Origin of the sequence: Bartonella numerosa (assembly GCF_037070845.1) — a bacterium.
Lineage (GTDB): Bacteria > Pseudomonadota > Alphaproteobacteria > Rhizobiales > Rhizobiaceae > Bartonella.
Window position 1 is genome coordinate 1 of the sequence record NZ_JAYMZI010000002.1, and the last position, 115,343, is coordinate 115,343.

Here is a 115,343-nt window from a genome sequence, read left to right on the forward strand (position 1 = left end):
ATGTATCTATTTGCTGCTCAAGGGTGTTGATTGCTCGTTCGGTTTTTGCTTTGGCAGCTTGATAAAGGTCAATCGCTTCATCAGTTGTATTCTCTGCTGCAGCGCGCGTCATACCATTGTTTATAAGAAGGGAAGATTTGTTTCGTGCCACTATAAATTCGCATTTTGCTGTACTAAATCGGCTCCCCGGCTCTATACGTTAGCATTAGTGCTATAAGAGTGGGCCAGAAAGATGCAAATTATTTATTCTGTAGAACAACAAGAATGATTAATCATAGAGTCTACATTTTCTTCCTGAGAATTTTAATGGAAGACTCTTTCTGCATGTCGTAGTGCGATTTATTTGAAAAATAAATGAGGCATTATTTATAAAATTTATGAAGAAGGTAAATACTATTTTTCGATTTTATTCAAGAAGAGTATTCCTTTGCGGGGAAAACGCACTCAAGGGAGAGGGTATGAGATGAGTGTTCACATTGGTAAATAAGAAGGATCCTTGATGTTTTCATTCTATATGAGGAAATCTTCTGCTTTTTGCCGTATAATGTAGTGATAAAGAATCGATCGTAGATATAAGTCCAAAATTAGTTGTCAATAAATTGCCGTAAAGTTTTCATAGATTTGTCCCCAACGGTTTACGCGGTCGAGTGATGGACGGGCATTTTTGCTTTTTGCGTAACGGCATTCTGCTTGGAACCCGAGACTGTTTTCTGTTTGAGATATAGGAAGCATGCGGTTGGCGCTTGCTTTTTGCAGGTGGGTTTCGTGTTTTTTTATTCAGATTTTTATCACAAAACTGCGTTCTTTGCTTTTGGGTGGAGGGGGGTGCTGCGCGTATTTCAGAAATGAAATTAATTGTGTGTGTGTCGGTCTGTTTTGATGTTCTGTGGTACTAGTCGATTAGATAAAAAGGAAGTATTTTATGTATAGGATTGATTATAACAATTATCGTTCTATCAAGAGTTTTAACCGTCGTGTTCGTTTTCTTGTTATGCATTATACTGCAACCGATTTTAAAGGATCGATCGCAGCACTTACGGGGGAGAGGGTGAGTTCTCATTACCTTGTTCCTGATCCTACAGAGCAAACATACATTGACGCTGGGTTCAAGGATATGCGCATATTTAATCTCGTTGATGAGAATGAGCGTGCTTGGCATGCTGGTGTTAGTGCGTGGGCTGGGCGAAGCAATTTGAATGATTCGTCTATCGGGATTGAGATAGTCAACTTGGCTTCTGGCCACTCTGATTCTGTGGGGACGGCGTGTTTTGAAGCTCCCTCGAAGGATGTGCACGCTTTAAATCCGACTAGTCCTACTCCACAGGCTGGCGCTGTTTCATCGGCTGAGAGCGGTAGTGCAAGTGGTACAGCTTTTCAGCATGAGACTGTTAATATGGTGGTTTACAATAATGAGGGGTTTGTCTTCCCTCCTTATAATCCGGTGCAAATTGATGCAGTTAAGGAGCTGGCATTGAATATTCTTCAACGGTATCCAGACATTGTTCCAACCAATGTTGTTGGCCACAGTGATATTGCTATTGGGAGAAAGAGTGATCCAGGTGCGGCTTTTCCGTGGAAGGATCTTTATGCAGCTGGCATAGGAGCTTGGTACGATGATGAACTAAAGAGTCATTATATGGAGCAGTTTTCCAAAAATTTGCCAGCTAAGGAAGAGGTTTTGGACAAATTTATGCGCTATGGGTATGATGTCTCGATTGCATGCACCGAAACTGGTTACAAGGATTTGATACGGGCATTTCAACTTCATTTTCGTCAGGAGAATTATGACGGAATCCTGGATACCGAGACAGCGGCAATTATTTATGCACTCGTGGATAAATATTTTCCTTCGGATTAGTTTTGCTCACCTCAGTCTTGTGCAGCTGGTGTGGCGAGTCTTCCCAATCAGATGGGTGCGTGACGTGTTTTTTTGGCAGCTTGTGTGAGGTTGAATTGTTTTGAGATGAGGAAGATTGTGTCTGTGAGGAGTTCATGAGAAAAGGGGCGTAGTGCTTGTTTACCAGAGTACTTTTCTCTTTTCTCCGTGTGTGGTTGTACATTTAAAAGGCGGAGAGTCGGGGTGTGGTGTCAATAGTGTGAGGGTGCATCCATAAAAAAGAGATATGCAATGGTGATTCTCGTTCAGGGTGCTAGATGCAAAGAAAGCTAGCTCTTAGGTCTTCGTCTCTGGAGTGTGCTTGAAAAGTCGAATAGAGCAGCAATCGGAATATGGGGCGTATTCGCCACAAAAAATAAATGCAGTATTTCTGAAATTTTTAAATTAAATATATCTATCCCTTCTGGAGTAGTACTCTTAACGTGCCAAAGAGACTGGTAGGTCTTCGGGGGTCGTCGTTCCTCGCGAGAGTTGGATGCCGCCGATGTATGCCTTCTTATCACAGAAGCGGCCTGGATACGTTCTCTAATTGCTTTCGAAAATGAAGATACTGATACAGTTCTAATACAAAAATCAGAGTTCGCAGCATTTAAGCTCTTGGATAAAAGTTACGGGAACAAAGTACGTCTATAGCCCATTCATTCATTCTTTTGTGATAACTCTTAAAAATAAGCCGCTAGAACTGCTCAAAAAAACATAAGCTGGCAACATAAAAATTGCCAGCTTTTAAAGGATGTAGCTTAAAGATATTAGAACGAACGCTGAATACGGATCATACCTTGCAGTGCGCTCCTTCCGTTGAGAGCGTGTTTAGCTGTACTGCCATCACTGCCATCAAAAGTACGATTATCGTTCCAAGAAACATAGGTCAATTCAGGAGTAATCTTGAGTCCCGGAGTCAGTGTATATGAAATATTGAGGGAAGTTGCAAAAGTCTTTACCGCGCTATAGGAAACTTGGGCATTAAAATCTGCTTGCGGGGCGATTTTGTAAGTTGCACCGGCCCATGTCGCCCATTTTCCTCCCCAATTCGCGTAGATTGCGGTACTTTGCCGCGAGAGCGTATCATTTTCTTTTTTATAATAATCAATGTTATTCTTGTATCCACCCATTACCCACAGATTTAACTTATCATTGACGTTGAAATCTACACGCAGCTTACCTCCCCATTTTTTGTAATGGTAATCGTAAGCAGCGATTGTTGAAAATCCGCCCCATTTTTGCATAAATTTTGCACCAATAAGCAAATTAGGAATATAATTTTTCACTTGCTTACTGGGAGGAACGAGGTCACCGTCAGAAATATCGGCTAATTGGCCGTTTTTATTGATGTAATAGTAAAGCCCTTTTGGGTCGGGGCCGGAGGCGTTACCCAACTCGGCTCCTATGATTGCAGAGAACCCACCCTCACCACTAAAAGTGTAAGAAATAAAGTTGGTACGTGTAACACCTGCTGGTGCTATATTGTCATCATTTATGACGTTACCGTAGCCACCAGTCCAGCTATCAAAAATTGTTTCATCAAGACCTACGCGAAATCCCCCGAGTTCGATATACGCGGCCGAGAGTTTTGCTCCAGCTTTGTCCTTGCCATTACTCCACTGGGAGTAAAATCTCGCATATGAACGAAGTGTTCCTAATTCTGTTTCGGAAGCGGTTTGCAAAACGAGAGTCAATCGTGATGCTGCTGCGTAGGTTCTGTCGATTCCGTCTAAGTCGGCACTGGTTTTCGCATCGACATCATCACCGGCTGTGAGATCAGAACGGACATTTCCTGATAAACGTATGCAAGTCTCGGTTCCAGGGATATAAAAGTACCCCTTGCCATACGCATCGCACGCGCGCATATATTTCACAGGCTCTACTTCAGAAGGAACTGTTGGCGCTGCCTGCGCTCCAGAAATTCCTAAAAAAGCCGCTGCAGAGCTTAAAGATATGGATTTAATGTTTATCATAGTGAGTCTCCAGTAGAAGGGAATCTAATCTCGTTAAAAATACCATTTGCTTAATCCATTAAGAACAGAATGAAGTCCGTCAAGCCTATGATTCTGGCTATACTAATTTTTTCAAAGTATACAACCATGAAATTGTTTTTTTGAAGGATATTCGCGTATTATTCAATCTAGTATTGTAAAAAACACACTTTTTTATTTACCAAACGTTAATCTTATCAGGTCAGTGGAAAGAAGAGCATCAGATATAAAAAAAAAACGAAAATATCTTGAACTTTCTTCTGATACCGTTTATTCACCAGTCTTGGAGAGGTGGCCGAGTGGTCGAAGGCGCTCCCCTGCTAAGGGAGTAGGGCTCAAAAAGCTCTCGAGAGTTCGAATCTCTTCCTCTCCGCCATGATGGTCATGTTGAAATTCGGAGCTCGAATCTTCGTTACGCTGCCCGTTCGTATAAAGGGGCGATTTTCAGGTAATAATCAAAATAACAAAATGGTGTCGCTCACTGGCAGATGGCGGACTAGGGGGGGGTGTAATTTGTCTTCGTCTCGCAGGTTTTATTTTTTAAGAATCCCTTCTCCTGTTTGAAGCGGAAAAAAGCTGAAGATCAAAAATAATAATAGAATCTATGTAATCTTTTGAGTTGATAAGAGATCTTTTTGGAGGTTTATGCCGTTTAGCGAAGCTTTACGAAAACTCTGTATCGATTGTGCAGGGACCTCGTCGGTGTGGTTAAAAGGTGGGTGCGTCGTTGGCATCTCTATCCCTTGTGAAAAAGAGTTTGCACCAATTTTGAAGAACAAAAAAATCATTAAGCTTTATGTGTGTTAGATTGAGAGATAGGAGTATCGTTGGAAAAAGAAGCCGATTCTCATAGGAAGTTTTTTTCAATAAAGCTTCTAAGTTTATTAAGTCGTGAAACTTTTAGTTATTATCAAAAATCTTAAGGTGCTTCACAACACGATCAGAAAAAAGCCGGGATATTAATACAAAAATCAATAAAAGAGGGTAGCTTTACAGAAATAAGCTCAAAAATCCCACCGCGCTCCCTCACTTTCATTTACGCCTTCTGTACATCGAGAAAAGTAGAGATAAAGCCAATGAGCTATATGTGATCAAGGAAGATGTGGTGCCCAAAAGAGGACTCGAACCTCCACGCCTTTCGGCACAGGTACCTGAAACCTGCGCGTCTACCAATTCCGCCATCTGGGCTACGAAGTCTCATCTAAGCTCAGGAAACAGCCATGTCAACACAATTGTGAATCCACTGATCATGTAAAAATCTTAATCGGGTTGTCTACGTTTGTTATGATTTTAAAAATTCAAGGTGATAAGATCGTTTTTGATAAAATCGTCAAGTCAGCGTTAAATGTATAAACAATTGGGACGCCAGTCGCCAGCTCTTGAGATACAATTTCTTCACCGCTTAAACCCTCAAGTGCCATAATAAGAGCACGAAGAGAATTGCCGTGCGCTGCAATTAAAACGGTCTGAGAGCGCAAGATATGGGGTTGTATGTGGTGAAGATAATAAGGCCAAACACGTGCACCAGTGTCACGCAAACTTTCTCCGTTGGGGGGTGCAATGGTGTAGGAGCGGCGCCACATTTGCACTTGTTCTTGCCCCCATTGCTGACGCACTTCATCTTTATTTCTGCCGGATAAGTCGCCGTAATCACGCTCATTCAGTGCTTGGGTTTTTATCAATTTCAGATCTGTCTGCCCCATTTGTTCTAGAATGCACACGGCCGTTTTTTGTGCACGTTGCAGGGCTGATGTATAAGCAATATCAAATTTTAGACCGGCTGTTTTAAGACTTTCCCCTGCCGTCATCGCTTCTATCCGGCCCTCTTTTGTTAAATCTGGGTCTCTCCAGCCAGTGAAAAGATTTTTGACATTCCATTCGCTTTGTCCATGGCGGACCAACACAAGAGTATATTCCATTACGAGTTTCCTGCGTTAGCTATTAAATGTTTGCGATTCATCACTCAATCCTAAGACGTCTAACATAGAATAAAGTCCATTTTTATGATTTTTTGCCCATAATGCCGCTTTTAGTGCACCATCAGCAAAAATAGAGCGTCCCTGCGCTAAATGCGAAAAGACAATGCGCTCGTTTGATCCAGCAAAAGTGACACTATGATCCCCAATAACCGTCCCTCCGCGAGAACAAACAAAGCCAATAGTTCCTTTCTCACGTTTTCCCGTATAGCCGTTGCGCTCATTAACACTCACATCTTTAAGCTTAACATTACGACCTTCAGCTGCCGCGTTTCCGAGGAGGAGAGCTGTTCCAGAAGGTGCATCAACTTTGCTAGAGTGGTGCATCTCATAAATTTCAACATCAAAATTATCAGGCTCTAATGTTTTTGCTGCTTTTTTTACCAAGCTGGCTAAAAGATTAACTCCTGGGCTCATATTTCCGGATTTGACAATAGTTGTATACTTAGCAAAATTTTCAATTTGGGCTTGTTCCTCTTCGCTAAATCCTGTTGTTCCGATGACATGAACCAGACCTTTTTGAGCGGCATAGTTAGCGTAAAAGATACTTGCTTGTGGCCGAGAAAAATCCAATATACCCTCTGCTTCCAAAAAAGCGCTCTCAGGATCATCAGTGATGTGAACGCCAAGGAGGTCAGAGCTGATTAACATACTGGCATCCTTTCCAACCAATGGCGATCCCTCGCGCACGAGCACAGAACAGAGTTCTATATCCTGCCTACGTTGGATAGCTGCAATCAACTCACGCCCCATCCTTCCGTTACCACCAACGACCGTAAGACGCATATTGACCTCCTTATAATATCCACTCTGCTTCGTAGTATAAGAAAATTTTCTTTTTCTTTTCAATTATTCTTTCTCTATATAGGGGAAAAAGTTTCGTTTTCGTGATCCTTTGAGTTAACAGCCTGTTGATTTACTTTAAATGAGCCATTGGTGGGAATATATACGTTGTTACACAAAAAGGTAATGTAGTCTCAATGCATCGATTCAAAACTGCGCACGATGATGCGCAAGCGATTCATCAGATTTTTTTACAGCGACATATCTAAGGATTCGTTGTAAATAAATCGGGCGCTAATTTCACTTTTGTCAGAAAAAGGCGCTTAAAAATCAAGATCGGCATAATGAGGACTTGCTGCAATCCCTCGTACACGATCTGCTAAAAGAGGGCGAAAGGAGGGCCGCGATTTGATACGCATATACCAATCTTTTGCTGCAGGGGATTGCTCCCAGCTAATTTCTCCTAGAAAATCGAGTACAGAAACAGTGGCTGCTGCCGCCAAATCCGCATAGGACAAACTAGAGCCAACTAGCCAATCACGGGACGCACAAAGCCAGTTAAGATAACTCATATGAGGTGGAATATTAGCGCGCGCATTGCGCAAAATTTGTGAATTTGGTGCCCCCCCACCAATAGCTGTTGGCATTTCACGCTTGTAGATTCGCTCTCTTACAATGTGACGCGTAGCCTCATTTTCAAATTTACTTAAAAACCAATCGTTGAGGCGGCGGACTTCCGCGCGGTTTAAAGGATTTTCTGGAAAAAGTTTATTTTCTTGTCGTAAGCTCCCATATATCTCATCCAAATATTCGGAAATAGCGGTGGCTCCCGATAATGGAACTTCGCGTTCAGCAAGAAGAACAGGGACATGCCCAGCGGGATTAAGTGCGAGAAATTCGTGTCTTCTCGCCCATTCATGTTCTTCGATCAGCTGTGTGCTTACAGCATACTCTCCGAGGATAAGGCGTATGAAACGGGAAGGGGAAGAGAGAGGGGAGTGAAAAAGTGTTAGCATAGTTTGCACTATAAAGTAGAGTTGATGAATCCTGTAAGTAGTAACAAAGCTTTTTATAAAGATGCTTTACTTAAAGTACAAGATCATTAACAGCTGCCGAAAAATTATATTTTATGACGAATAACGAGGATGTATTTTGTTACATAACCGACTGCAAGATAGCAACACGCAATTCATTCAAGCCCAGTGCTTTTTCTGAAGATGTTACTAGGAGCTCAGGATAAGCTGCCGGGCGCTTAAGGAGCTTTGCCTTCGTAGCCATTATCAAATTTTCAAGCTCATTTGATTTGATTTTGTCAATTTTTGTAAAAACAACTTGGTAGGAGACAGCGGCTTTATCAAGGAGATCCAGAACATCTGCGTCATTTTTTTTAATTCCATGGCGTGCATCAATCAATACGTAAACACGCTTCAACGTTGTACGCCCCCGTAAATAACTGAAAACCAGCTGCGTCCATGTAGAAACTACATTTTTAGGTGCTTCAGCAAAACCATAACCGGGCATATCTACGAGTGCCATGGGGGGAATATCTCCCGGTTGTTCACTAAAGCCGTCGGGTATAAAATAATTAAGCTCTTGGGTACGTCCTGGTGTATTTGAAGTGCGCGCTAAGTTCTTTTGCTGGACAAGCGCATTTATCAAGGATGACTTTCCAACATTAGAACGTCCTGCAAACGCGATTTCTGGTGGTCCCTCAGGCGGAAGAAAACGTATCGAGGGCACACCGCGAATGAAAATCCAATTACGAAAGAAAATCCTAGAAAGAGGGGAACACTCTGTCATTCATGCACTTCTTTTTTCGGTGATTTCTCCCACATAGATTTCAGGTTATTGAAAAGCTCGATTCTAACGCCCTGACGTTTCATCATAATACCCTGCTGGATCATCGATAATACATTGTTCCATGCCCAGTAAATGACAAGACCGACGGGGAAGGAAGCTAGCATAAAGGTAAAAATAACCGGCATCCATGTGAAAATCATGGCCTGAGTTTGGTCTTGAGGAGCTGGGTTCATACGCATTTGCAGAAACATCGTTATCCCCATGATAAAAGGCCAAGCGCCAAGGGTAAGAAACGCGGGAACCGCGTAAGGCAAGAGACCAAATAAATTAAACAAAGACGTAGGATCTGGCGCTGCTAAATCCTGAATCCAGCCAAAGAAAGGCGCATGTCGCATTTCTATAGTGATATACAGAACTTTGTAAAGAGCAAAAAATATAGGAAACTGAATCAACATAGGCCAGCAACCTGCAAGGGGGTTGATATTTTGGGATTTATACAATTCGATAATCGCCTGTTGCTGTTTTGTTTTATCATCTGAATATTTCTCTTTTATCTCTTGTAGCATTGGCTGCAAGAGCTTCATATGTGCCACGGACTTGTAAGATTTGTTGGCAAGTGGAAAGAGAAGTATTTTAAGAAGCACCGTAACAAGAAGGATGGCAACACCAAAATTGCCCGTTTCTTTATACAGAACGTCAATGATGGAAAACATCGGCTTTGTGATGAAATCAAACCAACCCCAGTCAATCAAAAGAGCAAACTTTTTAATATTCAGCTCATTTTGGTAGCGATTAATAATCTCAACCTGTTTTGCACCAGCAAAGAAATGATTTGTAATGGTTTTTGTTTCATTAGGGGCGATGGTTAAAGGTGAACTGAGCAAATCAGATTGATAATGAGTATTTAAACGATCAAAATAAACAAAGCGGCTGGTATACTCTCTATTTTGCGGGGGGATAACTGCTGTGGCCCAATATTTATCTGTAATACCGATCCAACCTCCTGTAACTTTAGGAAAAGCCATACTTTTTTGGCCATTCTCAGGGTTTGGACTAAGCTCGGCTAGGTTTTTGTACTTTTCAGTTTTGAGTGAATCGCCCGCTATAGCTATCATTCCTTCATGGAGCAAATAGGTTGCATTCGTATCTTCCGGCGGTGCTGCCCGTGCAACCCGAGCGTAAGAAGAAAGATATATAGGCTCGCTACTCTCATTGCTGATGGAATCCTCAATGGTAAACATGTAGTGGTTATCAACAGAAAGGGTGCGATGGAATATTTGCCCTTGTCCGTTATTGTAAACTAGGGTGACGGGTGTTGAGGGCGTCAGTGTTGTGTTTTGCCCCTCTATCTTCCATTTAGTATCAGACTGGGGCAATGCTTTTGCCGAAACAGATGGGCTTGTAAAACCAAATTCAGCAAAATAAGTTGCTGTAAATCCCTTTGGATTTAGCAAAGCGATTTCTGGTGATTTCTTGTCTACCGTCAGGCGATACTTCTTGAGAAGAAGGTCGTCAAATTGCGCACCAACGAGATTAATGGAGCCCTCAAGTTCATCCGTTTCTATGAGGACACGGTTTGTCTTAGCCAATTCAATTTCTCTACTTTCAGGGGTCATAGAAGAACTAGTCACAGGCACTGATCCGTGTATCGACGCAAAGTCAGAAGAGTTCGCTTCAGTAGAAGAAGGTGCGGATTGCAGCCGCGACGATTCCTGCGCAACTAACTGCCTTTGTTGCAACTCAGTCTGTTTGGGGGCAACATAAAAGAAGTGCCATGCGATGAGCACTACAAAAGACAATCCAATGGCGATAAAAAAATTGCGGTTATATTCCATTCGTACTATCCCTGTTGCCGTTTCCGGTATTTTGCCTTCGGCTTTACCTGTATTCGTCGATTCAATTCATCAATCAAAGATTCAAACGGAGCATGTAACGCATCTCGATGCGCTACAATGACGTAATCTGTCCCTGCCTCCATGTTGTCTGCTAAACCAATTCTGACTGCTTCACGCAGACGTCTTTTTATACGATTGCGTTTGACAGCATTACCATTTTTACGTGTAACAGTAAAACCCACACGCGCAACAAGAGGATGCTTCATTTTTGCTGTTTGTCCACGAGGTTTGACTTCGAGCAAAAACAGAGGACCACGTCGCTTTTCCCCTGTGCGTACAGCCAAAAAGTCCGCCCTCTTGCGAATGCGGCAGGGATGTTTTCTCTTCATAAAAAGCGTTTTACAACTTCAATTAAATGCCCGCAGAGCAGACACCGTAGGTTCATAAAGAAAATTCCACAACAAAGAAACAGAAATATCTAATCTCTTGTGAAAACCAAGTAGTTAAGCAGACAACCGCTTACGCCCACGGTTACGCCGAGCAGCAATAATTTTACGCCCACTGGCCGTTGCCATACGAGCACGAAACCCATGGCGGCGTTTGCGAACAAGTCTAGAGGGATTGTAAGTACGTTTCATTTATCTCGACACCGCGATACACGGCCCTTCTTAATCCTATACACGCTATATAAACAATCTTACTTCTGTAAAATAGTTGCTAACCCATAAGGAAAAACGTAAAAAAAGTCAATCTTAGATTATTTTTCTATCTCCTAAAAAAATACAAAAAAAGCCCATAATAAACACCTGCTTTATAAGTGGTATTATCAATTTTAGGAAAACCTCCATCGCTCAAAAGGCTAATACTTCTTTCATTTCATAGACAAACAACAAAAAAGGAGAGCACCGTGGCCAATTATTGTACAGCTGTTGTATTGGTTGTGTAGCGCACTGTTTTGGATGCACACGGCATTGTTTTCAAAGAAAAAAGTTCGCTGACCTTCTATAAAATGCTCATAGGGTACTTGTAAAGTGATTGTAAGAAAAATATGTCGGATGGGGCTTTTTGACAAAATTTATGGTCAAAGCTTTGTATTCTAGGTTGGTTTAATATGTTGAAGGAGATAGAGTGTAAAATATTTCCTCGTTATTCTTTAAAGCGTGGAATTTTTAGGTAATTGGTTTTAGATGTTTTTGTCATTATTGCTATGTTTCTCTGGTTTATTTCTATTCAATAGAGAGGAAAGAGCGTGGATCCTATAACAAGCGATGCTATTCGCAAAGAGTTGAGGAAAGTCAAAGCGTTGAATCTCGAAAGCGATATTGTATCGCTGGGATTTCTTTCAGAAATACTAATTGCTAACGGGAAAGTTTTCTTTTCCATTACCGTTCCGGATGGGCGTTTACAGGAGTTTGAGTCATTGCGCCGTGCTGCTGAAAAAGCGGTAAGTGCTATGGGTGGAGTTGAATCCGTTATTGTTACACTTACGGCGGAAAAAAAATCGAATGTATCGCCGCAATCGCATAAAAATACAATTTCTCCTGCCCAAAAACGTAAAGCAAATGCATTGCCTGTAAAAACGCCGATAAAAGGCGTGCGGCACGTGATTGCTATTGCTTCCGGGAAGGGGGGAGTTGGTAAGTCTACCATGGCGATAAATATCGCTTTGGCTTTGCAAAGTTATGGTTTCAAAACTGGGCTGATGGATGCGGATATTTACGGCCCATCTTTACCACGTTTAACAGGACTTGTTGGTCAGAGACCGCGACTGGTTGGTGAGAAAAAAATTCAACCTCTCGAAAAATTTGATCTTAAATTGATGTCGATGGGATTTTTGGTTGATGAAGAAAAGCCCGTAGTTTGGCGTGGTCCCATGGTTATGGCGGCCGTTACGCAATTGCTCAGAGACGTGCTATGGGAGCCTCTTGATGTTTTGGTGGTTGATATGCCGCCAGGGACTGGAGATGCACAATTAACGCTCGCTCAACAGGTACAGTTGACGGGTGCGTTGATCGTTTCTACCCCGCAAGATCTTGCCTTGGTTGATGCCCGTAAAGCGATAGAAATGTTTATGAAGGTCAACGTTCCTATTTTAGGTCTTATAGAAAATATGAGTTATTTTATTGCTCCTGATACACAAAAACGATACGATATTTTTGGCCACGGTGGCGCTCGTGCAGAAGCCGAACGCCGAGGTGTGCCATTTTTAGCGGAAGTGCCGCTTGATGCTTCGTTGCGCTCTTCTTCGGATGATGGTGCGCCAATCTTCGTTGTAAAACCTGATGGGGGACACGCTGAGCTTTATCGTACGATCATCGATCAAGTGAAGCACAAGCTTTTCTGAATTCGCGTATTTTTTCGGACCTTCAGATGGCTGTTAGGATTTTAACTAAACCACTCTCATTGTCTGAACTTCCTTCAAAAAAAAGAGAGTTTTTCCTTTAGATCGAGAAAACCCAATTCTTCAATAGTTCTCTGAGTGTGCAATTGAACACTACCTTTGCAGGTAATTCACAATTAAAAATTCTCAATGATTGTTCAGACGAGTTAAGTTCAACACTTATGGCAGACCATATAAACCGAAAAACTTTGAAAATATATTGAGTAAAATACCTTATGACATAGTGAAATCGTGTAATAATGAAAGAATATTTTAAAAATCTGAAGCTGATTGAAAACCTAAATCATCAAAATCAAAATAGATACTTCCTCTAAAATTATTATCTTCAAAAATTCCAAAAAACTAAGAATAGACAAAACTCCAACGTCAAACACAAAACCACTCTTTAGCGACATCTATCTAGATTATTTCATCAATTTTGTTGACGCTGATAAAGCTATCAGTTTTCCTACGCTAGGAAATGGATGGGAACAACAGTTAAAGAAACGGCACGCTACCTCTTCTTAAAAGGTTTTCAAATGACAGATTTCTATTTAAATTACCAAGAAGGTCTAGAAAATCTAGAACAAATGCACTAGCCAAAACAAAATTTAAATTCGGATTAGAGATAATCAAATATCTTCCCCTGAATTAGGCGCAGAAATAAAAAAGTTGTTGGATGTAATAACCAAACACCGTCAAAATGAAATTATCAAAGAGCATAAAGGATTTTTTTATGGGAACTGCACTAAATGAGCGTCTTATTGTCGGCTTAGATGTTCCAGACGTTAAACAAGCTGAAAAGTTGATCATACAATTGGGCGATAATGTTTGTTTTTATAAAATAGGCTATCAATTGGCTTTTTCTGGAGGAATGGAATTGACCAAAGATCTCATTCAAGAGCGGAAAAAAGTTTTTTTTGATATGAAGTTGCTTGATATTGACCATACGATTGCAAAAGCTGTGGAAAATATCGCGAAATTGGGTGTTTCAATGCTGACGGTTCATGCTTATCCAAAAACGATGCGGGCAGCCGTGTCTGCTGCTCAAGGGAGTGGTTTGTGTCTACTTGGAGTGACGGTTTTAACGTCGATGGACGAAGCCGATTTAAAAAATGCTGGTTACAACGATAATGCGGAGAATTTGGTTTTGAAAAGGGCAGAGCAAGCTCGAATTATTGGAATGGGTGGAATTGTCGCTTCGGCTCTTGAAGCAGAAGCTTTGCGGACAGTGATCGGCTCTGATATGGCGCTGGTCACACCGGGAATCCGCATTGCTGGAAGTGATAATGATGATCAAAAACGGGTTATGACACCTAAAAAAGCGTTAGCTGCGGGAGCAAGCCATCTTGTCGTGGCAAGACCAATTGTTCAAGCAGCTGATCCCCTATCGGCAGCAAAAAAGATTTTAGCCGAAATGGCTGATGATCGTGAATAAACACATTGGCAAGTTTTTATGGCGGGAGGTTATTGTAATTTATGAAAGAAGAATATGAGTGAAAAAGCGTATTTTATAGGCGGCCATACTTATTCTGCACCCGTCATAGAATCAGGGCTTTATTTGGTGGCAACGCCTATCGGGAACCTTGCAGATATAACGATTCGTGCTTTGCAAGTACTGTCAGCGGTTGATATCATAGCATGTGAGGATACGCGGGTAACACGTATTTTATTGGCACATTATGGTATCCAGAAAAAAACTTTTCTTTATCATGAGCATAATGCGCGAAAAGCTAGACCAAAGTTATTAGCAGCTTTGGCAGAAAATAAATCCATTGCACTTGTTTCAGATGCTGGAACACCGCTCATTTCTGACCCTGGTTTTAGATTAGTAGAGCAGGCGCGCGGAGCGGGTTACAGAATTGTTCCAATTCCTGGTGCATCGGCTCTTTTAACAGCTTTGGTGACAGCGGGGCTGCCCACTGATAGTTTTTTCTTCGCGGGTTTTTTGAGTACAAGCAGGGCACAGCGTCAAAAACGGTTAATGGGATTAAAAGATGTTACTGCAACTTTGGTTTTTTATGAATCGCCCCATCGTCTTGTTGAAACTTTGCAAGACATGATTTCTATTCTTTCAGCAGATCGTCCTGCAGCGATATGTCGCGAATTAACAAAAAAATTTGAGACGGTAGATATTTCCAATTTAGGAAATTTATTTGAAAATTACAAAAAGCAGCCACGAATCCGCGGGGAAATTGTTGTGCTTGTTGGGGCGGCACATTCCCCTTTGGAAGTATTGAGCGATCAAGAAGTGGATGAAATGTTATTAGAATTAGCAAGATCACACTCTGCAGCTAAGGCAGCAGCGATGGTTGCAAAAAAAACTGGCTTCAGGAAACAAAAGCTTTTTCAGAGGTTGATTTTTTTAAAAGGTGCATAAGATGAGATGACACAAGAGGAGCTCAGACGTATACAAAAAAAACGTAGGCGAAGATTTTTTTATCGAGGTGTTCGTGCAGAAAAGTGGGCAGCTTGGTGGTTACGCCTCAAGGGATTTCGCATTGCTGAAGCCCGCTTTAAGACGAAATGTGGTGAAATTGATTTAATTGCACGGCGCGGAAATCTCGTTTTGATCGTTGAAGTAAAGACTCGACCAACGTTGGTTGAGGCAATGATGGCAGTGTCACGAGCGAGCGAAAAACGCATCGAGGCGGCGGCCGATGTTTGGTTAGCACGGCAAAAAGACCGTTCTCTTTTATCTGTGCGCTTTGATTTAATCGCAATCGTACCGTGGTGCTTTCCGCGCCACATTTCAGCGTTTTTTACGTCCGACAAATAAGGGCTCTTATGATTTCTGCGTAGTACATAAAAAGTTCGTTTTTATGTACATGTGGACCAAAAAGTAAACAACAGCTTAAGTATTATGAGGAGCAAAATATGGATGATTATGAAAAATTCGCGACCAATCTATTGATCGCCTTTGGAGCGTTGATCATCAGCAGCCTACTGGTGGTTCACATCGTACTCATGAATAAACCAGGCTTTTTATTTGCATTAGCGGCGGCCGTCGTTGGTTGGTTTTCTGCTTTTGCAATTCTTTTTGACAAGCCTAAAGTTTATTTGGGACTGATTATTGTTGCCATATTGTGTGTCTCATCCTCTATTGGTATCTATGTCAGCTAGAACAGGTAAGGAATCAATTATACCGTACTGGTAATTATGAAGGCAAAAAATAGAAATGAAAATTGGTTTTTTGGGAACAGGTACAATTAGCGCTTCAATGGTGGACGGTTTAATGAAGAGTGCTTTTAACGTCTCTTCCATCGTTGTTTCACCACGTAATGAACAAATGGCAAAGCGCCTTTCATGCAAGTATGATAAAGTCAAAATTGCTGAAAATAACCAAGAATTACTGAATTCTAGCGACTGCGTTTTTTTGTGTCTCCCCAACCAAATCGCTGAAGAGGCTCTACGTTCTCTTCGATTTCGTCAAGAACAACTTGTTGTTTCTGTTCTTGCTATGGCAAAAGTTGAGGAGGTTGAAGAGTGGATCAACCATGAGGTCTACCGTGCTGTTCCGCTTCCTTTTGTCGCGGAATGCAAAAATTTAACGCCAATTTATCCTAATCACCCATTTTTGCGCTCTATGTTTGATGCTTTGGGTGGTACAGTAGTGCTAGATGCAGAAGATCAGTTTAATCTTTTCATGACGGCTGGTTCATTAATGGGAGTTTATTTTAATTTTATAGGAACAGCGCATCAGTGGTTTATCGAAAAAGGGTTGCAAAAACAACAGTCAGCAGATTTCCTTGCTATGATGTTTGGTAATCTCACCGATGAGATACGCAAAATTATAGCAACTGGTTGTTCTGCATCCCTTGATTTTTCGTCTCTTGAGAAAGAGTTTTCCACGAAAGGGGGAACAAATGAGCTCCTTTCGAATTGTTTTTTTCATCAAGGAGGAAACGCTGCTTTGATAACAGCTCTCGAAACCGCTTTGCAAAAAATAAGTGCTCCGCGTGAAAGTTAAGACTGTCTGATTGATATTTTTTGGCTTCAGTGCATCGTTATTGTGTTAATATTAGGAAGAGACAATCGATTTTTTTGCTGAATACGCTCAAGGACTTTAAGGTTGGACGCTTATTTTGAGCGCGCCAAAACACCTCCTTCCGTCGTGCATGGGTGGAACGTGGGGTGATTTTTTATAAAGAAGATCAATGTGGTGTTTCAATCACTTCTCTTGTGAAAAAATTGTGCGCACCGACAGTTAGGAAAAAAACTGACCAGAAAAAAGGCAGAAGTCGGCGCGATCAAGTCTTTGTGAGCTAAAGCTCTAGAAGAATTAAACGACCGCTACATATTCGGGTAAATAGGGCCTTCGTTGCCTTGCGGGCAGGTCCAGTTAATATTTTGATTAGGATCCTTGATATCGCACGTTTTACAATGTACGCAGTTTGAAGCATTTATAACATAGGTTTCGTGATCATCGCGTTTGAGCCATTCGTAAACAGCTGCAGGGCAGTAACGTGCAGAAGGTCCTCCGTAGATAGCATATTCGGAGTTTTTTTGTTTTTCTAGTGAGGCTATTTTTAAATGGCAAGGTTGGTTTTCCTCATGGTGCGTGTTTGAAAGAGCGACACTAGAAAGGCGGTCAAAGGTTACGACACCATCGGGTTTTGGGTAAGCAATGGGCTGGAAATTTTTTGCTGGTTCAAGACATGCGTGGTCCGCTTTTCCGTGGGGTAGTGTTTTAAATAAGGAAAATCCGAACAATTGTTGCCACCATATATCAAAACCAGCAAGTTTGATTCCGTACTTAGTGCCGTATTTTGCCCAGAGTGGTTTTGCGTTTCGCGCTTTATAAAGATCTTTTCCTATAGGGCCTTTTCGCCAATGTGTTTCGATTTCTTCTACTTCGTCGTGGGCGCGATTTTGAGCCAAGGCTGAAGCAATTTTGTCTGCGGCTAATATGCCAGACAAGATTGCGTTATGTGATCCCTTAATACGAGGGACATTGACAAACCCAGCGGCACAACCAATGAGTGCACCTCCAGGAAATGTGAGTTTTGGTACGGATTGCCAGCCACCTTCATTGATGACACGCGCGCCATAAGAGAGGCGTTTTGCGCCCTTGAAGATTTCATACAGCTTAGAATGTGTTTTAAAACGTTGAAACTCCTCAAAGGGAGATAGGTAAGGGTTTTGATAATCTAAGTGCACGATAAATCCGACAGAAATTAAATTGTTTTCTTGATGGTAAAGAAAACCTCCGCCGCCTGTATCGTCCTCTAATGGCCAACCAGCAAAATGTTGAACCAAACCAAGCTTATGCTTTGCGGGATCAATTTCCCAAAGCTCCTTGATACCAAGACCAAATTTCTGTGGTTCACGGCCTTTGCTGAGATCAAACTTTTGGATCAATTGCTTCGTGATTGAGCCACGTGCTCCCTCAGCGATCAAGGTATATTTAGCGAACAAAGCTATTCCCGGCACGTAATTTTTTCCAGGAGTTCCGTCTTTACTAAGACCCATATCGCCCGTGAGAACACCAATGACAGCTCCGTCATCATTTTGGATAGTGTGCGATGCGGAAAAACCAGGATAAATATCAATGCCAAGAGCTTCGGCTTTTTTGCTTAACCATCGGCACACATCACCGAGTGAAACGACGTAGCAACCATCATTTGACAAAATTTTTGGACGGAAAATATTAGGAACTATAGTTGCGCGTCTTCGTTCTAGAAAAAAAAACTGGTCGCTTGTAACAGGTGTTTTAAAAGGGTGGTCGTGTTCATTTCTCCACCCTGGTAAAAGAGTATCAACACCAATAGGATCAACGACCGCTCCGGATAGAATGTGGGCACCGACCTCCGTACCTTTTTCAATTATTGTGACAGAAAGTTTAGGGTTAATCTGTTTTAAGCGGATTGCTGCGGAAAGCCCTGCAGGTCCAGCCCCTACAATAACGACATCAAATTCCATACTCTCACGTTCAGGGGACAGAGGCGTATTCATAGCTTATAAGGCTTCCTCCAATTCGGGAATGATTTTGTGAAGATCGCCTACGAGGGCGTAGTCAGCAACTTGCATAATGGGAGCCTCTTCATCTTGGTTGATGGCAACGATAATTTGTGCGCTCATGATCCCGGCTAAATGTTGGATCGCGCCAGAAATACCAACGGCGATATAGAGTTCAGGAGAAACGATTTTTCCTGTTTGCCCAATTTGCCAGTCATTGGGGGCATAGCCTGCATCAACTGCTGCTCGGCTAGCGCCTAAAGCAGCATCCAGCTTATTTGCAAGGGGTGAAAGAAGAGCCATAAATCGTTCCTGTGAACCAAGACCGCGTCCACCTGATACAATAACGCGCGCCGAGGTGACATCAGGACGATCGCTTTTTCCAGTGTTTGCCTGAATAAAAGAAGACAAATTTGGATCAGGAGCTGGCATTATAGTCTTAATGACGGCAACATTGTCTTGGGATGGTGTGGAACTAAAACTGGCCGTACGAACTGTTATAACTTTTTTAGAATCATTAGTACGCACCGTTTCAATGGCGCTCCCTGCATAAATTGGTCTTTTGAAAGTATCAGATGAAACGACGGCAATAATGTCTGAAATTTGCATAACGTCGAGAAGAGCGGCTACACGAGGCATTACACTTTTACCAGTGCTGGTAGAGGCTGCTATGATAACGTCGTAATCATCGGCGAGCTTTACAACTGTGTCTGCAATGGGTTCCGCTGGGTGATGCGCTAAATAATCAGCTTCAGCGACGAGAACTTGCCGTACACCAGTAAGGTGGGCGATTTTTTGAGAAAGTTTTTGCGTATCTTTTCCGCAGACCAGGATGTCGATAATATCATCCATCGAGCGAGCGGCGGTGAGTGCCTTTTTGGTCTCCTCCATATTTTGCTCGGCTAATAAAAGAATTGTCATAAACGAGTACCCTTTTATGCATTGTTGAATTTAATCTATACTACACCACGTTTTAAATGCGATTTGTTTTCTTTAGCACGCTAACAAGTTCCGCTACATTTGCTACCTTGATACCAGGTTGACGAGGTTGTGGCTCTTCGACGTTGAGAACTGTTAAGCGCGCTCGTGTGTCCACGTAGAGGTCAGCGAGTGCTTTCTTTTCTATGGGCTTCTTTTTTGCTTTCATGATGTTGGGCAAAGAAGTATAACGCGGCTCGTTTAACCGCAGATCCGCCGTTATAACTGCGGGAAGAGGGAGGCAAATGGTCTGCGTACCGTCATCCACTTCGCGGACGACTGTTGCGTATCCGTTTTTTATGTCAAGATGCGAGGCAAAAGTCGCCTGTCCCCAACCGAGGAGGGCGGCTAACATTTGCCCCGTTTGATTACTGTCGTCATCGATAGCTTGCTTTCCTAAGAAAATCATACACGGTTTTTCTTCGCAGGCAATAACTTTGAGGATTTTCGCGATCGCTAAGGGCTCGAGTACTTCTTCAGTCACCACAAGAATAGCACGATCAGCGCCCATCGCAAGCCCTGTTCGTAAGGTTTCTTGCGCTGCTTCCGGTCCGATTGAAACAAGAACGATCTCCGAAATTTTTCCATCCTCTTTTTTGCGGACCGCTTCTTCCACCGCAATTTCATCGAAAGGGTTCATAGACATTTTTACATGGGACAGATCGACGCCTGTGTTATCAGGTCTGACGCGTACTTTGATATTATGGTCAACAACACGTTTAACAGCGACAATTACCTTCATGATGATCCTCTTTACTTACACGGTCAGGAGTTTATAACAAGCCTTGAAAGAAACCAAATCGTTTGGAATTGAATTTCTGCTTTATAGTTATTTTTTTGTTATATAAGCTTTCTTACCTTTGTGTGCGCTTTTTTGTTATTACTGTCGTTTTCAACTTACATTTTTGCTCTTTGTTTATTTCTTAACAATTTCTTCTCTTGTTTGAACAATAAGTGAAAGAATCAGCGATTACGCTTATTTTAGGGACAGAGTGTGTTCATTACAGTTCAGAAAAAAGAGCTCGAAGCAAGAGGGCAGTGAGATCGCGAATAAAATTAAAGATAACTTTGTTTAATTTTAGTATAGCATTTATAGTAAATAGGTACTTCGTACGCTTAATATATCAACGGTGAAGCCAAAACAGAAGAAAATTTAACATCTTTTATAATCTTTAAAATTATATTCACCAAAACAGGGCATGCTTCCCGCTTGTTTGCGTTATTTGTGCGATTTTCTTTAAAGATGTAAATGAGGGGTGATATCTGTGAATGTAAATAATCATACTGTAAATCGGACTGTGCACGATGAATCTTCTTCTTTCGCTGTCAAAAAAAAGGGAGACGTTAACGAGCTTGTCGAAATGAGAATGTCGGATATTGCCAGAAAACTACACCATGTCTCTACACAAATGCAAATAAAGCATTCACCGCGCCATTCGGCGCTGCAGCGCCCAGAAAAAGATAATTTTAAGTCTTATTTAGATGATATCAGTCGAGCGATCTTGGCTGAATATCATGTGCGTCGTCAGAAAGAAAAGATGCTTTTTGAGCATTTAGAGCAGATTAAAACACTTGTTCAAACTTTGTACAATGAAAAGACTAGTCCGCAAAGAACTTCGGTGGGTTCCGTTTCTCGCTCTAGGTTTCCTAATTCTGTTGTGCATCATCTGGCCCGTATGGCAGAAGGGCAAAGAGGTTCTTCGGTGCAAGAGAGTTCGGACATTTCTGGGGCAAGTTGTATAGCGTCGACCCGAGTAGGCGCTCTAGGTACTCCGCAGAAAGGTAAAAAAAAGACCGCCAACAGTGGCAATGCGGTCCTGCCATAAAAAAGACTAGGGATGTTGCAGCGCATTCTGCAATGAGAGGAGGGTATTCTGATGTTTGGGCATCTGTTGGATGCATTGAGAATGATCAGCGAACCTTCTCTTTAGGGGCTGAATCGTTGAAAATACTATCTTTTTTGCACTATTTTGTTAAAAAATCGCTTGCTTGCTTTTTAATTATTGCATTTATGGCGGCTATAACGTTATGTTTCTATGGTTTTTTAAGGGAAGCTCGTTTTTTTTAATTTTATGATACTGTGTCAGGTTGATGGTGCGCGCGGTCTTGCGTGGCATTCTGGGCTGTTTTTGAGGGCGTTAGAAATATTATTAAAAAAGAGAGCTAAATTTATTGCCCGAAGCAAACTTCAAATTGTGTTGAAGGTTCCATAATAGTGAGTATCTATTTGCCAATTGCTGAAATGTCGCTCAACATACTAGTTTTGATTGGTATGGGGGTGGTTGCCGGTTTTTTTTCGGGTCTTTTTGGAATTGGTGGCGGCTTTTTAATTACGCCTCTCTTGATCTTCTACAATATCCCTCCTGCTATTGCCGTTGGAACAGGAACTAATCAGATGATTGCATCGTCTGTAACAGGGGCGATGGCACATTTCAGGAGACGCACTCTTGATATTAAACTCGGTATTCTTTTGACGATTGGAGGCGGGGTCGGTTCTTTCATTGGAATTCAGATATTTTCTCTTTTAAAAGATCGTGGTCAGTTAGATTTAATTGTTTCCCTCCTTTATGTGATTCTCCTTGGGAGCGTTGGGAGTTTGATGATTGTTGAAAGTTGGCGCGATATGGTGCGGCGTCGCAAAACGAAAAAAGTCAATATTCGTCTTGCTGGTAGGCATAGTTGGATACATAGGTTGCCGCTAAAAATGCGTTTTCGGGCATCGATGATATATGTAAGCATTATTCCAGTTTTAGGGATTGGTTTAATTGTTGGATTATTGTCTTCCATCATGGGAATCGGTGGAGGATTTTTTACGGTTCCAGCTTTAGTTTATCTTTTGCGCGTTCCAACCAAAGTGGTGATTGGAACCTCGCTTTTTCAGATTACATTTGTGTCCTCTTTTACCACGGTTTTGCAAAGCGTAAGCAATCAATCAGTTGATATTGTTTTGGCTTTCTTGTTGATGCTGGGAGGAAGTATTGGTGTACAATATGGAGTACGAGCTGGGCGAAAATTAAAAGCTGAACAGCTGCGCATGGCACTCGCATTTTTAGTGTTAGTTGTGTGCATGCATCTTGCTTTCCAATTATTTATACGCCCTGACGATCTTTTTTCTCTTTCCATTCTTACGGGATGAAAATGGGTAAATTATTTCCTTTATGCGTAATTTTTAACTTGTTTTTAGCCTTTCCTTTTTCTACGTGGGCATATGTTAGCAAGGAGGATGTATCTGTTGATTACGAAACTCTCCAAATTATCCTGACAACGAACAAAATTGCGGTTGATGCACGTTTTGATGGACGCGATCTTTATATTGCGGGTGTTTTAGAAAATGTTAACCCACTGTACTCTCGACAAAAACGCTACGATGTTGTCGTTAGCTTGGAAGGGCAAGCTCGATCGATGATTGTACGAGAAAAAAAGCGTAACGCTGGAGTTTGGGTTAATGCAGATTCCCTTATTTTTGAGAATGTTCCCCTCTTTTATTCAATGGTAACAACACGCAATGTTGATGATATTACCAGTGCTGAAAATTATAGACGCTTAAGGTTAGGGTTGCCTTATTTTCCGTTGCAAACAGATGAGCAAAATCAACGAAAAATACAAACTTTTCGTGATGAATTAATAAAATTACAAAAAGCCAAAAAACTTTATAGCGAAGAGGTTGGGGGGGTTCGTTTCGGTTCTGGCTCGCTCTTTACGGCGCATTTTCGGCTACCGGCCAACATTCCCGTTGGTCATTACCAAGTTCGCGCGTACCTTTTTCGTGATGGGCAATTCATCGATAGTGCGACAACGACCCTTGAAATAGTTAAGGCGCATATTGCTTATACGATTTTTTATGGAGCCAGCCGATACAGTTTTTTATATGGTATCATCGCAGTGCTTGTGGCTATAATCACGGGTTTTTCATGTCGTTTCATTTTTCGAAAAGACTAGCAGCAGCAAAAATTTATGGACACTTACTTTTTCATTTTTTGCGGAAGATAAAGGAAGTGAGAAAAATTCGTAAGATGCAAAAAAGAAAAAAACAGGCACAACAACAATGCGAAGCAGGCTTTCACATGCCACAAATCCCTTATCCTATATGAGTTTCAAAAAGACTTCCCCCATTTGCCTAGGCCTATGAAATGTCAACTCAAAGGTATCTAAAGTGAAACTGCTGAGGAGCGAAGGGAAAAGCAATTTGATAGCAATGTTCTTAAATGTATCTGGAAATATTTTCTTTTTTTCCATTTTTAAATATACTTTACTTTCACGCGGTAATTACGCTGCTAAAAAGTTGGTTTTTCAGCTTTTTTTGGGCTTGCTCTACCTGTCATATCGGTTTGGCGTTTTCGTAGAATTTTTTTCATTAATTTTGAAGGTATTGTTAGAAACTAGGAGAGAAATAGGCATCTGTGATATTTTGTGTAGGAAATAATAACTTTGAAGGCACGGGTGTTTTTTTATAGAAGGCCGTTATGTTGCGTGCGGGACGTAGTCTTAAAATACCCTGTTTGTGAAGATAGCGTTCATTTTTGTGGGGGCGTGTATTGGTGTTATGATCGTACATTTAGTACCTTGAGAGTTTTAAAAAATGACAAATTTTTTTGTTGAAAAATCAGCGGCCACGAATGTCGCGGAATTTAGCGTCTCTGAGATAGCGGGGGCTTTAAAGCGTGTCGTTGAAGAAAAGTTTGGTTATGTGCGTGTACGTGGAGAAATATCAGGTTATCGTGGTGCTCACGCTTCAGGTCATGCGTATTTTGCTCTGAAAGACGATAAAGCTAGATTAGAGGCCGTTGTTTGGCGCGGTGTGATGGGAAAGCTCAGGTTCCCTCCTGAGGAAGGAGTGGAGGTGATCGCTGTCGGAAAACTCACAACTTTTCCAGGGTCGTCGAAATATCAAATCGTCATAGAATCCCTTGAACCGACGGGAATTGGCGCCCTCATGACTCTTTTAGAGAATTGCAAAAAGCGGTTTGCGGATGAAGGTTTATTTGATGCAGAAAAGAAGAAACCCTTGCCTTACATGCCTCGAATTATAGGCGTTGTAACATCGCCAACAGGTGCTGTCATCCGCGACATTATTCATCGCATATCGGATCGTTTTCCTCTACATATCTTGGTTTGGCCCGTGCGTGTTCAAGGTGAGACGAGCGGTAAGGAAGTGGCTGCGGCTGTTGGAGGTTTCAATGCATTGCCCTCAGGAGGTAGTATTCCAAAACCTGATCTTATTATTGTTGCACGTGGGGGAGGAAGTTTAGAAGATTTATGGGGGTTTAATGATGAAGCCGTTGTTCGTGCTGTGTATGCATCTTCTCTTCCAGTTATTTCTGCCGTTGGGCATGAGACGGATTGGACTTTGATTGATTATGTTGCAGATTGGCGCGCTCCAACCCCTACGGGTGCGGCCGAGCGAGCTGTTCCCGTTAAGCTTGACCTTGAGGTGCAAGTGGCATCGCTTGGGGCACGTTTGCGTATGGGATTGGCGCGTTATTTCGATTTTCATTGGCAAAAATTGCGTGCAATTACGCGAGGTCTCCCAACAGCAGATCAACTTTTTGCTTTTCCTCGGCGTCGCTTTGATGAAGCCTCTAGTCGATTACAACGTGCTCTTTGCGCGAGTTATGACAAAAAATATTTTTATTTTCATGCACTTGGTATACGTCTTTCGCCACGTTTGTTGAGCATTGAAAGAGCAGGGCACGATACGAAGGAGTATAATGCGCGCCTTCATCGTGCTTTTTTCCGCAATGTTGAAAAGCAGCGCGCGCAGTTGGAGGTAGCGTTTAGGCTCTTAAGGAGCACATCATATCAGAGTGTTTTAGAGCGCGGCTTTGTTTTGGCTGTAGAACAAGATAATCATCCCGTCAAACGGTTAGAGCAGTTCCCTGAGAGTGGATTAATAAAATTACGCTTTTTTGATGGTGAAGTGAGCGTTTCAAAGCGTGACCGTACTCTCAATCAATCTTCAAAATCTAAGCGAATAAAATCGGAGCAAGATGATCAAGGAACTCTCTTTTAACAGAGTCAATTTAATGCTTGATGAAGGACTTCTTATAGGAAATGACGGAAAAGTCCGTTGTTCGTGGGCAGGAACCGATCCTCTGTATTGCGCTTATCACGATAATGAGTGGGGGAAGCCCGTTTTTGATGATCATCGTTTATTTGAGCAGATATGCCTTGAAGGTTTTCAAGCAGGGCTCTCTTGGTTGACGATTTTAAAAAAAATTTCTCATTTTCGCCAAGCTTTCGATATTTTTGATTTTGAAAAGATCGCTGATTATAATGAAGAGAAGATCAAAATATTAATGCTTAATGAAGGCATAGTTCGCCATGAAAGAAAAATTCGGTCGGTTGTTAACAATGCCCGTAGGGCGCGGGATGTTGTTGCAGAGTGGGGAGGGTTAGCTGATTATTTTTGGTCGTTCCGCCCACCACAATCCGAACGTTATAAAAAGATAAGCTTCCAAATATTACAGGACAATCCTACTACTCCGGCTTCCGTTCGTCTTGCAGAAGATCTAAAGAGGCGTGGTTGGACATTCGTTGGTCCTATGACATGTTATGCATTTATGCAGGCAGTGGGGATTGTCAATGATCATCTTGAGGGGTGTTTTTGTCGCTGAATTGGTAAAATTCTGTTCCATAATATCGTATGGTTGGGTGGGATGATAAAAAGATGTGAGACGGTTCCTTGGAAATTTAATCCTTCCACTTCATTTGATAATTGTTGGATGTGGCGCACAACTGGCTCTGAGACTTTAACATATTATGTTGCAATGTGACTTTAGAAAAGGTACAGAATTGGTTTATGATTTGGCAGAAATGTCATTTGGGGCTTTTTTGTATTTGAAGTTAGCAGGGGGTGTATTTTGTTTTTTTCTAGATATTCGATGAGTTCTTTTTGTCAAATTTGAGTTTACGTTGTTGGTTATTCCAAAAGTACAAGAATTTAAATGAGATGTATCTTGAAAACGTTTTCCATGAAGATGAATAGCGTGCTGAGTGGGGTTTTTCTGTTGAAAAGCAGTGGTTGAGTGTCTGAATTATTGGGGCGGCGTGTGTATCGGTTGTAGTTTTTATAGGGTATTGGTGTGATTAATCTTGTTGTGCTGATTAAGAGAGAAGTATTTTCTCATTGGTTGTGGCGTTCTCGGAAAATGGGGCTCAGGGGCGTTGATGTCTGAACGGGGGTATTTTTTTGTGATTGATGAGTTGCTCAATTCGGTCATGATGATGTGGTAGAGGTGGATGTACCCCTCAGGATCGTGAATCTGGGGGGTGCAGTTGTCTCGGGTGTAAAGAACTGAGGCGGCGCTTTATGGGATCTCTTTTGAGGGGTTCGCTCGTAGCTTGGCGGTTACAATAACCGGTTTAGGGGTGGAGCGGCTTAATGCAGTGGACGGACAGGTTTTCTTGCACAAACTCAGAATGGTCGGTGGGGTGCGGGTTTTTACGATTTGGTTAAGCTGAAAGATAAATAAAGGGGCGCTTGTGTAGGTATGAGATTGTGTATCCGGTCTTCGTTTCAAAAATAATGGCTAGTATAACGACATTTAAAGGAAAAATGTTCAAAGGAAGAGTTTATGAACTTGAAAAAGAAAGTATTGAAAAGTAGTAGTTTTTTTGTTTCTGCGCTCGTTGCTACGGGTGTTTTTTTTCAACAGGCATCGGCAAAAACACCCGCCGACACACTTGTGATGGCCTGGAATATTGATGCGATCACTACGTTTGATCCCGCGCAGCTGAATGATGTTTACGGTGATGAAATTTTGTCCAACATGTGTGATAATTTGGTTAGTTCTGCTCAGGATGATGCAGCAAAGATGGTTCCGTCTTTGGCCAAAAGCTGGGAGATTTCCGGCGATGATAATAGTACAGCGATTACCTTTCATTTGCGTGATGACTTAAAGTTTAGTGACGGTCGTTCTGCTAGTGCCCAAGATCTTGTTTGGAGCATGAAACGGATCATTAAATTGAATATGGCTAATGCGGCAACGTTCAATGAATACGGTATCACGGCCCAAACGGCTGATTCCGCCCTTCAGGCTCCAGATGAGAAGACTGTGGTGATGAAATTCGACAAACCTTACCCAGCAGAGCTCATTCTCAATAATATTGCTTCTGGCCGTGCTACTGCTTTGCTTGATCGTGAGACTATTATGAAACACGAAAAAGATGGTGATATGGGAAATAGATACCTGGCCAGTCACGCTGCTTGCGTTTGTCCTTATGAGTTGGTTAGTTGGCGCTCTGGGGAAGCTGTCTTTTTGCGCGCGAGTTCCAATTATTGGGGAAAAGAGCCTAAGATAAAAAAGATTTTAATTCGCCATATTTCTGAACCAGGGACGCAACGCTTATTATTACAAAAACATGATATTGATGTTGCACGTGATTTGACTCCTGACACTCTAGAAGACCTCACGAAGACAACGGACATTAGGATCGAAAAAGTTTTGGAGCCGTCCATGATGTATTGGGGGCTTAATATGACGAATCCTATTCTTGCGAACGAAAAAGTACGTTTGGCGATGCGTTATCTCATCGATTATGAAGGTATTTCTAAAACTATTCTCAAAGGTATTGCCATTCCACGCGCGAGCTTTATTCCTGTTGGTAATTTAGGTGCTCTGGATGAAAAAGAAGGGCAGCCCTTTAGAGTTGATCTGCAAAAAGCTAAGCAGCTTTTAACAGAGGCAGGTTACCCAGAAGGATTCGAAATGAACGTGATAGTGGGAACGTCCTTTTTTGCATTGCCGATTATGCAGTCTATCCAAGACAACGCGGCGAAGGTAGGTGTTCGCTTGAAAATTGAGCGTTTAGGAGGGGCGCAATTGTTCTCAAAAGTTTACGCGCGCGCCTTTGATACTGCTTTTCTCGGGTGGAATAATGATTCTGCGGATCCTCATACAATAGCTTTACGTCTTGTTTATAACCCTGATAATCGGTTTGATGCTAGAAATACAGCCTACCCTAGTTGGAATCTCGGGTATTTTGATGCTGATATGAACCAGAAAGTCGAGGACGCGTTATTTGCAAGAGATCCAAAGAAGAGAGTGCAGATATATTCTGATTTGCAGCGTGAACTCATGCAAAAGGGCCCTTATGCTTTTATTTTTCAGAGATATAACGCTGTGGCTGTATCGCCTGTCGTAAAAAAATGGGTTTGGAATAGCGCGCCGCGTGTTTTTTATAGTGCAATTGAGAAATAAATGCATATCATCCGTTTTGAACGTAACGAGAGTATGATTTTGGTGTAAGCGGTAGCGATGTCTTTTTCTTCGAAAACAGTTTTTGAGATATTAGGCTGTGGGCGCTCGATGTTGGGGGAGCGTATTGGGAATCTGTCGTGCTCGATGTTAATGAGTGCAAAAAGTAATATTTTCTGTGGTATTTGTTTTCTATGATAGGGGTGTTATACGTTTTAATTATATGCTAGTTTTTTTGAGCACATTGGGGGGGCTTTTGTCGTTCTTTTAAAGGTTGAAGTGGAAAAATGGAGAGTATTTTACGTACAAAAGGCAAGATAAAATGCAAAACAAAGAGGTAAAATGAGAGAATGCTGAAGAGATTTTGTATTTTATTGGGGGTGATTGGTTCTCTGGGTGGTGCTATACCAGCGTTAGGTGCGTCATCGAAAGATGCATTGGTGATGGCGTGGAATATCGATTCAATAAGCAGTTTTGATCCAGCGCAATCGCTTGAAGTTGTAACGAGCGAATTACTACTTAATATGTGCAGTGCGTTGGTAGAGTATGATAGATCTGACGCCACAAAAGTTCGTCCTGCTATGGCTCGGTCTTGGGATGTTCTGGATGGTGGAAAGAGGATCGTTTTTCATCTCCGCGATGATTTAGAATTTAATGACGGAAGAGTAGCTACAGCACAAGATCTTGCGTGGTCGATGCGTCGTATTGTCAAGTTAGGGCTTGTTTACGCCCAGTCTTTGATGGATTATGGATTCACAAAAGATAACGTAGAGACAAATATTCAAGCTCTAGATGAAAAGACTCTGCAGCTGAAATTGGATAAGCCCTATCCTCTCCAACTCATATTAACTGTAATCGGACAATCTTACGCCTCCGCCTTGCTTGATCGAGAAACGATTGAAGCGAATAGCGTCGATGGTGACATGGGTAACAAATATTTGGCTACTCATTCTGCTTGTGTTGGCCCCTATAAATTGGTGCGTTGGACACCAGGGGAGAGAGTTGTACTGCAGGCGACCCAACACTATTGGGGCGAATCGCCTAAGACACGGCAAATCGTTATACAACATGTTGCTGAATCCGCGAGCCAGAGGTTGCTTTTGGAAAAGGGAGACGTAGATATAGCGCGTGATCTTTCCTCCGAAGATGCTATGGGTATTGAAAAACAAGGTGGTTCTGTCAGAATTAGCCGTGTTTTGCGTCCACAATCTGTATATTTATCGCTGAATAATAAGAAGGCAGTTTTTGCTGATGAAAAAGTGAGGTTGGCACTTCGTTATTTGGTTGATTATGAAAGTCTTGGAAAAACTGTTTTAAAGGGCATTGCAATCCCGCGTGCAAGTTATATGCCATTGGGCATTCCAGGTGCTTTAAATAAAGAAGAGGGCTTGCCATTCAAGCTGGACTTAGAAAAAGCAAAGCAATTAATGAGTGAGGCCGGATATCCTAATGGTTTTAAAGCGAACCTTTTGGTGAGTAATCTTCCTTATGCGGCTCCTGTTGCACAATCTATACAAGAAAGTGCGCGTAAAATTGGTATTGAGTTTACAATTGAAAAAATGGCGCATACTCAGTTGTTGAGTCGTGTTCGTGGTGGAAATTATGACACTGCTATCATGGGATGGGGGAGTGCTGATCCTGATGGTCATCCCGCCTCATTGAATCATGTTTTTAATCCTGATCCAACGTTCACAAAAAAGTACAATATGTATTTGGCTTGGCGCGCCGGTTATTATGACGAAAACGTCAATAAGATGGTAATGGATGCCTTGTTCGAGCAAGATCAGGGGAAACGCATCGAGCAGTATCGTACCTTACAGCGTTATGTAATTGAGCATGGCCCTATGGTTTATTTGTTTCAGACATATTATACCGTTGGTATTGCACCTACAGTGAAAAATTGGGTTTGGAATAGTTTTAGGCTCTACTACAGTGACGCAGAAAAGTATGTACAGTTGCCATGAATAAAAATTCTATTTAGTGCTCATGTTATAGTTTGTTTAACCGTACGGCGAGGGGAGCGTCGCGTTCATTTTCGTAGGTGTGAGGGAGCTTATTAAGATGACTTTATCATTTCCAGGAGCTGATGTAACAGCATCACCAAAGCAGGGAAATTTGCATTTTTTGGCCTTTTCTTTAAGGGCACTTAAATTATTGATTTCGGTATTTTTTACGTTGCTTGGCTTGGTGACTGTCACTTTTTTTATCGGTCATCTTCTTCCTTTGGATCCCGTTCTTGCTATTCTCGGCGATAATATCAGTCAGGAAGCTTATGACACAATGTTTTATAAGTTGGGTCTTGATAAGCCATTGATTGTTCAATATTGGAACTATATCCGTGATGTCTTTTTGTTCGATTTTGGGGATTCTTTAACTTCAGGACGCCCTGTCTTAACCGATATTACACGCGTATTTCCTGCAACGTTAGAGCTTGCAACGGTCTCTATCGTTGTTGGCACGAGTTTTGGCATCCCACTCGGTGTTTTTGCGGCGATGTTTCGCGGTTCGATTCTTGATTATTTTGTTCGTATTTTTTCTCTATTGTGTTACTCAACACCTGCTTTTTGGATCGGGTTAATGGCGCTATTGGTCTTTTATGCTAAACTTGGCTGGATTAGCGGTCCGGGGCGTATTGATTTTATTTACGAATATTCTTTTGAACCCAAAACAGGATTTTTACTTTTAGATACTGCTTTGCAGCGGCAGTGGGAGGCTTTCGGTAACGTTGTAAGCCATATTATTATGCCAGCATTAATCTTGGCTTTTAGCGCTATGGCTTATATCAGTCGTATGACTCGTGGGTTTATGATTGAGCAACTTAACCAAGAGTACATTATTACTGCACGCGTTAAGGGGTTGTCCTGGATGCGAACAGTTTGGGGGCATGCATTTCGCAACGCTGCTGTCCAGATTATCACTGTCGTCGCACTTTCTTATGCTTTTTTATTGGAAGGTGCCGTTTTAACGGAGACGGTGTTCGCTTGGCCCGGTTTTGGGCGTTATTTAACGAATTCTCTTTTAGCAGGAGATATGAATGCTGTTGTGGGGTGCACTTTGCTTATAGGATTTTTCTTCGTTGTTATTAACTTATTTTCTGATTTGCTCTATCGCATTTTTGATCCGAGGACACGCTAAATATGACAACAATTAATCACCATAAATCGCAACCACCGTTTTCTTTAAGGCACTGGCTAAACGAAGCTGTTCCGCGATCAATACTTCAAGCAAATCTGCAAAGAATTTATCATTCAATCATTAAATTTTTGCATAATTTTTCAGCTGTTCTTGGTTTAATTATTATCCTAATTATTGTTTTGTGTGCGATTTTTGCTCCTTGGATTGCTACCCATGATTTTATCAGTAACGATCTTGCGCACCGATTGCAGCCGCCGTCTTCAGCGCATTATTTTGGAACAGATGAGTTGGGGCGTGATATTTTTAGTCGGATAGTTTTTGGTTCGCGTATTACTCTTTATATCGTTTTCCTCACCACAATTATTGTAGGACCCATAGGGTTAATTGTTGGAATTGTGTCTGGTTACATAGGAGGATGGGTTGATACCGTTCTGATGCGTATTGTTGACATTTTTCTCGCGTTTCCAGGTCTGATTTTAGCGCTCGCTTTTTCGGCAGTTTTAGGGCCGGGTATTGAAAATGCCTCTATTGCAATTTCAATTGCATCGTGGCCACCAATAGCGCGTTTGGCACGTGCTGAGGCTTTGACCATACGATCGTCTGATTATGTATCCGCAGTTCGCTTGCAAGGAGCGTCGGCCTGGAGAATTATTTTGTTTCATGTTGCGTTAATGTGTATTCCTTCGGTAATCGTACGGTTAACACTAAATATGTCCGGAATTATTTTAACCGCTGCTGGTCTCGGTTTTTTAGGGTTGGGCGCCCAACTTCCAAGCCCCGAATGGGGAGCTATGCTTTCTGTAGGGCGTGAATTTATGATGACAAGCTGGTGGCTAGCAGCGATTCCGGGTTGTGCAATATTATTTACAAGCCTTGCTTTTAATTTGTTAGGTGATGGGCTTCGTGATGTATTGGATCCTCGCAATGGATAAAAAGTTATTAGAGATAGAAAATTTGCGTATTTCTTTTCCCACGACGCGCGGTGTTTTGGAAGTTGTACGTGGTGTTAGTTTTTCTGTAGGAAGAGAAAAAATCGGAATCGTAGGCGAATCCGGATCTGGAAAGTCAATGACTGGACGTGCCATACTAAAGCTAAATCCAAGATTGGCGATGGTAAAAGCTGAGAAGATGTTCTTTGATGATATTGATTTGTTAACAGCAAGTGAATCAAAGATGCGGGCTGTTCGCGGGAAGCGTATTTCGATGATTCTACAGGACCCAAAGTATTCGCTTAATCCATTAGTGCGAATTGGGGATCAGATCATGGAGGCTTACCGTATTCATTATCGTGTTTCAAAAAAAGATGCGCGGGACAGGACAATTTCTATGTTGGAGTCTGTTCATATTCGAAATCCCGAACATGTTATGCGGTTATTTCCCCATGAAATATCAGGCGGGATGGGGCAACGGGTTATGATTGCCATGATGCTTATTCCTAAACCCGATTTGGTCATTGCGGATGAGCCAACTTCTGCACTTGATGTCACGGTAAGGTCTCAGGTTTTGTCAGTATTGGATGAGCTCGTTACAAAATCTGGTACAGGGCTTATTTTTATCAGTCATGATTTGAATATGATCGCTGATTTTTGCGATCGTGTTTTGGTGATGTATGCTGGCCGTGTGCTAGAAGAATTGCCTGCGTGTGATTTATCGCGTGCACGTCATCCCTATACTAAGGCTTTATTAGATAGTTTGCCACGGCTTGATAAACCAGTTGACGCTTTGGCTGTTCCTGAGAGAGACCCTGATTGGCTATATGGTCCAACAATTGTTAATGGTGTTGAGGGAGTCTCTCATGACAATTTGTGAAAATATCATCGATGTTTCCAATTTATCGGTAACTTTCGGACGTGGAAACAAAGCAATAACAGTCGTTAAAAACGTTAATTTCCACATTAAGTGTGGCGAAGCTTATGGTTTGATTGGTGAATCAGGATGTGGAAAGTCAACGATTCTAAATACATTAGTGGGGCTCATATCGCATCATAGTGGAAATTTCATTTTTGATGGAAAAAAAGTATTGCGGAAAAGAAGCAAAGCTTTTTTGCGTCGTATTCAAATTGTCTTTCAAGATCCCTACGCCTCACTTCATCCAAGAAAGATGGTGCACAGTGTTCTTTCGGAATCGCTCACAATTCACGGAATGGATAATCAAAGGGAGCGGGTACGCGATGTCTTAGATTCTGTTGGTTTAGATTCTTCATTTCTTTATCGTTATCCGCATGAATTGTCTGGAGGGCAGCGTCAGCGTGTTGCTTTGGCACGGGCTTTGATTATTGAACCGGAGGTTTTGTTGCTTGATGAACCAACATCTGCGTTGGATGTATCAGTGCAGGCTGAAATTTTGAATTTATTAAATTCACTAAGAGAAAAACGGAAATTAACTTATTTAATGGTATCCCATGATCTTCCCGTCGTTGCTCACATATGTGAGCGTGTTGGCATTATGCATCAAGGGATTATTCTTGAAGAGCTCAGCAATGATGATTTACGCCATTTGCGTGCAAAAAATGATTACACAAAGATGTTTTTTAAAGCCAGCGCCGATCCTATCTCCCGTAGAGAAAAGAAGGTATAATGAATTTTTAGAAATTTAATTGATTGAAAAAGCTTCGCGTATAATAAGGAACTTGAAGGAAATTTATTTCGTGTAGTTTTTTTCGCGGGATATTCCTTCCCTTTTGAAAAAGGTTTTTTTGTAAAAGTCCATCAAAAGGGTTAGGCGTGGGTTGTCGTATGAATTTTCAGATTATCTAGAAATTTTTTGGCCATATGAGTTGTCAACCGAATGAAAACTAGAACAGTCAGGTAGTATATTATCTTTATTAAAAAATTGGCCCTTGTTTAAGTAGGTCATGAGGAGTGTTCAGAAGCGGCTTTTATGGTTGCTTAAGAATCACTATCTTCTACCAGTTTTCTCTCGCTTTTTGCGCTTTTTCTACCTTTTTACTTACATACACACAGACGCTACAATGTAATTGGGACGGAAGATAAAAAGAACCACGCCTCCATCTACGCACGAAAAAACAACCCACACGACACCGCTTCAAAATCAGAAAAGAGGCAACTTTTTAAAAATTGTGAAGAGGACATTATAGGACCTAAAGAAATGATTAAAACTCCCCAGGATACCCAAAAAAACTAACCTACACAAAGTCCAGGATCGCACAAAGTTCCCAGCGTGCGGGTGAGCACAAAAAATCTTGAAAAATACCACAAAACAAGAAGCGGTAGCGGAGGAGGGATTTGAACCCCCGACACAAGGATTATGATTCCTCTGCTCTAACCTACTGAGCTACTCCGCCACAAAAAAACAAAAACTCCCCAACTTGCTTTATCCTTTGCGGATATAAGCGGGTATAAGAGGTAGGACAGCGGTATGTCAAGCATCGTTTTTAAGCTTTTCTCTTGTCATTCCATTTTATCCCCGATATGGAGTATACGAAAGTATGTTTTTTGTATGACTAAGTAAGGTAAGGCATAAAAATGTTGCCACGTATAGCGGTCTTAGGATGTGGGGCTTGGGGTGAAAATCATGTGCGAACGCTTCGGAGTCTTGGGGCTTTGGCAGCGGTTTCCGATGCTGATTTTAATCGCGCTGAAAATTTTGCTAGCACGTACGGCGTTGAAGCTATTAGACCCGATGATCTCTTCGTTAATAAAAATATTGATGCTCTGATTTTGGCGCTACCTCCGCAGTTTCACACAGAAAATGCACTACGCGCCGTTGAAAATGGCAAGGATATTTTGGTTGAAAAGCCAATTGCTTTGAATGTCGCGGACGCTGAACGACAAATCCGCGCCGCCAATCGATATGGGCGGATTTTTATGGTAGGCCACGTTTTGCGTTTTCATCCTGCTTTTGAAAAAATGTGTGAATTAGTTACAGAGGGAAAAATTGGTGATGTACGCTATATTTATTCTCACCGACTAGGATTTGGAAAATTTCATACAAAAAGCGATGCTTTGTGGGATCTTGCTCCCCATGATCTCTCGATGATTTTGGCCTTGGCGGGGTGTGAGCCATCCGAAATTCGAGGAGAGGGGGCCGCTGTGGTCAATCAGCTTTCCGATTTTTCTCACGTCCATATGGCTTTTCCAAATGGTGTATGCAGTCACCTCTTTTCTTCGCGTCTCAGCCCTTATCGTGAAAGACGTTTGGTGGTTGTTGGTACGAAGGCTACACTCGTTTTTAATGATGTGGAGCCGTGGAGCCGTAAATTGGCACTTCATCGTTTTTCTGTTTGGAAAGAGGATAAAAGGTGGGCTTTTGATGCCGATGAGCCGAATTATATTGACATTCGCGAAGATTTGCCGCTTACCTGCGAACTGCGGCACTTTCTTCATTGTATTAAAACGCGTCAACTGCCTCGCACAAATGGCGGTGAGGCTGTCGCTATTTTGCGGATTTTGGCTGCTGCTGGTATCAATTATCGTTAGATAAAAGGGGTAATAGTGCTTTTGCATTATTGTGGTGATCAAGGGAGTTAGTATGCAGTTCATAGACCTTGGGGTGCAACGTGCGCGCATCGAAGACAAAATTAACGATGCAATTGCACATGTAGTGGCTAGCGGGAAGTATATTTTGGGGCCAAAAGTAACAGAATTTGAAGAAAATTTGGCAAATTATCTTGGCGTCAAGCATGTGGTGGCATGTGCCAATGGGACCGACGCTTTGAAGATGCCGCTTATGGCTAAAAATATTGGTTCAGGTGATGCCGTTTTTTGTCCTAGCTTTACGTTTTCCGCAACTGCTGAAGTTGTCGCTTTAGTCGGGGCGGAGCCTGTTTTTATCGATGTGATGCCTGATACCTTTAATATTGATGTTGAAAAGCTTCGTGAAGCGATTGAAATGATTAAAAAAGAGGGACGCCTCAAACCAAAGGCGATCATTGCTGTTGATTTATTTGGGCTACCCGCAAATTACGCCAAAATCGCTGCAGTAGCCGCGGGAGAGAATCTTCTCGTGATCGAAGACAGCGCCCAATCAATCGGCGGCAGGAGAGGAGACGTTATGTGCGGTGCCTTTGGTGATGTAGCCGCGACAAGCTTTTATCCCGCTAAACCATTGGGCTGCTATGGCGATGGGGGCGCTATGATGACCAACGATGACGACTTGGCAGAGCTCCTACGTTCTATTTTGTTCCATGGAAAAGGCAAAACGCAGTATGACAACGTGCGCATCGGTCTGAATTCGCGCTTAGATACAATCCAAGCCGCGATTTTGTTGGAAAAACTTGTCATTTTTGAGGATGAAATGGAAAAACGTATGACAATCGCTCAATATTATTCCGATGGCCTGAGAGATATCGTCAAGGTTCCAGAAGTGGAGGAGGGAGAGCGTTGTGCCTACGCGCAATATACTATTAAGGCGGAAAACCGCGATAAATTGAAAGACTATCTGCAAGAAGTCTCTATTCCTACAATGATTTATTACAAGACTCCGCTGCATCAGCAGCCAGCTTATAGGCACTTCCCTTATGTAAAGGGATCTCTTTCTGTTTCTGAAGCTTTGGGTGATTGTGTTTTAAGTTTACCCATGCATCCCTATTTAAAGAAAAGCGAGCAAGACATGATTATCCAGCGAATAAGGGACTTCTATCACGCTTAAAGAGCGTCTTTATCTTAAAAACTTTATCTCTTCCATATGTTTAGGTTCTTTTCAAGCTAGAGCAAAAATTACGAAAAAATAAAAAATGCTCTGTTAATGAGAAGAACCTTCGTTATTGGAAGAGATGATGGTTAATTCATTAAAAGACCCCGATCGAGTTGTTCTAAGCGGAAAATTTACGTAATAGCCTTTTTAGAGGTGCGAGCTATTTTTCGACGAACACGTGATGCTAAATCATTTTTTCTTTTTGTGCTTTGTATTAAAGTGTTGATGGGTGATGATGCACCTTCTTGCAGAGCAACTTGGGCTGCTAGTGTTGCGGCCAATTCTTTTGTTTCTTCACGCAGTTCATCCATGGTTTTTTGGTCAATAGTAGCACCAGATTCATTCGTTTGAATCTTTTCTAAACGTTGTAGATAGTGAGCAATTTTTTCGCGCATAATTCTTACCTCCGTTATAAAATTATGTGTTGCGAGGGCATCCTGTTCGTTCTTTTCCGTACCAGGCTCTTTTCTACGACGGGAACGAGAAGCGAGTCGCGTAGATAGACATAATTTATAAAGTTGCTCTGTCGTTTGGCTAAGTTGTATTTTTTGTTGGGAGTATTTTTTCTGCAAAGAGCTATATTTTTGTTCGTTTTGCACCAATTCCACAGCATGTTTAGCTCGGAGAAAATCATAGCTTGCTTGCATTTCGGCAGCTGATAATGGAATTTGTGCAGAAACAAATTTGTGTGCAAAGTAAGTGGCTCTGCGCCAAATAAGAGGGGCGAAAAGCACCAACAACCAACAAACGGAAGAAACTCCGAGAATAAAAAAAAGAAATGATTGAATAAACATAAATTCCCTTTTTAATGAATATCCATTTAAAATGGATTCCATGTTGGTGTAGGCGTCAATTTTAGGTATCCTACATTAACACCGAGGCGCGCACCAATTCCTGTACGGATTGGTATCAGTAAGGCATTGTTCCGCTTAAGGACGTGGAAACCAACGCCTGCAATTAAGTAGGCTGAGCCTGAAATACCGCCATAGCGTCCCCATAAATTATTTATATTATTAAGATCATAAACTAAGATCATTAAACGGGAGCCTTGGCCACCAAAATCCCACCCAACAGAGGGACCTTGCCAAAAAACTTTATGCTGACCATTGAGTTTTGTAAAAATCTGTCCTTCTCCGTAGGTTAATCCGGCGAAAAAAGCACCGGAGGCTTCTTCACCTAAAATATAGGCGGTGGGATGACCGTATTTCGAAAAGATATTTTCGATTGCAACCGCTATACCACCTGCAGTTTTTCCAAAAAAAATGTGACCAGAATCGATAATCTCTTGCAGAGAATAGTGTGGCCCACCTCGCTCTACTGGGCGGGGTTGAGGTTGCGCAGAATTTACAGTTACAAGTAAAAGGAAAGTTAAAAATATGATTCTTTTACGCCAGCATAACAGGAGATAGGAGACCATGACATTTTTTCCTTTTATTGGTTATAAACAAAGAATATTAGCATTTTTATTTGACGAAAATAAAAAAAATAGGTGTAGAATTATTTAACTTACTGAAATCATTCTTAAAAAAAACTTACCACGATCGTTAAAGTTCCATATATTTTATGCATTAAATGTTAAGAGTTTCATTGCAAGACAGTCTTTGTTTTTAATTTAGGAGTCAACAATAACTATGATGTTAACCAGTTCTTTGAAATCTATCGATCTTGCTGCTTTGCTTTGTAGCCGTATCTGCCATGATTTGATTTCACCCATTGGAGCAATTCAAAATGCGATGGAACTCTACGATGAAGGAGGAGCTGATGAAGATGCCTTGCAATTGGTGCGTTGGTCTGCTGCAAATGCTTCTGTGCGCTTAAAGTTTGCACGATTGGCTTTTGGTTTTTCGGGGGCAGTGGGGCATCAGATAGACACAAGCTCTGCTGAGCAGATCGCTCAACAGTACATGAAGGAAGAGAAAGCAAGCCTAAAATGGCAAGCTCCTACGCTATGTTTGCCAAAAGATGAAGTTAAATTTTTGCTTAATCTATTGTTGGTTGCGAATGCAACAGTTTCGCGTGGAGGCGAGATAGTTGTTACAATTGTACAAAACAAAAATGAGCGCGTCTTTAGATTGGAGATTCGTGGCGATAGATTACGGGTTCCTTCTAAATTCACCGAATTATGCAATGGAAAAATTCAAGAAGAGTTTATCGATGCTAGTGTAGTTCAGTTTTATTATACGCTGTTACTTGCAGAGATAACGGGTATAGCAATAAATGTGCATGAGAGCGACGGCCAAGTTGTTTTAGAAGGTGAGAAGAAACTCTAAAAAGCGGCAACCCGGATTATCTATATGGGGCAGTCTATGCTTTTGGGGGCCACTTGCGTTTTCTGCGAAACGGTTTTTCGTAGAGTTCTTTTAAGCAAAAGAACTGAACAGAAACAAAAAAATCCCGGCCTCTACCCCGAGATTTTACAGTATGTATATTCTATAATACACTGATTGCCACTCTAGGCAGTTTTGCGCGCATTCCCCTCAACCGGATCACGTAGCACGTAGCCGCGTCCCCAGACTGTATCAATGTAGTTGATTCCAGAAGATGCGGCTTCCAGTTTTTTTCGTAGCTTACAGATGAAGACATCGATAATTTTAAGCTCCGGTTCATCCATTCCACCGTAAAGGTGATTTAGGAACATTTCCTTGGTTAGCGTAGTACCCTTGCGCAGAGACAAAAGCTCTAACATTTGATACTCTTTACCAGTCAAATGGACAGGGCGTCCTGCGACCTCGACTGTCTTTGCATCAAGATTAACGTTGAGGTCACCAGTAACAATAACCGACTGTGCGTGACCTTTAGAGCGACGCACGACAGCATGAATACGCGCAACAAGCTCATCTTTGTGAAATGGCTTAGTCATGTAATCATCAGCTCCAAAGCCAAAACCCCGCACCTTGTCTTCAATAGCTCCCATACCAGAAAGAATGAGAACGGGGGTTTTTATTTTCGCCAACCTCAATGTCTTCAAAACATCGTACCCCGACATGTCGGGCAAATTCAAGTCAAGCAAAATTATATCGTAATCGTAGAGCTTACCTAAATCAACACCCTCCTCACCTAGGTCTGTGATATAAACATTAAAATTCTCTGACTTCAGCATTAACTCAATGCTTTGAGTCATTGCCCTGTCATCTTCAATTAACAACACGCGCATCTTAGATCCCTCACTTCGCTCCTCTGGAATCAAGCGGAGCTGCTTCGTTCTACAACAGCCGGTAGAATCACTGTTCACAAAAATTATTCACAAAAGTAAACGCCTACCTACCACAAAGCGCCCACAAACATTTCAGCAGCATAGCAAAACCCACTGCTCAATTCCCCAGTCTACGACAGTCTTTCACTATGTATGATAGTGGTTAACAAAACCTTTTTATTTTTAAAAGAGGCTAACAAAATTATTTTTGGTAAAGTGCATATTTTCCATTAAAAAATGGTCCCCTCATAAACGATGTTCTTTTATACAGCGTTCAGTGACCCCTTCCTTTTTTAAATTATGATAGCTTTGCCAAAATTCTTTTTTATAATTATGGCATTTATTTACCGAGCTTTAAATCTCTCTATTTTATGATGGGGGTGAGATCTTGTAGTGGGGATAAAGGGTAAAAGCGTAGTTATTGCTCCTTAGGGTAGTTTGTATGTTTGCAAACGCTTTAAGAAGAGTCAAAAAAACTATAATTTCATTTTTTCTTCAAGATGCAATGAATGTGCATAACAGCGTGAGTGCGGATGTGGGGCCGGCGCAATCAGGGAGTAGTGGGTATGAAGTCACGAGAAAGTATGACGCGATTAAAGTTGTTTCAGGTACGTGGGAAGCGTCGCGAAATTGCACAACTTGGAATGATGATCACAGAATTTGAGCGAATGGTGTCGGAGCTAAACGAGCAGATTGCGAGTGAAGAACATAAGTCTGGAAATAGTGATGTTCATCATTTTGCTTATCCGGCTTTCGCGCGCGCAGCGCGACAAAGACGCGATAATCTTGTGAATTCGATCCGTGATTTGCAGCTCCAGAAAATAAACGCTGAAATTGCCCTCGACGAAGTTGATACAGAGTTGCGACGTGCGCAACTTTTTGAAGTTAGGGAGAGTACTGAAGTAGCGGATGATGATAGTACTTTTAGGCAGCCGAATTCCATGACCGGATAATGAAGGCAGTCGTTTGGGGATAAAGCCTCGAGGCTTTTGTGTGGGGAACAAAAACAGCCAAACTCTGGAGGAGCTCGGCTGTTTTATACAGCATCCTAGAACTGCCGTTTATTATCGTCGACTGGCAGTTAGTGCCTATAATCTTGGATTTTAGTTGTCCTCAACCCAGCCAAGCCGTGCTCATCAATTAAACTCTGCCATGAAAGAAATTCTTCTACAGTCAGGCTGTAGCGCTGACACGCCTCATCAAGACTTAACAATCCACCTCTGATGGCTGCAACAACTTCGGCTTTGCGTCGAATCACCCAGCGCCTCGTTGTTCTCGGAGGCAGGTCGGCGATCGTGAGTGGGCTTCCATCTGGCCCAATAACGTATCTTGTTTGTGTCTTTGTTAAATCAGTCATTGTATCCTTCCACCTTTTTAAGGAGCTGACACACTGATAAAACAGGAACTTTTAAAAAAAGCTAAACGCATCATACTTTAAAAGGAAAAAACGCGCAAACCAGCCCTTTCATTCAAAAAGCGCGATGCAAAGCAAAAAAGGTAACCCATTATAATTATTGATCGGATTTTTTATAAAGGGAAAAAAACATTTTATTTTGTGTTTTAATTTACGTCAATTTTTTTGGTTTTTAGTTGTTTTTTTTAGTAAGACTATTGATTGTAGAAAGGATAAAAAAATAATATAAAATGATGAGTAGTGGGCATAAAATGCCGGCCGGTGGTGTGCATTGAGTAGAGAATGGATATATGTCTTTAAATAGTCTTGATTTGCTGGGACATCCTGGGGATTCCCGTGTTGTTGTCGCGATGTCCGGAGGTGTTGATTCGTCGGTTGTTGCGGGGATCCTGAAAAAAGAAGGCTACGATGTGGTCGGAATTACGTTGCAGCTTTACGATCATGGAGCTGCGACGCATCGTGTGGGAGCGTGTTGTGCTGGTCAAGACATTGAAGATGCACGTCGTGTGGCTGAGATGCTAGAAATTCCTCATTACGTTCTTGATTATGAAAAACGATTTCGCGAAGCTGTAATTGATCCTTTTGCAGAAAGTTATGCACACGGGGAGACTCCTATTCCGTGCGTGGCGTGTAATCAGACCGTAAAATTTGCAGATTTGTTGGCAACTGCGCGTGAGTTGGGTGCGGACGCTTTAGCAACGGGCCATTATATTCGCAGTCGTCCTCACGGCGTCCACCGAGCACTTTTTCGTCCTCTTGATTCTCAACGTGATCAGAGTTACTTCCTTTTCGCTACAACACAGGAACAAATTGATTACTTGCGTTTCCCGCTTGGCGATCTTCCAAAGGCAGGTGTTCGAGAAATAGCTGCAGAAATGGGGCTTGTCGTTGCCAATAAGCATGACAGCCAGGATATTTGTTTTGTTCCACAGGGAAAATATTCTGATGTTATCACAAAGTTGCGTCCAGAAGCTGCAAATCCTGGGGTCATTGTGCACATTGATGGAAAAATTTTGGGAGAACACTCGGGAATTGTTAATTATACTGTTGGCCAACGTCGTGGTATCGGTGTTGCGACCGGTGAGGCGCTTTACGTGGTATATCTAGACGTGGAGAACGCGCGTGTTATTGTCGGTCCGCGCGAGATGCTGGAAACGCATAAGCTGTTTTTGCGTGACGTAAACTGGCTTGGTGACGAGAAGTTGGATGATTTTCCTGCTGATGGTGTTGAAGTGGCCGTAAAAGTTCGTTCGACACGCCCTCCGCGTCTGGCTCGCCTACATTATAAAGGGGGGGGGTTTTCTGTCGATTTATTGGAATGTGAAAGTGGTGTTGCTCCAGGGCAGGCTTGCGTTTTTTACGATGAAAACAGTAATGATGCGCGCGTTCTTGGAGGCGGCTTTGTTGCGCATTCAAAACGTGCAGCCAGTGCTGAGATGATGTTGCAGCGTGTTTTGTGCGATCTTGAGACAAAAACGGTATCTTCCTCTGAACTTAAAACAGATGCTTCTTGTAAATGAAGCCTACGCGCTTGTTAAAAATTTTATAATGTTGCTGATCTCAGCGCTTCGCGCATTGAACGTTCTGATGGTTGTACCAGCAGGGTTTCGGTCAATTTTCTGCGAAGCGGGTTGTGTCTAACATTTCTGGTGATAATGCTGTGATGATTAGCGAATGCGCAACACAAGAATTATAATGTTGTCCGGGAAATCTTCTAACAACAGCAGCACTCCGCATCCATTGATATCTGATACCGCAATGAATGTAGAAACTTTCAGCGTTATTCATGATGCGTTTTGGAGTACAACAACTGAGGATATTAGCTGTATTCCCCCTTTTTAGGATTGATATGAACCTGTCACTATGGTTGCCGGCAGAGAAAGAGATTCTTCCGAACTTGAAAATATAAGGATAGCACTTTTTTCAGCAACAAATTGGTGTTCTTTTACAAGAATATCCTTTAATCGATGTGACAATTCTCGGATGTTGGTATCAGCTTTGCAGATTATTGTGGCCCCCGAACCCACAGAGAGATTCTGATATTAGTTTTCTAATTATCAGATCTAGGCTGTTTTCTTTGCTTCTAAACGAGAAAAAATTACTATTTTTTAACTTATAGTAGAATTTTTATTGACATTCCACAACCTTAGGTATAGTGTGCCGGGCAATAGGTGCGGTGCGATACGTTTTGGTTGCACTCGTATCAGGCACGGGGTCTTAGGTCCCCGCTATTTCCTGAGTCCCGTGCGCCTTTACTTGCTAAGGGAGAAGAATCTGGGTCCCCCAATGCCCAGATTCTTTTTTTCCGGCTAATTTTTTTGACCACGACGAACAGTTTCGGTTTTTTTCAGTCGTAATAGTGTTTTTGGGTAAGGAAGTCAGATTGCGGTGGGACGCGAGGGGCATTCTCGTATTTCGGAAAAACATGCCGGTCAGCATAGTCATCACATGAAGGTCGGTAGATTCGTCAGTACAACGCATTTTCGTAAAAAGACGAGAAAATGGTAAATGACGCCTTTGGGGTGCTGTTTGTTTTTTCGAAGTGGTGTCTCCATATTATAATCGTTGCGTTGTAGTAGAGCCCGGAAAAAGGGCATTTTTTCGCGTGATAACAGCGAGACGGGGGTGCTTTACTGTATTTCAGAATTTTTACGACGGGAAGTATCGGTGGCACTTCAAGTATATCGTAGGTCATATGATTGAAAACATCGTTATTTATTCATTCAAAAGTGGTGCACGGTTATGGGTGTCAAAATCAATGTACAGGATCTTCCCTTATATTCTATTTTCATCGCTTGTATTGTTTTTGCATTGAAGTATCTTGCGTACCATATTACCGGCTCGGTTGCTCTATATTCTGATGCGTTGGAGTCGGTTGTAAATATACTTTCGGCGTTCGCAATGTGGTTAGCTATCAAAGTCAGTTTGAAGCCGGCGGACCAAAATCATCCCTATGGACACCATAAAGCTGAATATTTTTCTGCTATCCTTGAGGGCACACTGATCATCGTCGCGGCAGTAATGATTTTAAGAGAGGCGTGGATGGCCCTCTCAGCCGTTGAATTATCATTACAGGAACCCGGAATATGGCTCGTTATTCATTTTGTAGCGAGCATCATAAATTGTGTGTGGGGTTGGGTTCTGATTCGGCAGGGAAAAATTCAACGTTCACCAGCTCTTAAAGCGGATGGGACGCACTTCATAGCAGATTTTTTTACTTCGCTTGGCATTTTAATTGGTTTGATTACAGCGTTTTTTGGTAAATTAGCTATTCTGGATCCGATTTTGGCAATAATCGTTGCCATTAATATTTTTTTTCAGGGAGGTAAGGTAATTCATGACGCTATTCAAGGATTAATGGATGTCGGAGTTGAATTAAGTGAAACTATACGGATTCGTAATCTCATTTCTGCAAATGCAAACGGGGCACTCGAAGTACACGATTTGCGCACACGTGTTGCTGGTAGAGTCATTTTTATAGAATTTCACTTGGTTGTTCCAGCTACGATGCAAGTAGGAGAGGCACACCAGATCTGTGACAAGATCGAAAGCGCTCTGGAAGAAGAGTTCGATAACGTACGCACTTCCATCCACGTAGAACCCGAAAACGAAATTAAATCGCCTCCTCGTACAACGGTTACCCCCTCTACGTAACATGGGACCTTTCGTTAGTTAAGCTACTGTTCAAAGGGAACAGACAAAGAAGTCTCCCGACTCCCTTTCTGAACGCTAAAGGTCTATTTTCTCAGTGCACGCTATCTTGTTTTGTTTGTTGACAATACCGTAACGTTGCAGCTGACAATACCACCGATCATGAGATCGCTCAATAGAAAATAAGTTGAAGCCAGCTGGTGATCTCTTATCACCAAAGGCCTGCGATGCAGAAGCAACTCCGACTACAGGAATTTTTTTGGTTTTTCCTTCTATGGTATTTAACGTGGGTATATGGGTATGTCCGTGAAGAATAAGTTCGCAGCCGTGTCTTTTTATGAGCTCTAGGAAACGCCCTATGCCCCATAATCTTTTGTGCCAGTAAGTTGCGCGGTGAAAGGGAGGATGATGTATCATTACGATACGAAAGAGTTCACGTTTTTCAGCTTCGTTTAAAAGGTTTGATAAAATTTTTGCTTGTGCTTTTCCGAAATACCCAGATGCTTGAAAGGGCGGTGTAGCAATGGCTGAAGAAGCACTTATGATGGCGATATTATCGCGGATGCGCATATAAGGGAAGGGAGAAGTGCTTTTTTGAGGAAGATCACCTTTGATCCAAGGTTGGAAAATCGTGCATGCTTTTCGGAAGGCACCGCAAACATAGGCATCGTGATTCCCAAAGGTCAAGGAAATGTTTTGAGGGCTACCTTGGTTGAGCAGCCAATCATACGCCTGTTCAAATTCCTTATCTAAAGCAAGATTGACAAGATCACCAGAAATCACGATATGGTCAGGCTTTTTCTCGTTTAAGGTGCTTACTAAGGCTTCCAAGACATTTGTTTCCATTTGTCTCTTACGCTTTTTTTGCCAATTAAGGTAGCCAGTAAATCGTTTCCCAAAAAGCTCAGATAAGGAGGGTTGTGGCAGAGGTGAAAGGTGTAGATCTGATATATGGGCAAGGTGAAACATGAACAACAGCATAGCGCCGAAAACAATTTAAGCAATGAAATAATATAAAAAAAATTTGTGTATTAAGGGGATAAGAGAGAACTATTTAGCGAGAAAGGTTCTTTGAAAATATTCGAAAAACCCTTGTAAAATTCATATTTTTTCTCTTTTAGTGACAAAACAATGAGGAACACAGTGGGTCATAACTTTTATCCCGAGAGCGGATTTTACGCGGATCGCATTTCTTCAATGTAGCTTTTCTTCTCAGGATTTTAACGGCTTTCACGGTGCCACATACTGCTAAACAGTAAAAAACAAATAAGCAATGCAAAAAAACCGGAAAATACGGAAAAATATGATACACCAATTAAACGGGTTTCTGTCGCTGCTCTCAAAACGATAGAGTGGTTAAAGGGAGGAGCTTTTTCTGCCGGTGATCGGAGTAACTTGATAGGAGGAAGGTTGATACCTTTTTTCTCTTTGCGATGTAAACGCACGACATGTCCACCGGTATGTTCACTGATGGGAGTCAATTTTTCTTCCGTTGAGATTAAGTCAAACGATTCAGGATTGTCTAACGCTCCCACAGAAGAAAGCACCGTTAAGTTGCCGCTCTTTATGGTAAAAATCCCTGTTTCACCTGTATCAACTGTTGCCATAAATACACCTTCTTTTTCCTTGCTAAGGATCAAAGTTTCTTTTTTCCCAGAGGGGGAGGTAACTTCTACTGATTCAGGAAGATCTCTGAGTGTTTGACGGCGAACGATTAAATGATTTTTGTCGCTTGTGGCAGTTAATTTTTCTTCTTCAAGTCCCGGCTCTTTCATGAGCCAGTGAAAGATTCTGCGGTAAAGAGCTGCATAAGGGCCTCCGCCTTCAAAGCCTCGAGCCCAAAGCCAGCTCTCATCAGAAAGCAACATCCCCACACGTCCTTTTCCAACATGAGAGAGAATTAAAAGCGGTTGCTTATCGGCTCCCTCCATAAGAGAAGTTATATTGTTTGCATTCTGAATCGCAATTTGCCGTAACCATCGTCCCCACTGAGAAGCTGGATGAGAAGGTGTTGCGATATCTCGCGTAACAGGGTGTCGTTCACCTTCTTTTGTTATTGTAGGACGAAAAGGTTTTTGAATAATAACACCATTTGGTAACGCTGGTAGGATGCTTATTAGAGGGGTTTTAGCAAGAGAGTACTCTTGGGTAAATTCAGGTCCTGTTACCATGAGCAATGCACCACCATTTTGTACATATTGAGCGATGTAATCGTAGTAGATTAGCGGGAAAACAGTGGAATGTTGGTAACCATCGAGGATAATGAGATCAAAATTATCAATATCTTCGACGAATAATTTTGTTGTGGGAAATACCACGAGTGACAACTGATCCAGAGGCGTGTTATCGGCTTTTCCAGGGGGACGAAGAACGGTGAAGTGAACGAGATCGATGTTCGAATCACCTTTCAGAAGGTCACGCCATGTGCGTTCACCATTGTGGGGCGCACCTGAGATGAGAAGAACGCGCAGATTTTCTCTGATACCCTCAATTATCGTTATGGCACGGTTATTTTCAAAACTTAATTCACCTTTATGCGTATCAGTCTCTACTTGAATGATATTTTTTTCTGTGTGGGGAAGGATAATTTCAGTTTGAAAGATAACACCAGTAGTCACAGAATAATGGCCAATTTCTTCGCCGTTAACGCTTATGGTAATGTTTGCCTGCGTTGGCTGCAGTTTTGGGGATTGGCCTTTATCTTCTACCAAAATAGAAATGGGCTGTGGCTTATTAACAATGGCGAAGCGGGGAGGAGAAACAAATTTGATTTGACGATCAAACTCGTCTGATCTTCCCGTTATGAGAGCGTTGATAGGAGCTTTATGATAGAGGTCTGATAAGGATGGTATGTCGTGCACTTGGCCATCAGTGATCAAAATTGTCCCTGCGTAACGAGATGGTGCTACATCAGATGTAGCTTGTGCTAAGGCGTGAAACAAGTTTGTTGTAGGCGCATATTGATTATTTCCAAGTTTTCCGGCGTAAATAAAGCGTGGCTCAAATTGCGGATAGCGAATTAGTGCATTGATTAATTGTATGCGCGCTTCTTCGCTATCATTTGTACGCGTGTCAAACGTTTGGCTCTGACTGTGATCTATCACAATACCTACAGTGCTTTTGAGTGGTTCGCGTTGCTCTTTTACGATTATTGGGTTAAGTAAGGCAATAGTGAGTGAGGCCAACGCCATGAGGCGAAACAGGGATCCTTTACGCTGAAAAATAAGACCAATAATTACAAAAACAGCAGAGATTCCTCCCAATAAAATGACCAAAGAAACAGGTAAAAAAGGCTGAAAAGTTAAGAATGATGTCATTGCCTTCCCTCTCTGTTAAAGCGTTCCAATAGCGCGGGCACATAAACTTGATCTGCCTTATAATTTCCTGTGAGCACATACATAACAATATTCAATCCTGCACGAAATGCCCACAAACGTTGCATAGGGTCGTTGGAAATAAGTGGATATTTCCACATTCCTCTTTCGTCTAATGCCCAAGCACCAGCAAAATTATTAGCAGTAATAAAGAGAGAACTTACATTATCGCCGGCAGGGGCGTTTGCACCGTTTTTACCCACTGACGACGATATAACCCACAAAGGAGAATCATGGTAGAGACCAGGGAAGTTTGGCATGATATAAAAGGAGCGCGAAACAACGTGCTCGGACGACGCCGGCTCAATATTCGGAACATCAAATCCCTTTAATATCGTCCGTAATCTTTGTGTTGCTGGAGTAGTATTTTCCTCAAGACTGAGGCTGGAACTTATTTGATCGCGTGTATCAAACAACACAGCTCCACCATGATTCATGAAATTATTTATTTTTTCAAGGCTTTTTTGTGTTGGAAAAGGAGCATTCGGGTCAATTGGCCAATAAATAAGAGGATAAAAAGCAAGTTCATCTTTATCGAGATCAAGCGCTACTACGGGGCCTGGGGATAGCATTGTACGCTCCGCAATAAATTTGCTGAGTGCTTCCAGTCCACTTTTACTTGTTGCATCGATTTCACGATTATTAGTTACGACGTAAGCAAGGTGAGTGGCTCCAGCCGCTTGTACTATGGCAGCTTCATCACGGTTCACCGCATTTTTTGCATGAATGATTGGTGCAAATAAAAGTAAGGCGGTAAAACTTATTATGAGGGATAAAAGAAAGAATATATTGCGTCGCCGGCTGAGAAAAAAAACTCCTCCCATCCGCAAAACTAAAAAATTGTCAAGGGCAAATAATAACACGGCTAACCCTAAAAGCGGACCAGTAAAGTGTTTTTCTTTTGCGTCATAAGATAATGGTTTTTGGCTCAAGAAGAAAGGCGGTTGGGCTTGCTTAATTAAGCGCGATGAATGGTCAAACAGATTGAGCGCGTAAAGATTGTTTTTAGAGCCGTAAAATCCAGGTGGGGTATAATAAGAGGGAAGAGAAGGGTTTTGTGCATCAATGATGAGTGGAACAACATGAGAAGGGGGTATTTGTAATTGACCATTAGCATCCAATGTTTTCCAAGGGTGCTGTATCACTTTTGTTGTTATCTGTGTTGGGTTTTTGTTTTCATAGGAGCTAAGTGTAATTAGTTTCCGCAACATTTGCGCAAAAAAACCAGAAAGAGGGAGATTTGACCATGTAGGGTCAGGTGCTACGTGGACGAGAACGATCATGCCCTTTCCGCGATGAGCTGCTGTAACAAGAGGAGTCCCATCAGAAAGGCTAAGCCATGTTTTTTCAAAAATATCTGGGCTTGGTTCTGCCAGGATTTGACGTGAAACAGTAACATCTTCTGGGAAAGGGAGATCAAAGAAGAAGCTATTTTGCGCAAAAGGTGCAAGTTTTTGCGGTTTAGCCCAGGACATAACGCTTCCAAGAAGGCGTTTTCCAGGACGCAGTGGCACTGGAAGTAGAGTATCATGGCGTTCGGCGGTACTTAATTTTTCCCCTGCAAAGCGGATAAGTGTTCCTCCTTTATTTACAAAATCAGACAGTTTATCTTCCGCTTCTTTCGACATATTGATAACGTCGCCCATAATGAAAACAGAGGGGCTTTGTTTAAGCAAGTGATCAATATCAACTGAAAGCTCTCTTCCTCCTGCTGTTATGAGCTGTGTGTGGCCTTGTAAGGCTTTAGTAATGTAATAAAATGGAGAAAGCAAAGGTTGTGCCATTTCATTTATGCTTGGAGACAAAAGTGCTACACGGTTTATTCGATTGTGGCTGCTGACTAAAAAGGTCGCGGAGACATAAGCGTGGTCCTCAATTTTAGCCAACGCGATGTCATTACGTAGTTCAAGCGGCAGGTCAAAAGAAACGACAGTTGCCGCTTCTCCTTCACGAAAATTTTTCGTAAAACGGCCAAGGAATTGATTGTTCAGGTCGTAGAGATTTAGGTTGATTGCAGTTTCGCCACGCGTGGTTGCACGAATAATGTGTGCTTTGATGTTTCCATTGTCATTGTCTATGGCTGTTATGCCGACTAAATTGGAAATATCGGCTGAGTACCATAAGAAGGTCTTTGGCTTCAGTTGTTCCATAAGGGCAAAAGCCTGATCATCTTCGTTTGCGTGTAATCCATTACTTAAATAAGCAATATCAAAGGATTGCCCTTTATTCTTCTCAACAAATTTTCTTAATGTTTGCACACGGTTAACAGGCCAAGGTTTAGGCTTCAAATGTATCAAATATTGTCTAACAGCTTCTGCAGATAGCGGACCAATATTCGAAGCACCATTTTCGGCTGTTGCGAGAAAATAAACGTTTTTTTTGTGTTTTGCTGCTTGAGTTAGGATGGCTTCAGCAACAGAAACACGCTTTTTCCACTCTTTTGCGGATGCCCACCCGTTATCGATGATGAGTGCGAGGGGTTGAGGGCCAGAAAGTGTGATAGGCTCTTGATTCCAAACAGGTTGCGCTAAAGCGATAATAACCAGCGTTGCTATGGCTAGCCGTAGCAACAATAACCACCAAGGTGCGCGGCTTGCAGTTTCTCCTTGATTTGTGAATTTGGGCAAAAAACGAAAAGGAGGAAAAAGCTCCTTACGCGGGGCTGGGGGCATGATTTTCAATAGCCACCAAATCATTGGTAGGGACAATAGCCCCAATAAAAGCAGGGGAATACCAAAGCTCAAAGTGGCCTCCTCGTGGAAGATGAAGAGCTGTTCATTTTGTTCGCAAGCTGCAGAATAATTTCTGTTAAAGGTTGATCAGTTGTGCTTACCTGGTAAGTCCACCCTTGGTGTGAACAAAAATTTTCTAGTTTTTGTCGTCTTTCTTGATACAGTTTGCAATAGCGCTCACGTAGATTTTCCGCTTTTTTAAAAGTGTGCTTTTCTTTCGTTTCAGGATCAAAAAATTCCGTATGTCCTGTGTACGGAAAGCTTTCTTCTGCTGGATCAGCAACTTCAATTAAGTGCGCAGTGATTTGTTTAGTAGATAAAGTTTTTAAATCTTGGATAATCTGTTCAGGTGAATCCAGGAAGTCACTTATTATGATGAGCTGCGAAAAACACGTAATGACCGAAAAATCTGGAAATGGTTTTTCTGTCTGATGGTTTGTTAAAGCGAGTGCCATGCGTTCCATCACGTTAGACGCTATCGTGGGTGGCATTAAACCGGGGACTGCAATTCGTTCGCCACTTCGCGAAAGAAGCGTCGCCAATGCGAGAGCAAGGATGACGGCGTGGTCGTTTTTAGAATTTTTAGAAAAACGCGAACAATAGTGCATAGATGCACTCTGATCCGGCCATATCCAAACTGTCTGTATCGCTTCCCATTCATGTTCACGTAGATAAGTATGTTCATCACGTGCTGAACGGCGCCAATCAATGCGCGTAACGGGCTCTCCCTCAATGTAGGGGCGAAACTGCCAAAACTTTTCTCCACTTCCGCGTTTCCGCCGGCCATGCCATCCTTTTACGAGCGTATCTGCGATGAGGCGCGCTTGCAAAAAAAAACGCGGCATTTTCGCAACATCTTTATGCAGCCTGGAAGCAAGTGACAACGGAGGTTTTTTTGGGGTTTCTTTTCCAATAGCCATTAGAGAGTATCTTTCACAAGATTTTCTATGATATCCTTTACTGTTATATCTTTTGCACGGGCAGAAAAATTAAGTGCCATACGATGCTGTAATACTGGTTGTGCCAACTCTTTAATATCATCGAGTGAAGGTGCCAAACGTCCATGATAAAGAGCACGGGCACGGGCACAAAGAGAAAGCGCCTGCGACGCTCGAGGACCAGGTCCCCAAGCGATGTAAGCGTTTGCAAAGGCATTATCTTTATGAGGACGGGCCGAACGAACTAGTTTCAAAATAGCATCGACGATATTTTCGGAGATCGGCATTTTGCGGACAATTTTTTGAATTTTTTCCAGATTTTTTGCCGATAAAATCGGCTTTGCTTTTTGACTTACTTCCGCTGTTGTTTCTAGAATGATACGCCGTTCTGTCGTCAAGTCAGGATAATCTATGTCAATTTGCATTAAAAAACGATCCAGTTGTGCTTCAGGAAGCGGATAAGTGCCTTCTTGTTCGAGAGGATTTTGGGTTGCAAGTACATGAAAAGGCCTGGGTAATTCATAACGCGCACCTGCGACGGTTACGTGATATTCTTGCATAGCTTGCAAAAGAGCCGATTGGGTGCGTGGAGAAGCGCGATTAATTTCATCAGCCATTAGGAGTTGGGTGAAAACGGGTCCCCGAACGTAGCGGAAAGAGCGTTTACCATTTTTATCGGAATCCATAATTTCAGAACCGGTGATATCCGATGGCATCAAGTCGGGCGTAAATTGGATGCGCGTCTCTTCAATTCCTAGTACCGTTCCCAATGTTTCAACGAGACGCGTCTTGGCAAGCCCTGGAACACCGACGAGAAGGGCATGGCCACCGGCAAAAATAGCTGTCAAAGCGTACTCGATCACACAATTTTGGCCAAAAATAATTTTGTCAATTTCTCGTTGTAGAACATCCAATTGGTTGTGCGCTGTATCAATATCACCAACGGTCATTCGGTCTTCGTTGTCGCTATTGCCCTTCTGAATAGAATTGGATAATTTTTCATTCTGACTCATATTTTTTCCTTAGAGCGTTCATCGCAAAATTAGTAGCTTTTCGCACGATATTGAATATTTTATAATTTGTAGCAGAAAATGAGAAGAAAAGAAGTACAATACACTTATTTTTGTGTTCGTGTGTATGGATAACTCGCTTTTGGCGTGTTCTGCGTGTTGTAGTAAGAAATGTAATGAGAGTTTATCTTATTAAGATATCAGTCTGATTAAGGATATCGGTCCGAAAGAAAGGGCGGCCGCATTTTGTTTAAAGGGGTAAATGGTGAGCGTAGTGCAAAATTTCAGACATGCCGGTTGGTTGCAAGATCAGTGCATCCAAGCGCTTCTTCGCGTTTTGTCTTTAGATGGTGAAGAGGCGCGTGTCGTGGGTGGGGCGGTGCGCAATCAACTGTTAGGACAGCCAATTAGTGATATTGATATTGCTACAACTTGCTTGCCTCAGCAGGTGATGGCACGTGCAGAAGAAGCTGGGTTTAAAGCTATTCCCACAGGCATTGCATTTGGTACCGTGACGGTTGTTGCTGAGTCATGTTCTTATGAAGTTACAACGCTTCGCTCTGATATTGAAACAGATGGCCGCTATGCAAAAGTTGCGTTCGGCCGTGATTGGAAAAAAGATGCTGAACGGCGCGATTTTACGATCAATGCGCTTTATTGTGATGCTTCTGGACGGCTCTATGATACTGTGGGGGGCTTAAACGATATTCTAAGTCGAACGGTTCGGTTTATCGGTGTTGCAGAGAAACGAATCAGTGAAGATTACCTACGTATTTTACGATTTTTTCGCTTTTTTGCTTGGTATGGAGCAGGGCGGCCTGATGTACAAGGGTTGAAAGCGTGTGTTCGCTTGAAACATGGTCTACAAAAGCTTTCATCTGAGCGTGTTTGGGGAGAAGTGAAAAAACTCCTTTCTGCTTCAGATCCTATTCGCGCTCTTTTATGGATGCGCCAAAGCGGGGTTTTGAACTTTATTTTTCCGGAAACAGAAAAGTGGGGTATCGATGGGATCCACTCACTTGTAAAAGTTGAGCGAGACCTTGGTTGGAAAGTAGATCCGTTGTTGCGGTTAGAGAGTCTTCTCCCTCCAGACCCTCTACGTCTTCACGAAATGGCGAATCGCCTGCGTTTATCTAATAAAGAAAAAACACGATTGAGAGAATGGGCTGAGTTGAAATTAATTAGCCAAAATTGTTCGGATGATTTTGTACAAAAAGCGATTTATTTTCATGGTCGACAGCCGGTTTTAGATCAATTGTCCTTATCCATAGCTGCAGCGTATACGGATGTTCCGGAAGAAAGCGAGGTTTCACGAAAGGCAGGGAATTATATCAGGCTTTATCAGCTTGCTCAAAAATGGCAGATTCCAACTTTTCCTGTTAGCGGCGAGGATTTGATAAAAAAGGGCCTAGAGAAAGGCGCCCTTTTAGGGGAAAAACTCAAAGAATTAGAGAATATATGGGTTGAAAGCGGTTTTTTAATAAATCACGGCGAATTGTTAAAAAAAATTAAGTTATAACTCCATTTTTTATTTATTGTACGCTGGCTGTTGTTTAGTTTTTTATAGCGTGTCGAGGTCGTTCGATGGCGAGAATAAAACAGGGCTCTTGGTGGTGTTTTGGAGGAAGAGTAGTGCGTTCAGGTTTCATTCTCTTAAAGAGTGGTCCATCGTTCGCGACCGGGTTGCATTTTTTTCAGGAGAGGGACGGAGGGGTTCTATGTTTTTTGGTTGTAACCAATCTGGCGGAGTGCCTCCCCTGTTGTTATAGCAACACTCACCGCAAGATTTAGGGAGCGTGCACCCGTTTGCATGGGGATTTTTAATGCGTGGTCGGCAGCTTCATGGACGTAACTCGGGACTCCTGCCGTTTCGCGACCAAAAAGCAAGACGTCGTTTTTCTGGTAGCGCATCTCTGTATAACAAGTTTCAGCCTTTGTGCTCAAAAGAAGGAGGCGATGGTTGAAGTGTTTCATGGTACTTAAAAAACGCTGCCAATCAACGTGTCGCTTTAATGAAGCATACTCGAGATAGTCCATACCTGCCCGCTTAAGATTTCGATCCGAGATATCGAAGCCCGCGGGCTCAATAATGTGCACATGCAAACCAAAACAGGCACTTAGACGCAAAATCGTTCCCGTGTTACCGGCAATATCAGGCTGAAAAAGAGCTATGTGGAGCGTCATGTACGTACATTATGGTTTTAGTTTGCCACTTGTAAAGAGGGCTGTGCAGTTTATCTCGAGAATGTAACCCAAAAGCATACGGTTTTTTGCTTGGGTATTGCCTTTTTTGAGTTTCAGAAAAGGTTTTTTCGCATCAAATATTGAGAAATTAGGTAATTAATTAGGGTTGTAAAACCTCCTGAACACTTGAGAGTAAAACCGCATTAAGTGCAAAGGCAATTGAGAGACATTTACTTATAAAAGGCACGGGGAACGATTTTGATCGCAGTGCATTGAAGTTTCATAAAGTAAAAATGGAGATATCAAAAAATGAAAAAAATTGCATTTGCTACTACGCTTATTATGGCAGCTTCTAGCGTTTATATCCAGCCTTTAAACGCTTCTTCCAAGCCTGAGGCTGTTTCTTCAACAGGCATTGTACGGGTCAATTCAAATATGTCTGTACGTTATGTCGCGCCTCTAGCAACTGATTTTGTTGCTTCAAGTCTCATCGGTGCAGATGTATACAATATGGAAAACGAAGAGATCGGTGAAGTAAAGGATATTATTTTACGTGAAAATAGTATTATGGGGATCGTTATTGCTGTTGGTGGTTTTCTTGGTATAGGGGAACATTACGTCGTTGTTTCTCCGGAAACGGTCCAAATGACAAATGAGTATGGCACGTGGAAGATCATTGCTAATGCGACGAAAGATTCTTTAAAGAATGCCCCAGCATTCAAATATAAGGGGCATTGGAAAGACTGATATCGTTTCTTACCTTATCACAGCCACCATCATAGCGCATGGTGGCATTGTTTTTGCTTTTTAAGATATTTAAAGTGCTTAATAGAGTGCTTTAAGTATTGTGCTTAAACAGCATAATATCACCATCTTGCACGATATACTCTTTTCCTTCATCGCGAGCTTTTCCCGCTTCTTTTGCCCCGTTTTCTCCGCCCAACGCTATATAATCCTCATAGCTAATGGTTTGAGCGCGGATAAAGCCGCGTTCAAAATCTGAGTGTATAACTCCTGCTGCTTGGGGTGCTTTGGTTCCGCGCACGATTGTCCACGCTCGTGTTTCCTTAGGTCCACAAGTGAAGTAGGTAATCAAATCCAACAAACGGTACCCCGCGCGAATAAGTCGATTCAAACTTGGTTCGAAAAGTTCCAGAGCACTGAGATATTCCTTGGCTTCTTCGTTACTAAGTTGGGTGATTTCAGCTTCAATAGCGGCAGAAATAACAATACTTTTAGCATTTTTTTCTTTTGCCATTTCTTCAATTGTTTGGGTAAATTTATTGCCGTGAGCGGCATCACTTTCACTTACATTACAAACATAAAGTACGGGTTTGGAGGTCAAAAGATTCAAACTATCAAGGATGCAATGCTCTTCAGGTGAGATATCACTGAGCAATAACCGAACAGGGTTTCCTTTTTGCAGCAAATTTAATGCTGATTCCATTATGGGGAGAATTGCTAGAGCTTCTTTATCTTTCACAGTCGCGCGCTTACGCACTTGTATGATTCTTCGCTCAAGACTTTCTAGATCTGCGAGCATGAGTTCTGTTTCAACAGTTGTGGCATCAGAAACTGGATCAATTCGTTCTTCTACGTGAGTGATATCCTCATCTTCAAAACAGCGTAAAACATGAATAATAGCGTCAACTTCGCGGATATTAGCTAAAAATTTATTACCCAGACCTTCACCTTTTGAAGCACCGCGTACAAGTCCCGCAATATCGACGAAATTAATGCGTGTGGGGATAATTTCTTTTGAACCGGCAACTAACGCAATTTTTTCCATACGAATATCTGGGACAGCAACTTCACCAGTATTTGGCTCAATTGTGCAAAAAGGATAATTAGCGGCTTGCGCTATGGATGTTTTTGTTAATGCGTTGAAAAGGGTTGATTTACCGACATTTGGTAATCCGACGATGCCACATTTAAAACCCATCTTCTGCCTTCTTTTCTGTTTGGTTTTGATTTAGATAACACTTCTCAGCATTTTTTATAACACATTAAAAAAAGAGTTATAGTGCCTGGTTACTATGAAGACACAAAAAAATCTTTGCTAAGCAATAGTTAACTATTTATCCTCATATTCCGAATAGTTTTTACATTAATCATAATAAAATTTAACTTTAGTTGCTGATGGTGTATGAAGTTTTCCTTAATGTGTAAGTTGTAATGATGAATTAATCGGAGAAAATATGAAGATATTGTTTCGCCATATCTTTTTAATAGCGACACAGTTGGTTTTGGCTGCATGTGCCACGCCTCGCCCAGATTCTTCTCGACCGGTTTGGTACGTTCCAGAAGAGGTTCAAGCTTTGTACGGGCCTGTAACAAATGAGCCTTACTTTTTGCCTGCCGTTGATCTTTCGGTGATTGATCCAAAATTTTGGCGCCAGGAAGTAATCTATTATACATCGTATTCTCCTGGTACATTGGTCATAGATACCAGGGAACGTTTCCTCTACCTGATCGGTGAAAATGGGAAAGCTATGCGTTACGGTATTGGTGTTGGTAAGGAAGGGTTAGAGTTTGAGGGTGAGGGCATCGTACAGCGCAAGCGCCAGTGGCCAAGTTGGGTTCCGACCAAAGCAATGATGGATAGAGAACCAGAACGTTATGGACATCTGGGAAAGGGGATGCCGCCAGGTTTTGATAATCCACTGGGTGCGCGGGCACTTTATCTTTACAAAGATGGGAAGGACACACTGTTCCGTATCCACGGTTCAAACGAGGCATGGTCAATTGGTCAGGCTATCTCAAGTGGATGTATTCGTTTGCTTAACCAAGATATAATTGATCTTTATGATCGTGTACCTACCGGTGCTCGTGTGGTCGTATTACAGAATGACGAGAATGCTTTCGGTATTTCAAATCAGCAATTTGATTTTCATGCCCCACTATCACCGAATATAAATTCAGATGGACCTTTTGGTTACGGCAACTACTAGTACAATGTTCGGTTAGATGTATTCCATTTATTATTTAGCAATTTTTTTAAGAAGGAATATTCATAAAAATCGAATCAAAAAACATCAATTTGACACATAAAATAGAAAAATTACTTTCCAGCGGGTTGTTTGCTGTTCATTTCTTGCGAGACATTACTTGCAAAAAGACTGCCGTTTCCATCTATTAAGAAGGTGATATTTTTTGCAATCACATCTAATAAAGGGAGCAACCATTCGCGGTCGGACTTTGTAAAATCTCCCATAACATGCTGATGGACAAGCTCTCTAGAACCAGGATGCCCGATCCCCAGTCGTACACGACAATAGTCGGTGCCGCAGTGAGAATCGATCGACTTTATACCATTATGTCCGTTACTTCCTCCACCGATTTTTACGCGCACCCTTCCTGGTTGTAAACCGAGCTCATCGTGGATGACAATTAATTTTTTAGACACTAATTTATGAAACCGCAAAACCTCTCCGATAGCCTGACCGGATGAATTCATGAAAGTCTGAGGCTTTATAAGAAGAATCTTTTCACTATTTACGCAACCACTAGAGACTTCGGATTGAAATTTTTTCGACCATGGAGAGAAAGAAAAAAACTGGCAAACAGCATCGACCGCCATGAAACCAATATTATGACGATTATCCTGGTAATGCGGACCAGGATTACCAAGACCAGCAACAAGCCACATACGCCCTTTCACCACACATTACGGGTCAGACTAACACCAAACAAGGATGCAAACTTCCCTCCAACGTTTAAAGTCCATCAAGCTTTTTCGCTACTCTCGCCGTTTTCCTGCTCTAAACTATCATCGCTGATCTCTGTATCAGCGGGAGCTGCTATGGTTGCAATGGTGAAATCTCTATCTTGAATCACTGGTGAAACACCTTCTGGCAATTGCACCGCTGAAATATGAATAGAATCACCAATGGAGTAGCCAGAAAGGTCAACTTCAATCATCTGAGGGATAGCATTCGCGGGGGCCATGCACTCGATTTCGTGGCGAACAATATTCAAAATGCCCCCACGCTTAATGCCAGGCGCAGCATCCTCATTGAGGAAACGCACGGGAATGCTCACTTCCACAACGGATTTCGCCGAAATCCGTAAAAAATCTACGTGCACGGGAAAGTCACGAACTGGATCAAGTTGGTAGTCTTTTGCTAAAACCTGGATTCTTTTTTGACCAACGACAACCGTAGCAGTAGTCGTACGAAAACCACCAGCATGAATCTTATAAAAAACTTCTTTATAGGGGACTGCTATTGCTAAAGGAGGCTGTTTGTCACCGTAGATGACTGCTGGAATGAATCCGTTGCGGCGTAGTTCACGGGAGGACCCCTTACCAACTCGCTCGCGCATCTCGGCCTTAAGAGTGTAGCTTTTACTCATAATTCAAGTCCTCTTACATGATAAGATATTCACCAAAAACCGACAAGGGCCTTTGCACGAATACAAAGATATACGCCGTACTAAGTAGCGACCGCTCCATTCCACGTTGCCTCCAAAGGTGTCCACGCGGAAGCCCACTCTATAGTTCAAATCTTTTAAAGATTCAAGAGTTGTGAAAAAAATTCACGATCTCCATCCTTAAAGGAGGAGGAATGTTGCAAATATTGTGCAAATTAGAAAATCAAATAAGTGCTACCCCGTATATTTATAACCAGGTAGCGGAAGCTGTTATAAAGATTGGGATCAGTTTTTAGGAAAGGCATCGGAATCTAGAGCCCTACACAAAATTATTATTAGCACTCGTTTATCGCGAAAAATTACCGGCGATGTAGATTCTGGTGTAGGGCGGTTTGGGCTTAGGAAAATGATGTTTTCTCGCGCCTATTCTCGAATAAAGTGCTTAACGGGATGCAGGTGCATTGTGGCTTGATGACTCAGACAGAAGATGATTTTGCAATTTTATTAGATGAATTTTGCTGTATCATTTTTGTGAAAGAGTGTAGCAGATGATAACTAGCAGTGCCATTTATTAAGCTTTCTGGCATTGAGGTTCATGCGATGATTTAATCTCAAAGGTTTGATAATGAATAATAGACGTACGCTACTGGTGCTTTTTTGCTATATCATTTTGTACGGAATACGATTATTGCTAGTTCATTCCTGTTATGGCTTATGGTGTGGAAATTATTAAGAACTCGGTTGCAGTGGGAAGAGTTTCGGATGAAGTATACAAATTATGCTCAATGTAGGAAATGATCATGCGTAATAGAGATGCAAGAACGATTTTACCGGTGTCGCCATTGCATAGCATTTGGTTAAGTTTGCAACGAATATTTTGTTTATTCCTTAATTTTTTGGTAAAATAACTTCTTTGGGGTGTTTATATGATTGACACGTGCCGAAGATATCCAAGAAACAGAGAGCTAACAAGGAAAGTTTTTAAAGTATCTTACGTGGCCGTTTCACGGCTTTACAACCTGCTTTGCTGAAGTCTTCATTGCTCGTAGTTGCTGGACTTTTTGAGGTGTTACCGCTGTTTTGCTGCTAAATTAATGCCCTTTATTGCGGAAAAAGATAATCTGGGATAGTAGGCCTTCATGGCTTTATAAGGAAAACATGTTAATTCTACTTAAACATTCATGTAAGTAAAAAGAAATGATCCGTAAGATGTGAGAGAAGCCACATATAAAACAAGACTTCTTGTAGGGAAGATCGGACTGAATTTCCGGTTTTTTTTGTGTGTTGTCCGTGACGCTCAGATAGAGTTGCGTTATTCGTGTATTTATGGACGCCCCGAAACAGCCTATCCATTCAATGGCGGTATTTACCAGAGTCTTGATTTATTATCGTTGCCGTATTTGCAGTATTTTTTTTAAGAGTGACTACCAATTTTTTTCAATTTCGATGCAAACTGATTATCGCTCTGACTATTTTTTATGAAGGAATCTCTAGGAAAAAAAACACTAGAATCCCATTTTTTATACCGAAAAGCTTAGAAGATACACTCCAAGGCGCCCTTCGGAAGACAAGGAGACTACATTGATTAGAAAATCACATTTGCCACGCGGTTGCTAGCTAACACGTCTTCATGGAAAACGTCTCTGGAGCCGTATTCGCTGATTTTTAGTTTACTTCGAACAGCTCAAATTCACTTGTATCCGTACGTCGTCTAATGTCGAGATTTCTTCTGACAAACGTCAACAAACAGCCTCAGGACACCCAAAAGCTCTCATTTAATTAAATAAACTTGAGACAGATCGCTCTGACGCTGTTCTTGCAATTGCTTCTCCAATCAAGTCGGCAATCGGCAAAACACGAATATTTTGTGCATCCTCAATCGCTGCAGTAGGCATGATCGAATCAGTAATGACCAACTCTTTCAATTCTGAACACCTAATACGTTCGATAGCATCTCCAGAAAGAACACCGTGTGTGGTATAAGCTGTAACGCTATTTGCACCATGTTTAAGCAGAGCGCTGGCCGCGTTGCACAAGGTTCCACCTGAATCAACAATATCATCGAGCAAAAGACAGTTTTTTTCAGATACATCTCCAATGATATTCATAACTTCTGACTCCCCCGGACGTTCACGACGCTTATCAACAATGGCCAACAAACTGTCCAAGCGTTTCGCCAGAGCACGTGCACGCACCACACCACCTACATCAGGTGAAACAACGATAACATTTTCAAGGGAGTAATGTGCTTTGACATCACGAGAAATACTCGGGATAGCATAAAGGTTATCTGTTGGAATATCGAAAAAACCTTGAATTTGTCCTGCATGAAGATCCAATGTTAAAACGCGATTAGCTCCCGCTTTGGTAATCAAATTAGCAACAAGCTTGGCGGAAATTGGAGTGCGTGGTCCGGGCTTTCGATCTTGGCGAGCGTAACCAAAATAAGGAATAACAGCTGTGATACGGCGCGCCGAGGAACGGTGGAGAGCATCAATCATGATAAGCAACTCCATCAAATGGTCATTTGCAGGGTAAGATGAAGATTGTAAAACAAACACATCCTGTCCCCGAACATTCTCATGTAATTCTACGAAAATCTCCTGATCTGCAAACCGTTTCACAGTTGCCTTGCCCAAGGGAATACTTAAATACTTTGCAACATCTTCGGCGAGGCGTGGATTGGAATTTCCGCAAAAAAGTTTCATGATAGAACCTCTGAAGAATCTCGAAAAATCTTTAAGTACGACACAAAAATACAACACAGCTTTTAACTTTTTATTATGAAATTGCAAGAAGACAATCACAAGAAAGTTATAATTTTATTCACTTGTCGTTAAAGAGGGACACGTAACCTCACCTATTATCCTTAGAAAAGTTTTTTCTGGTGGAAGTACATATTGATTAAAAGTTTTTGCAATTATTTTATGAGGGAGGTTTTAACATTAATGGCATTTACGTTTAGAAAAATGATAGAAAGTACCTGATCACGAACCATTATGACTAAATATCAAGAATGATAACAAACAAAACACCCCCCCACAGTCACATAAACGACAAATGGTTTTATAAAGAACAATAATTAGACTTATTCTTTCAACATGATAGCGGATATCTGCCGCCCGTAATCAGGTTCTTTACGGTGTAATGCACGGCGATAAGAGAAAAACTGCTGTTCGTCTTTGTAAGTACAAAGCTCCAGGCAAGACGCTTTGACTTGTTCTTCTGTTAATTTGTCAGTAATAAATGCCCATAGATTAAAGTTAAAACAATTTGTTTTATTTGTTTTTAAAAAATATTTTTCAAATCTATCATTTAAATCAATAAATCGATCATAAAATTCACTTGTTACTTCATAGTGGCAAGGTCCAATGCAAGGCCCAAGAATTGCTGTTATGGATTGTCGCTTGGCACCTTGTTGCTCCATAACAGAAATCGTTTTCTCTAAAATTCCATTCAGGCTTCCCCGCCAGCCAGCGTGCGCAACAGCAACGACAGCGGCTTGCGGATCAAAAAAGAGAACCGGTCCGCAATCAGCTGTAAGAACGCCAATAGCCAAATTTTTTTTTGTTGTAACGATAGCATCAGCTTTCAGAGGGGCGCCGATAAAAGCTTGATCGACAACAACGACTTCACAGGAGTGTGTTTGGTCTACGGTGACCAAATTTTGCACTTCAATACCAAAGTAACGGGCGATTAAAGTACGATTTTTGGCAACACGTTTGGAGTAATCATCCGAGACTTTTTCCGCATCAATGTTATCATAAATGCTTTTTGAAACACCACTTTGACGTGTAAAAAAACCATATTTTATACCGTCCGTGTATAAACCGGACGAGTCTTTTGCAAGGATAACGGGGATAGGATTCATAACAAACCGCTCACGATCGTAGACAAATGTCAATAATTCAAGTGTATGCCATCGTTTTTAATCGAAATTGGGAGGCAATGGTATATTTTTATCGCTCATATGCAAAACTTTGAACAGTTTTCCCATTTGGTCTGGGCCAGCTAATCGTTCAATATCTTGGCATATTTTGCTTTGCAATATAGCGTCTTTTTTTGTTCCAAGCTGTTTGGCACGTTCTAGAAGACCCATCTTAAAGAGAAAATCTCCTTGTTCAAAGATTTCAGCAAAACAGCCTTCCTCGAGGGCTATCATCTTTAGAAAGGAAAAATCAACATGTGATGTTAAATCATGTTCGCCGGGGGCGTCGAAAATATCGCGAAATTTATGCTTTGAGATAGCTTGAAGTGTATTACCAAACGCAAGATGAGAAGCACCATAATCGATGAGCAAAGCGGAACCTTTTGTTTGCATTAAGCGGTTACTGATTTTTTGTATCAATTGGTAACGTAAGGGGGCGTGTTCAAAGATCGTTCCGTTAGGTATTTGAGAATCGTGAGGCTGTATACACGGAGAAGGATATTTACGTTGTCCAGAAATAAAAATGAAATTTCCATCTTCGTTAATCGCGATACGGCGTTCTCTCCACTCTCCATTAAGTTTAACATACTGATTGATGGGAAGTGTATCGAGGAATTCATTAGCAACTAAAAAAAGGTGCCCTGGGGGAATTTGATCAAAACTCTCCACGCTATGGATTTGCTTTTGGTAAAATGAGAGGCGCTTTTTTTGTTCCTTTTTGAGACGTTCATTTATCTCAATGAGAAAAACTTCCATAGTATCGAATGCCGTGCTACACAATTTTTTAACGGTGCGTAAAATATCATCCATGAGAGTTCCGCGTCCAGGACCCAATTCGGCTAGAATGAAGGGGCGAGGGCAATTATGAGCTTTCCAGCTTGCAAGAACCCAAATACCGATCATCTCCCCGAACAATTGGCTTATTTCAGGGGCTGTAATAAAATCACCAGAACGCCCGAAGGGGGCTCGTGTTTGTTGATAATAACCAAATTGAGGATCGGTAAGTGCTAACGCCATATACTGGCCGACAGTGATTGGTCCATTTAGGGTAATAATCTTCTTAATTTTTTCTTTGAGGGTGTTCATTATTTTAGAGATTGCTGTCTAAAGGCTTTAAAAATCAGATAAATACCCAAAAAGAACATAGGCAAAGATAAAGCCATACCATAAGTAAACCCAGTAGAATGAAAAAGGGAAGAAAACCATTTTGGGTCCTCTTGAGGGGCGCGGAAAAGTTCTGAAACGCTACGTGCTATTGCATAGCTTATGGTAAATATTCCCGCTACGGCCCCAGGGCGTTTTAGCGCTTTAAAGGTAAAAATAAGGAGGAACAAGATGACAAAAAGGAGAAAACCTTCCGTAAACGCTTCATACAGCTGACTTGGATGGCGTGGCAGATATTGGGGATCTTGAGAAAAACAAACAGCCCAAGGTACACCGGCGACATTGCCCCATAATTCCTGATTAATAAAATTGCATATTCGCACGATGCCGATACCAATAGGCGCACCCGCGGCAATTATATCAAACATTGCTAGCATTTTGATATTATTTTTACGAGAAAATACAATCATTGCAACGATGATACCAGCAAGCCCGCCGTGAAAAGACATCCCCCCATTCCATACGGCGATGATGGAACTTGGATGACTGAAGTAGTAAGCCGGATTCCATACGAGAACTTGCCCGAGGCGACCGCCGACGACGATACTAATGACAGACCAGATAACAAAATCTTCTATCTTTTCCTTCTTCATCGGTGGATGGCCAGCGTACCAAAGGGACGGCCTTTTTAGCAATTTTTGCGCATACCACCAAGAAAAAAGGATGCCGACTACGTAACCAAGTCCGTACCAATGAAGAGATACAGGACCCAAATGGACAATTACAGGGTTCAAGAAAGAGGGAAAAGCAATAGCAGAACAAAAAGGATTATCCATGAGTAAGCGCTCTACGTTTATAGGTTATATGATGGCTAGGAATGGCAGATGAACGCGTAATGGTCAAGCCAGGAAAGTAGTGGCAAAGTTTTCATTCTTTACAGGCACATAAATTTATGATGGTAAAAGGAATGTAGAAAAAAGCACGAAAAAAATTTGTGTAACGAACACAAAACCCATTCAAGTGCACAGGAACAAATACGATGTTATCCTGTTATAGGGTGCTTTATATATTATACAATGTACACGTCAATAGTCAAAATTGAAGGAAAACCACATGCGTAATGGATCAAATCGTATACTCGATGAATTAGCTAAATTGGCAACAGACGCCGCCGATGTTGCACAAGGTGTACGGCGCGAAGCGGGAACAGCTTTTCTTTTGCAAGCTGAAAAGGTTGCAAATAAGCTCAATCTTGTTTCACGCGAAGAATTTGAAGCTTTTAGGGAGATTGTGCTGAAAGTTCATGCTGATAATCTTGATTTGAAAAGGCGTCTTAATGACTTAGAAAAGACGCAAATAGGAGAAAATGAGACCGTTCCTGAAAAAAAATAACAGACTCAGGAAAAATATCCCCAATTTTTCAATGCAGCGCTTAAAAATAAAAAATGCTTAATCTTGAATCTGTTAGAGCGGATTATCTACTTGTTCCTGAGCTTGTTTTTCGTAAAAAAGCATTTTTTTAAATCAGGGGACTGGCACTATAGGATTGGATCAATACACTGAAGAAGCTTGATGATTCGTTTTAATCATCGAGTTTGTTACCGAAGGGGCGTTTTCGTTTTCTGGTATTGTGTGTTGTCTGTATTTTGGATGTATGTTTGTGTGGAGTAAAGGCTGCCATTGTAGAAAAATACTGCAGTCTCGGTGTATTGAGTTCTTTTTATAATGTTGTTCATATTTGTTGAGGATTAGTGATGAGGCTTGCATTTTGCGCCACAGAAAGAGAAGAGCACCCTGTTGATTTTATAGAACAGATTGCCCATAAGTACGATTGGTCTTTTGAGCGAAATGTAGAAGATGAAATTAATGTTTGTGTAGAAGGGGCGCAGACAGATTACCGTGTTGCTTTTTCATGGGTAGAAGAGCAGGAGGCCCTTCATTTAGCCTGCGCGTTTGACCTATTCATTGACAATGCTCGAACATCTGAAATGCACCGCTTGTTGTTGGCAATTAATGAAAAATTGTTGCTGGGGCATTTTGATTATTGGAAAGGAGACAATTCAGTGATTTATCGGCAGGGTCTTCTTTTAGCTGGCGGGGTACATCCATCACACATACAGGTTGAAACGCTGTTGGTACATGCTCTCAAAGTTTGTGAAAGCCATTATGCTGCGTTTAAGATGGTTGCCTGGGCAGGGGAAAGTGCCTACAAGGCGTTGCAGTATACTTTATTTGAGACTGCGGGAAATGCGTAAGTGTCTTGAACGAGTTTGCTTCGTGGTTTTTTTGTGACCACTTTGCATACATAGTGGGTTTCGCCCGTGGTAGTGAGCTTTTTTTGTAGACTATCTCGCAATTAGGAACTGCTCCTCCAGTCGTGCGCTGCGGTTCAGCGAGCAAAAAGGGTAAAACCTATTCCACCGACATCTTGATTTCGCTTTCATTAAATTTGGAAAATAGTTTAAAGATTTCTGTGGCAATATTCTTATTGAATTCTTTTGACCAAGTCTGTTGGCTATCGCAAAAGATTTTCTCTGAAAAGTAGCTGCCTGTTCGGTGGTGTTGGCACGACACAGTGTGTTTGACACGATGTTATCGGTTGGGGGTGGGGCGTGCGTGCATTTTCATAAAATTTTTTATGATGCAAACAATCGACATTTGTGGATATACAGCATCGAACAGAAGTATTTGTGTAAGAACATTTAATTCAAGATTTGTGTTTGTTCATTGTCTTCGCTGCACACAAAAGAAAAATGATTTTTCTTTACGGAGCACTTTGTATATTGCTGGGATTTTGTTCAAGCAGGTTCGTATAAAGTTAATGTCTGAAAAAGTTTATCGCAGTTTAAAGCGCATGAATATGGTTCCTAAGCCACTGATCTGCTTTTGTTGTGCGTTGGTTAGTGTTCGATATATTTACACGTGCGCAAAAAATCCCAGGGGAATGCATTTTATTAGCTTATTAGCGCTTTGTGGTTGAGGTGCTGTTTGTAAAAAACGGTTCCGATCAAAGCTTTCATTTTCTCCGGTCCGCTGTTAAACGAGTCCAGTTTCGTTGTGAGAAAGTGGAAAGCAAATTGCTATTACCACTAGGCTGAAGGTTATATTTATTAATCTTACTCGCGAAATATCAGCATTCGAAGTATGTGGATGGCTACATGTAGAGAGGATGTACGGAGATTCTGTGAGCGACACGGAGATAAATGTGAAAAAGACAAAAACTACCCATTAATCTAGGAGAGACAGCTGTATTTTGCTGGTAATTTCTTCACATAAAAAATGTTTTAGTTTTAGAGAAGTGGAGCTTACAAAGCGGTTATTTCCTGTTTCGTAATTCACGAATGAAATCACTTTCTCCTGAAAAAGCTGTGATTAACATGAAAGGATGGGAGGGGTATTTGTTTAATACAGTATTTGGCGAGATCGGTACCATTTTCTCAAGGAAGTCATTACGTCTATTATAAAAAAATCAAAATTCAGGATCGGATAATTTCCATTTCTTCCCATCGCTGTCGAAGAAAACCAAAACAGAAAATCGCTGATATTGGCGTGGTGGTTGATAATAAGGAGGTAGAGTGTTTCTCCATGTGCAACATCGATTTGAAAGGCTGTTCTCCAAAATCTTTATAAAATTTAATTTACACAAAATTCAATTTTACATAAACATGAATTGTAATAGGGCTGTTGAGCAGGATATTTTACCTGTTAAGGTGCAGGGGCCGTGCGTTTGTATGATTGGAAGTACTTAATTTACAAAAGGATACAACGATGAATCTCAGTGCGCATATCATTCCAGTCACACCTTTTCAGCAAAACTGTACTTTGCTTTTTGATAGTGTGCAGAAGACGGGTGTTTTAGTTGATCCTGGAGGTGATTGGCACCGCATTCAGGAAGTGATCAAAAAAATTGGTATTACGGTGGAGGCTATTTGGGTAACGCATGGTCATGTTGATCATGTGGGAGCGGCGATGCAAGCTAAAGAGGCGCTTAATGTTAAAATTGTCGGTTCGCATTGTGATGATGAGCCCGTAATGAATACTGTGGAAGAAAGTGCTAGGGGCTACGGCATCACCGGAGCACGCGTTTGCGTTCCCGACCACTGGTTGGAGGATGGTGATAGCGTTAATTTTGCCGGGCATGTATTTGATGTTTTCCATACACCTGGCCATTCCCCTGGCCACGTCATCTACTTCAATAAAAAAGAACGTTTTGCTCTGTTAGGAGATGTACTTTTTCGTGGTTCTGTTGGGCGTACGGATTTTCCTTTTTGTTCGCACGAAAAATTGATGAAATCCATCGAGGAAAAGGTACTGCCTTTGGGTGATGATACCCGGTTCATTTGCGGTCACGGCCCGGGCAGCTTTATAGGATATGAGCGCCGGTGGAATCCTTTCCTGCGAGAGATTAATGAACGGACACACACAAAAAAATCGCCTTGAGGCGATTTTTTGTCGTCCAAAGTTCCTGAAATGCCTTTAACAGGTTAGATTAGAAGTTATTGGGGCATAACGGGGGCATAACAAAAGTGGTCTTTTCCGTCACGTCCTTTAAAAGTTCCCGTCTCTGGGTTGAACGAACGATACTTCTCTTTACAATATTGAAGCCAGCCAGATGCTAGCGGTTGTTGCACAGTTTGATACACTATTGATGGCGGTGCTTGATAAATGATTGTTGGTTGTGGAGACACCTGATAAACCACTTTTGGTTGCTCATTCTTTTTCAAAGCATTCCCGAGGAGCGCACCTGCAGCAAGACCCAGAATCCCTGCCGCTAAAGTATCCCCGGAGTCATTACGAGTCGTGTAATAATTGTGTATATATTTGCGATTTACGTGCCCATGATGCTCTGTATGAGCATAAGAATGAGTTTTTTGTTCACGGTGCACACTGTGCTGTTCACGCCTAATATGGGTTTGCGTTTGTATCGGGTGAGTATAATCGAACCCAGGGTAGGAAGGACTGATTATTGTCGTCCTTGTAAAACGCTCGTCAAAAATCGACTTTGTACCTGCGAAAACCGCCCCCAGTGGCGCCAGAACAGCCGCAGCCGATACCACCGACAACACTGCTAACTTGGTAAACTTCTCCATAGCAACACTCCTTTTATAAATCGTACGCCTGCATCCTACATGTACCAAACTGAACACAGTCTGAACAATTTTTGATTTTATTTAGGCATAACGAATAAAAAGCGTTTTGGTTTAGCTGAGCTACGAAATTATGAAACAAAACCACAAAACCTACGCGGGACAAGCGTCCCTACGCACCACCGCCAATCCTACCGAAATCTTCAAAGGAGTCAAGATTTATTCACACATATTGAGATGTTAAGATTGTTCATTAAGGGAGTTTTTCCGGACCTTGCTAGTAGGCCCCTGTGTGTGGCGGTATTTTTCTAGAATTTTTTGTGTCAACAAACTCTCCAAACCCTATCCAAAACACTTAATCTGCAACCTACTGTTCGCTCAGTACTTAACTCAGTAGTATCAGTAAAGAAGATGAGCTACACCATGGATATCAAAAAAGTTATTCATCATGGTGGGTCGATGCATTCTCGATAATCGTTAATTCTACTTTTTTCAATTTCTTGACTTCGTCACGAAGCCGTGCTGCTTCTTCGAAATTAAGATCTGCCGCCGCTTCACGCATTAATTTTTCAAGACGTTGAATGTGGGACGTTAAATTATTGCCGGTAATATTATTTTGCTTAACAAAATTCGGGATATCTGTGTGAACACAGTTGTCATCATATTCTGTACTGAGAATATCGCTGATACTTTTTTTGATACTTGTTGGCGTAATATTATGCTTTTTATTGTAGGCTATTTGTTTCTGCCGCCGTCTTTGTGTTTCTTGTAAAGCTCGTTCTATAGAGCCAGTAATTGTATCCGCGTAAAGAATAACTCGACCATCTGCGTTGCGTGCGGCTCGTCCGATCGTTTGCACGAGAGAAGTTTCAGAGCGTAAAAAACCCTCCTTGTCTGCGTCTAGAATAGCAACAAGACCACATTCCGGAATATCCAAACCTTCTCGTAGCAAATTGATACCAATTAAGACATCAAAGGCACCAAGGCGCAGATCACGAAGAATTTCAATACGCTCTAATGTGCTGATATCAGAATGCATATAACGTACTAGAATACCTTGTTCGTGTAGATATTCAGTCAAATCTTCAGCCATGCGCTTGGTTAAAACAGTCACCAATGTACGATGACCTTTTTGAGTTGTTTTGTGAATTTCGCTTAAAACGTCGTCAACTTGCGCGCTAGCTGGACGAACTTCTGTTGGTGGGTCAATAAGTCCTGTTGGGCGAATAATTTGTTCAGCAAAAATACCGTGGGATTGTTCTATTTCCCAGCGCCCTGGCGTTGCAGAGACAGCAATGGTTTGCGGGCGCATAGCATCCCATTCTTCAAAGCGTAGAGGGCGGTTATCCATACAAGATGGCAGGCGAAACCCGTATTCTGCTAGAGTAGCTTTACGTCGAAAGTCGCCCCGATACATACCGCCAATTTGGGGAACAGTCACGTGACTTTCGTCGATAAAAACTAGGGTATTGTCCGGAATATACTCGAACAAAGTTGGCGGTGGCTCACCAGGTTTTCGTCCCGTCAGATAACGTGAGTAATTCTCAATTCCAGGACATGATCCTGTTGTTTCCAGCATTTCTAAATCAAAAATTGTCCGCTGTTCTAAACGTTGTGCCTCTAAAAGACGCCCAGCTGTATTCAATTCAGCGAGGCGTTGAGTCAGCTCTGTTCGAATTGATTTCATTGCCTGATTTAATGTTGGTCGCGGCGTTACGTAATGCGAATTGGCATAAATTTTAATGAATTCGAGATCGTTTGTTTTTTGTCCCGTCAGAGCATCAAACTCGGTAATTCTTTCTACTTCGTCGCCGAATAATGAAATACGCCAAGCACGATCTTCGAGGTGTGCAGGAAAAATTTCGATTACATCTCCCCGAACACGAAAAGAACCGCGGATAAAGTTTATGTCCTGTCGGTGATATTGCTGGGCAACCAAATCAAAAAGTAGTTTCTGTTGATCAACTCTATCTCCTTTTTTTATTTTTGAGGTCATGGTTGTATAGGTTTCCACCGAACCAATCCCATAGATGCAAGATACAGATGCAACAACAATAACATCATCATGTTCAAGAACAGCACGTGTTGCAGCGTGGCGCATACGATCAATTTGTTCATTTATAGAGGATTCTTTTTCGATATAAGTATCGGATCGTGCGACGTAGGCTTCTGGCTGGTAATAGTCATAATAAGAAACAAAGTATTCAACAGAGTTGTGCGGGAAAAAGCTTTTAAATTCTCCGTAAAGCTGCGCGGCTAGAGTTTTATTCGGTGCTAAAATTAGAGCCGGGCGTTGTGTTCTTTCGATTACTTTGGCCATTGTATAAGTTTTCCCAGAGCCTGTCACTCCTAACAGTACCTGAGTACGCTCATTTTTTTCAATTCCATCAACCAAAGTTTCAATTGCTTGAGGCTGATCCCCCGCAGGTTGGAAAGACGTTTCAAGTTGAAACGGAATCCCACCTTCAGATTTTTCAGGACGAATAGGACGATGAGGTGTCCATAATGCACCATTTTTAAAGAGAGGATTACCTGAGGCAATGAGTTCGGAAAGAGCCTCCACGGTTGCTGTGACTCCATTTTTCATTATCAGAAATCCCCTTATGTAAAATACTTGTGGCTCTAAAGAAATACTCAGTTTGCTTTAACAAAGGCAACAGAAAAATATTGCGTGATTTTTTAGTGTGCTAACTATGATGAAAAATTATGGTTGCCGGTGATTATCTGCATTGTCATGATGGTGCAATAGAAAGTCGATCGTAATTTCTTTATGGATACAAACGATAGTCGCAATCTGTATTTGAAAACATTGTGTATGCGTGATAAAGAGCAACCCCGTCTCTGAACGAGAGGTAACGAGACGAGATCCACCCTGTTTCGGCGTTATATTTGATACAACACCAATTTCTCTGACAAATGTGAACGAACACGGACCGCCCTTCGGGAATTACACTCCGAATCGGAAACTGCATATTTGGCCCCATTCTGAAATTAACATTGGCTGTAACAAAAACACCCACTGCTTCAACCGTCCTTGTGGACAGAAAAAGAAAAGAAGATATAAAAAAAATATTAATTTTCTCATTTTTTTCTGGATAGCTCTTTTAAAGATTTTTCACCCTTCTATTCTTATAAGTACTCCCCCGCTAGGGTATGATAAAATAGAAGGCAGTACAATCGTTTCTTCCGGATATATCCCTTGTTGCGGGTGCCTAGGGTCCCCGTCTGCTTTGGCGGCTTAAGTGCAGTTGGTAAGGTGTTCGTATTCTTTCTTTGATTATTTTTGTATGGAAAACAAGGATGCTGTACTATATAATGCCATGCTGTATAACGGGGGGGGAGAGTTTTCGGATTCCTAGAGCAGTGATCGGTTTTAGGAGCCACCTTTTGTGTTTTTATTGAACCTTCCACGTAACAGAAAGGGACGGATTATGGAAAAAGTTCCGATGACTACAGCTGGTTTTGAAAGTCTCAAAGAGGAGTTGCGTTGGCGCCAACAACAGGAACGTCCGCGGATTATAGAAGCGATTTCTGAAGCACGCGCGCACGGTGATCTTTCGGAAAATGCTGAATATCAAGCCGCTAAGGAGGCGCAAAGTCATAATGAGGGGCGTATAAATGAACTCGAAGATTATATTGCACGTGCGGAGGTCATTAATGTTTCGCGCCTCTCGGGTGATAGAATTAAATTCGGGGCAACTATAAAGCTTCTGGATGAGGATACTGAAGAAAAAAAAATTTACCAGATTGTCGGTGACCAAGAAGCGGATGTGAAAACCGGAAAAATTTCTATTTCTTCGCCTATTGCGCGTGCGCTCATTGGCAAACAGGAGGGTGATGTGATCGAAGTGAACGCACCAGGTGGCGCGCATAATTATGAAATTATTCAGGTCGAGTATATCTAACGGAAATGGTATACGGATCGGGTCTTTTACTCGAGAAATTTTGCTATCTTTGACATACTATGCGTGTATCCTTAAAAGAGACTGACGTTATTGCTCCTCACTTTAAGAGGCGTTTGTCGGGAGTGACGTCTACAATTATTCAGCTCGTTCCGCTGCAAAGAAAGCAGGGCGTGCGTATATCCGCTTTGGGTGTGGGGTTGCCAAAAGATTTGCCAGCCCTCACATTCAGGGATATTTTTTTGCTTTGGAAGAGTCCTACGGAAAAGCCGTTTCGTATCTGGCATGCACGGCGCAATATTGAGATGCTCTGTGGGGTTTTTTTGCGCGATGTTTTGAGAATGAGGATCAAACTCGTTTTCACGTCTGCATCTCAACGTCGCCATAAATTTTTCACTAGGTGGTTGCTTCGCCGTATGGATAAAGTTATTGCCACGAGTTCGTATACAGGGGCTTATCTAGAGGTGCCCCATCGCGTTATTATGCACGGAGTGGATATAGAGCGTTTTTCGCCACCAAAAACTATCGATGATCATTTTTCTTCGTCTGGATTCTCTGGAAAATATGCAGTGGGGTGTTTTGGGCGCGTGCGTTACTCTAAGGGTACAGATTTATTTGTGGATGCGATGGTGAAATTGCTACCATGCTACCCTGATTGGACCGCGATTATTGCCGGCCGAACCACGGCACAGCATCGTGGTTTTGAAAAAAAATTACGCCAAAAGATCGCTGAAGCTGGATTGTGTGATCGTATCATTTTTCTTGGTGAAATTTTGGATACGCCTTTATGGTATCGTCGTTTGTCGCTTTATGTGGCGCCTTCTCGCACAGAGGGTTTCGGTTTAACGCCGTTAGAAGCAATGGCGTCCCAAACTGCTGTGGTGGCAAGCGATGCCGGAATCTATAAAGAATTGGTGGTAGAAGGAACGGGAACGGTCGTTGAAGGAGGGAGTACACAGCTTTGGGCAACAGCAATCGAGCCTTATTTTTCTGATTTAGAGAAGACATTGATTGCGGGAAAGAGAGCTTTATCCCACGTTCGTGCACACTTTCCGTTGGAAAAGGAGGCGGCGGCGATTGGAGACGTATATGAAACGATATTTTCGAAACAATAGCTTAGATGTTGTCTAAAATTTGTTTCAAAAAAGAGCTTTTTTGTAATTTAAGTATAAGAAAAAAAATGGGTTGTTAAAGGTTCTTTGTAATAAAATGAAGGACGCGTTCTAAAAGGATCGTTGTGCCGTTTGCGGCACGGATAGGTTTGTCGTTTTCCTCTATTTTATCAGAAAATCCAGGGCTGATTTTTCAACGATTTTTCGTGAGTGGGTTATTCGTATTTTGTCCGGTGTTGCGAGCGGGGGTGTATTTGTTGCAATCATGCTGAAATTCGATATTAAGTCCACTACAGTTAAAAAGTTTTCTGTACCACAAGCCATTCAGCATTGTGGAACCGGGACATCTGTAAATACATTAAAGTGCTGTACAGATCCGCCTTTTAAATTCAATCAAGCTAGGCACTATAAGATTTATGACCTGTGTAATGACGGCTGAGAGGGTAATTTTCTGATAGAACATGTTTGCTTTAAATCTTTACACACCGATGTGTTCGTGATCGAGGTATTAGTCGGGGAGTGTGTGTACGCGAGCTTCATACTTCTTAAGTCATTTTGTTTAATTAGGAGCTTCCGAAGCCATTGGCACAATGCCTCGTTACTAAAATGGTACATATCAAAATTATTCGCGCCAAAAGGTGGGAATAAAGAGTACGAATATGGTTATAATTTCAAGGCGTCCCGCTAGCATCAAAAAGCTCAGAATCCACAAGGCGTTATCATTAACTGTGGAAAAATTACCAGCCGGGCCAATAATGTCCCCAAAACCCGGACCAATATTTGAAAGGGCAGTTAAGACACCTGTAAAGGCAGAAGTGAAATCGAGGCCAGTTGTAAGTAAGAGCGCTGTACCGATGATAAGGCAGAACACATAGAGACACACGAAAAATAACACACTCTTAGCAGCGTCGTTTGATATATTTGCGTGATCGTAGTGTGTCTTCACGATGACATTAGGCGAAAGGAGTTTTGTCATATTTGTTTGAGTGATACGCCAAAGGATGATGAGGCGATTGATTTTCATCCCGCCAGAAGTAGAGCCAGCGCATCCGCCTGTAAAAGAAACAATGAAGAAAATTCCGAGCGCAAAAGGTCCCCAAAGTTGGTAATCTTCAGCATTATAGCCAGTCGTGCTGATAATAGACGCGAGGTGGAAAATAACATCGAGGAAAATTCTGTGGAAAGTGCGATGATCATGAAATCGCATCCATGCTGCCAGTGCGAAGCTAAAAATGAAAACAATATTTAAAAAAACAATGACTTGTGGATCAATGAAGCGTTTGGAACGCCCAGGAAGTACTAATTTAACATAAAGCACAAAGGGTAAGGCAGAGAGCAACATGAAGGTTGTTGCAACAATCAAGATTGCTGGTTTATTAACAAAATGTCCGAAAGATGCATCATGGGTTGAAAAACCGGCTGTAGCGATCGTGCTCATCGCATGATTAATGGCGTCGAATAAAGTCATGCCAGAAGCAAAATAAGAAAGCGTGCAAGCAAACGTTAATCCAACATAAGCTATGATGATTCCATTGGCAATTTGGTTGATACGAGGTAGGATTTTTTCAGATTTATCCGATGATTCCATATGAAAAAGTTGAACTCCTCCGACGCGCAGTGAAGGCAAAAGCAACAAAGCTAAACCAACGAAGCCAATGCCTCCAATCCAACACATAATGGAACGCCATAATAAAATACTTCGTGATAAATCATCGAGACCGGTAACAACTGTGGAACCTGTGGTTGTGATTCCGGAGACAGATTCGAAAACTGATCCTGCCAAGGAAATGGGAAGAGAAGAAAGGTACAAAGGCAAAGCGCCCATGGCACTCCCTGTTAGCCAGAGACAAACAGTAAGCATGAAACCAAGCCGCGCTGAAAAACGGCAAGCGGCCCCTCTCGTTGCTAAAAGCACGAGAGTTGCTAACATAGTGACCATGATGCAAGAACAAAAGAAAGGCTCCCAGTCACGACTGCCGTCATGCAAATCGACACACGCCGGAAGGAGCATGGCCACCCCCATAATCAACGCAAAACGCGCGCAAACATTGACGATAAACTGAAAAATGATATCTTCCTACCTTCTTTTCATCGCAGCCATATATACACCAAAATACGGACCCCTCTATACAAGATGATACCCAATCCCTACATTAGTCAGGCGCGCTCTGATAAGTCAACAACCAACCTCTTAGCAAAAAGCGAAAAAAGCGCGTATACGCCGCGACTTAAGCGTAATTTTAAGCTGTTGAAAAATGTTTTTTTTAAGGCAGCATTTTATTATAACTTATAGAATGACTAAGGGATAAAAAATGAAAGGGATTCTATGGTGCAATCGCATACTCGCCTGCTTGTTCTTGGATCGGGACCTGCTGGATATACGGCCGCGATCTACGCAGCTAGGGCAATGCTTGAGCCTGTTTTAGTCACTGGATTACAACAGGGAGGACAGCTGATGATTACAACTGATGTTGAAAATTACCCAGGTTTCGTTGATCCAATCCAAGGACCGTGGCTGATGGAACAAATGGCAAAACAGGCCGAACGTATGGGTGCAAAAGTGACCAACGATGTTATCGTAAAAGTTGATTTATCAAAGCGTCCTTTTGTTTTGTACGGTGATTCAGGAGCACAGTATTCCTGTGACACGTTGATTATTGCGACTGGAGCGAAAGCGCGTTGGCTCGGCCTAAAAAGTGAACAGACATTTATAGGTAGTGGTGTTTCTGCTTGCGCCACGTGTGACGGTTTTTTTTATCGTGATAAAGATGTTCTTGTTGTGGGAGGCGGAAATACAGCTGTTGAAGAAGCCCTCTATTTATCGAATTTAGCCAAAACTGTCAGCGTAGTTCATCGGCGGGATCATTTTCGAGCGGAAAAAATTTTGCAAGATAGGTTACTTGCTTGTGACAATGTACGTGTTATCTGGAATCATACAGTGGAAGAAATTATTGGCTCACCAGCACAAACTCCAATGGGAGCCGTTGTAACGGGTGTGCACCTTAAGAATGTTGAGACAGGTCAGGAAATTAAGGTGGATGCAGAGGGGGTATTTATTGCCATCGGGCATGATCCTGCTGTTTCTCTATTTGAAGGACAAGTGAAACAGAAGGCAGGTGGGTATTTGTGGACAGCGCCAGATTCAACGGCAACGAGCGTGGCGGGTGTTTTTGCTGCGGGGGATGTTGCTGATGATACATTTCGCCAAGCTGTGACAGCAGCGGGGAGGGGATGTATGGCGGCGTTGGAGGCAGAGCGGTTTTTGGATTTTCAGGGATAAATATTCGAAAGCCAACGTTCATAGTAAGTAAAAATATTAAGGAAAAAATTGTTATGCCACCGTTGGATTGGGATAAGTTACGGATCTTTCACGCCGCAGCGGAAATGGGTTCTTTTACGCATGCGGCACAGAGGCTTCATTTATCTCAGTCAGCAATTTCACGTCAGGTCTCATCTTTAGAGCTGGATGTTGGCGTATCTCTGTTTCAGCGTCATGCGCGTGGTTTAACTTTGACAGAGCAGGGAGAAATTCTTTACCGTACAGCCTGTGATGTTTTGGTGAAGCTTGAGAGCGCGCGTTTGCAATTAAGTGATAGCTGTGAACGGCCAGCAGGCCGCTTGCGTATTACATCGACCTTCGGGATGGGGGAGGGGTGGCTCGTGGAGCTTATACCTGAATTCCTTAATCTCTACCCCGATATGCGTATCCAATTTTTGTTTAGCGATGAAGAACTTGATCTAGCAACACGTCACGCAGATTGTGCAATCCGCTTGCGTCAGCCTCAACAGCCTGATCTCATACAAAGAAAATTATTTACAGTTCATATGCATGTTTATGCTTCAACAAACTATATTGCAAGCTATGGTAAACCAGAAAAATTATCCGAGTTGGATGCGCATCGTATCATTTCGTTTGGTGAGCCTGTGCCAGCCTATTTATCTGGTTTAAATTGGTTAGAAAAGGTCGGGAGAAGTGACGGGTCCCCACGTACTCCGGTACTGCAAATTAATAATATAATTTCAATTAAGAACGCTCTCATACGAAATATTGGTATTGCCGTGCTTCCTGATTATATCGTGAATAATGATGAGCGCTTTGTGCGCCTTTTTCCCGATATGATTGATGTCCCTTCTTTTGATACCTTCTTTTGCTATCCCGATGCTTTAAAAAATTTGGCAAAACTGAACGCTTTTAGAGATTATATTTTTCTGAAAGCTCGCACGTGGACGTTTTAATGGGCGCGGTATGTTTAAGCTATGTTTTCACTGCATAGCAGATACGCGCAAGTGTTTGTTGTACTTTTCTACGTAAAGTGACATAAAACATCATCTCTTGATTATGTTGCCTCCCATTGCATTTTCTTGAGTGCTCCCTTATGAGAAAATATCGGATTGATTTTATCTCTGGGGATTTTCGGAATTTGCCGGACATTTTTTTGTCCGGCTTTTTTTGTTTTCGTAAGACGCTTGATTATATACACTGGAGACCGAAAAGGAGGATTTCCACGAATACTAAGATGAAACGAAGTACCTGGAAAGAGATATTGAGGCGCAAGAGATTCTAACAGAGGAAATACAGTGGAATAATGGGGAAATTTACAGACATAAATTCTCAAAATTGCAGATGAAACGAGCAGATTTTAAGCTTTATACTCACATTTAAGCTGCAGGAGCTCGTAAGGGATTATTACTTGATCACAAATCATGACAGCCAATGACGTCCTAACAGTACAAGAAAAAACAAAAAACCACACCATATTTCCCATACTTCTTCGGTTCGTTAATACCACAAAAAGCACGACGAAAAGGAACTACGAACCATCTCCATAAACCTTGCTGCTATACGGCCCTAATCATGCAAACTCCTCTGCAAAATCCAGATCATCTGCAACTGCTAAATCCTCCAAAAATACCGCGAAAACACACGCACCCGGCAGCACGCCTGTGTAATAACGATAACACTTTAAACTTCAGATTAAACTGCTGCAAAAACGTTGGATACGTAAGCAAGCCTCTTCAAGCAATTTTTCCGATGTTGCGTAAGATATACGGAACGCTGGTCCCAGCCCAAAAGCAGATCCATGAACGACAGCGACAGATTCTGCCTCCAAGAGGGCTAAAACAAAATCTTCATCGTTCGCAATGACTTTACCTCCAGGGGTCTTTTTTCCGATAAGTTGTGCACAAGAGGGATAAACATAAAAAGCACCTTCTGGTGTCGGACAATTAACACCAACAGCACAGTTCAACATAGAAACAACGAGATTTCGGCGCGTCTGAAAAACACTTTTATTTTGACTTATGAAATTTTGCGGACCACTGAGAGCTTCGACAGCTGCCCACTGAGAAATGGAACTTGTACCAGACGTTTGCTGTCCTTGAATGATATCCATGGCCTTAATTAATTTTTGTGGACCGCCTGCATAACCAATACGCCACCCCGTCATAGCATATGCCTTAGAGACCCCATTCATTGTCAGCGTGCGTTCATAAAGCGCTGGTTCTACCTGAGCTGGAGTGACAAAAGTAAAATCCTCATACGTTAGATGCTCATATATATCATCGGTAAGAACGTGCACGTGAGGATATTTAACTAAAACATCCGTTAGCTTTTTTAATTCACCATATGTATAAGCAGCACCCGAGGGATTTGAAGGAGAGTTAAAAATAAACCACTTAGTTTTATCAGTAATAGAAGATTCCAAATCTTGCGGTTGAAGTTTATAAGAAAATTCAGCTTTTGTCCCCACAAAGACGGGAACTCCCCCGTTGATTGCGACCATTTCTGGGTAGCTTACCCAATAAGGAGATGGAATGATGACTTCATCCCCTTTATTCAGAGTCGCCATCAAGGCATTAAAAAGAATCTGCTTTCCACCGGTTCCAACGATAACTTGTTCTGGTTCATAAATGAGGTCGTTTTCTCTTTTAAATTTTTCAGAAATTGCTTGACGCAATTCTGGGATCCCAGATATAGGCGTGTACTTCGTCTCTCCACGCCGAATTGCTTCAATGGCGGCATTTTTTATATTATCTGGTGTATCAAAATCAGGCTCCCCAGCACTCAAAGCAATAACATCGTGACCTAATGCCCTCAAACTTCTTGCTTTTTGGGAAACAGCGATTGTTGCAGAAGGTTTGATATAAGAGAGCCTATCGGCAATAAGGGCCATAACTTTAAATTCCTCACACAATGCAGGTAAATAACCGCTGATTCAAAAAGAATCGTATAAAAAATTGTATTCTATGCAACAAAAAATTATAAAAAAAGACCTTAGAAAGACTTCATTCAAGACAATAGATCCACACTCACGCTACCATACTTTTATAGGTTAGTTATTTTCATCGATCAAGAAAATTTAAAGAAAGGATCGAGAAGATTTGTGCCAATTCTCACGGAGTTTCCCGTATTCTATTACGTTAAAATGTGGCATTTTATGTTCAATAAAGCAGTTTTTTTGTTACGCAAAACAAAAAACCTCACTTTCATTAGTGAGGCTTCTAGTAACGAAATTAACTCGAATTATAGTTTAGACATTAGAGTGCTGCAAGGTTATCTGCGGCGAATTTTCCTGAACGGCGATCTTGAAGAACATCGTAAGAAACTTTTTGTCCTTCTTTGATATCTTTTAGACCAGAACGTTCAACGGCAGAAATATGCACAAATACGTCCGCTCCTCCGTCACTTGGTTGGATAAAACCAAAACCCTTTGTTGCATTGAACCACTTAATTGTTCCTGTAGACATAGGAAACTCCCTAGAATAATGATCTGCATACTTGCACAATAAAAAAAAGCTGAAAAACCATCAGCACAAACTTAAATCGAAATTAGGTGGAGAAAATCTCGTCGAAGACACACGCTGCACACAGCACGCCGCACAAGGAAGAAAGTTACATAACCGAAAATCCGACATGCGAAAGATAAAAATTTTTTTAATAAAAAGCAAGCCCTTAATTCACATTTTTTTTGCGAAATAGGGAAGAAATAATGCAAATACCGGCGGAGAAAAGGTTTTAAGTAAAATAGCTTTGCAAAGAACGCACCTCGAGACTGCGTTTTTTGAGTGCCTCTATGGCTTGCACCACAGATTCAGCACCTGCCGCCGTCGTGTAATAAGGAACTTTTTGCATAAGTGCTGCATGGCGTAGCGACTTGGAGTCTGAGATAGCACTGGCGGTATTCGTTGTGTTAAAGATTAACTGAATTTGTCGATTTCGAATAGCATCTTCAATATGGGGATGGCCTTCTAACACTTTATTGATTTTTTCTGCTTTAACATTATGCTCAGAGAGGAACTTTTGTGTTCCGGTTGTTGCTAAAACAAAAAAGCCAAGTTCTGTTAGACGTCTGACAGGAGCGAGGATGCGCCTTTTATCCTCGTCTCTTACTGAAACGAATAGGGTTCCCTCTTGCGGAAGTTCAACGCCAGCTCCGAGTTGTGCTTTAGCGAAGGCAAGGGAAAATTCGTAATCGAGTCCCATTACCTCACCGGTTGAACGCATTTCTGGACCAAGAAGCGTGTCAACACCTGGAAAACGAGCAAAAGGAAAAACAGCTTCTTTAACAGCTATGTGTTGTCTTTGTTTCTGGGATGGTAATCCACCATAAGCTCGAAGGGTGCTGCGAAGGGAATCTCCTGCCATGATACGTGCAGCAATTTTAGCAACAGGCAGACCAATTGTTTTCGCAACAAATGGAACAGTTCGCGAAGCACGAGGATTAATTTCTAGAACGTAAATCGTGTCATCTTTAATGGCATACTGTACATTCATGAGACCACGGATACGAAGTGCTCCTGCTAGCGCTTCAGTTTGGCGTTCTAATTCTGCAACCAGTTCACGCGAAATCGTGTGGACTGGCAGGGAGCATGCTGAATCACCTGAATGTATTCCTGCTTCTTCAATGTGTTCCATGATGCCAACGACTAGCGTCTCTTCTCCATCACACAGGCAATCAACATCAATTTCAATTGCCTCTGTCAGATAAGTATCAAACAAAAGCGGATTTTTACAAAGAAATGTATTGATTTGACTTATTTTGTCATTGAGATAACGGTTTTTAGTATCCTCAGACACTAACTCTGGGACAATTTTAAACAAATAATTTTGTAAATTACGTTCATCGCGAATGATTTGCATAGCACGCCCTCCTAAAACGTAGGAAGGGCGTACAACCAGCGGAAACCCCAATTCATTGGCGATAAAATGGGCTTGTTCGACCGAATGAGCAACACCATTTTTGGGCTGTGTTAAGTTCAGTTTGAACAACAATTTTTGAAAGCGGTCCCTGTCTTCTGCTAGATCAATAGCATCAGGAGGGGTCCCTAGAATGGGGATGTTATGCTTTTCGAGTGCACTCGCCAATTTTAATGGTGTTTGACCTCCAAATTGGACGATGACTCCAATTAATTCGCCTTTTTCTCGTTCTGTTTCTAAAATAGCTAGGACGTCTTCTGTTGTCAGAGGTTCAAAATAGAGGCGGTCAGACGTATCATAATCAGTTGAGACTGTTTCAGGGTTGCAGTTGATCATGATGGCTTCAAAGCCCGCGTCACGCAATGCAAAAGCAGCGTGACAGCAACAATAGTCGAATTCAATACCTTGTCCGATGCGGTTCGGTCCTCCACCCAAAATGGCAACTTTTTTGCGTTCCGAAACTTGTGCTTCTGAGTGCTCTATATCCGCGAAGGGTGCTTCATAGGTTGAGTACATATATGCTGTAGGGGAGGAAAATTCAGCTGCACAAGTGTCGATGCGTTTGAACACATTTTTGACATTAAGTGATTTACGCAACGCGGCAATATCTTCAGCTTTTTGTTCTGTGAGAGCAGCTAATCGTGCATCCGAAAAGCCCATAGCTTTTAACATGCGTAGATTATCCGCATCTTGGGGTAGACCGTATGCACGAATTCGTTGTTCCACTTTAACGATGGAAGCTATTTGTTCTAAAAACCATGGGTCAATTTTGCTTATTTGGTGAATTTCATTTAGAGGCAGTCCCATGCGCATTACCTGGGCCACATAGCGAAGACGATCAGGACTGGGTATCGCGATGGCAGAGCGCATAGAATTTTTTTCGTCGCCTTCTGCATGCTCAGGAATCACAATTTCATCAAGTCCGGTGAGTCCTGTTTCAAGTCCACGAAGTGCTTTTTGCAATGATTCTTGAAAAGTACGACCGATTGCCATCACCTCTCCAACAGATTTCATCGCAGTCGTTAAAACAGATGGTGAGCCAGGAAATTTTTCAAAAGCAAAACGGGGAATTTTAGTAACGATATAGTCGATAGAAGGTTCGAATGATGCAGGTGTTGCACCACCTGTAATATCATTCTTTAATTCATCGAGTGTGTAACCAACTGCCAGTTTCGCTGCGATTTTCGCAATTGGGAAACCTGTTGCTTTCGAAGCAAGTGCCGAGGATCTGGAAACGCGAGGGTTCATTTCAATAACGACTAAGCGACCATTCTCTGGATTGACGGCAAACTGTACATTAGATCCTCCGGTTTCAACACCAATTTCGCGTAACACGGCTATGGAGGCGTTACGCATACGTTGATATTCCTTGTCGGTCAAAGTAAGAGCGGGGGCTACCGTTATAGAGTCACCGGTATGGATACCCATGGGATCAATATTTTCAATGGAACAAACGATAATGCAGTTGTCATTTTTATCGCGGACAACCTCCATTTCGTATTCTTTCCACCCCAGTACACTTTCCTCGATCAAAACTTCTGTTGTGGGGGAAGCTTCAAGACCACGTTCAATAATTTCGTAGAACTCAGAGCGATTATAGGCAATTCCTCCACCTGTACCACCAAGTGTGAACGAAGGGCGAATAATGGCTGGAAGTCCGATAATATCAAGGGCTTGAACAGCTTTTGCAGTGGCGTGCGCCATATAACGTTGTTTACGATCAACTTGTGTACGATTCCAATCATCCTCAATCTTCTCCAATTCTTGCTCGAGGACTGCAGCAGAGAATTTAGCTTTAAGTTCGTCGCGTTTTTTTGCATGAAGTTGGCGATCTTCTTCTTTAAGTTCAGTTGCGTTGGCTAGCATAGAGCGTGGTGTCTCCAGACCAATCTTCGCCATCGCTTTTCGAAACAAAGCCCGATCTTCAGCTTTATCGATAGCATCAGCATTTGCACCTATCATTTCAACATTGTAGCGATCCAAAATTCCCATCCGCTTGAGTGACAGAGCAGTATTAAGTGCTGTTTGTCCTCCCATAGTTGGCAAGAGTGCATCGGGTCGCTCATGGGCTATAATTTTAGCAACTATTTCAGGTGTGACGGGTTCAATATAAGTTGCATCAGCTAAATCTGGATCTGTCATAATGGTAGCAGGATTAGAGTTAACCAGAATAATGCGGTAGCCTTCCTCTTTTAACGCTTTACAAGCTTGTGTGCCAGAATAGTCAAATTCGCAGGCCTGCCCAATGACAATGGGACCTGCTCCAATGATAAGAATAGATTTTATATCTGTGCGTTTTGGCATGTTTTTTTCCTATGACAAACACCCGTGCACCGCTAGTGTGCTGAGCAGAGTGTTTAAAAGTTTGGGCTAGATGCAGTTTTATAGGTTAATAGGCAAAGAAAGTAAGCCACAAAATATCTTTTCCATGCATTTTTCATAAAGAAGAAGTTCAATATGGTCAATAAAACACGAGCCAGTTATTTATGGCAAATGAAAATTTTAACGCGGGACAAACTATGTGTGTGTGATTAAATATTATGTGTTCGTCACCTTTTCTCTGTTTATTGTTTGAAGTTTCATTCTCTGTCTCACTGCTCCTTAACGACGCAGTCTACTTATATGGTGGGTAAAATTATAATATCTCAGGTTTTTAAGATATTATGTCAGAGGTGTTATGATGAAAATTGAATCGTTCTTTTTGGGAAGGATGCTACCTTATAAATCCACCGACTGCATCAAAAACGGCAGTAACATTTCCTTAATATGCTGGTATGGAAACGTATTATTTAATAATTTTACCTATATTTATTCAATTGTAAATAGTTTTTTGAAAGTGATCTACTGTTTTTAATATCGAGTTGGATCATTTAAAGTAGAAATATTTCGTTACTACAAATATTTTTATTATTTATTATTAAAATTAATCAGAAAAAGATTGATAAGTAGAATTGTACATAGCAAGTAAAATTTTTTATTAAGTTAAACGAATTAAATAACTTTTTAAAGTAAAAACAAATGTAGAATAAATATTAATAATAATTTATTTATATATTGTTGTATTTATTAATTATAATAATATTTTTAGTTAAATTATTGTATTATTGTAATATATAATTTAATAAGCTGCAAATAATATTATAAAATATAAATTATAAGAGAAAAATAAAAAATCATTTATTATTGTTTGTTTTATTTGATATAATATTCGGAATATTTTATACAACTGTGATTTTTATTATACTTGTTTTGCTATTGATAATTTTATGCAATCTGGGGCTATGCTGTTTCATTCACGGGAATCCCCTAATGGAGGGGTAAGTAGATGTAGCCTTATAACTTATACAATCCACTTTGTCGGCGTATTTAATAACATCACTTGCGCATGCATTTATGTTGTTTGATGACGATAGTAGCTCAGATTTAGGAGGCCTATTTGGTCCGCTCTTTGGCAGTTTATCTCGTCAACTTTATTTTTTTGATGGTATTTTTACCTAATTCATTTTTTTGTTTGGGATATATTTTGAAAAGTTTTTACCAGGCATAACAAGAGTCATTTTGCATTAATTGGGATAATTTTCCATTTTCTTCTAACCCAGATTGTATCAGGCAGTTTTTAGGTTATCATAAACACTAAGCTTGGGCAATTTTTATGTCTGAGTGCATAGGAAGTTATTGCTAAAGGAGGATATCGTTAAATTTATCATTTTTCAGATTTTCCCAAAATATTTTAAAGCAAACACGCCATTTCAGTTATCATTATACTGCTCACTCGTTTTTTGTTTAAAGCGGTTGGAATCAGCGGGGTTGTACTGCAGTGATATGATCTTTCTGCTTTCATTGGTTGCTGTGCTGCTTCTTAATTATTTTTCGTATAAGTTCGTACGTATAATTATCTCATCTCAAACGCCAGAAGATGTACAAAGAGAATTATAGGGCGCGGTAGTCTCCATCATTGTGCCGGGTTTAATATACCTTCACTGTTTATATTTTTTATTTTTTAATAACTTAGGAATAGAGAAAGGATCCCGCAACTTTCATTATTGAAACTGTAATTTTAGGCCTGTGGGCACGATAACTTTTCATAATTCTAAATGGTAAAAATACTACCAATGCAATTACAAGGATGGACTGAGACTTACATTCCAAATTGAGACGAATAATCCTGTCTCCGAAAAAGAATAGTCTAACGCGGAGTATATTGCTATGCAAGGAGAGAAAAATTTTTGAGGAAAAATGAACAAAAACCTCTTAGATCAAGCTATTTTTTTATGATCTATGATGAGGTTGCAAAAACGTTGGAACAGATGGTGACTATCTTGTGGTCCGGGAGAAGACTCCGGGTGATATTGAACAGAAAAAACGGGCTTTTCGGTAAATTTAATACCACAATTTGAGCCATCAAAGAGGGAGACATGTGTTTCTTCAACATATTGCGGCAAGGACGCTGAATCCACAGCAAAACCGTGATTCATCGACACAATTTCAACTTTTCCAGTGGTAAGATCCTTAACAGGATGATTGGCTCCGTGGTGCCCTTGGTGCATTTTAACAGTTTTTGCTCCGACAGCAAGGGCAAGGAGTTGGTGTCCAAGACATATACCAAAAATTGGTATATTATTTTCGATGAGCGCCTTGATGGTTGGAACAGCATAATCAGCTGTGGCAGCTGGATCTCCCGGTCCATTAGAAAGAAAAACACCGTCAGGCTTCATTGCGAGGATTTCCTTCACGTCTGTATCTGCCGGCACGACAGTCACGCGTGCTCTTCGAGCAGCCATGAGGCGAAGGATATTTCGCTTAATGCCATAATCAACCGCGACGATATGGAAATTATGCGCATCATTTATACTATACCCCTTATTCCATATCCATGGCTTTTCATTCCACTCTACCAACTGCTTTGATGCCGCCTTTTTTGCGAGGTCAAGATTGACTAAACCCGCCCATTTCTTTGCACGCTCCTTCAGAGCGCTGATATCAAACTTTCCATCTGGATCATGAGCAACGATGCCATTTTGTGCACCTTTTTCGCGAATAAGGGTTGTCAACGCCCTCGTATCAACGCCACAAATCGCGATGATTTTACGTGTCTCAAGCCATTTGTTAAGATTTTTATTCGCTCGGTAGTTGGATGGGTTGGCAATATCTGCCCTGAAGATCGCTCCGACCGCTCCATGGCAATTAAGAGGTGTAAGATCTTCAATATCCTCGCTGTTCGTGCCCGTGTTTCCGATATGAGGAAAAGTAAAATTGATAATTTGCTTCTTGTACGACGGATCTGTAAGAATTTCTTCGTAACCGGTCATAGCAGTGTTAAAACATACCTCTCCTTCAGCGACGCCTACTGCTCCGGCTCCTTTACCCTCAATAACTGTCCCATCAGCCAGCACCAAGAGAGCTGTGGTTTTTTTTAAATCCCAAGGACCAGGGGATAAGATAGCTTGTGTCATAGCGCGCGCCCACACTCTATTGTCTGAAAGGTATAGTGACCACTGTTATACAGAAAATACAACCACAACAGGCACTGAATATAATTCATCATAATATTTTCTTCAAGGAATGAAGTATAGGTAGATTTCGCAAGGAGGTAAAGTCCTATCTTATAATTTCGGAAGGTACTATTAGTTATTTTATTACAAATATCAAAACATATATCGGCCAGCTGATTATAAACTATTTTTATTCTGACACGGGATAAGGTGGACTCATTCTGTGTGATCAAGTGAATATGGCGCTTAAAATTGCTCCAAAAATGTGGAAGTAAGGGTATATTTCAGCACTATAATTAGTGTTGAGGCCAACGTCTATGGCATTTTTTCGTTTTATTCGCAGAGCGATTGGGATTGTGTCATCGCTATGGTATGGTCTTTTTCCTCTCTTTTTCATTTTTCTAAATGGTCGGATATGATACGAAGTAGCAAGTATCTTTGTTGTTGCTCATGAATAATCCGGAAGTGTAGAATTTTAAAAGAAGGGATCGGGGGCAATGATGGTTATCTGTGAATGTTTTTCTTTTCAGCTTTGTGCGCTTGAAGCCAGAAAACTCCCCACAAAGCCTCTGCGTTCACTGAGGTTTAAGCGGTTATATTATAGGGGAAAGGTCGTGGTGCATCAGTGAAAGGATATTGCACAAAAAAGTGAGCCTTTTTAAGATTGGAAACGGTTATTGTAAGGAATAACGGTAAATTTTGCTGGATTGCGGAATATGCCTGAGGCTATCTTCGTTATAGTCTGCGAAGCTGCAACCTTATTCCCCCCATTAATGAGTTTAACCTATCCGTGGAAATTCTTTCACTAGAGGGTTTTGGTGTGAGCAAAGTTAGTGACCATATTTCCTGATGGGCCGTTGGGACACTGAGTGCCCCCCTCATTTGCGTATTGATAAATGGTGTGTTGAATTCATTTAGGGTATGTCTCGTATAGTGGTAAATCCGCTGGAAGTGGCTCAGTTAGCAGAATTGACTTTTTTCATCCGTAAACGCGATCAGCATACCCAAAAAGAATCTTCATTGGCCAGTACGGATGTAGTCGCGATCCGATCTTACGTTATTGGATAATATTTAATAAATAGTGGGTGTCCAGTGGGGTATCCCTCAAGTTTAAGTGCATAATTGCGGTTGAACAGGGTCTCCTGTGGGATCATAAAGTGTCCAAAAATCCAACCGATTGCCTCCCGTCACGATGACCTCTCGTAGCTAGTAACGTCGTGTATCCAGAAGGGCGGTTGGCCTCTTTTCTTTAGTTTGCCGTGTGTAGCGAAAAATTCACGTTGCAGTTCAATAAGAAAACAAACACAACGGCCCCAAAATCGATTCGTCATGGATTCTGTTCTATTAGCCAATTACGGACTCTAGCTAGTGCCAGCAAACCTTCGCCGGATGGACAATTCAAAAAAGAAAAAAATCCTCCGGGATCAGATCTCCTCTGGCACTATACCTCAGGCTGTATTCTATACATCGTGGTAAGTGATAAATAAGTAAATACCCTTCGTGTAATGCAAAAAATGCGGAGGTTGTAGGTTCTGGAAAAAAGATATGTAAAAATAGGTATCTGTCTTTGAGATATTTATATTATCTTTTACTCTCTGCTATCGTTCGAAAAACACTGTTTTCGTTCGTGGTTTCAAAAGAGATATAAGCTGATAACGGTGCCATTTATGATATGTGTTGATTAAACACTATGCAATGGAAATTTTGGTGCTCAGTAGCCTTTCTTGCATAATGTCCGTTGTTTATGTTGATGGCTTTATGAGAGGGGGGGTGCACTTTGTGGTTAGCAATTGCGTTTTTTGCCAGAGCTTTTCATTATCTATACGGCCTTTCGTGGTGATCTCGGCATTGAAAAGTGGTGGCACTTAATTCCATTATTATACAAAGGAAGGTCTGAGTTGTCTGAACATCAGTACAGGGGCGCTTATGGGGGATTTAGTCTCTTGACATGGGGTGGTAGGCGATGAGCGACAAATTGATGAATATTTCTAATTATTTATTCCCTTAGAGCTATTCAAAGAAATTGTAAGTTTAACAGATGATACTTTCTCCAACGATTATTGCAATGTCTAGCGCTATGAGAAAGATATTTTAAAAATTTAAATTATCACTGACAAACGTCTATGAAAAATCGGCAAGTGTTTTTCGATCAGACCTCCATCTTATTTCTGCGAGGATATAGGTTTCAATGAAATTGAAAAAAAGGTTAGAAAAATTGACAAAGTTAAAGCTTAGAAGACCACAAAATTTTCCGGTTCAATTTCGATGACTTTCAAGATAAAGTTCAGAAACGTTTTTTACTCAGTTTCTTGATGGGGTTTTGTGCGCCAATTTTTGAGAGTTCTGATAATAACAGCTGTAATTTGGAAAGGCGTTTCCTTTTTCTCTGCTTTCCGTCTTGTATGAAAAGTCTTGGCTTTTTCATCAAGGTCAGTCGACATGTCACGATTTTTCTCCCGGCTCTTTAGAAGGGCTACGCAAACGGGAGCTTTTGAGCAGTCCCTGTGCTTCTAAGATCGGGTAGACCATTGAAGTCAAAAGGGAATTTATCTGCTTCAGATCACGCATAGTGTCTAGATAAAGACTAGATGACTCCGCATTTTGAAAGCCACCTTCACGGAGGCGTTTAAAATGCTTTAGGTTCATTTCTTTTTCTAAATTGCGGAGTTGATCTTTTTTTTGCACGAGTAAACGCGCTGTATGTGCATCACGCGAGACCAGAACATTAAATGCAATATGCGCATTAGCTAAGACAATGGCGTGAAAATAAAGCAAATCATTCCATCCATCCTTGCTGAATTTTAGTCTCTTTTTTTGTTTCTTTTTAACTAGCGTAAGCATATTGTGAATAATGATGCTTCCCGCCTGATCCAATTTTATACAAGCCTCCAAAAGTTCCTGCGTTTGGAAGGCTTCTTCATTGGATAGCTTCTGCCCAGCCAATCGCACAAGATAGAGTTTGATCGCAGTGTGCTTTTTGTTTAAAATAATACTTAGTTGATTGAGTTCATGAGCGATATCAGGATCGGGCGTTTCATAAAGCCCCATGATTTTTTCCAGCATGATATCTACAAGGTCACAAATATGGACAACTTCGCGCATGACGTTAGAAAGAGCTAAAGTTGGTCGCTTAATGACGCTATCGTCAAGAGCTGTTTGATCAGATAAATTAATGCTTTTGTTAGTTTGTGTTTTTTTCGCACTTACATGGATGATTTTATTTGTCAGTTTTAAAACCCACTTTGATAGTGGTATTCCGGCAAAGAGGATAAGAATATTAAAAATGATGTGAGCGTTAACAACTTGAGAGGGAGTGTCACTACCAAGCCATGTGATTGGAGGTTGAAAGGCGAGGAGTAAAATGAGGATGAGAATCGAACCCACACCACGCATAAGCAAATTTCCCAGCGGAACGATACGTGCGTTAGGAGGAGCGTTATGCGTCAAAAGTGGTGCTATGAAAGAAGATCCAAAATTAACACCAAGAACCATTATGACACATAATTGGGTGTGTAGGAGGTCGTAGTTGGCGAAATTGGCCAGTAAAATGATTCCAGCGATAGATGAGTGCAAGAGGTAGGTCAGCACTGCTGCCAGTAAAAAGGAGAAAACAGGATCTGTTGAAAGATAACTAATAATGTTAGGTAAACTCGCACTATCACGTAGAGGCTCTGTGGCTGCTCCTATCATTTGTAAAGATAAAATCAGAAGACCAATACCAATAATGATCCGTCCCACTTGGCGCCAATCGCGTTTTTCAGTTGCCATAAAAATAGAAGTACCGATTAAAAGGCATAATGGCACAACGATAGTGAGATCGTACGAGAGAATTTTGACAACTAATGCTGATCCTAATTCTCCTCCACGCACGACCATAAGCCCCGCTAGGCTAGAAACAAAACCAGAATTAACAAAAGAACCAACAAGGAGCGTTACTGCTGTAGAGCTTTGTAAAACCATCGCCGCAAAAAGTCCAAAACTCACAGCAAAAAATGAGTTAGACATGATGTAACGCATTTTGAGTTTCAATCTATCCCCGTAAGCACGCTCAACCCCTGTTCGCACCATACGTATAGCCCAAAGAAGCAAAGAAACAGCACCGGAGAGATGAAGGAGTATCAACGAACCACTCATGATACTTTTTTCTTTCCGTCATTAAGGGTGTGGATTGATCTAAAAATGGACAGAGTAAAAATTACCGCCTCACCTCATTTCCGAGTGCATTTGCGAGATCGTGCCCGCTTGGATTTTGAAAGACTCTTAGACCAAAACTGGGAAGAATGGAATAAAGGTGATCAAAAATATCAGACTGAATTTGCTCATAATCTGACCAAATGGTTGTGTTAGCAAAGCAATAAACCTCTAAAGGCAAACCGTCTGGGGTAGGGGGCAGCTGCCGCACAATTATGGTTGCGTCTTTTTTTATATATAAGTGTTTTTCTATATAAGCCAAGATATAAGCACGAAAGGTTCCGATATTTGTTAAGCGGCGCGTGTTGGCGGGTACGTCGCGGTTTTTGTCCAACTGAGCGTTCCATTCACTAATTTGTGGAATCTTTTGTGCCAAGTAATGCTCCAATAAATTAAATCGGGATAGGTACTCTTGTTCTTCTTCTGTGTGAAAACGAATACTCAGCTGATCGATAAATAAGGATCGCTTAATACGCCTTCCGCCTGATTCTTGCATTCCACGCCAATTTTTGAAAGAATTTGTCACGAGTTTACGAATGGGGACAGTGGTGATTGTGTTATCAAAATTTTGAACTTTGACAGTATGAAGTGCAATCTCGGTGACGTCACCGTCTGCATTTAGGTCAGGAATTTCAATCCAATCGCCAACGCGGACCATGTCAGTGGATGAAATTTGGATGCCCGCAACAAGGGAGAGCAGCGTATCTTGAAAAATCAGCATGAGAACAGCTGCCATTGCACCAAGACCGGAGAAGAGGATGAGGGGTGATCGGTCAAGTAGTGTCGATACCATCAAAATTGCTGAGACGCCAAAGAGAGCAACTTTGGCGATTTGGATATAACCTTTAATAGGTTTCAGTTTTGCTGTTGGCCGTTGTTCATAAATTATGTTAATAACGTTGAGCGTAGAAGAAATCACTAGGGCGACGATGAAAATAATGAAGGCATTAGAAACATTATTGATGACAGCGCTGAGTGTTTCAGGCAATGCCGGAATGAAATGAGCTCCAATTGAGAGGATAAGGGCTGCGACGATGTTCGCCATATAGCGAATGATCTGCTCAACGTTGGTGGCGGTTTTTTGAGGGAGATAAGAAGAAAGTTGTTTCGTTGCGTGAGCAAGCACGCTTCGTGCCAATAAATTGGTAAAAAATATCGTAAAAGTAAGAATGATGAGCCAACAAATCGACTCCAGCCACGGGTATTGAACAAGAAATTCTGTCACTTCTTCTGTCTCCATTTAAATTACAGGTACGGTCGGCCCTCTGAATTTTTTTGTCATTTCAACAAGGTTTTTGAATTATACTCTAAAGCCTTTAAACATGAAAAAAAGAATTACATGAAAAAAAGAATTTTACAACTCAGTGAGAGATAATGCGTTTTCCATATGATTTTCTTGATGAGATCCGTAGTAAGCTGCCAATTTCAACTGTTATTGGCAAAAGGGTGACGTTCGATTCTCAAAAAAGCAAACCATCGCGAGGTGACTTTTGGTGTTGTTGTCCATTCCATGGTGAGAAAACACCGAGTTTTCACTGTAATGATAACAAAGGGCGTTATTATTGTTTTGGTTGTGGTGTGAGCGGTGACATTTTTACTTTCCTTTGCGAGCTTGACGGGTTGCGTTTTTCGGAAAGTGTAGAGCGTTTATCTGACCTTGCGGGGATGAGGTTGCCTGTTTTAGATCCGCAAGATCACAGGCGCCAATCAGAAAAGGCTGACCTTTACGAGGTTATGAAAATAGCCTCGGATTTTTTCCAACATAGTTTAAGGAGTAAAGGGGGTGAGCTGGCGCGTCGTTATCTTGATGAGCGCGGCGTAACGCCAAAACTTGCGGAGCACTTTCGAATTGGCTTTGCTCCAATGAGGTCTACAGCCTTAAAAGAAGCTTTAAGTGCGCGTGGGATCTCAATAAAGCAAATGGAAAATTGTGGCCTTCTGAAATCGAATGAGGAGAGTAAAATTTCCTACGATCTGTTTAAAAATCGTATTATGTTTCCTATTGAAGATTTACGTGGACGTGTGGTGGCTTTCGGCGCGCGCGCATTAGGGAAGGACTCCCCAATAAAATATCTCAATAGTCCTGAAACAGCGTTGTTTCACAAGGGGAATATACTTTATAATGCAGCGGTTGCGCGCAAAAATAAACGCTTGATTGGTAACGATAAAGTCTCTTCTGTCCTCGTTGTTGAGGGTTACATGGACGTGATTGCGCTCACTAAAGCTGGCTTCGAGAGAGTTGTTGCGCCTCTGGGTACAGCGTTAACGGAAGCGCAGATCGGGCTTTTGTGGCAGATAGATTCTAATCCAATTTTGTGCTTTGATGGAGATGATGCTGGTTTGAAAGCAGCTTTTCGTGCCGCTGATCGTGTACTTCCTCTCTTAAAAGCTGGAGTGTCTATACGCTTTGTTTTGTTGCCGCAAGGCAAAGATCCTGATGAAATTATTCGCTCCGGTGGCGCGGAGCTTTTTGCTGCTTCTTTGAAGAAATCATTCCCACTAATTGAGCTTTTATGGTGGCGCGCTACCCACGGGAAATCTTTTGAAACTCCGGAAGAACGAGCAACACTAGAAAGACAATTAAAGCAGCAAGTTTTAATGATTAAAGACGACGATATACGTCGCTATTATCTGCAAGACATAAAAAGACGGCTTTTTGATTTTTTTCGTCCTATTTTTTCGAGAAAGGGAAGCGCGGAAAGGTATAATCAAAATCAAGAAAATAGAATGTTTAAGGGGCCGTCTTCCTTGCTCGTGAATTCCAATATAGTACGCAATTCGTCGTATTCCATCCCTGTGCGTGAGGCTGTTATTTTACTCATTTTGGCGTACTATCCTGAGTTGTGGGATGACAATTTTGAAACTCTTGCTAAATTAGAGCTAAAAAATAAAAAATTGATACATTTCCACCAATCAATGTTAGAAATTCTCGGGAGCCAGCAGCATTGCGATAAAGAAAAAATGATTTCTTCTTTAGAAGAAAAAGGGCTAGAATCTCTTTTGGGTAACATGAAAAAACTCGTACAAGACGTTGGCATGCATATGATTTTTTCCGGGGGGCATTTGGAAAATGTTCGCGCCGTATTAAAACAAGCTATCTACTTGCATCTTCAGGAATACCACCTACATAAGAGACTACAAGATATTGAAGAGCAACTTGTAAAAAATCCTAAGAGTGAGGTTTTTGATCTGCTTCGTGAGGTAAAAGTTGAGCTGGAGCGGACGGAAGCGACGGGGGCTTTGGTTGAGGGATTTGAAAGTTGGTTAAGTGAAAAAATAGACGAGAATAAGCTAGATGGGATAAAATGATTCGCTTTTTTTGAGCGAATCAGTCACCTAAGGCTGGGTGTGCGGGTTTTTTTGTAGAGTGTCATTTTTGTGAAAATGATGATTGAATTTTAGGAAAAGCGGGAAATTGGTTCTTATTACATGGTGCAGAGATTTTCTCAGAAAAGTTGAGAGATGTGTCGGAGGAGCCTTCGGGTTTTTTCCGCGTTTTTGTGTGGATAAAGGGCGTGTGCGATTCGTATTCTTTGCGTTTCTTTTAGTGAACTTCCTTTCAGAGGAAAGGTGCATGCGGGAAGTTTTCAACGTGCTGAATGAGAATACAGAAGAGTTGGTCACATGGCAGCAGGGTAAGTGATCAAGTGGAGTGAACGGTATGGCAACAAAGGTTAAACGGAAAGACAGCATGGGAGTGACGAGCCGGGCAAACCTGGATCGCTCTCTCCTCGATTTTTCTGATGATGCCATCAAAAAAATGGTTAAACTAGCCAAAAAAAATGGTTACGTGACCATGGATGAACTGAATGCAGTTCTTCCCTCAGAGGAGGTTACGTCCGAGCAAATCGAAGATATCTTGGCGATGTTTTCTGAGATGGGCATTAATGTTGTAGAGGATGAAGATGAGGTCGACTCTGAGCGTTATGGAGAGGATGGTGCTGTAGAGGCTAGCGACTTAGTAGGGACGACTAACTATGCAGTTGCGACAACGTCTAAGCGCGAGGTCGCTGATTCAGTTGACGATCCAGTGCGCATGTATTTGCGTGAAATGGGGGCTGTTGAGTTGCTTTCGCGAGAAGGCGAAATCGCTATTGCTAAGCGTATAGAAGCAGGGCGCGAGACGATGATTGCGGGGCTTTGTGAAAGTCCTTTAACTTTTCAGGCGCTTATTATATGGCGTGAAGAATTGAAAGAGCAGCGTATTCTCCTCCGTGAAATTATTGATCTAGAAATGACTTATGCTGGTCCGGAAGTTAAGCAGGATCCGGTTGTCGAACAAAGTGAAGTTGAAAAGACAAAGGGAGAAAAATCGGCTTCCGGGACGCGTGATATAGGAATTCTTTCTGGGGATATGGGGCTTGATGACGAAGATGACGAGGAAGATGAGGCTAATTTGTCGCTCGCTGCGATGGAAAATGAGTTATGTCCTCAGGTCATGGAAACGCTGGACTTTATTGCTGATACCTACATAAAATTGCGAAAACTGCAGGATCAGCATGTCGAAAGTAGTTTAGCAAAGCACAAAGAAGGGGGGCTTTCACCTTCTCAGAAGAAAAAGTATGCCCAATTGAAGGGCGAATTGGTCCAAGCGGTGAAGTCTCTCTCCCTGAACCAAAATCGCATCGAGTCTCTGGTCGAACAGCTTTATGACATTAATAAGAGGTTAATTCATAATGAAGGCAAGCTGAAGAGGCTTGCCAGTAATTATGGTGTTGGTCATGAGGATTTTTTGAGAGAATATCAAGGACGTGAGTTAGATGCAGATTGGGTTAGTCATATTGCAACTTTATCAGGGCGTGGTTGGAAGGAGTTTTCAACGCGTGAGCTAGAAGCGATTCAGAATTTGCGCGGTGAAATGCAGAGTCTTGCACAGGAGACTGCTATTTCTATCGGGGAATTCCGCCGGATTGTTACGCAAGTACAAAAGGGCGAGCGCGAATCGACTATTGCTAAAAAAGAGATGGTAGAAGCTAATCTGCGACTCGTGATTTCGATCGCAAAGAAATACACTAACCGCGGCTTGCAGTTTCTCGATCTCATTCAAGAAGGCAATATTGGCTTAATGAAGGCAGTAGATAAGTTTGAATATCGGCGTGGGTATAAATTTTCGACTTATGCCACGTGGTGGATTCGTCAAGCAATTACGCGTTCTATCGCTGATCAAGCACGCACCATTCGTATTCCTGTTCATATGATTGAGACAATTAATAAAATTGTTCGCACATCGCGCCAGATCCTGCATGAAATCGGGCGCGAACCCACGTCGGAGGAATTGTCAAGTAAACTCTCCATGCCGTTGGAAAAAGTGCGAAAAGTTCTTAAAATTGCAAAAGAGCCGATTTCACTTGAGACACCAGTTGGCGATGAAGATGATTCTCATTTAGGTGATTTCATCGAGGACAGGAATGCATTATTGCCGATTGACGCGGCTATTCAGGCCAATTTGCGTGATACAACGACTCGTGTGCTTGCATCGTTGACGCCGCGTGAAGAGCGTGTTTTGCGGATGCGTTTTGGTATAGGAATGAACACAGATCATACGTTAGAAGAAGTGGGACAGCAATTTTCGGTCACGAGGGAGCGAATTCGCCAAATTGAGGCAAAAGCGCTTCGCAAGCTAAAACATCCGAGCCGTTCGCGCAAGTTACGTAGTTTTCTCGATTCTTAAATAAATTTGTTATTCGCTTTTGGGAGAATATTGGTCTGCTTGCGCTGTTTAGTGAGAGGGTGGCTTTCTGTATTTGAGAAAAGCGGAGGGCCCTCTTGGTTTTAGCATTGCGCTATGCGGTCTTATGCGATTGTGTGATTGTATAGAAATTTCTGAAAGCTATAGACGGGGATAGGGTGCCTTTTCGCATGCACAGAGTGCATTAGCCAAGATAGTGATGGGTATACTGCCTGCTGATCTTTCAGCAGATAAGGGGATCTCTTGTGAAATGTTAGCAAAGTGGTATACTAATTCGTGCTAGATGTGCGGGTACGAAGGAGATTTCATCAAAATTGTATTATAGCAGTAGTTTCGGGCTAAGGAATATCTGATTCCCGTGCACCGATTGCACTTTCAGTCTGTTTGCAGTTGGCGTGTTTTACTAGTGCGCTATTCCTTTTGGATAAGGTGTGGTTGGCTCCATGAGTGGAGAAGTTTCTTTGAGAGAAGTAAAAAAATTGGGAGGAATTTTCTAGCTATGTATGGGAAAACCTCCGTGATGATTGCAGACATTACTGCCTCCATAAAGTGAAAAATGAAAATGTCATCGACATCTATGTAACTGGCGTTGCTCGTTGTTTTTGGGTGAGGGAATTTTCGGGTGTGGGGTGGTGGTGCGCGTCGTAAATCAGTAATTCTAGATTCCATATCTCTGGATATTACTGTAATTCAGACAGCTCGTTGACTTTCAGAAAACTGTACTCATGACTGACTAACGAGATAGGACATTTCTTGTGGTGGTGCCCGCTTGTGTCAAAAATTCTAAAGTTCTAAAGAAAGTGCGTTCAGCACAACCTTCTACACGTATACAGGTGGACAGACAAAAGCTCATGGTGATCAGCTATAATGCGAAGAAGACTGCTCCAGTATACGATCAGAATTTTAAGCAAATGCGGACGATATAACCACTTCTCGCGACAGTTGATTATCTATATGGCTTGCTTAACAGAAAATGTCACGGTAATACCGACGTTGTAGCTCAATTCACCACCTGAAAAGTTTGTGTCTGTACGGTTTACGTTTGTTGCCATTCTCATCAAGCGTGGCGTTGGAGGATAATCATTACCACCATGGTTTTCGCTAATTTTGATAATTTTTCCTAATTTTAATTTGGCCGCTTGCGCTATAGTTTCCGCTTTTTCAATAGCCTCAGAAACTGCTCTTTTTCGTGCTTCGTGATAAAATGGTTTTGCGTCGCTATTGATGAAACTAATGCCGCTAACCGAATTGGCACCGAGGGCCATTGCCTGATCAAATATTTGACCAGCTTTGGAAAGATCGCGGACGCGCACTGTTAAGGAGTTTGAGACGTGGTAAAATTTTTCGCTTTCCTTTTTTTGGGTGTTGCTTTTTTCCAATTCAGATTGATAGATGGATAGGCTTGACGTCTGTAGGTCGTTTTCTTGAATACCGATGCTCTTAAGAGCACTTATAATATTATTCATAGATTTATTATTAGCTGCTAACGCTTTTTGAGCTGTTTTGTGTTGAGTAACAACGGCCAAATCTATGATTGCCATATCCGGTGCTGCTTGGCTTTCGCCAATTGCTGTAACCGTAATCGTCGGGTTAGTCGAGCCGACATTTTCAGCGCGTGCTATGAGCGAATTCGTTAGTAAGGCGAACACCATCATAGCTGCCTTTATTCGGTAATTACCCGACGGATGGAAAACAGTTTTTGTCATATTTACTCCTTTTCCAGACTTGATTTATAACTTTATTTATCGATCCAATACTCTCTCATTTTCTAGAGTTATTGTAAAGGAGCTGAGGTATCAGAAGAAATATGGATATGAATGAAAAAAAATAGATTATAATCCAAGCAGTCTCTTGTATCACAGCATATTTTAGTTTAGAAAAAGATAGTCTGTGGGGCCTGTAGCTCAATTGGTTAGAGCCAGCGGCTCATAACCGCTTGGTTGGGGGTTCGAGTCCCTCCGGGCCCACGTTTTATCCCTGAGAGCAGTATTTTTTAGTGCGAGGCGGGGGCTTGTGGCTGTGGTTTTTTCAGGATTCCCTCTTATCTCTTAGCCTTATTGTTCTTTGCGGTTTTAAGCTTGTCGTTGCTCGCTGTCGTTTTCAGCAAAGTTATGGTCGGTGTATTTTTTAGCAAGGCTTCGTGGCGTGACGGGCAATAAATAAAAATAATTTGATACGTTGCATTAAATTAACGGGCTGTCTGTAGTCCAATCTCGGTGTTAATTTCACAGTTTTTTAGGTCCCTTTCTGCTTCTGTACAAATTAGACCAGGAGGGGTAGAGATTTTTGTCTTTCTTTATTTCGTCTTATACCCTTGCAAACCCTAATTTTCCGATATTTTTTACGGTTTTTCATAAGCTCCTATATTAACGACGAACGGCCGATGATTGATACTTTTCCGCAAAAAAATAACCTCCCTCTGCCCCTGATGGCATAAACCATTATTGTCAACTTACAACAAAATAAAACCGATTTTTTTACGCTGAAATTGTACTCGGTAAACAACATCATAATAGAAAACACTCTACGTAGTAAATTATTACTAATTTTTCCAATTCCACTTTTTCTTACATCAAGTGAACAGACGACACCACACCACAGCCTCGCTTAACCGTGAATTTGTGCCCTATGAGCGAGAAATAGTATCTTTACCGAGACCATACCAATTCAGGAGAGAAAAACGCCACCCATCGTAAAATATCACTGATAAACTCACTTAAAATAAAATGCACAGAGACAGATGAACACGTTCTTACTACTTCATCACAACCCACCACCCTTGCGGACACGCAATCGCGCAAACTCTCCGCAACCAAAAAACACCAAACAACCCCCACCATTGCAGCCACATAGTATGCCACAATCACACCCCGTATTGCTACGCCCTGTATTATAGAAGACACACCACTCCGTCCCCTTACACTACAGGAGCATGATACAAGAAACACGCAAATCAACGCCCCAAAAAAGGCGCTAAGAGCGTAACTCCCTGACGAGAGCTTTATGTGTAATTTTTTTCATCTGCTCAATATTCATAAGGGTATCTTGTTTTGTTGGATACCCCTTACTCGAAAAAGCAATCTTCTCTTCATCTTTTGAGACTAAACGCCAGTACCATTGATTGTGAACCCCTTGAAACACTTCAAAATACATGCCCCTTACCTCATAAAATAGTCCCTCATTCACGGCACGGGTACATAAACCACCTGACCATGAATACTAAGTATGTCTAAATAATAAGCAGTCAACAGATTTTTTAAACTTCATAATAATTATATTAAATCATAAAAAAACGTTTATTTTCAATAAACTACGAAACGATAATTAATCTTTTAGAAAAAGTCCTCCTCATCCTTTATCGGAAAAGAGCTTCTATTTTATCGCCGATGACAAATCCCGCACAGTGTACAAATATTCTCTCATCACAAAAAACAAAGCAACTTTTCCGCTTCAACAAATTCCAGTTCTTTTTTTATCCCTTTGACGTGGATATTCACTGATTTGTAACAACATCTCTTCGCGATATGCTTCGAATAAGTAAGTCGATAAATAAACTAAGAGTGTAGGAGTTAGCCATCTTCGCTTTTACGTCAATCAGAGAGGTTGACGCCTTTGGACCAAGACCATCAGGCGAACCTTGCGTCAGAAGATATTGTTGCAACTTTTCATAAGAGCTTTCAACTTTTTCTTTGTCTAATTCTTCACTGCGGTCACCGCTGACAAGAATTTCTTCAAGCCCTTCAATTTTTTTAATGAAATAGTTCCAGTCAAAGTTACCTTTAGTATACTCAGTGTCAAATACTTTTCCTTGCCCGGTTAGAAGCCAGTTAATATTGACTCCGTACAATGTACGATATGTTTGTAAGACGCTCAGATTTGGTTCTCTCTCTCCACGCTCGTAAAAAGCAATGGAGTTTTTCGTCATGCTAAAACTTTTGGCCAACGCTTCACGCGAAGGGTCACCCAAAGCCAGGCGTACATAACGTAAACGTTTTCCGAATATAGTTTTTGCTTCAGTCTCAGGACGTGCCACGAACTCTCTCCCTCAATAAATCATCATGGTACAAGCTTTAGATGATAAAGCACACACTGTGTATTAATGTCTCATTATGCAATGTCAATATTTGTAGTCAATATTTATAATATTTATTTATTTTTATTTTTATTTGGTAAAGAACAATTTTTAGCGTATTATATATTTATATTATTAAAAAGCGATGTTCATTTTAGGTAAAATATACGCTGATCTGATTCTGCCCTTGTTTTTTTGGAGAAATTTCCATATAAGCCACCTAATACACATTTTTTTGCGCTGATGAACACGCTTTTTTTTGTGTAAATAGATTAAAGAGATAAATTTTGAGGAACAGTTATGGCCTCGTTCGGCTATTTTAGGTGGGCTTTTTTTTTACGGTCGTCGGCATCTTCATAGGGGGAGCTGTTGGTTGGCTCGAAACAAGAGATGTTACGGGGTTCCTTAAGTATTTTTTTATTTGCTGTGTTTTAGGAATTTTGGAAATTTCTTTGTCCTTTGATAACGCTATTATCAATGCGCGCATTCTTAAAGGAATGAGTCGGTTGTGGCAACGCCGTTTTTTGGTGTGGGGTGTTCTGATAGCAGTGTTCGGGATGCGGATTGTTTTTCCATTGTTGATTGTCGCTGCCGCTGTCTGGATTAACCCAATTGCTGCGATGAAATTAGCAATCTTGGAACCACACCAATATGCCGCGATTTTAACAGCTTCTCATATAGGTATTGCCGCCTTTGGCGGGACATTTCTCATGATGGTTAGTTTGCGGTATTTTTTTGATCCTGAAAAAGATACACATTGGCTAGCTCTCATAGAGAAGCCTGTCCAGAGGCTTGGATCTGTTGTTGGAATTGACATCGCAATTGTTCTTATCCTGATATTATTTTTCGCAGAGCAAGCCGCAGAAGAAGATAAGGTCAGGTTTTTGTCATCTGCTCTTTATGGGTTCTTGGTTTTCATATTCATTGAAGCTATCGGTTCGCTCTTAGATGCTCCAAAAAATACTTTACCTACAGTCGCTAAGGGGGGGATTGGCGCATTCCTTTATTTAGAGGTTTTAGATGCCAGTTTTTCCTTCGATGGTGTCATTGGCGCTCTTGCTTTTTCGCACAATCTTTTCATCATCGCAATTGGTCTTGGTATCGGCGCGCTGTACGTTCGTTCTATGACGATTATGTTAGTTGAGTCTGAGACATTATTGCACTATCGTTATCTGGAACATGGGGCTTTTTACGCAATTTTTATACTAGCAGCGATCATGTACGTACAAACTGTTACACAAGTTCCTGAAATATTGGTAGGAATCGTTGGAATCTGTATCATCGTAACGTCATTTTGTTCTTCGGTTCGATTTAGGAGTCGTTCCTCAAAGAGTTCTGCTGCAGTTAAGTAGGTAGAAAGTTTTCATTGTTACGAGGTGAAAAAATAGTATTTAGGAGGCCATTAAGAGTTCCACGCCACTCTCGTTCATGACTTTAAGTGTTGTGTTAAGAGAACCGTTTACGTCAATACCTGCACAGGCATGTAGTGAAACACTGACTTTAAATCCGCATTGTATGGCATGAAGAGCGGAAAATCCGACGCAAAAATCGGTCGCTAAACCGCACATGGCTAGCTTTGTGAAACCGTGCTCTTTGAGATAAACTTGCAAGCCTGTTGGAGTTTTCTGATCATTTTCAAAGAAGGCAGAATAACTGTCGATTTTTTGATTGTAGCCCTTTCGGAGAACAAGCTGCGCTTTTCTGGTTTTTAGGGAGGTATGAAATTCTGCTCCTTGTGTTCCTTGTACACAATGATCTGGCCAAAGTATTTGGGGACCATAGTCAAGATTAACCACGTCATAGGGTGCTTTTCCCGGGTGAGAGGAAGCAAAGCTGCAGTGATTTTTTGGATGCCAATCTTGAGTTAAAATTACATGATCAAAATTGTCAATGAGGTTATTAACTGCGGGCAAAATAGCATCACTTTGCGGCACCGCAAGTGCTCCACCTGGCAAGAAGTCATTCTGAACATCAATAACAATTAAGGCTTTTTTTTCCATGAACATGTTTCTGCAGGATATTTACTTTTTGTGGTAGCATTTAAGGACTATATCTCAGTTTGAAGTTCCGAGATAAGTTGACTGATGTTGGCACCATTTTTATAATTATCAAGCCAAAAAAGAGAGGGAAGTAAGTTTTTACAATTTGTTTTATAATTTTTTGCGAACTGTAGCCACGTGCCGATAGAAAGTGCACTATGGTCGCTGGCGGCCATGTGTCGGTGCAGGACTTTCATGATCATAGGGTCTGGTACATCAGATCCCATGAGGCGGCGGTCGTTTTTCAAACGCAATTTAAGCCACATTAAGGCGAGAGGTGAATACCACTGTCTTTCATGACACAAAAGTGCTGAAAAGAGATGGGGATTTTTTGCTGCATACTGTACAGCCCACAAGGCAAGAAAAGAGGGGGCGTAGAGAATTAATTTTCCCCGCGGATTTATATTGCATTGATATGTGGGATTAATACGATAAAAATACAATACTGTATTTGGTATAGAAAAGAAAAATGACGCTAGATAACATGTTTCGGGAATAGCTAAGCGGATTTTTTGTTTGCTTTGAAGGAGACTTTTGTTATGCATTCAAAACCATAGCGGGGCTTGTGAGGATAAAAAAATGTACCAATATACTAAACTAGGGGCTCCTGGTACGACACGAGCACTACTTATAGCGAAATCAAAGAAAGCGAAAGCATTTTTTCGAAATCCTAACTTTTAATATCTTAAGAGAATTTTATGGCACGTCAATTTATTTATCACATGGCTGGGCTCAGTAAGGCTTACGGCAATAAAAAAATTTTAGAAAATATTCACTTATCTTTTTATCCAGATGCAAAGATCGGTATTTTGGGGCCAAATGGTGCTGGTAAATCAACAGTTCTGCGTATCATGGCTGGACTGGATAAGGAATATACAGGAGAAGCATGGTTTTCCGAGGGGGCAAGTTGCGGCTACCTTCCGCAAGAGCCTGTTCTTGACACAAGCAAGGACGTCCGTGGCAATGTAATGGAAGGTGTTGCGGATAAGCAAGAAATTTTAAATCGTTATAACGAATTAATGGTGAATTATAGCGAAGAGACGGCTGACGAAAGTGCGCAGCTTCAGGATATCATTGACAATCAAAATCTTTGGGATTTAGAAAATCAAGTGGAGATGGCTATGGCTGCTCTTGGTTGTCCGCCGGCCAATGAAGATGTAACAAAACTTTCGGGAGGTGAAAAACGGCGTGTCGCACTTTGTAGATTGCTTTTATCTAAGCCCGACTTATTGCTTTTGGATGAACCAACGAATCACTTGGATGCTGAAACTACGGCCTGGCTTGAAAGACATCTGCGTGAATATCCAGGTGCGGTGCTTTTGATTACACACGATCGTTATTTCCTTGATAATGTGACAGGTTGGATTTTAGAATTAGATCGCGGCAAAGGTATTCCTTACGAGGGAAATTATTCTGCTTACTTGAAGGCTAAAGCTAAACGGATAGCTCAGGAGGGTCGTGAAGAAGCAGCTCGCCAACGCGCGTTGTCACGAGAGCAAGAATGGATAGCTTCCAGTCCAAAAGGACGACAAGCAAAGTCAAAGGCTCGAATTAGGGCTTATGATGAATTGGTTCGGGCTGCGCATGAACGTCGCCCTGGAGAGGCGCAAATCATCATTCCTATTGGTGAACGGTTGGGGCAGGTTGTTATCGAAGTGGATAATTTGTCTAAGGCATACGGCGAACGTGTATTGATTGATTCCCTTTCTTTTAGGCTTCCTGCTGGTGGAATTGTTGGAGTTATTGGTGCCAACGGTGTAGGAAAGTCTACTTTATTTAAAATGTTGACTGGGCAGGAGAAACCAGATTCAGGCGAAATACGCATCGGGGAAACTGTTCAAATGAGTTATGTTGATCAGAGTCGTGATCTATTGGTGGGTGATAGGACTGTTTGGGAAGAAATTTCCGGTGGAAATGACGTTATCAAGCTAGGAAAGCACGAGATAAATAGCCGCGCTTATTGCAGTGCGTTTAATTTTAAAGGTGCAGATCAACAGCAAAAAGTAGGTAATCTGTCAGGAGGACAAAGGAATCGCGTACATTTGGCCAAGCTTCTAAAAGAAGGGGGCAATGTTCTTCTCTTGGATGAGCCAACAAATGACCTTGATACCGAAACGCTAGCTGCATTGGAAGACGCATTGGAAAATTTTGCTGGTTGTGCAGTTGTGATATCACACGACCGTATGTTTCTCGATCGATTAGCTACCCATATTTTAGCTTTTGAGGGTGATGGTCACGTGGAGTGGTTTGAGGGTAATTTTGCCGAATATGAGTCCGATAAGATCCGCCGTTTCGGTGCAGATACCCTCAGTGCTAAGCGTACAAATTACAAGCCACTTACAAGGTAGAGTTTCTTATCTTGCTGAAATCTGATCTGAAAATGGTAGCGTTTGCCGCGGCCTTTTTTTAATTTTAAGAGAAGATTTGTGCATCATTAACACACTCTGTCGTAAGGTTTTTGTTCAATGCGATTGTGACAGAGAGGGGCATGATCTTGGTCATGCCCTGCGTGGGAGCGGGTAATGGTCGTATTTTGTGTACTGATGATAATCTGCCAAATTCAAAATTGTTGTCCCTTCATCAATTGTGGTAGAAAGCAGTGGTTTTTGTATGAGACTATGTGATTACAATACTACCACCCCGCTTACATAGATAGGTGCTGCTGTATTTTCTAGCAATTACTCGTTTTTTTCATTGTTAGAACTGAGTTGTAAAAGGATTTTTATACAAAATTTTTTCTTCATTTTCAGCGAGACAAGAAAGTTTTAACACGATGGCTAAACGAGATTTATAAAAATTAGCATGAAAGGTGGCCAGTTGACTGTGTCCTCACGAAAGATGAAAAGAACGCAGATAGCGGGGTCTCAGCTGTCGGCTTTCAGTTCGCTCAGAGTTTGTGTATATCGATGGGTGGATGCAAGAAATGAAACAGTAAATTTGCATGACCATATTTTCTGAACGTGTCTTGTCTTGTCATTCCAGTTTTCCTAGATTAAAGGCCGCAGTATCAGTTCGGTGGCTTATTTCTATGCTTTGTACTTTCTGTAAGATACGTCTGCCAACATCTCTGATATGTGTATACATAACTGAAAATGTTTTGCAAAACAGTTTAAAATTAGGGTTGATAGCAGGTGTTTTTGGCGTAGGGCGATTAATTTCTAATACAGGAGTTTCCCATTATCACCACCCATGATTTTTTAGATAACAGAAGTGGATTGGGGTTTGATGTTTGTATCGATTTTCGCTGCCTTCTGTAACGATAATGCACCGATTTGTTTTTTGAGTGTGCGAGGACAGTTCAATTCCGTTTTAGTGTAAATGTTGCAAGCTTTTCCGATGATACTGGAGAGTTCAGAACATTTTTATTTTTTAGATACGTTTTAGATTTAATTATTGTGGGCAGTGAGTAATTAATGTGTTTATACGACCGGCGGTTGTTTAACAAAAAATAGAACTGTTTGGCCCCTCTCGTGTTTTTGAAATTTTTATAGCAGCAGCTTTAGAACGAAGCCATAGGAAAACCAGAGATTGCCAAAAGATATTGTCAGTGCTTCTTAAACAAAATTGCTTCAAATTGGATCATTTATCATGATATTTTCGCCCAAATTTTGACATTTTTAAAGCAATTTGCAACTTTTTTATGTTTTTTACGGGAAAGACAGAAGAATTTCTTGTTGTTTAGGATATTTTACTTCATAGCAAGAATATCGCATCTGCTCTGAGCGGTTGCGAATAGACGATCAGGGAACCTCCTCCCCTCCCCCCGCGTGGATCCCTTAGATTGTCGGGCCTGACTGGGGAAATCCCCGGCCAGGCCATGTGTGTTATGGGGGTATGATGGGCGCAATAGGTTAGCTGGTCTGGGGATTTGGCAGGGTTTTTTATGGTTTCATGAGTTAGGCTATGGAGGGTGCCATGGAGTTTTTTTGGCGAAGGATGGGTCTTATTGCGGTTGTCTGTTTGGTCTTTGTGTCCAGTCTTTTGGCGTCTAAGGTCGGTCTTTTTCACAAGTTCACGTTTACGAAATCTCTCTCTTCTTATCGGTCAGAGGGAGTTGGTAGCGGCGAAGTAGATCTGACGGAAAGTGTGATCTTAGAGAGGTTAGTGGTATCCTTCCCGGATATTTTGGCGGGCCTCTCTCAGTTGGATTCGCGGCAGAAGGAGTGGGTGGTCGAGTTTATGCGTAAGAATGCGGTTGCTGCCGCCTTCGCGGATGGCTGGGGCGATGAGTCTGCACGGAAGTTTGGCGAAGCTGTGGCTATAGCCATAGCGAAGGCTGCTTCTCGTCCCACTGTCGGTGACGATTATTTTTAGTTTTTCCCCCGGGATTTGTTGTGTGTATTTTTATTGATGAGGTTTCATTTAGTTCCTGCGGGAGAGTGATGCCTAGGAGGCTGCGCGTTATTTTGTATTGGAATTATACGTAACGAAGGGTGGTTTTGGGCTTTTCTCCTGCGGACTTTGCGGTGTTTATTGTTTTATGTAAGAGTTGTCACGTCGTTGTCTGCACGTTTTTTTCTGCAAGATTCTGATATCTTCATTGAGGTTTAGAAGCTGGCGCTCCGCTCTTTCTTGCAGGGCGGGGGGCGTTCTTACTTTCCGCGAAGTAATTGACAGTTTTTGTTGCACTGGGGTGAAGGTGTTCTGGCTTACATTAGCTTTTTACGACCAGAGAGTTGCGCATCGAAGCGTCCGATTAGTCATACGTTAGGAACACAAAAACCTTCAGAAGAGCTCTTTTTCATCGGGATGTTTCAATGTGGCTGGTATATTTTCAGGTTTGGCGTGTTGCATTAATTTGATTTTTTTTCTTTTTGTAGAATAACCAAAATTATATACTTACCGAATTTGTTATTATTCTTTTAACATAAGAAATATGTTGGAATTGTCTTAATATTTTCACTTTAAAAACACTATTTAGCTTTTTTTATTAACTATAATGCTGAGAAAAGCTATCGTGGCTAGTGTTTAAGAATGTCTTATTGAAGAGAAAAAGAATGCGATTTTTAAAAGTCTTTTTAGGCACAGTGTGTGCTATGTCCTTCGTGATTGATGTTAGTGTGGCTCGTTCGGTACTGAATGTTACAGAGGGTTCAAGCCGGAGTTTAGCAAGCTCTTTTTCTAAGAATTCTAAGAAGCGTGACCGTCCTTACGAGTCCCTTATTAAAAAATTTGCGGTTAAATACAATGTTCCCGTTAATTTGGCGCACGCTGTTATTAGCATTGAAAGTAATTACCGAGTTTACATAAAAGGGGCTGCTGGTGAAATAGGCTTGATGCAGATCAGACCATCTACTGCACGGACTTTAGGTTTTAGTGGTTCCGTGAAGGAGCTTTACGATCCTGCGACTAATCTTGAATACGGAATACGCTATTTGGCGAAAGCGTATAAGTTAAGCGGTGGCAGTACATGTGGTACAGTTCTTAAGTATAATGCAGGCCATGCTGCAAAAAAAATGAACTCCACTTCAGCGCAATATTGCTTAAAAGTTAAAAATTATCTCGCATCATTGAAATAATCGATATATCTTGAGAGGGTGAGTGAGTTTTTTGGCGGGGGTTGTGAAATATATAGGTTGAGCTATTTCCACCCGGCAAAAAATGTTTTATAATAGCGCGTCAGTCGGCTGGGCAGCCGCGCTTGCTCAATGCCTAAAGGTGGTAAGTGAGGAAAGTCCGGGCTCCACGGAAAAACGGTGCCGGGTAACGCCCGGCGGGGGTGACCCTAGGGAAAGTGCCACAGAAAGAAAACCGCCTATCTTTATAGGTAAGGGTGAAAGGGTGGGGTAAGAGCCCACCGCGCACTCAGTAATGAGTGTGGCAAGGTAAACCCCACCGGGAGCAAGACCGAGTAGAAATGACGCGCAAGGTTCGACTTGCAACCAGTTTCCAGGTGAGTCATTCGGGTAGGTTGCACGAGGCGGGTGGTAACATCCGTCCCAGATGAATGGTTGCCATGTAGAGTGTGAGCTTTACCATACAGAACCCGGCTTACAGGCCGACTGATATTTGTGTTATCGGTGTTGCCCGCGCTTTGCTGTCGGGGTTTGTGTTGGGGGATCGTAACGTTTTTTTAAGCATAATATGTTAGCACACGCGCTGAGTTGGTTTTAATCCCGTTTTTCATTGTAATGGAAGAATGTGATTAAGGTTCCGGTGGGAGTAGCGTTAGTTAATAGCTACTGATTTGAGCAGACATACATCAAGATGGGTTATTTTGACACAACAGGGTAACAAAGCCGAACGCCATATCCCGGTGTTGTTGCAGTCAGTTTTAGCTGGGCTTGCACCGTTGGCCGGAGCAAAGATAATTGATGGTACTTTTGGTGCTGGTGGTTATGCGCGTGCCTTTTTAGATGCGGGTGCGGATGTCGTTGCCCTTGATCGTGATCCTCAGGCTATTCGTGAGGGGCAACCGCTTGTTGAAGAGTTTTTCCCGCGGTTTCATTTAGTACAGATGAAATTTTCGCAATTGGATCATGTGGTTAAAGAAAAGGTGGACGCGGTTATTTTGGATATTGGTGTGTCTTCGATGCAGCTTGATGAAGCTGAAAGAGGATTTTCTTTTCAGAAAGATGGTCCATTGGATATGCGGATGGCTCAGAGCGGTTTCACGGCGAGTGATGTTGTAAATCGTCTAAAAGTGGATGAATTAACTCGAATATTTAAGACATTGGGGGAGGAACGCTATGCGGGCCGAATTGCACGTATGATTGAAAGACGCCGCCTTGCTCGTCCTTTTTTGCGTACGGGCGATCTTGCTAATGCTATTGAAGCATTGATGGGCCGTAATCCAAGAGATCGTATTCATCCTGCAACGCGTGTGTTTCAAGCCCTTCGCATATATGTAAACGATGAAATTGGCGAGCTTGCGCGCGGTCTATTTGCTGCTGAGCGTATTTTGAAAGTAGGAGGCCGTTTAGGTGTAGTTAGCTTTCATTCTCTTGAAGACCGTATGGTCAAAAGATTTTTTTCTGTTCGTTCGGGAAGCATCAAAAGGTCACGTCACCTTCCTGAAGTGGAGGTATCTCCGGCGACATTTGTCCCTCTGTTTAAAGGTGGGGTAACTGCAGATAAAGAAGAGTTGGAGAAAAATCCTCGTTCGCGTTCTGCAAGATTACGTATTGGTGTACGCACTAAGCAAGATAATCCCGTCGCAGATATGAAATTGTTCGGCTTGGCTGAAATGACTGGTTTTGAAGGCTAAAAAAATGACAGTTTTTCGTACTTTGGATATGATTTTGATAATGGTCATGGTTTGCACGGCAGGTGTTACCTATAAAGTAAAATATGATGTTCAAAGGCGTATTAGTGAGGTTCGTCATCTTGAACATAAAATTTTTGCGGAAAAAAATATGGTTAGCCTACTTCATGCCGAATGGGCTGTAATGATAGAACCTTCGCGTATGCAGAGGCTTGCAAAGCATTATCAAAAGGAGCTTGGTTTGGAAATAACTCAGCCTCGCCAAGTCGTTGAGTTTGAGGATATCCCGATACGTGTGGATGATAAAATTGAAGAAATTATTAAGCAAAATACTTTAGAAGAGAGTGGAGGCTTCTTGGCAAATAATCGTGTTTCACACGTAGGTGGTATTATTCAAAAGGGCGTGCAGTGATAGGATTGTCGTTTCTATTTTTTCGAAGAAAGAATTGCTTAATCGCTCGTAATTCTTCCGCCGATAATTTTCATGCTAATCGCTTACGCTTGTTTTTTTCTTTTTTGTGCTTTTTTGTTCTGTACAGCATCATGGGAGCATGCCTTATTTCTTATGGATTTGAAGGTGGGCAGATCGAAGAGGCCAAAGGACCGGCCGTTTTTCAATTAGCTTCTCGTCCTGATATTATCGACCGCAATGGGCGTCTACTGGCGACAGACATTAAGACTTATTCACTTTTTGCTGAGCCACGACGTATCATCGACGTAGATGAAACGATAGAGCTTCTTTCGACAGTTTTACCCAATCTTAACTGGCAAGAAACTTACAAGCGTTTGAAAAGAAAATCCAATTTTTCCTGGATACAACGTGGGCTGACGCCGACACAGAAATCACAAATTATGGCACTTGGCATCCCTGGAATTGGTTTTCGTACTGAAGTTCGCCGTTTTTATCCAAGTGGATCTGTGTCTTCGCATATTCTTGGCATGGTCAATATTGATAATCAGGGCATAGCCGGTATGGAAAAATACATCGACGATGCTGGTTTGAGTGTTTTGCGTGCTTCTGGTCTTGCAATTGAGTCGTCATTAAAGCCGATTCAGCTCGCACTTGATGTTCGTGTTCAGACAGTTGTACACGATGAATTGACTCAAGCTATGAAGCGTTATAAAGCAATTGCCGCCGGGGCTGTCATTTTAAATATTCACACTGGTGAAGTTTTAGCTATGGCATCTATACCTGACTTTAATCCAAGAAATCCCGTCGATGCGTTAAAAAGTGATCGCTTAAATCGTATAACCGCTGGAGTTTTCGAAATGGGCTCTATCATTAAGAGTTTTACGACTGCGATGGCACTTGATTCAAATATTTTTCGCTTGAACAGTGTTATTGATGCTTCGCAGCCCCTGCAAGCGAGTCGACGGTATTTTATCCGTGATTTTCATGGAAAAAATCGTCCTCTAGCTTTATGGGAAGTTTTTATTTATTCTTCCAATATTGGTTCTGCTAAAGAGGCGTTGGCGATAGGGGTTGATAAACACCGTAACTTTCTAAAACGGTTAGGTTTGCTGGATCGTATAGTAACTGAACTTCCTGAGGTTGCTCACCCCGTTGAACCGCGCCAATGGCACGATATTCATTCTATGACAATTTCATTTGGACATGGCATGGCAACAACACCTCTGCAAACGGCTGTAGGTGCTGCTGCTTTGATGAACGGTGGCTGGTTGATTGCTCCCACCTTTTTAAAACGCGAAAAAGTACAAGCTTTGCAACATGCGAAGTCGGTTTTGCATCCTGAAACAAGCCGAGATATGCGCTATCTTTATAAATTAAACAGCAGTATTGGTTCTGGGCGTAATGCAAAAGTAGAGGGGTATCGTGTTGGGGGAAAAACGGGAACAGCCGAAAAAGTTGAAAATGGAAAATATTCTAAGACAAAGAATTTTAATAGCTTTCTCGCTGCGTTTCCGATTGATGATCCTTCCTATGTCGTTCTGACAATTATTGATGAACCTCAGCCGGAAGACGGAAAAAAAACGGCCACAGCGGCGATGAATGCGGGGCCGGTTCTTGCTAATATTATTCGCCGCTCAGCAAGTTTTCTGGGGGTAAAACCGGACTTTAAAAAAGAATATGCACCAATTTTTACTCCAAATGACAATATGAGATCGTTAAAAACAATGGCGAGAAATTAGAATAAAGATAGGTGTGAGCATGTTACTTAGGGCATTGTTTCCAGAATATGTTAGAGATGATGATCTTGGACGTATAGAGATTACGGGGATAAGCGCAGATTCTCGGGAAATATTTCCTGGTTATGTTTTTGTAGCTATTCAAGGAAATAAAGGTGATGGTAGGCAATACATTAATGATGCGGTAATGCGTGGCGCGCGGGCAATTGTAACAGATCATAATTTTGCTTCTGACAATTTATCTGTTCCAGTCCTACGTGTTTCAGATGTTCGCCATACTTTAGCAATAGCTGCTGCACGTTTTTATAGTCTTCAACCTGAAATTGTGGTGGCCGTAACGGGAACAAGTGGAAAAACATCTGTTGTATCTTTTGTCCGGCAAATTTGGGAGTACGCCAGGTTTTGTGCAGCTAGCATAGGAACAGTAGGTGTTGTTTCTCCTAAACGGAATGATTACGGCTCCCTTACAACACCAGATCCGGTAGTTTTGCGACGTTTATTATGTGAAATTACCAAAGAGGGTGTTACGCACGCAGCTCTTGAGGCCTCTTCGCACGGGATCGATCAGAGTCGACTTGATGGGATCCATTTGTCAGCGGCAGCCTTCACAAATTTGGGGCACGATCACATGGATTATCACGGCTGTATGGAAGATTATTTGCGTGCTAAAATGAGATTATTTGATACACTTTTACCGAAAGATTTTCCCGCTTTGATTTTTGCAGATGACCTTTATTCGCAAA

General features: G+C 41.7%; 87 protein-coding genes, 4 tRNA genes, 1 other RNA gene and 2 pseudogenes (1 of these 94 running past the window's edge). 49 read left to right on the forward strand and 45 right to left on the reverse strand.

The window, feature by feature from the left end; translation table 11 throughout:
- Positions 1-922 precede the first annotated feature (922 nt).
- Positions 923-1,858, forward strand: coding sequence for an N-acetylmuramoyl-L-alanine amidase (locus WCP75_RS01235; RefSeq protein WP_336276450.1), 936 nt, complete (start codon positions 923-925; stop codon positions 1,856-1,858).
- Between the two features lie 788 nt (positions 1,859-2,646).
- On the opposite strand, the gene WCP75_RS01240 is transcribed toward WCP75_RS01235, so the two are convergent.
- Entirely contained in the window at positions 2,647-3,849 is a 1,203-nt protein-coding gene (locus tag WCP75_RS01240; protein WP_336276580.1) for a porin, read from the reverse strand.
- A 306-nt stretch (positions 3,850-4,155) separates the two neighbouring features.
- Here WCP75_RS01240 and WCP75_RS01245 point away from each other — a divergent pair.
- A tRNA-Ser gene (locus WCP75_RS01245) sits at positions 4,156-4,246 on the forward strand.
- A 727-nt stretch (positions 4,247-4,973) separates the two neighbouring features.
- Here WCP75_RS01245 and WCP75_RS01250 read toward each other — a convergent pair.
- The 8 genes from WCP75_RS01250 to rpmH all read right to left on the reverse strand — a co-directional run bounded on the left by WCP75_RS01250 (position 4,974) and on the right by rpmH (position 10,902).
- A tRNA-Leu gene (locus tag WCP75_RS01250) sits at positions 4,974-5,058 on the reverse strand.
- Between the two features lie 110 nt (positions 5,059-5,168).
- Positions 5,169-5,789, reverse strand: coding sequence for a 2,3-bisphosphoglycerate-dependent phosphoglycerate mutase (locus tag WCP75_RS01255; protein WP_336276451.1), 621 nt, complete (start codon positions 5,787-5,789; stop codon positions 5,169-5,171).
- A 15-nt stretch (positions 5,790-5,804) separates the two neighbouring features.
- Complete coding sequence (gene dapB / locus WCP75_RS01260) at positions 5,805-6,632, reverse strand: 4-hydroxy-tetrahydrodipicolinate reductase (RefSeq protein ID WP_336276452.1); 828 nt, start codon at positions 6,630-6,632, stop codon at positions 5,805-5,807.
- A gap of 320 nt (positions 6,633-6,952) precedes the next feature.
- The gene (locus tag WCP75_RS01265) at positions 6,953-7,645 is read right to left on the reverse strand and encodes a glutathione S-transferase family protein (RefSeq protein ID WP_336276453.1); all 693 of its coding nucleotides are present in this window, start codon (positions 7,643-7,645) and stop codon (positions 6,953-6,955) included.
- Positions 7,646-7,784: 139 nt separating this feature from the next.
- Positions 7,785-8,429, reverse strand: a complete 645-nt coding sequence (gene yihA, locus WCP75_RS01270) for a ribosome biogenesis GTP-binding protein YihA/YsxC (protein WP_336276454.1) — start codon at positions 8,427-8,429, stop codon at positions 7,785-7,787.
- Complete coding sequence (gene yidC / locus WCP75_RS01275) at positions 8,426-10,264, reverse strand: membrane protein insertase YidC (protein ID WP_336276455.1); 1,839 nt, start codon at positions 10,262-10,264, stop codon at positions 8,426-8,428. The genes yihA and yidC overlap by 4 nt, the downstream gene beginning before the upstream one ends.
- A 5-nt stretch (positions 10,265-10,269) precedes the next feature.
- Entirely contained in the window at positions 10,270-10,653 is a 384-nt protein-coding gene (rnpA, locus tag WCP75_RS01280; RefSeq protein WP_336276456.1) for a ribonuclease P protein component, read from the reverse strand.
- A gap of 114 nt (positions 10,654-10,767) precedes the next feature.
- A complete protein-coding gene (gene rpmH, locus WCP75_RS01285) occupies positions 10,768-10,902 on the reverse strand; it encodes a 50S ribosomal protein L34 (RefSeq protein ID WP_336276457.1) in 135 nt (44 codons plus the stop codon).
- A 611-nt stretch (positions 10,903-11,513) separates the two neighbouring features.
- Between rpmH and WCP75_RS01290 the strand changes: the two genes are divergently transcribed.
- The 6 genes from WCP75_RS01290 (at position 11,514) to WCP75_RS01315 (ending at position 16,614) form a co-directional block, all read left to right on the forward strand.
- Entirely contained in the window at positions 11,514-12,608 is a 1,095-nt protein-coding gene (locus tag WCP75_RS01290; protein ID WP_336276458.1) for an Mrp/NBP35 family ATP-binding protein, read from the forward strand.
- Between the two features lie 772 nt (positions 12,609-13,380).
- Positions 13,381-14,082: an orotidine-5'-phosphate decarboxylase gene (gene pyrF / locus WCP75_RS01295; protein ID WP_336276459.1), complete on the forward strand. Its 702-nt coding sequence runs from the start codon at positions 13,381-13,383 to the stop codon at positions 14,080-14,082.
- Positions 14,083-14,136: 54 nt separating this feature from the next.
- A complete protein-coding gene (gene rsmI / locus WCP75_RS01300) occupies positions 14,137-15,024 on the forward strand; it encodes a 16S rRNA (cytidine(1402)-2'-O)-methyltransferase (protein WP_336276460.1) in 888 nt (295 codons plus the stop codon).
- Positions 15,025-15,054: 30 nt separating this feature from the next.
- Positions 15,055-15,423, forward strand: a complete 369-nt coding sequence (locus WCP75_RS01305) for a YraN family protein (RefSeq protein ID WP_336276581.1) — start codon at positions 15,055-15,057, stop codon at positions 15,421-15,423.
- 98 nt (positions 15,424-15,521) lie between these two features.
- Entirely contained in the window at positions 15,522-15,767 is a 246-nt protein-coding gene (locus tag WCP75_RS01310; RefSeq protein WP_336276461.1) for a hypothetical protein, read from the forward strand.
- 55 nt (positions 15,768-15,822) lie between these two features.
- Entirely contained in the window at positions 15,823-16,614 is a 792-nt protein-coding gene (locus WCP75_RS01315; protein WP_336276462.1) for a pyrroline-5-carboxylate reductase, read from the forward strand.
- A 323-nt stretch (positions 16,615-16,937) separates the two neighbouring features.
- On the opposite strand, the gene WCP75_RS01320 is transcribed toward WCP75_RS01315, so the two are convergent.
- From WCP75_RS01320 to WCP75_RS01330, 3 genes are read right to left on the reverse strand one after another with little or no spacing between them, the layout of a single operon-like run.
- Positions 16,938-18,599, reverse strand: a complete 1,662-nt coding sequence (locus tag WCP75_RS01320; RefSeq protein ID WP_336276463.1) for an electron transfer flavoprotein-ubiquinone oxidoreductase — start codon at positions 18,597-18,599, stop codon at positions 16,938-16,940.
- 3 nt (positions 18,600-18,602) lie between these two features.
- Complete coding sequence (locus WCP75_RS01325; RefSeq protein ID WP_336276464.1) at positions 18,603-19,523, reverse strand: electron transfer flavoprotein subunit alpha/FixB family protein; 921 nt, start codon at positions 19,521-19,523, stop codon at positions 18,603-18,605.
- Positions 19,524-19,575: 52 nt separating this feature from the next.
- Positions 19,576-20,322: an electron transfer flavoprotein subunit beta/FixA family protein gene (locus tag WCP75_RS01330; RefSeq protein ID WP_336276465.1), complete on the reverse strand. Its 747-nt coding sequence runs from the start codon at positions 20,320-20,322 to the stop codon at positions 19,576-19,578.
- A gap of 523 nt (positions 20,323-20,845) precedes the next feature.
- Between WCP75_RS01330 and WCP75_RS01335 the strand changes: the two genes are divergently transcribed.
- From WCP75_RS01335 to WCP75_RS01390, 12 genes are all read left to right on the forward strand, one after another.
- The gene (locus tag WCP75_RS01335; protein WP_336276466.1) at positions 20,846-21,406 is read left to right on the forward strand and encodes a hypothetical protein; all 561 of its coding nucleotides are present in this window, start codon (positions 20,846-20,848) and stop codon (positions 21,404-21,406) included.
- 246 nt (positions 21,407-21,652) lie between these two features.
- Entirely contained in the window at positions 21,653-21,793 is a 141-nt protein-coding gene (locus tag WCP75_RS01340; RefSeq protein ID WP_336276467.1) for a hypothetical protein, read from the forward strand.
- A gap of 2 nt (positions 21,794-21,795) precedes the next feature.
- Positions 21,796-22,716 (forward strand): sulfite exporter TauE/SafE family protein, encoded by a 921-nt coding sequence (locus WCP75_RS01345; RefSeq protein WP_336276468.1) that lies wholly within the window; start codon positions 21,796-21,798, stop codon positions 22,714-22,716.
- Between the two features lie 2 nt (positions 22,717-22,718).
- Entirely contained in the window at positions 22,719-23,519 is an 801-nt protein-coding gene (locus tag WCP75_RS01350) for a TIGR02186 family protein (protein ID WP_336276469.1), read from the forward strand.
- A gap of 640 nt (positions 23,520-24,159) precedes the next feature.
- A complete protein-coding gene (gene xseA, locus WCP75_RS01355) occupies positions 24,160-25,590 on the forward strand; it encodes an exodeoxyribonuclease VII large subunit (RefSeq protein WP_336276470.1) in 1,431 nt (476 codons plus the stop codon).
- The gene (locus tag WCP75_RS01360; RefSeq protein WP_336276471.1) at positions 25,568-26,194 is read left to right on the forward strand and encodes a DNA-3-methyladenine glycosylase I; all 627 of its coding nucleotides are present in this window, start codon (positions 25,568-25,570) and stop codon (positions 26,192-26,194) included. Before xseA ends, WCP75_RS01360 begins: the two co-directional genes overlap by 23 nt.
- Positions 26,195-27,154: 960 nt before the next feature.
- Positions 27,155-28,780 (forward strand): ABC transporter substrate-binding protein, encoded by a 1,626-nt coding sequence (locus tag WCP75_RS01365; protein ID WP_336276472.1) that lies wholly within the window; start codon positions 27,155-27,157, stop codon positions 28,778-28,780.
- Between the two features lie 347 nt (positions 28,781-29,127).
- Positions 29,128-30,741, forward strand: a complete 1,614-nt coding sequence (locus WCP75_RS01370; RefSeq protein WP_336276473.1) for an ABC transporter substrate-binding protein — start codon at positions 29,128-29,130, stop codon at positions 30,739-30,741.
- A 97-nt stretch (positions 30,742-30,838) separates the two neighbouring features.
- The gene (locus WCP75_RS01375; RefSeq protein ID WP_336276474.1) at positions 30,839-31,912 is read left to right on the forward strand and encodes an ABC transporter permease; all 1,074 of its coding nucleotides are present in this window, start codon (positions 30,839-30,841) and stop codon (positions 31,910-31,912) included.
- A gap of 2 nt (positions 31,913-31,914) precedes the next feature.
- Positions 31,915-32,844, forward strand: coding sequence for an ABC transporter permease (locus tag WCP75_RS01380; protein WP_336276475.1), 930 nt, complete (start codon positions 31,915-31,917; stop codon positions 32,842-32,844).
- Complete coding sequence (locus WCP75_RS01385) at positions 32,837-33,721, forward strand: ABC transporter ATP-binding protein (RefSeq protein WP_336276476.1); 885 nt, start codon at positions 32,837-32,839, stop codon at positions 33,719-33,721. Before WCP75_RS01380 ends, WCP75_RS01385 begins: the two co-directional genes overlap by 8 nt.
- Positions 33,708-34,490, forward strand: coding sequence for an ABC transporter ATP-binding protein (locus WCP75_RS01390; protein ID WP_336276477.1), 783 nt, complete (start codon positions 33,708-33,710; stop codon positions 34,488-34,490). Before WCP75_RS01385 ends, WCP75_RS01390 begins: the two co-directional genes overlap by 14 nt.
- A 653-nt stretch (positions 34,491-35,143) precedes the next feature.
- Here WCP75_RS01390 and WCP75_RS01395 read toward each other — a convergent pair.
- A tRNA-Met gene (locus WCP75_RS01395) sits at positions 35,144-35,217 on the reverse strand.
- A gap of 181 nt (positions 35,218-35,398) precedes the next feature.
- On the opposite strand from WCP75_RS01395, the gene WCP75_RS01400 reads away from it, so the two are divergent.
- Together WCP75_RS01400 and WCP75_RS01405 are read left to right on the forward strand one after the other, a co-directional pair.
- The gene (locus WCP75_RS01400) at positions 35,399-36,352 is read left to right on the forward strand and encodes a Gfo/Idh/MocA family protein (RefSeq protein ID WP_336276478.1); all 954 of its coding nucleotides are present in this window, start codon (positions 35,399-35,401) and stop codon (positions 36,350-36,352) included.
- Positions 36,353-36,404: 52 nt separating this feature from the next.
- Entirely contained in the window at positions 36,405-37,523 is a 1,119-nt protein-coding gene (locus WCP75_RS01405) for a DegT/DnrJ/EryC1/StrS family aminotransferase (RefSeq protein ID WP_336276479.1), read from the forward strand.
- A 176-nt stretch (positions 37,524-37,699) separates the two neighbouring features.
- On the opposite strand, the gene WCP75_RS01410 is transcribed toward WCP75_RS01405, so the two are convergent.
- Positions 37,700-38,362 carry a hypothetical protein gene (locus WCP75_RS01410; RefSeq protein WP_336276480.1) on the reverse strand — a complete coding sequence of 221 codons (663 nt, stop codon included), beginning with the start codon at positions 38,360-38,362 and terminating at the stop codon, positions 37,700-37,702.
- Positions 38,363-38,388: 26 nt separating this feature from the next.
- A complete protein-coding gene (locus WCP75_RS01415; protein ID WP_336276481.1) occupies positions 38,389-38,985 on the reverse strand; it encodes a DUF1134 domain-containing protein in 597 nt (198 codons plus the stop codon).
- A 214-nt stretch (positions 38,986-39,199) separates the two neighbouring features.
- Here WCP75_RS01415 and chpT point away from each other — a divergent pair, with 214 nt between their 5' ends.
- Complete coding sequence (gene chpT, locus WCP75_RS01420) at positions 39,200-39,838, forward strand: histidine phosphotransferase ChpT (RefSeq protein ID WP_336276482.1); 639 nt, start codon at positions 39,200-39,202, stop codon at positions 39,836-39,838.
- A gap of 182 nt (positions 39,839-40,020) precedes the next feature.
- On the opposite strand, the gene ctrA is transcribed toward chpT, so the two are convergent.
- On the reverse strand, positions 40,021-40,722 hold the full coding sequence (ctrA, locus tag WCP75_RS01425; RefSeq protein WP_336276483.1) for a response regulator transcription factor CtrA: 702 nt from the start codon (positions 40,720-40,722) through the stop codon (positions 40,021-40,023).
- A gap of 605 nt (positions 40,723-41,327) precedes the next feature.
- On the opposite strand from ctrA, the gene WCP75_RS01430 reads away from it, so the two are divergent.
- Positions 41,328-41,714, forward strand: a complete 387-nt coding sequence (locus WCP75_RS01430) for a flagellar export protein FliJ (protein WP_336276484.1) — start codon at positions 41,328-41,330, stop codon at positions 41,712-41,714.
- A 128-nt stretch (positions 41,715-41,842) separates the two neighbouring features.
- On the opposite strand, the gene sciP is transcribed toward WCP75_RS01430, so the two are convergent.
- Complete coding sequence (gene sciP / locus WCP75_RS01435) at positions 41,843-42,118, reverse strand: CtrA inhibitor SciP (RefSeq protein WP_336276485.1); 276 nt, start codon at positions 42,116-42,118, stop codon at positions 41,843-41,845.
- Positions 42,119-42,465: 347 nt separating this feature from the next.
- Between sciP and mnmA the strand changes: the two genes are divergently transcribed.
- Positions 42,466-43,695, forward strand: a complete 1,230-nt coding sequence (gene mnmA, locus WCP75_RS01440) for a tRNA 2-thiouridine(34) synthase MnmA (protein WP_336276486.1) — start codon at positions 42,466-42,468, stop codon at positions 43,693-43,695.
- 1,222 nt (positions 43,696-44,917) lie between these two features.
- Positions 44,918-45,829, forward strand: a complete 912-nt coding sequence (locus WCP75_RS01445) for a cation diffusion facilitator family transporter (protein ID WP_336276487.1) — start codon at positions 44,918-44,920, stop codon at positions 45,827-45,829.
- Between the two features lie 75 nt (positions 45,830-45,904).
- On the opposite strand, the gene WCP75_RS01450 is transcribed toward WCP75_RS01445, so the two are convergent.
- The 5 genes from WCP75_RS01450 to WCP75_RS01470 all read right to left on the reverse strand — a co-directional run bounded on the left by WCP75_RS01450 (position 45,905) and on the right by WCP75_RS01470 (position 53,883).
- The gene (locus tag WCP75_RS01450; protein ID WP_336276488.1) at positions 45,905-46,807 is read right to left on the reverse strand and encodes a metallophosphoesterase family protein; all 903 of its coding nucleotides are present in this window, start codon (positions 46,805-46,807) and stop codon (positions 45,905-45,907) included.
- A 239-nt stretch (positions 46,808-47,046) separates the two neighbouring features.
- Positions 47,047-49,143, reverse strand: a complete 2,097-nt coding sequence (locus WCP75_RS01455; protein ID WP_336276489.1) for a glutamine amidotransferase — start codon at positions 49,141-49,143, stop codon at positions 47,047-47,049.
- Positions 49,140-51,944, reverse strand: a complete 2,805-nt coding sequence (locus WCP75_RS01460; protein WP_336276490.1) for a DUF4159 domain-containing protein — start codon at positions 51,942-51,944, stop codon at positions 49,140-49,142. The genes WCP75_RS01455 and WCP75_RS01460 overlap by 4 nt, the downstream gene beginning before the upstream one ends.
- Positions 51,941-52,852 (reverse strand): DUF58 domain-containing protein, encoded by a 912-nt coding sequence (locus tag WCP75_RS01465; protein WP_336276491.1) that lies wholly within the window; start codon positions 52,850-52,852, stop codon positions 51,941-51,943. The genes WCP75_RS01460 and WCP75_RS01465 overlap by 4 nt, the downstream gene beginning before the upstream one ends.
- Entirely contained in the window at positions 52,852-53,883 is a 1,032-nt protein-coding gene (locus tag WCP75_RS01470; protein WP_336276492.1) for an AAA family ATPase, read from the reverse strand. The genes WCP75_RS01465 and WCP75_RS01470 overlap by 1 nt, the downstream gene beginning before the upstream one ends.
- A 259-nt stretch (positions 53,884-54,142) precedes the next feature.
- Here WCP75_RS01470 and WCP75_RS01475 point away from each other — a divergent pair, with 259 nt between their 5' ends.
- Positions 54,143-55,399 (forward strand): CCA tRNA nucleotidyltransferase, encoded by a 1,257-nt coding sequence (locus WCP75_RS01475; protein WP_442894934.1) that lies wholly within the window; start codon positions 54,143-54,145, stop codon positions 55,397-55,399.
- 197 nt (positions 55,400-55,596) lie between these two features.
- Here the strand turns inward: WCP75_RS01475 and WCP75_RS01480 are convergent, their stop codons facing one another.
- Positions 55,597-56,064: a tRNA (cytidine(34)-2'-O)-methyltransferase gene (locus tag WCP75_RS01480; protein WP_336276493.1), complete on the reverse strand. Its 468-nt coding sequence runs from the start codon at positions 56,062-56,064 to the stop codon at positions 55,597-55,599.
- Positions 56,065-56,373: 309 nt separating this feature from the next.
- Here WCP75_RS01480 and WCP75_RS01485 point away from each other — a divergent pair, with 309 nt between their 5' ends.
- Complete coding sequence (locus WCP75_RS01485; RefSeq protein ID WP_336276494.1) at positions 56,374-56,811, forward strand: PRC-barrel domain-containing protein; 438 nt, start codon at positions 56,374-56,376, stop codon at positions 56,809-56,811.
- Between the two features lie 91 nt (positions 56,812-56,902).
- On the opposite strand, the gene ychF is transcribed toward WCP75_RS01485, so the two are convergent.
- Complete coding sequence (ychF, locus tag WCP75_RS01490) at positions 56,903-58,006, reverse strand: redox-regulated ATPase YchF (RefSeq protein ID WP_336276495.1); 1,104 nt, start codon at positions 58,004-58,006, stop codon at positions 56,903-56,905.
- 262 nt (positions 58,007-58,268) lie between these two features.
- Between ychF and WCP75_RS01495 the strand changes: the two genes are divergently transcribed.
- Positions 58,269-59,015: a L,D-transpeptidase gene (locus WCP75_RS01495; RefSeq protein WP_336276583.1), complete on the forward strand. Its 747-nt coding sequence runs from the start codon at positions 58,269-58,271 to the stop codon at positions 59,013-59,015.
- A gap of 110 nt (positions 59,016-59,125) precedes the next feature.
- Here WCP75_RS01495 and pth read toward each other — a convergent pair whose 3' ends face one another.
- From pth to lgt, 6 genes and pseudogenes are all read right to left on the reverse strand, one after another.
- The gene (gene pth, locus WCP75_RS01500) at positions 59,126-59,713 is read right to left on the reverse strand and encodes an aminoacyl-tRNA hydrolase (protein ID WP_336276584.1); all 588 of its coding nucleotides are present in this window, start codon (positions 59,711-59,713) and stop codon (positions 59,126-59,128) included.
- Between the two features lie 77 nt (positions 59,714-59,790).
- Positions 59,791-60,417, reverse strand: a complete 627-nt coding sequence (locus WCP75_RS01505) for a 50S ribosomal protein L25/general stress protein Ctc (RefSeq protein WP_336276496.1) — start codon at positions 60,415-60,417, stop codon at positions 59,791-59,793.
- Positions 60,418-62,210: 1,793 nt separating this feature from the next.
- Complete coding sequence (locus tag WCP75_RS01510) at positions 62,211-63,143, reverse strand: ribose-phosphate pyrophosphokinase (protein WP_336276497.1); 933 nt, start codon at positions 63,141-63,143, stop codon at positions 62,211-62,213.
- A 380-nt stretch (positions 63,144-63,523) separates the two neighbouring features.
- The gene (gene pgeF / locus WCP75_RS01515) at positions 63,524-64,306 is read right to left on the reverse strand and encodes a peptidoglycan editing factor PgeF (RefSeq protein ID WP_336276585.1); all 783 of its coding nucleotides are present in this window, start codon (positions 64,304-64,306) and stop codon (positions 63,524-63,526) included.
- Positions 64,307-64,363: 57 nt separating this feature from the next.
- Entirely contained in the window at positions 64,364-65,449 is a 1,086-nt protein-coding gene (locus tag WCP75_RS01520) for a class I SAM-dependent methyltransferase (RefSeq protein WP_336276498.1), read from the reverse strand.
- Positions 65,424-66,303: pseudogene (gene lgt, locus WCP75_RS01525) on the reverse strand (prolipoprotein diacylglyceryl transferase). The gene WCP75_RS01520 and the pseudogene lgt overlap by 26 nt, the downstream one beginning before the upstream one ends.
- A 277-nt stretch (positions 66,304-66,580) precedes the next feature.
- Here lgt and WCP75_RS01530 point away from each other — a divergent pair.
- From WCP75_RS01530 to WCP75_RS01540, 3 genes are all read left to right on the forward strand, one after another.
- Positions 66,581-66,859 (forward strand): accessory factor UbiK family protein, encoded by a 279-nt coding sequence (locus WCP75_RS01530; protein ID WP_336276500.1) that lies wholly within the window; start codon positions 66,581-66,583, stop codon positions 66,857-66,859.
- Between the two features lie 362 nt (positions 66,860-67,221).
- Positions 67,222-67,722, forward strand: coding sequence for a type III secretion system chaperone family protein (locus WCP75_RS01535; protein ID WP_336276501.1), 501 nt, complete (start codon positions 67,222-67,224; stop codon positions 67,720-67,722).
- A 1,513-nt stretch (positions 67,723-69,235) separates the two neighbouring features.
- A complete protein-coding gene (locus WCP75_RS01540; protein WP_336276502.1) occupies positions 69,236-69,907 on the forward strand; it encodes an MBL fold metallo-hydrolase in 672 nt (223 codons plus the stop codon).
- 56 nt (positions 69,908-69,963) lie between these two features.
- Here WCP75_RS01540 and WCP75_RS01545 read toward each other — a convergent pair whose 3' ends face one another.
- The 3 genes from WCP75_RS01545 to WCP75_RS01555 all read right to left on the reverse strand — a co-directional run bounded on the left by WCP75_RS01545 (position 69,964) and on the right by WCP75_RS01555 (position 73,538).
- Positions 69,964-70,557: a BA14K family protein gene (locus WCP75_RS01545; RefSeq protein ID WP_336276503.1), complete on the reverse strand. Its 594-nt coding sequence runs from the start codon at positions 70,555-70,557 to the stop codon at positions 69,964-69,966.
- A 436-nt stretch (positions 70,558-70,993) separates the two neighbouring features.
- On the reverse strand, positions 70,994-73,141 hold the full coding sequence (uvrB, locus tag WCP75_RS01550) for an excinuclease ABC subunit UvrB (protein ID WP_336276504.1): 2,148 nt from the start codon (positions 73,139-73,141) through the stop codon (positions 70,994-70,996).
- Between the two features lie 181 nt (positions 73,142-73,322).
- Positions 73,323-73,538 (reverse strand): SH3 domain-containing protein, encoded by a 216-nt coding sequence (locus tag WCP75_RS01555; RefSeq protein ID WP_336276505.1) that lies wholly within the window; start codon positions 73,536-73,538, stop codon positions 73,323-73,325.
- 447 nt (positions 73,539-73,985) lie between these two features.
- On the opposite strand from WCP75_RS01555, the gene greA reads away from it, so the two are divergent.
- Both greA and WCP75_RS01565 read left to right on the forward strand, forming a co-directional pair.
- Positions 73,986-74,459 carry a transcription elongation factor GreA gene (greA, locus tag WCP75_RS01560; protein WP_336276506.1) on the forward strand — a complete coding sequence of 158 codons (474 nt, stop codon included), beginning with the start codon at positions 73,986-73,988 and terminating at the stop codon, positions 74,457-74,459.
- A gap of 59 nt (positions 74,460-74,518) precedes the next feature.
- Positions 74,519-75,571: a glycosyltransferase family 4 protein gene (locus tag WCP75_RS01565; RefSeq protein ID WP_336276507.1), complete on the forward strand. Its 1,053-nt coding sequence runs from the start codon at positions 74,519-74,521 to the stop codon at positions 75,569-75,571.
- 619 nt (positions 75,572-76,190) lie between these two features.
- On the opposite strand, the gene WCP75_RS01570 is transcribed toward WCP75_RS01565, so the two are convergent.
- Positions 76,191-77,579, reverse strand: coding sequence for a TrkH family potassium uptake protein (locus WCP75_RS01570; protein WP_336276586.1), 1,389 nt, complete (start codon positions 77,577-77,579; stop codon positions 76,191-76,193).
- Positions 77,580-77,894: 315 nt separating this feature from the next.
- Between WCP75_RS01570 and trxB the strand changes: the two genes are divergently transcribed.
- Both trxB and WCP75_RS01580 read left to right on the forward strand, forming a co-directional pair.
- Complete coding sequence (trxB, locus tag WCP75_RS01575) at positions 77,895-78,848, forward strand: thioredoxin-disulfide reductase (RefSeq protein ID WP_336276508.1); 954 nt, start codon at positions 77,895-77,897, stop codon at positions 78,846-78,848.
- Positions 78,849-78,901: 53 nt separating this feature from the next.
- A complete protein-coding gene (locus WCP75_RS01580; protein WP_336276587.1) occupies positions 78,902-79,804 on the forward strand; it encodes a LysR family transcriptional regulator in 903 nt (300 codons plus the stop codon).
- A gap of 734 nt (positions 79,805-80,538) precedes the next feature.
- Here WCP75_RS01580 and WCP75_RS01585 read toward each other — a convergent pair.
- The 4 genes from WCP75_RS01585 to carA form a co-directional block, all read right to left on the reverse strand.
- Positions 80,539-81,741 (reverse strand): pyridoxal phosphate-dependent aminotransferase, encoded by a 1,203-nt coding sequence (locus tag WCP75_RS01585; protein WP_336276509.1) that lies wholly within the window; start codon positions 81,739-81,741, stop codon positions 80,539-80,541.
- A gap of 364 nt (positions 81,742-82,105) precedes the next feature.
- The gene (locus WCP75_RS01590) at positions 82,106-82,315 is read right to left on the reverse strand and encodes a cold-shock protein (protein WP_336276510.1); all 210 of its coding nucleotides are present in this window, start codon (positions 82,313-82,315) and stop codon (positions 82,106-82,108) included.
- A 268-nt stretch (positions 82,316-82,583) separates the two neighbouring features.
- Entirely contained in the window at positions 82,584-86,069 is a 3,486-nt protein-coding gene (carB, locus tag WCP75_RS01595) for a carbamoyl-phosphate synthase large subunit (RefSeq protein WP_336276511.1), read from the reverse strand.
- 1,952 nt (positions 86,070-88,021) lie between these two features.
- Positions 88,022-89,218, reverse strand: a complete 1,197-nt coding sequence (gene carA, locus WCP75_RS01600) for a glutamine-hydrolyzing carbamoyl-phosphate synthase small subunit (RefSeq protein WP_336276512.1) — start codon at positions 89,216-89,218, stop codon at positions 88,022-88,024.
- Between the two features lie 960 nt (positions 89,219-90,178).
- On the opposite strand from carA, the gene WCP75_RS01605 reads away from it, so the two are divergent.
- Positions 90,179-90,325, forward strand: a complete 147-nt coding sequence (locus WCP75_RS01605) for a hypothetical protein (RefSeq protein ID WP_336276513.1) — start codon at positions 90,179-90,181, stop codon at positions 90,323-90,325.
- A 1,374-nt stretch (positions 90,326-91,699) separates the two neighbouring features.
- Here the strand turns inward: WCP75_RS01605 and WCP75_RS01610 are convergent.
- Together WCP75_RS01610 and WCP75_RS01615 are read right to left on the reverse strand one after the other, a co-directional pair.
- Entirely contained in the window at positions 91,700-93,391 is a 1,692-nt protein-coding gene (locus WCP75_RS01610) for a Na/Pi cotransporter family protein (protein ID WP_336276514.1), read from the reverse strand.
- 61 nt (positions 93,392-93,452) lie between these two features.
- Positions 93,453-94,673: a mechanosensitive ion channel family protein gene (locus WCP75_RS01615; protein WP_336276515.1), complete on the reverse strand. Its 1,221-nt coding sequence runs from the start codon at positions 94,671-94,673 to the stop codon at positions 93,453-93,455.
- Positions 94,674-94,822: 149 nt separating this feature from the next.
- Between WCP75_RS01615 and dnaG the strand changes: the two genes are divergently transcribed.
- Both dnaG and rpoD read left to right on the forward strand, forming a co-directional pair.
- Positions 94,823-96,757 (forward strand): DNA primase, encoded by a 1,935-nt coding sequence (gene dnaG / locus WCP75_RS01620; RefSeq protein WP_336276516.1) that lies wholly within the window; start codon positions 94,823-94,825, stop codon positions 96,755-96,757.
- Positions 96,758-97,109: 352 nt separating this feature from the next.
- Entirely contained in the window at positions 97,110-99,119 is a 2,010-nt protein-coding gene (gene rpoD, locus WCP75_RS01625; RefSeq protein ID WP_442894935.1) for an RNA polymerase sigma factor RpoD, read from the forward strand.
- A gap of 968 nt (positions 99,120-100,087) precedes the next feature.
- On the opposite strand, the gene WCP75_RS01630 is transcribed toward rpoD, so the two are convergent.
- On the reverse strand, positions 100,088-100,843 hold the full coding sequence (locus WCP75_RS01630; protein ID WP_336276517.1) for an SIMPL domain-containing protein: 756 nt from the start codon (positions 100,841-100,843) through the stop codon (positions 100,088-100,090).
- A gap of 187 nt (positions 100,844-101,030) precedes the next feature.
- On the opposite strand from WCP75_RS01630, the gene WCP75_RS01635 reads away from it, so the two are divergent.
- A tRNA-Ile gene (locus WCP75_RS01635) sits at positions 101,031-101,104 on the forward strand.
- A gap of 1,006 nt (positions 101,105-102,110) precedes the next feature.
- On the opposite strand, the gene WCP75_RS01640 is transcribed toward WCP75_RS01635, so the two are convergent.
- Positions 102,111-102,290, reverse strand: a complete 180-nt coding sequence (locus WCP75_RS01640) for a YegP family protein (RefSeq protein WP_336276518.1) — start codon at positions 102,288-102,290, stop codon at positions 102,111-102,113.
- Positions 102,291-102,630: 340 nt separating this feature from the next.
- Positions 102,631-103,170: a helix-turn-helix domain-containing protein gene (locus WCP75_RS01645; RefSeq protein WP_336276519.1), complete on the reverse strand. Its 540-nt coding sequence runs from the start codon at positions 103,168-103,170 to the stop codon at positions 102,631-102,633.
- Positions 103,171-103,509: 339 nt separating this feature from the next.
- Here WCP75_RS01645 and WCP75_RS01650 point away from each other — a divergent pair.
- Positions 103,510-104,561 (forward strand): annotated as a pseudogene (locus tag WCP75_RS01650) (DUF475 domain-containing protein).
- A gap of 39 nt (positions 104,562-104,600) precedes the next feature.
- Here the strand turns inward: WCP75_RS01650 and pncA are convergent.
- Positions 104,601-105,209, reverse strand: a complete 609-nt coding sequence (gene pncA / locus WCP75_RS01655; RefSeq protein WP_336276520.1) for a bifunctional nicotinamidase/pyrazinamidase — start codon at positions 105,207-105,209, stop codon at positions 104,601-104,603.
- 47 nt (positions 105,210-105,256) lie between these two features.
- Entirely contained in the window at positions 105,257-105,793 is a 537-nt protein-coding gene (locus WCP75_RS01660; RefSeq protein WP_336276521.1) for a hypothetical protein, read from the reverse strand.
- 153 nt (positions 105,794-105,946) lie between these two features.
- On the opposite strand from WCP75_RS01660, the gene ettA reads away from it, so the two are divergent.
- The 8 genes from ettA to WCP75_RS01700 form a co-directional block, all read left to right on the forward strand.
- Positions 105,947-107,596: an energy-dependent translational throttle protein EttA gene (gene ettA, locus WCP75_RS01665; protein WP_336276522.1), complete on the forward strand. Its 1,650-nt coding sequence runs from the start codon at positions 105,947-105,949 to the stop codon at positions 107,594-107,596.
- Positions 107,597-109,163: 1,567 nt separating this feature from the next.
- Positions 109,164-109,562 carry a hypothetical protein gene (locus WCP75_RS01670; protein WP_336276523.1) on the forward strand — a complete coding sequence of 133 codons (399 nt, stop codon included), beginning with the start codon at positions 109,164-109,166 and terminating at the stop codon, positions 109,560-109,562.
- Positions 109,563-110,245: 683 nt separating this feature from the next.
- Complete coding sequence (locus WCP75_RS01675) at positions 110,246-110,767, forward strand: lytic transglycosylase domain-containing protein (protein WP_336276524.1); 522 nt, start codon at positions 110,246-110,248, stop codon at positions 110,765-110,767.
- A 100-nt stretch (positions 110,768-110,867) separates the two neighbouring features.
- An RNA gene (gene rnpB, locus WCP75_RS01680) (RNase P RNA component class A) lies at positions 110,868-111,258 on the forward strand.
- Between the two features lie 207 nt (positions 111,259-111,465).
- Positions 111,466-112,455 carry a 16S rRNA (cytosine(1402)-N(4))-methyltransferase RsmH gene (gene rsmH / locus WCP75_RS01685; RefSeq protein ID WP_336276525.1) on the forward strand — a complete coding sequence of 330 codons (990 nt, stop codon included), beginning with the start codon at positions 111,466-111,468 and terminating at the stop codon, positions 112,453-112,455.
- Positions 112,456-112,459: 4 nt separating this feature from the next.
- The gene (gene ftsL / locus WCP75_RS01690) at positions 112,460-112,864 is read left to right on the forward strand and encodes a cell division protein FtsL (RefSeq protein WP_336276526.1); all 405 of its coding nucleotides are present in this window, start codon (positions 112,460-112,462) and stop codon (positions 112,862-112,864) included.
- The gene (locus WCP75_RS01695; protein ID WP_442894938.1) at positions 112,864-114,603 is read left to right on the forward strand and encodes a peptidoglycan D,D-transpeptidase FtsI family protein; all 1,740 of its coding nucleotides are present in this window, start codon (positions 112,864-112,866) and stop codon (positions 114,601-114,603) included. Before ftsL ends, WCP75_RS01695 begins: the two co-directional genes overlap by 1 nt.
- 19 nt (positions 114,604-114,622) lie before the next feature.
- Positions 114,623-115,343, forward strand: partial view of a UDP-N-acetylmuramoyl-L-alanyl-D-glutamate--2,6-diaminopimelate ligase gene (locus WCP75_RS01700; RefSeq protein ID WP_336276527.1) — the 5' portion only. Its footprint extends 731 nt past the window's final position; only the first 721 of its 1,452 coding nucleotides appear in the window; it begins with the start codon at positions 114,623-114,625; the stop codon falls past the right edge of the window.

Coding starts and splice junctions, on each gene's coding strand:
- WCP75_RS01430 (WP_336276484.1), top strand. CDS start 41,328: ATGAAGTCACGAGAAAGTATGACGCGATTAAAGTTGTTTCAGGTACGT.
- WCP75_RS01255 (WP_336276451.1), bottom strand. CDS start 5,789: ATGGAATATACTCTTGTGTTGGTCCGCCATGGACAAAGCGAATGGAAT.
- WCP75_RS01310 (WP_336276461.1), top strand. CDS start 15,522: ATGGATGATTATGAAAAATTCGCGACCAATCTATTGATCGCCTTTGGA.
- WCP75_RS01340 (WP_336276467.1), top strand. CDS start 21,653: ATGATACTGTGTCAGGTTGATGGTGCGCGCGGTCTTGCGTGGCATTCT.
- dapB (WP_336276452.1), bottom strand. CDS start 6,632: ATGCGTCTTACGGTCGTTGGTGGTAACGGAAGGATGGGGCGTGAGTTG.
- rnpA (WP_336276456.1), bottom strand. CDS start 10,653: ATGAAGAGAAAACATCCCTGCCGCATTCGCAAGAGGGCGGACTTTTTG.
- WCP75_RS01610 (WP_336276514.1), bottom strand. CDS start 93,391: ATGAGTGGTTCGTTGATACTCCTTCATCTCTCCGGTGCTGTTTCTTTG.
- uvrB (WP_336276504.1), bottom strand. CDS start 73,141: ATGAAAAATGGAGTCACAGCAACCGTGGAGGCTCTTTCCGAACTCATT.
- WCP75_RS01375 (WP_336276474.1), top strand. CDS start 30,839: ATGACTTTATCATTTCCAGGAGCTGATGTAACAGCATCACCAAAGCAG.
- WCP75_RS01535 (WP_336276501.1), top strand. CDS start 67,222: ATGAGGCTTGCATTTTGCGCCACAGAAAGAGAAGAGCACCCTGTTGAT.
- ftsL (WP_336276526.1), top strand. CDS start 112,460: ATGACAGTTTTTCGTACTTTGGATATGATTTTGATAATGGTCATGGTT.
- WCP75_RS01385 (WP_336276476.1), top strand. CDS start 32,837: ATGGATAAAAAGTTATTAGAGATAGAAAATTTGCGTATTTCTTTTCCC.
- WCP75_RS01330 (WP_336276465.1), bottom strand. CDS start 20,322: ATGAAGGTAATTGTCGCTGTTAAACGTGTTGTTGACCATAATATCAAA.
- WCP75_RS01405 (WP_336276479.1), top strand. CDS start 36,405: ATGCAGTTCATAGACCTTGGGGTGCAACGTGCGCGCATCGAAGACAAA.
- WCP75_RS01415 (WP_336276481.1), bottom strand. CDS start 38,985: ATGGTCTCCTATCTCCTGTTATGCTGGCGTAAAAGAATCATATTTTTA.
- ettA (WP_336276522.1), top strand. CDS start 105,947: ATGGCACGTCAATTTATTTATCACATGGCTGGGCTCAGTAAGGCTTAC.
- WCP75_RS01675 (WP_336276524.1), top strand. CDS start 110,246: ATGCGATTTTTAAAAGTCTTTTTAGGCACAGTGTGTGCTATGTCCTTC.
- chpT (WP_336276482.1), top strand. CDS start 39,200: ATGATGTTAACCAGTTCTTTGAAATCTATCGATCTTGCTGCTTTGCTT.
- greA (WP_336276506.1), top strand. CDS start 73,986: ATGGAAAAAGTTCCGATGACTACAGCTGGTTTTGAAAGTCTCAAAGAG.
- WCP75_RS01380 (WP_336276475.1), top strand. CDS start 31,915: ATGACAACAATTAATCACCATAAATCGCAACCACCGTTTTCTTTAAGG.
- WCP75_RS01320 (WP_336276463.1), bottom strand. CDS start 18,599: ATGAATACGCCTCTGTCCCCTGAACGTGAGAGTATGGAATTTGATGTC.
- WCP75_RS01520 (WP_336276498.1), bottom strand. CDS start 65,449: ATGAACACCCTCAAAGAAAAAATTAAGAAGATTATTACCCTAAATGGA.
- WCP75_RS01465 (WP_336276491.1), bottom strand. CDS start 52,852: ATGGCTATTGGAAAAGAAACCCCAAAAAAACCTCCGTTGTCACTTGCT.
- rpmH (WP_336276457.1), bottom strand. CDS start 10,902: ATGAAACGTACTTACAATCCCTCTAGACTTGTTCGCAAACGCCGCCAT.
- WCP75_RS01315 (WP_336276462.1), top strand. CDS start 15,823: ATGAAAATTGGTTTTTTGGGAACAGGTACAATTAGCGCTTCAATGGTG.
- carA (WP_336276512.1), bottom strand. CDS start 89,218: ATGACACAAGCTATCTTATCCCCTGGTCCTTGGGATTTAAAAAAAACC.
- WCP75_RS01590 (WP_336276510.1), bottom strand. CDS start 82,315: ATGTCTACAGGAACAATTAAGTGGTTCAATGCAACAAAGGGTTTTGGT.
- WCP75_RS01265 (WP_336276453.1), bottom strand. CDS start 7,645: ATGCTAACACTTTTTCACTCCCCTCTCTCTTCCCCTTCCCGTTTCATA.
- WCP75_RS01605 (WP_336276513.1), top strand. CDS start 90,179: ATGTCTCGTATAGTGGTAAATCCGCTGGAAGTGGCTCAGTTAGCAGAA.
- pth (WP_336276584.1), bottom strand. CDS start 59,713: ATGTGGCTTGTTGCTGGTCTTGGTAATCCTGGTCCGCATTACCAGGAT.
- ctrA (WP_336276483.1), bottom strand. CDS start 40,722: ATGCGCGTGTTGTTAATTGAAGATGACAGGGCAATGACTCAAAGCATT.
- WCP75_RS01510 (WP_336276497.1), bottom strand. CDS start 63,143: ATGAAACTTTTTTGCGGAAATTCCAATCCACGCCTCGCCGAAGATGTT.
- WCP75_RS01235 (WP_336276450.1), top strand. CDS start 923: ATGTATAGGATTGATTATAACAATTATCGTTCTATCAAGAGTTTTAAC.
- WCP75_RS01565 (WP_336276507.1), top strand. CDS start 74,519: ATGCGTGTATCCTTAAAAGAGACTGACGTTATTGCTCCTCACTTTAAG.
- mnmA (WP_336276486.1), top strand. CDS start 42,466: ATGTCTTTAAATAGTCTTGATTTGCTGGGACATCCTGGGGATTCCCGT.
- WCP75_RS01325 (WP_336276464.1), bottom strand. CDS start 19,523: ATGACAATTCTTTTATTAGCCGAGCAAAATATGGAGGAGACCAAAAAG.
- yihA (WP_336276454.1), bottom strand. CDS start 8,429: ATGACAGAGTGTTCCCCTCTTTCTAGGATTTTCTTTCGTAATTGGATT.
- rsmI (WP_336276460.1), top strand. CDS start 14,137: ATGAGTGAAAAAGCGTATTTTATAGGCGGCCATACTTATTCTGCACCC.
- WCP75_RS01360 (WP_336276471.1), top strand. CDS start 25,568: ATGATCAAGGAACTCTCTTTTAACAGAGTCAATTTAATGCTTGATGAA.
- WCP75_RS01660 (WP_336276521.1), bottom strand. CDS start 105,793: ATGCATAACAAAAGTCTCCTTCAAAGCAAACAAAAAATCCGCTTAGCT.
- WCP75_RS01410 (WP_336276480.1), bottom strand. CDS start 38,362: ATGTTTATTCAATCATTTCTTTTTTTTATTCTCGGAGTTTCTTCCGTT.
- trxB (WP_336276508.1), top strand. CDS start 77,895: ATGGTGCAATCGCATACTCGCCTGCTTGTTCTTGGATCGGGACCTGCT.
- WCP75_RS01485 (WP_336276494.1), top strand. CDS start 56,374: ATGAAAAAAATTGCATTTGCTACTACGCTTATTATGGCAGCTTCTAGC.
- pncA (WP_336276520.1), bottom strand. CDS start 105,209: ATGGAAAAAAAAGCCTTAATTGTTATTGATGTTCAGAATGACTTCTTG.
- WCP75_RS01580 (WP_336276587.1), top strand. CDS start 78,902: ATGCCACCGTTGGATTGGGATAAGTTACGGATCTTTCACGCCGCAGCG.
- WCP75_RS01530 (WP_336276500.1), top strand. CDS start 66,581: ATGCGTAATGGATCAAATCGTATACTCGATGAATTAGCTAAATTGGCA.
- WCP75_RS01630 (WP_336276517.1), bottom strand. CDS start 100,843: ATGACAAAAACTGTTTTCCATCCGTCGGGTAATTACCGAATAAAGGCA.
- yidC (WP_336276455.1), bottom strand. CDS start 10,264: ATGGAATATAACCGCAATTTTTTTATCGCCATTGGATTGTCTTTTGTA.
- WCP75_RS01640 (WP_336276518.1), bottom strand. CDS start 102,290: ATGTATTTTGAAGTGTTTCAAGGGGTTCACAATCAATGGTACTGGCGT.
- WCP75_RS01475 (WP_442894934.1), top strand. CDS start 54,143: ATGGTGAGCGTAGTGCAAAATTTCAGACATGCCGGTTGGTTGCAAGAT.
- WCP75_RS01370 (WP_336276473.1), top strand. CDS start 29,128: ATGCTGAAGAGATTTTGTATTTTATTGGGGGTGATTGGTTCTCTGGGT.
- WCP75_RS01400 (WP_336276478.1), top strand. CDS start 35,399: ATGTTGCCACGTATAGCGGTCTTAGGATGTGGGGCTTGGGGTGAAAAT.
- WCP75_RS01545 (WP_336276503.1), bottom strand. CDS start 70,557: ATGGAGAAGTTTACCAAGTTAGCAGTGTTGTCGGTGGTATCGGCTGCG.
- WCP75_RS01455 (WP_336276489.1), bottom strand. CDS start 49,143: ATGACATCATTCTTAACTTTTCAGCCTTTTTTACCTGTTTCTTTGGTC.
- pgeF (WP_336276585.1), bottom strand. CDS start 64,306: ATGAATCCTATCCCCGTTATCCTTGCAAAAGACTCGTCCGGTTTATAC.
- carB (WP_336276511.1), bottom strand. CDS start 86,069: ATGCCAAAACGCACAGATATAAAATCTATTCTTATCATTGGAGCAGGT.
- WCP75_RS01585 (WP_336276509.1), bottom strand. CDS start 81,741: ATGGCCCTTATTGCCGATAGGCTCTCTTATATCAAACCTTCTGCAACA.
- rpoD (WP_442894935.1), top strand. CDS start 97,110: ATGGCAACAAAGGTTAAACGGAAAGACAGCATGGGAGTGACGAGCCGG.
- WCP75_RS01505 (WP_336276496.1), bottom strand. CDS start 60,417: ATGAGTAAAAGCTACACTCTTAAGGCCGAGATGCGCGAGCGAGTTGGT.
- WCP75_RS01670 (WP_336276523.1), top strand. CDS start 109,164: ATGGAGTTTTTTTGGCGAAGGATGGGTCTTATTGCGGTTGTCTGTTTG.
- WCP75_RS01390 (WP_336276477.1), top strand. CDS start 33,708: ATGACAATTTGTGAAAATATCATCGATGTTTCCAATTTATCGGTAACT.
- WCP75_RS01350 (WP_336276469.1), top strand. CDS start 22,719: ATGGGTAAATTATTTCCTTTATGCGTAATTTTTAACTTGTTTTTAGCC.
- sciP (WP_336276485.1), bottom strand. CDS start 42,118: ATGACTGATTTAACAAAGACACAAACAAGATACGTTATTGGGCCAGAT.
- WCP75_RS01450 (WP_336276488.1), bottom strand. CDS start 46,807: ATGCTGTTGTTCATGTTTCACCTTGCCCATATATCAGATCTACACCTT.
- WCP75_RS01555 (WP_336276505.1), bottom strand. CDS start 73,538: ATGGGGCCAAATATGCAGTTTCCGATTCGGAGTGTAATTCCCGAAGGG.
- WCP75_RS01570 (WP_336276586.1), bottom strand. CDS start 77,579: ATGCTCCTTCCGGCGTGTGTCGATTTGCATGACGGCAGTCGTGACTGG.
- dnaG (WP_336276516.1), top strand. CDS start 94,823: ATGCGTTTTCCATATGATTTTCTTGATGAGATCCGTAGTAAGCTGCCA.
- WCP75_RS01540 (WP_336276502.1), top strand. CDS start 69,236: ATGAATCTCAGTGCGCATATCATTCCAGTCACACCTTTTCAGCAAAAC.
- ychF (WP_336276495.1), bottom strand. CDS start 58,006: ATGGGTTTTAAATGTGGCATCGTCGGATTACCAAATGTCGGTAAATCA.
- WCP75_RS01445 (WP_336276487.1), top strand. CDS start 44,918: ATGGGTGTCAAAATCAATGTACAGGATCTTCCCTTATATTCTATTTTC.
- xseA (WP_336276470.1), top strand. CDS start 24,160: ATGACAAATTTTTTTGTTGAAAAATCAGCGGCCACGAATGTCGCGGAA.
- WCP75_RS01365 (WP_336276472.1), top strand. CDS start 27,155: ATGAACTTGAAAAAGAAAGTATTGAAAAGTAGTAGTTTTTTTGTTTCT.
- WCP75_RS01470 (WP_336276492.1), bottom strand. CDS start 53,883: ATGAGTCAGAATGAAAAATTATCCAATTCTATTCAGAAGGGCAATAGC.
- pyrF (WP_336276459.1), top strand. CDS start 13,381: ATGGGAACTGCACTAAATGAGCGTCTTATTGTCGGCTTAGATGTTCCA.
- WCP75_RS01480 (WP_336276493.1), bottom strand. CDS start 56,064: ATGACGCTCCACATAGCTCTTTTTCAGCCTGATATTGCCGGTAACACG.